The 109,383-nt window shown below is 39.4% G+C and carries 87 protein-coding genes, 1 tRNA gene and 1 pseudogene (1 of these 89 only partly in view); 43 read left to right on the forward strand and 46 right to left on the reverse strand.

Translation table 11 applies throughout. The annotated features are described in order from the left end of the window. The 10 genes from CXF95_RS28955 to CXF95_RS29000 form a co-directional block, all read left to right on the forward strand. A protein-coding gene (locus tag CXF95_RS28955; RefSeq protein WP_101201840.1) for a JmjC domain-containing protein crosses the window boundary here: on the forward strand, positions 1–37 show its 3' portion. The gene continues 839 nt to the left of window position 1, outside the view; 37 of the gene's 876 nt are visible here — the last part of the coding sequence; its start codon lies beyond the left edge, outside the window; it ends in the stop codon at positions 35–37. Between the two features lie 66 nt (positions 38–103). Further along, positions 104–2,860 carry an XrtA/PEP-CTERM system TPR-repeat protein PrsT gene (gene prsT / locus CXF95_RS28960; RefSeq protein WP_101201841.1) on the forward strand — a complete coding sequence of 919 codons (2,757 nt, stop codon included), beginning with the start codon at positions 104–106 and terminating at the stop codon, positions 2,858–2,860. A gap of 47 nt (positions 2,861–2,907) precedes the next feature. Further along, positions 2,908–4,014: a GNAT family N-acetyltransferase gene (locus CXF95_RS28965; protein WP_101201842.1), complete on the forward strand. Its 1,107-nt coding sequence runs from the start codon at positions 2,908–2,910 to the stop codon at positions 4,012–4,014. A gap of 4 nt (positions 4,015–4,018) precedes the next feature. Then, positions 4,019–6,586, forward strand: a complete 2,568-nt coding sequence (locus CXF95_RS28970; protein WP_101201843.1) for a hypothetical protein — start codon at positions 4,019–4,021, stop codon at positions 6,584–6,586. Between the two features lie 12 nt (positions 6,587–6,598). Further along, positions 6,599–7,549, forward strand: coding sequence for a glycosyltransferase family 2 protein (locus CXF95_RS28975; RefSeq protein ID WP_369809356.1), 951 nt, complete (start codon positions 6,599–6,601; stop codon positions 7,547–7,549). A gap of 16 nt (positions 7,550–7,565) precedes the next feature. Then, positions 7,566–8,687, forward strand: coding sequence for a glycosyltransferase (locus CXF95_RS28980; protein ID WP_101201845.1), 1,122 nt, complete (start codon positions 7,566–7,568; stop codon positions 8,685–8,687). Beyond that, positions 8,680–9,672, forward strand: a complete 993-nt coding sequence (locus CXF95_RS28985) for a polysaccharide deacetylase family protein (protein WP_101201846.1) — start codon at positions 8,680–8,682, stop codon at positions 9,670–9,672. Before CXF95_RS28980 ends, CXF95_RS28985 begins: the two co-directional genes overlap by 8 nt. Before the next feature lie 2 nt (positions 9,673–9,674). Further along, positions 9,675–10,733, forward strand: a complete 1,059-nt coding sequence (locus CXF95_RS28990; RefSeq protein WP_101201847.1) for a FemAB family XrtA/PEP-CTERM system-associated protein — start codon at positions 9,675–9,677, stop codon at positions 10,731–10,733. A 49-nt stretch (positions 10,734–10,782) separates the two neighbouring features. Further along, positions 10,783–12,666, forward strand: coding sequence for an asparagine synthase (glutamine-hydrolyzing) (gene asnB / locus CXF95_RS28995; RefSeq protein WP_101201848.1), 1,884 nt, complete (start codon positions 10,783–10,785; stop codon positions 12,664–12,666). A gap of 18 nt (positions 12,667–12,684) precedes the next feature. Next, the gene (locus CXF95_RS29000) at positions 12,685–13,794 is read left to right on the forward strand and encodes a glycosyltransferase (protein ID WP_101201849.1); all 1,110 of its coding nucleotides are present in this window, start codon (positions 12,685–12,687) and stop codon (positions 13,792–13,794) included. 415 nt (positions 13,795–14,209) lie between these two features. Here CXF95_RS29000 and CXF95_RS29005 read toward each other — a convergent pair whose 3' ends face one another. Then, complete coding sequence (locus CXF95_RS29005; RefSeq protein WP_101201850.1) at positions 14,210–15,223, reverse strand: acyltransferase family protein; 1,014 nt, start codon at positions 15,221–15,223, stop codon at positions 14,210–14,212. A 494-nt stretch (positions 15,224–15,717) separates the two neighbouring features. Between CXF95_RS29005 and CXF95_RS29010 the strand changes: the two genes are divergently transcribed. Both CXF95_RS29010 and CXF95_RS29015 read left to right on the forward strand, forming a co-directional pair. Continuing rightward, positions 15,718–17,178, forward strand: a complete 1,461-nt coding sequence (locus CXF95_RS29010; protein WP_101201851.1) for a UbiA family prenyltransferase — start codon at positions 15,718–15,720, stop codon at positions 17,176–17,178. A gap of 77 nt (positions 17,179–17,255) precedes the next feature. Further along, positions 17,256–17,549 (forward strand): EamA family transporter, encoded by a 294-nt coding sequence (locus tag CXF95_RS29015; RefSeq protein ID WP_232788102.1) that lies wholly within the window; start codon positions 17,256–17,258, stop codon positions 17,547–17,549. Between the two features lie 45 nt (positions 17,550–17,594). Here CXF95_RS29015 and CXF95_RS29020 read toward each other — a convergent pair whose 3' ends face one another. Genes CXF95_RS29020 through CXF95_RS29030 form a run of 3 tightly spaced genes read right to left on the reverse strand, consistent with a single transcriptional unit; the run spans position 17,595 to position 20,670 of the window. After that, a complete protein-coding gene (locus CXF95_RS29020) occupies positions 17,595–18,533 on the reverse strand; it encodes a sulfotransferase (RefSeq protein WP_101201853.1) in 939 nt (312 codons plus the stop codon). Then, a complete protein-coding gene (locus CXF95_RS29025) occupies positions 18,446–19,318 on the reverse strand; it encodes a glycosyltransferase family A protein (protein ID WP_157828300.1) in 873 nt (290 codons plus the stop codon). The genes CXF95_RS29020 and CXF95_RS29025 overlap by 88 nt, the downstream gene beginning before the upstream one ends. 50 nt (positions 19,319–19,368) lie before the next feature. Beyond that, a complete protein-coding gene (locus CXF95_RS29030; protein WP_101201855.1) occupies positions 19,369–20,670 on the reverse strand; it encodes an O-antigen ligase in 1,302 nt (433 codons plus the stop codon). A gap of 394 nt (positions 20,671–21,064) precedes the next feature. On the opposite strand from CXF95_RS29030, the gene CXF95_RS29035 reads away from it, so the two are divergent. The 3 genes from CXF95_RS29035 (at position 21,065) to CXF95_RS29045 (ending at position 24,379) form a co-directional block, all read left to right on the forward strand. After that, a complete protein-coding gene (locus CXF95_RS29035; RefSeq protein WP_198556758.1) occupies positions 21,065–22,231 on the forward strand; it encodes a glycosyltransferase family 1 protein in 1,167 nt (388 codons plus the stop codon). Next, entirely contained in the window at positions 22,225–23,187 is a 963-nt protein-coding gene (locus CXF95_RS29040; RefSeq protein ID WP_101201857.1) for a glycosyltransferase family 2 protein, read from the forward strand. The genes CXF95_RS29035 and CXF95_RS29040 overlap by 7 nt, the downstream gene beginning before the upstream one ends. Before the next feature lie 268 nt (positions 23,188–23,455). Next, positions 23,456–24,379, forward strand: coding sequence for a glycosyltransferase family 2 protein (locus tag CXF95_RS29045; protein ID WP_101201858.1), 924 nt, complete (start codon positions 23,456–23,458; stop codon positions 24,377–24,379). Positions 24,380–24,416: 37 nt separating this feature from the next. Here CXF95_RS29045 and CXF95_RS29050 read toward each other — a convergent pair whose 3' ends face one another. From CXF95_RS29050 to CXF95_RS29065, 4 genes are all read right to left on the reverse strand, one after another. Continuing rightward, the gene (locus CXF95_RS29050; RefSeq protein WP_101201859.1) at positions 24,417–24,995 is read right to left on the reverse strand and encodes an H-type lectin domain-containing protein; all 579 of its coding nucleotides are present in this window, start codon (positions 24,993–24,995) and stop codon (positions 24,417–24,419) included. An 85-nt stretch (positions 24,996–25,080) separates the two neighbouring features. Then, complete coding sequence (locus CXF95_RS29055) at positions 25,081–26,142, reverse strand: glycosyltransferase (protein WP_157828301.1); 1,062 nt, start codon at positions 26,140–26,142, stop codon at positions 25,081–25,083. 250 nt (positions 26,143–26,392) lie between these two features. After that, positions 26,393–27,307, reverse strand: a complete 915-nt coding sequence (locus CXF95_RS29060; protein WP_101201861.1) for a glycosyltransferase family 2 protein — start codon at positions 27,305–27,307, stop codon at positions 26,393–26,395. 215 nt (positions 27,308–27,522) lie between these two features. Then, positions 27,523–29,028: a glucosyltransferase domain-containing protein gene (locus CXF95_RS29065; protein WP_101201862.1), complete on the reverse strand. Its 1,506-nt coding sequence runs from the start codon at positions 29,026–29,028 to the stop codon at positions 27,523–27,525. 545 nt (positions 29,029–29,573) lie between these two features. Between CXF95_RS29065 and CXF95_RS29070 the strand changes: the two genes are divergently transcribed. The 3 genes from CXF95_RS29070 to CXF95_RS29080 all read left to right on the forward strand — a co-directional run bounded on the left by CXF95_RS29070 (position 29,574) and on the right by CXF95_RS29080 (position 34,114). Then, positions 29,574–31,148: a PQQ-dependent sugar dehydrogenase gene (locus CXF95_RS29070; protein WP_157828302.1), complete on the forward strand. Its 1,575-nt coding sequence runs from the start codon at positions 29,574–29,576 to the stop codon at positions 31,146–31,148. Positions 31,149–31,469: 321 nt separating this feature from the next. Continuing rightward, complete coding sequence (locus tag CXF95_RS29075; RefSeq protein ID WP_101196919.1) at positions 31,470–32,723, forward strand: DDE-type integrase/transposase/recombinase; 1,254 nt, start codon at positions 31,470–31,472, stop codon at positions 32,721–32,723. Positions 32,724–33,031: 308 nt separating this feature from the next. Next, on the forward strand, positions 33,032–34,114 hold the full coding sequence (locus CXF95_RS29080; protein WP_101201864.1) for a glycoside hydrolase family 99-like domain-containing protein: 1,083 nt from the start codon (positions 33,032–33,034) through the stop codon (positions 34,112–34,114). Positions 34,115–34,363: 249 nt separating this feature from the next. Here the strand turns inward: CXF95_RS29080 and CXF95_RS29085 are convergent, their stop codons facing one another. The 4 genes from CXF95_RS29085 to tnpB (CXF95_RS31655) form a co-directional block, all read right to left on the reverse strand. Next, the gene (locus CXF95_RS29085; protein WP_101201865.1) at positions 34,364–35,827 is read right to left on the reverse strand and encodes an oligosaccharide flippase family protein; all 1,464 of its coding nucleotides are present in this window, start codon (positions 35,825–35,827) and stop codon (positions 34,364–34,366) included. A 799-nt stretch (positions 35,828–36,626) separates the two neighbouring features. After that, positions 36,627–37,325, reverse strand: a complete 699-nt coding sequence (locus tag CXF95_RS29090; protein ID WP_101201866.1) for a hypothetical protein — start codon at positions 37,323–37,325, stop codon at positions 36,627–36,629. A gap of 280 nt (positions 37,326–37,605) precedes the next feature. Then, positions 37,606–37,917, reverse strand: a complete 312-nt coding sequence (locus tag CXF95_RS29095; protein WP_157828303.1) for a hypothetical protein — start codon at positions 37,915–37,917, stop codon at positions 37,606–37,608. Positions 37,918–38,180: 263 nt separating this feature from the next. Next, a complete protein-coding gene (gene tnpB / locus CXF95_RS31655) occupies positions 38,181–38,372 on the reverse strand; it encodes an IS66 family insertion sequence element accessory protein TnpB (RefSeq protein ID WP_101201868.1) in 192 nt (63 codons plus the stop codon). Between the two features lie 79 nt (positions 38,373–38,451). Between tnpB (CXF95_RS31655) and CXF95_RS31045 the strand changes: the two genes are divergently transcribed. Both CXF95_RS31045 and tnpB (CXF95_RS29105) read left to right on the forward strand, forming a co-directional pair. Further along, positions 38,452–38,634, forward strand: a complete 183-nt coding sequence (locus CXF95_RS31045; protein ID WP_369809358.1) for a DUF6444 domain-containing protein — start codon at positions 38,452–38,454, stop codon at positions 38,632–38,634. 219 nt (positions 38,635–38,853) lie between these two features. After that, positions 38,854–39,186: an IS66 family insertion sequence element accessory protein TnpB gene (tnpB, locus tag CXF95_RS29105; RefSeq protein WP_101201869.1), complete on the forward strand. Its 333-nt coding sequence runs from the start codon at positions 38,854–38,856 to the stop codon at positions 39,184–39,186. Positions 39,187–39,254: 68 nt separating this feature from the next. Here tnpB (CXF95_RS29105) and CXF95_RS29110 read toward each other — a convergent pair whose 3' ends face one another. From CXF95_RS29110 to CXF95_RS29125, 4 genes are all read right to left on the reverse strand, one after another. Then, positions 39,255–40,103 carry a glycosyltransferase family 2 protein gene (locus tag CXF95_RS29110; RefSeq protein WP_157828305.1) on the reverse strand — a complete coding sequence of 283 codons (849 nt, stop codon included), beginning with the start codon at positions 40,101–40,103 and terminating at the stop codon, positions 39,255–39,257. 430 nt (positions 40,104–40,533) lie between these two features. Beyond that, positions 40,534–44,220 (reverse strand): acyltransferase family protein, encoded by a 3,687-nt coding sequence (locus tag CXF95_RS29115; RefSeq protein ID WP_157828306.1) that lies wholly within the window; start codon positions 44,218–44,220, stop codon positions 40,534–40,536. Positions 44,221–44,286: 66 nt separating this feature from the next. Beyond that, entirely contained in the window at positions 44,287–45,111 is an 825-nt protein-coding gene (locus CXF95_RS29120; protein ID WP_101201872.1) for a hypothetical protein, read from the reverse strand. A 132-nt stretch (positions 45,112–45,243) separates the two neighbouring features. Continuing rightward, positions 45,244–46,389 (reverse strand): glycosyltransferase family 4 protein, encoded by a 1,146-nt coding sequence (locus CXF95_RS29125; protein ID WP_101201873.1) that lies wholly within the window; start codon positions 46,387–46,389, stop codon positions 45,244–45,246. A 231-nt stretch (positions 46,390–46,620) separates the two neighbouring features. Here CXF95_RS29125 and CXF95_RS29130 point away from each other — a divergent pair, with 231 nt between their 5' ends. From CXF95_RS29130 to CXF95_RS29140, 3 genes are all read left to right on the forward strand, one after another. Next, positions 46,621–47,841, forward strand: coding sequence for a TIGR03087 family PEP-CTERM/XrtA system glycosyltransferase (locus CXF95_RS29130; RefSeq protein ID WP_101201874.1), 1,221 nt, complete (start codon positions 46,621–46,623; stop codon positions 47,839–47,841). A 5-nt stretch (positions 47,842–47,846) separates the two neighbouring features. Further along, complete coding sequence (locus tag CXF95_RS29135; RefSeq protein ID WP_101201875.1) at positions 47,847–48,428, forward strand: acyltransferase; 582 nt, start codon at positions 47,847–47,849, stop codon at positions 48,426–48,428. A 106-nt stretch (positions 48,429–48,534) separates the two neighbouring features. Beyond that, the gene (locus CXF95_RS29140) at positions 48,535–49,566 is read left to right on the forward strand and encodes a hypothetical protein (RefSeq protein WP_101201926.1); all 1,032 of its coding nucleotides are present in this window, start codon (positions 48,535–48,537) and stop codon (positions 49,564–49,566) included. Positions 49,567–49,605: 39 nt separating this feature from the next. Here CXF95_RS29140 and CXF95_RS29145 read toward each other — a convergent pair whose 3' ends face one another. From CXF95_RS29145 to CXF95_RS29160, 4 genes are read right to left on the reverse strand one after another with little or no spacing between them, the layout of a single operon-like run. Continuing rightward, complete coding sequence (locus tag CXF95_RS29145; RefSeq protein ID WP_232788103.1) at positions 49,606–50,481, reverse strand: FkbM family methyltransferase; 876 nt, start codon at positions 50,479–50,481, stop codon at positions 49,606–49,608. Positions 50,482–50,487: 6 nt separating this feature from the next. Beyond that, the gene (xrtA, locus tag CXF95_RS29150; RefSeq protein WP_198556759.1) at positions 50,488–51,999 is read right to left on the reverse strand and encodes an exosortase A; all 1,512 of its coding nucleotides are present in this window, start codon (positions 51,997–51,999) and stop codon (positions 50,488–50,490) included. An 11-nt stretch (positions 52,000–52,010) separates the two neighbouring features. Next, the gene (locus CXF95_RS29155; RefSeq protein ID WP_101201877.1) at positions 52,011–52,853 is read right to left on the reverse strand and encodes an XrtA system polysaccharide deacetylase; all 843 of its coding nucleotides are present in this window, start codon (positions 52,851–52,853) and stop codon (positions 52,011–52,013) included. Positions 52,854–52,856: 3 nt separating this feature from the next. Next, positions 52,857–54,275, reverse strand: a complete 1,419-nt coding sequence (locus CXF95_RS29160; RefSeq protein WP_101201878.1) for a TIGR03013 family XrtA/PEP-CTERM system glycosyltransferase — start codon at positions 54,273–54,275, stop codon at positions 52,857–52,859. 160 nt (positions 54,276–54,435) lie between these two features. Between CXF95_RS29160 and CXF95_RS29165 the strand changes: the two genes are divergently transcribed. From CXF95_RS29165 to CXF95_RS29180, 4 genes are read left to right on the forward strand one after another with little or no spacing between them, the layout of a single operon-like run. Continuing rightward, positions 54,436–55,071 (forward strand): XrtA/PEP-CTERM system exopolysaccharide export protein, encoded by a 636-nt coding sequence (locus CXF95_RS29165; RefSeq protein WP_101201879.1) that lies wholly within the window; start codon positions 54,436–54,438, stop codon positions 55,069–55,071. Between the two features lie 26 nt (positions 55,072–55,097). Further along, entirely contained in the window at positions 55,098–56,675 is a 1,578-nt protein-coding gene (locus CXF95_RS29170) for an XrtA system polysaccharide chain length determinant (protein ID WP_101201880.1), read from the forward strand. Continuing rightward, positions 56,672–57,595 carry an XrtA-associated tyrosine autokinase gene (locus CXF95_RS29175; RefSeq protein ID WP_101201881.1) on the forward strand — a complete coding sequence of 308 codons (924 nt, stop codon included), beginning with the start codon at positions 56,672–56,674 and terminating at the stop codon, positions 57,593–57,595. The genes CXF95_RS29170 and CXF95_RS29175 overlap by 4 nt, the downstream gene beginning before the upstream one ends. Then, complete coding sequence (locus CXF95_RS29180; protein WP_157828307.1) at positions 57,595–59,199, forward strand: TIGR03016 family PEP-CTERM system-associated outer membrane protein; 1,605 nt, start codon at positions 57,595–57,597, stop codon at positions 59,197–59,199. The genes CXF95_RS29175 and CXF95_RS29180 overlap by 1 nt, the downstream gene beginning before the upstream one ends. Positions 59,200–59,528: 329 nt before the next feature. Here the strand turns inward: CXF95_RS29180 and CXF95_RS29820 are convergent, their stop codons facing one another. The 6 genes and pseudogenes from CXF95_RS29820 to CXF95_RS29210 all read right to left on the reverse strand — a co-directional run bounded on the left by CXF95_RS29820 (position 59,529) and on the right by CXF95_RS29210 (position 66,773). Continuing rightward, positions 59,529–59,759 (reverse strand): hypothetical protein, encoded by a 231-nt coding sequence (locus tag CXF95_RS29820; protein WP_157828308.1) that lies wholly within the window; start codon positions 59,757–59,759, stop codon positions 59,529–59,531. A gap of 123 nt (positions 59,760–59,882) precedes the next feature. Continuing rightward, positions 59,883–60,149 (reverse strand): annotated as a pseudogene (locus CXF95_RS29190) (IS982 family transposase); the annotation flags it as partial. A gap of 154 nt (positions 60,150–60,303) precedes the next feature. Continuing rightward, the gene (locus tag CXF95_RS29195; protein WP_101201883.1) at positions 60,304–61,188 is read right to left on the reverse strand and encodes a hypothetical protein; all 885 of its coding nucleotides are present in this window, start codon (positions 61,186–61,188) and stop codon (positions 60,304–60,306) included. Positions 61,189–61,195: 7 nt separating this feature from the next. After that, a complete protein-coding gene (locus CXF95_RS29200) occupies positions 61,196–62,467 on the reverse strand; it encodes a hypothetical protein (protein ID WP_101201884.1) in 1,272 nt (423 codons plus the stop codon). Next, a complete protein-coding gene (locus CXF95_RS29205) occupies positions 62,464–63,087 on the reverse strand; it encodes a hypothetical protein (RefSeq protein WP_101201885.1) in 624 nt (207 codons plus the stop codon). Before CXF95_RS29205 ends, CXF95_RS29200 begins: the two co-directional genes overlap by 4 nt. Continuing rightward, a complete protein-coding gene (locus CXF95_RS29210; protein WP_101201886.1) occupies positions 63,084–66,773 on the reverse strand; it encodes an ATP-binding protein in 3,690 nt (1,229 codons plus the stop codon). Before CXF95_RS29210 ends, CXF95_RS29205 begins: the two co-directional genes overlap by 4 nt. Positions 66,774–67,015: 242 nt before the next feature. On the opposite strand from CXF95_RS29210, the gene CXF95_RS29215 reads away from it, so the two are divergent. Together CXF95_RS29215 and CXF95_RS29825 are read left to right on the forward strand one after the other, a co-directional pair. Further along, complete coding sequence (locus tag CXF95_RS29215) at positions 67,016–67,684, forward strand: peptidylprolyl isomerase (RefSeq protein WP_101201887.1); 669 nt, start codon at positions 67,016–67,018, stop codon at positions 67,682–67,684. Between the two features lie 58 nt (positions 67,685–67,742). Further along, positions 67,743–67,919: a DUF6435 family protein gene (locus CXF95_RS29825; RefSeq protein WP_157828309.1), complete on the forward strand. Its 177-nt coding sequence runs from the start codon at positions 67,743–67,745 to the stop codon at positions 67,917–67,919. A 266-nt stretch (positions 67,920–68,185) separates the two neighbouring features. Here the strand turns inward: CXF95_RS29825 and ruvX are convergent, their stop codons facing one another. From ruvX to CXF95_RS29240, 5 genes are all read right to left on the reverse strand, one after another. Continuing rightward, positions 68,186–68,614 carry a Holliday junction resolvase RuvX gene (gene ruvX / locus CXF95_RS29220; RefSeq protein WP_101201888.1) on the reverse strand — a complete coding sequence of 143 codons (429 nt, stop codon included), beginning with the start codon at positions 68,612–68,614 and terminating at the stop codon, positions 68,186–68,188. A gap of 40 nt (positions 68,615–68,654) precedes the next feature. After that, positions 68,655–69,212 carry a YqgE/AlgH family protein gene (locus CXF95_RS29225; protein WP_101201889.1) on the reverse strand — a complete coding sequence of 186 codons (558 nt, stop codon included), beginning with the start codon at positions 69,210–69,212 and terminating at the stop codon, positions 68,655–68,657. Between the two features lie 8 nt (positions 69,213–69,220). Beyond that, positions 69,221–70,183, reverse strand: a complete 963-nt coding sequence (gene gshB, locus CXF95_RS29230; RefSeq protein ID WP_101201890.1) for a glutathione synthase — start codon at positions 70,181–70,183, stop codon at positions 69,221–69,223. A gap of 186 nt (positions 70,184–70,369) precedes the next feature. After that, positions 70,370–71,350, reverse strand: a complete 981-nt coding sequence (locus CXF95_RS29235) for a lipopolysaccharide assembly protein LapB (protein WP_232788104.1) — start codon at positions 71,348–71,350, stop codon at positions 70,370–70,372. 72 nt (positions 71,351–71,422) lie between these two features. Beyond that, entirely contained in the window at positions 71,423–72,163 is a 741-nt protein-coding gene (locus CXF95_RS29240) for a hypothetical protein (RefSeq protein ID WP_101201891.1), read from the reverse strand. Between the two features lie 162 nt (positions 72,164–72,325). Between CXF95_RS29240 and CXF95_RS29245 the strand changes: the two genes are divergently transcribed. After that, positions 72,326–72,889: a hypothetical protein gene (locus CXF95_RS29245; RefSeq protein WP_232788105.1), complete on the forward strand. Its 564-nt coding sequence runs from the start codon at positions 72,326–72,328 to the stop codon at positions 72,887–72,889. On the opposite strand, the gene CXF95_RS29250 is transcribed toward CXF95_RS29245, so the two are convergent. Further along, on the reverse strand, positions 72,784–74,223 hold the full coding sequence (locus tag CXF95_RS29250; protein ID WP_101197042.1) for an IS66 family transposase: 1,440 nt from the start codon (positions 74,221–74,223) through the stop codon (positions 72,784–72,786). The two genes, CXF95_RS29245 and CXF95_RS29250, sit on opposite strands and share 106 nt — an antisense overlap. A gap of 126 nt (positions 74,224–74,349) precedes the next feature. On the opposite strand from CXF95_RS29250, the gene CXF95_RS29255 reads away from it, so the two are divergent. After that, positions 74,350–75,024, forward strand: coding sequence for a sensor histidine kinase (locus CXF95_RS29255; protein ID WP_101201893.1), 675 nt, complete (start codon positions 74,350–74,352; stop codon positions 75,022–75,024). Then, positions 75,021–75,674 (forward strand): response regulator transcription factor, encoded by a 654-nt coding sequence (locus CXF95_RS29260; protein WP_101201894.1) that lies wholly within the window; start codon positions 75,021–75,023, stop codon positions 75,672–75,674. Before CXF95_RS29255 ends, CXF95_RS29260 begins: the two co-directional genes overlap by 4 nt. A gap of 9 nt (positions 75,675–75,683) precedes the next feature. On the opposite strand, the gene CXF95_RS29265 is transcribed toward CXF95_RS29260, so the two are convergent. The 11 genes from CXF95_RS29265 to CXF95_RS29315 all read right to left on the reverse strand — a co-directional run bounded on the left by CXF95_RS29265 (position 75,684) and on the right by CXF95_RS29315 (position 87,785). Then, positions 75,684–76,523 carry a LytTR family DNA-binding domain-containing protein gene (locus tag CXF95_RS29265; protein ID WP_101201895.1) on the reverse strand — a complete coding sequence of 280 codons (840 nt, stop codon included), beginning with the start codon at positions 76,521–76,523 and terminating at the stop codon, positions 75,684–75,686. Next, positions 76,520–77,665, reverse strand: coding sequence for a sensor histidine kinase (locus CXF95_RS29270; protein WP_101201896.1), 1,146 nt, complete (start codon positions 77,663–77,665; stop codon positions 76,520–76,522). The genes CXF95_RS29265 and CXF95_RS29270 overlap by 4 nt, the downstream gene beginning before the upstream one ends. A gap of 27 nt (positions 77,666–77,692) precedes the next feature. After that, positions 77,693–78,403, reverse strand: coding sequence for a LytTR family DNA-binding domain-containing protein (locus tag CXF95_RS29275; RefSeq protein ID WP_101201897.1), 711 nt, complete (start codon positions 78,401–78,403; stop codon positions 77,693–77,695). 349 nt (positions 78,404–78,752) lie between these two features. After that, the gene (locus CXF95_RS29280) at positions 78,753–80,201 is read right to left on the reverse strand and encodes a sulfotransferase (RefSeq protein ID WP_198556761.1); all 1,449 of its coding nucleotides are present in this window, start codon (positions 80,199–80,201) and stop codon (positions 78,753–78,755) included. 112 nt (positions 80,202–80,313) lie between these two features. Then, a complete protein-coding gene (locus CXF95_RS29285) occupies positions 80,314–82,110 on the reverse strand; it encodes a hypothetical protein (RefSeq protein WP_101201899.1) in 1,797 nt (598 codons plus the stop codon). A gap of 97 nt (positions 82,111–82,207) precedes the next feature. Beyond that, the gene (locus CXF95_RS29290) at positions 82,208–83,332 is read right to left on the reverse strand and encodes an ISAs1 family transposase (RefSeq protein ID WP_101197148.1); all 1,125 of its coding nucleotides are present in this window, start codon (positions 83,330–83,332) and stop codon (positions 82,208–82,210) included. A gap of 58 nt (positions 83,333–83,390) precedes the next feature. Next, on the reverse strand, positions 83,391–84,425 hold the full coding sequence (locus CXF95_RS29295; RefSeq protein ID WP_101201900.1) for a TonB-dependent receptor: 1,035 nt from the start codon (positions 84,423–84,425) through the stop codon (positions 83,391–83,393). A gap of 302 nt (positions 84,426–84,727) precedes the next feature. Next, entirely contained in the window at positions 84,728–85,042 is a 315-nt protein-coding gene (locus CXF95_RS29300; protein ID WP_101201901.1) for a DUF3718 domain-containing protein, read from the reverse strand. A 296-nt stretch (positions 85,043–85,338) separates the two neighbouring features. Further along, positions 85,339–85,668: a hypothetical protein gene (locus CXF95_RS29305; protein ID WP_101201902.1), complete on the reverse strand. Its 330-nt coding sequence runs from the start codon at positions 85,666–85,668 to the stop codon at positions 85,339–85,341. 114 nt (positions 85,669–85,782) lie between these two features. Then, positions 85,783–86,892, reverse strand: coding sequence for a methanobactin export MATE transporter MbnM (locus CXF95_RS29310; protein WP_198556762.1), 1,110 nt, complete (start codon positions 86,890–86,892; stop codon positions 85,783–85,785). Further along, positions 86,883–87,785: an MbnP family copper-binding protein gene (locus CXF95_RS29315; protein WP_232788106.1), complete on the reverse strand. Its 903-nt coding sequence runs from the start codon at positions 87,783–87,785 to the stop codon at positions 86,883–86,885. Before CXF95_RS29315 ends, CXF95_RS29310 begins: the two co-directional genes overlap by 10 nt. Between CXF95_RS29315 and CXF95_RS29320 the strand changes: the two genes are divergently transcribed. Then, positions 87,784–90,516 carry a choice-of-anchor B family protein gene (locus CXF95_RS29320; RefSeq protein WP_232788107.1) on the forward strand — a complete coding sequence of 911 codons (2,733 nt, stop codon included), beginning with the start codon at positions 87,784–87,786 and terminating at the stop codon, positions 90,514–90,516. The genes CXF95_RS29315 and CXF95_RS29320 overlap by 2 nt on opposite strands. A gap of 255 nt (positions 90,517–90,771) precedes the next feature. Continuing rightward, positions 90,772–90,848 (forward strand) — tRNA-Ile (locus tag CXF95_RS29325). A gap of 104 nt (positions 90,849–90,952) precedes the next feature. Here the strand turns inward: CXF95_RS29325 and CXF95_RS29830 are convergent. From CXF95_RS29830 to CXF95_RS29335, 3 genes are all read right to left on the reverse strand, one after another. Then, positions 90,953–91,183 (reverse strand): hypothetical protein, encoded by a 231-nt coding sequence (locus CXF95_RS29830; RefSeq protein ID WP_157828310.1) that lies wholly within the window; start codon positions 91,181–91,183, stop codon positions 90,953–90,955. Positions 91,184–91,227: 44 nt separating this feature from the next. Continuing rightward, complete coding sequence (locus CXF95_RS29330) at positions 91,228–95,376, reverse strand: FG-GAP-like repeat-containing protein (protein ID WP_198556763.1); 4,149 nt, start codon at positions 95,374–95,376, stop codon at positions 91,228–91,230. 354 nt (positions 95,377–95,730) lie between these two features. Further along, a complete protein-coding gene (locus tag CXF95_RS29335) occupies positions 95,731–100,620 on the reverse strand; it encodes an FG-GAP-like repeat-containing protein (RefSeq protein ID WP_198556764.1) in 4,890 nt (1,629 codons plus the stop codon). Positions 100,621–100,956: 336 nt separating this feature from the next. Between CXF95_RS29335 and CXF95_RS29340 the strand changes: the two genes are divergently transcribed. From CXF95_RS29340 to CXF95_RS29375, 9 genes are all read left to right on the forward strand, one after another. Then, a complete protein-coding gene (locus CXF95_RS29340) occupies positions 100,957–101,505 on the forward strand; it encodes a hypothetical protein (RefSeq protein ID WP_101201907.1) in 549 nt (182 codons plus the stop codon). A gap of 132 nt (positions 101,506–101,637) precedes the next feature. Beyond that, positions 101,638–102,327 (forward strand): recombinase family protein, encoded by a 690-nt coding sequence (locus tag CXF95_RS29345; protein ID WP_232788108.1) that lies wholly within the window; start codon positions 101,638–101,640, stop codon positions 102,325–102,327. Further along, positions 102,320–102,496, forward strand: coding sequence for a hypothetical protein (locus CXF95_RS29835; protein ID WP_157828311.1), 177 nt, complete (start codon positions 102,320–102,322; stop codon positions 102,494–102,496). Before CXF95_RS29345 ends, CXF95_RS29835 begins: the two co-directional genes overlap by 8 nt. Positions 102,497–102,530: 34 nt before the next feature. Beyond that, on the forward strand, positions 102,531–102,767 hold the full coding sequence (locus tag CXF95_RS29350) for a hypothetical protein (RefSeq protein WP_101201908.1): 237 nt from the start codon (positions 102,531–102,533) through the stop codon (positions 102,765–102,767). A gap of 142 nt (positions 102,768–102,909) precedes the next feature. Further along, positions 102,910–103,725, forward strand: coding sequence for a hypothetical protein (locus CXF95_RS29355; RefSeq protein WP_101201909.1), 816 nt, complete (start codon positions 102,910–102,912; stop codon positions 103,723–103,725). A gap of 112 nt (positions 103,726–103,837) precedes the next feature. After that, a complete protein-coding gene (locus tag CXF95_RS29360; RefSeq protein ID WP_101201910.1) occupies positions 103,838–105,424 on the forward strand; it encodes a VapE domain-containing protein in 1,587 nt (528 codons plus the stop codon). Positions 105,425–105,719: 295 nt separating this feature from the next. Further along, entirely contained in the window at positions 105,720–106,007 is a 288-nt protein-coding gene (locus CXF95_RS29840) for a DUF1413 domain-containing protein (RefSeq protein WP_157828312.1), read from the forward strand. 10 nt (positions 106,008–106,017) lie between these two features. Continuing rightward, the gene (locus CXF95_RS29370) at positions 106,018–107,190 is read left to right on the forward strand and encodes a site-specific integrase (RefSeq protein ID WP_101201931.1); all 1,173 of its coding nucleotides are present in this window, start codon (positions 106,018–106,020) and stop codon (positions 107,188–107,190) included. A gap of 638 nt (positions 107,191–107,828) precedes the next feature. Continuing rightward, the gene (locus CXF95_RS29375; RefSeq protein WP_198556765.1) at positions 107,829–108,932 is read left to right on the forward strand and encodes a hypothetical protein; all 1,104 of its coding nucleotides are present in this window, start codon (positions 107,829–107,831) and stop codon (positions 108,930–108,932) included. Positions 108,933–109,383 lie beyond the last annotated feature (451 nt).

Genomic DNA, 109,383 nt, shown 5'->3' on the forward strand with positions numbered 1-109,383 from the left:
AAATGAATTTTCCAAAAACAATTTTAATGTTAAATAATAGTGTTTGGATAAAAAATAGCCCCTAGTAGTGTAGATGATATTTAGGTAATCTAGTAGCATATTAATGTTTATAAAAAAGGAGATGTTTGAAGTGAACGCTGGGAATATTTTAATTGTTGTATTAGTTATTTTGTTTAGTGCATGCACTCCAAAAACGACTGAAGAATACTTGCAAGAAGCGGCTTTAATGCAAGAGCAGGGGCAATTCCAGAATGCGATTATTGAGCTAAAAAACGCATTAATTGATAGCCCTTCTAACCCTAAAGCGAGAATGCTCTTAGGTAAAGTCTATTATCTTTCAGGGCAATTTGCCAACGCAGAGAAAGAACTTAGAAACGCACGAGATCTTGGAGTGACCGTTAACGACTACCTGCCACTATTAGTCAAATCTATCTATTATCAAAATGATTTTGGCAGAGCTTTTTTACTTAGTGATAATGTGGAAGGCCTGAATGAACTAGCCTTAAGTAATGTGGATTTATTTCACTATTTATCTTCACTCAGAGACGATTCCATAGAATCCCCTATGAAACCGCCTAGCAGCCTTTTAGGTGATGACAAGCTTATAGCAATAGGATTTAGTAAATTAGCTAAAAAAAGACCATCTGAAGCAGCCGACATTCTACCTCTGTTTACAGACAGTTTTCATGAGCCAATAGAAAAAGCAATGCTTGCCGCTCTGGCATACACAGCCCTAGCTAAAACTCAAATGGCGATTGAGGAATATCAAAAAATCATTAATATTTCTCCTGAATATTACATAGCATCTTTCCAATTAATTGAATTGTATATATTTTCAGAACAGTTAGAGCAAGCAGAAGAACGTCTAAATCATTTGCTTGATATCAACCCTAAGGGTGCTTATGTAAATTTTTTGAAAGCAAAAGTAGACTTTAAACAAAATGATTTTGCAAATGCATTACTCTATTCAGAGGTATCTACGCAAGCAGGTCTGGCTAACACAGAAATATTTTTTATTGCTGGTGTAAGCGCTTATAAAATAGATAAAATTGAAACGGCACGTCAATATTTGATGAGGATCAGCAATAATATTTCACCAGCTCATATCGCTAATAAAATTTTAACCGAAGTCAATATTAAATTAGGATATACAGAAGCAGCGCTTGAACAAGTTGAACGTCTTGAGCTTAGCGAGAAAAATAGAGCAAGTTTACTTTCTGCAGCTGCAATCCAACAGTTTCAATCAGGCAATTTTTCAAAAGCGATAGAGTACATGGGTGAAGCCAACCAATATGACCCAGGTAATGCAGTAAACTTACTCAGAGAAGGGTTTATAAAGTTAAGTGCTAATGATCAGTCTGGTTTAGATAATCTATCTGAAGCAATTAGGTATGATCAAAGTATTGATGAGGCTTGGATGCTTTTAGCAGAATCACATTTGAAAAATGGTGATACACGAGCCGCTTTAGAGATTGCCAAAAAATGGCGACAAATAAATCCAGTAGATGGTATGGCACTTGAGGGATATGTTTTTCTAAAAACCAATAAGATTGAACAAGCTAAAATGATTTTTGAAGAATTATTAACCTTAGATAGTACACATCCGAGTGCGATGCGATATTTAATGCTCATCAACGCCCGTCAAGAAAATTTTGATAAAGCTCAGGTATTAAGTATTAAGTTGGTTGAAAAAAATCCAGAGCAGTTACCTAACATATTAAGCTATATCAATATTGGTATTGCCCAAGAAAAAGTCGCCATTGTCGAAGAATACCTTGGAATAATGATCAATAAGCATCCAACTATTCAGGCTCCCATTATTGGTCTTGCTCTTTTACACTCTTGGAAAAACAAACCTAAGGAAGCCTTGGCTATACTTGACGCCAAAGGCGATGCAACCAATCCACAAATAATGATGGTAAAAGGTGATATATATAATTCACTCGGTCTTATCGATGAGGCTTTGGGTGAATATCACGCTTGGACTGAACTTTATCCCAAGGATTCAGTTGCCTGGTTTAAAAAAATTGAATTATTAGGGAAAAAGGACAATCCGTTGCTTGCGCTTCAAGCTACGCAAGAAGCTTTACGGGTATTTCCTAATGAGCCCAGACTTAGAGCACTAAATTCAGAGTTTTTAGCTAAGTCTGGAAAAGTGAAGGAAGCCAGAGAACAATTTTCCACAATAGAAAACTACCAATCCACCATACCAGCGCTTAAAAGGTACAATGGGATAATTGCCTACAAGGAACAAAATTACGCTGAAGCTAGACGTTTGCTTACTGAATACTATGCATTAATGCCTAGCTTTGAGGTAGCTGAAATTATCGCATACTCTATGCAGGAACTCGGAGAGGCTCCCCAGGGTGGGGAGTTTCTTGAAGAAGCTTTAACTAAATTGACCACTACTTTTAGAGATATTCACACATTAGCGGAATATTATGCAACAAACAACTTGTTGGACAAATCAGCCAAAATTTATCAAAATTTACTTGAAAGATTTCCACAGGATTACATCACAATAAACAACTATGCTGCACTGTTAATTAGGATGAATGAATTAGATAAAGCTGAAGAGTTAGCAACAGTTGCACTACGACTAAGGCCTAAAACTGGCTATTCTTTGGATACATATGGTTGGGTTTTGTTCAAGCAAGGAAAAGTTCAAGAGGCGTTGACCTATATCAATTTGGCAAGCGAAGCTCTTCCAAAAAATACTGAAATTCAATTACACTTAGCCGAAGTGTTACTTGCAAATGGTGACGCCGCGAAAGCTAAGAGCGTTTTGGATAGAGTTAAACCAGAGAGTTTATTTCAGCTAAGTCAGTTAAATGAACTAAAATCCAAATTAAACATCTGAAGCTAACGGCCAAGTGCGATAATTAGGTAGTAGGTCTATTTTTTAGTATGCTTGTAAATCACTATTATTTAACGAACAAGATAGAGCTTCAACAGAAGTGGACCAAACTTTACGCGGGCTCTAATCGCAATGTATTTTTAGATTGGCGCTGGATGGACGCTTGGTTAAATACAGTGCCAATAAATCCAATTATCCTAGAAGCAACCTACCAAGAGGAATGTGTGGGGCTAGGCTTAATGTGTAGTAAAACTCAGCGTATTTGTTTTGGTCTAATGAGTATCAAACAACTTTGGCTACACAAGTGTGGAAACGAAAAGCTCGACCAAATGTGGATTGAGCATAATGATTTTTTGCTACATAGCCAATATGAAAAAGAAACTAGAGTGGCGTTTATTAACCATATTAAGAATACGTTTGCTGCATGGGATGAATTCTATCTAGGTATGTCATCAAAAAGCATAGTCAATGCCTTTGAGTCGGTTTTAGGTAAACCTAGAGTCGTTATTACTGCATCTGACTTTGAAGTTGATCTCAACAGTATCGATAACATTGAAAGTTACTTAGGTCTGCTATCTAAAAATACACGTTCCCAGATTGTTCGATCAAAAAAACTATTATCCAAAGAAGGGGATATAAATTTACGCTTAGCGCAAACCGAACAAGACAAAAACGTATTTTTTACAGAACTCTGTAAATTACACCAAAAAAAATGGCGGCATACAGCAACAGGGAGTGGCTTTGATAACAGGGTATTCGTTGAATTTCACAAACAGATTATATTTGGTGATATTGATAACCGTTATTCTGGTATTTATTCACTAGAAATAAATGACAAACCTCTTGCATTTATTTACCTATTAAAAAACCACGATAGCTGGTACTTTTATTTGTCAGGCATGGAAACTCACTCTGACAACAAAATTAAAATTGGGTTGTTAACTCACACTTTATTAATTCAGCTAGCACTCAATAATGGCATTAAAACATATAGCTTTTTGGCGGGCGATGCTAGGTATAAGAAATCAATGAGCAACAATAGTGATGGCATTCAGGAGCTAGTCTGTTACTTAAAACCGTCTAAATTAAATTATTTTTTACAAAAACTACGTCATTTGAAAAGTTTGCTACCACTACAACATATAAGCAGAGAATAATCAGTTGCAAGTCACACGAATTCCAATCCAATTAAATCGTGCATCCAATACACCATTAATTCAATTTGGTTTCCCTGCCCCTTTGGGAATGCTTCACTCACTTGAGCAATTATCAATTGAGGTCGATAACAACACTCTGAATTCGAGCGCAAAAACCACCGCCCAATGGCACGACGGAAGCATTAAATCTGTTCATATCACTTTTCATTGTAGCGCAGAAAATATAGATTATTTTGATGTGGTTATTAAGCAGTACAAACCAGATAAACTAAAAGACACAGACTCATTACTAGTTAACGCTAGCGGCAATAGCATCGTACTAAAAAGCCATTCTTTTGAGTTTACCTATGAGTTACATAGCACTGACTTTACGTTTCAATGCCTAAAGAACAAGAGCCAGAAAAAGGGTACGATAAACTTAATAGATGATTCAAGCCTATTCTTAAAGCCTAAATTTACTAGCTATGCAACTATCAAACACCATAGTCAAGGCTGTAAAACGATGTCGACTGTGGAACTCATAATCAATGGTTCATTCCACAATGCCAATGCGCAAGTAAGTTGTTTGTTCCAAGTGAACTTTACATTTTATGACGCGTCGGATCACATGAGTATTAAATATACTCTACATAACCCCAAAGCTGCGAAACACTATAATGGTCATTGGGATCTAGGAGATCAAAATTCGTTCTTTTTTAAATCCTTAAATTTAAAATTAGATACTCAAGAAAATGATCCTAACATCAGTTATTGGTTAGAAAACGGCCAAGATAAGCCTAAACAATCAACAGGCCTTACAACGATAAGCCAAAATGCCAGTGGTGGAATAAATTGGAATAGCCCTGCACATATCGATCACTCCGGAAAGATCCCGCTAGAAACCAATGGCTACACCTTATGTATTGATAATAAAGTTGTTTCATCAGGCTCTCGAGCCACGCCTATCATATCTATAGCATCGAATACTTTCATAACTCAAAAGAATTTTTGGCAAAATTTTCCAGCCTCTATCAGTACAAAAAATAACGAAGTGCTGTTCTCTTTGTTTCCCGAAAAAAATAATTTCTGTCATGAGCTACAAGCGGGTGAAAGCAAAACATATGAAATTTGGCTGGCATTTGGTGCAGATAAATCAAATGTAAACTGGGTACATAAAGTTAATTCAACCGCCATGGACAAAGACTGGCTCAACAAGTCCTTTTTTGGTCAACTTTTCAACACTCAGGATCTCAAAAAAGACTGGAAAAACCTAATTCAAAACGGAATTGAAGGCGATAATAACTTTTTTGAAAAAAGAGAAACTTTGGATGAGTTTGGATGGCGAAATTTTGGCGATCTTTATGCTGACCATGAGACAGCAAGTTATCAAGGAGCCGAAACCTTTGTATCTCATTATAATAATCAATATGACCCAATATATGGTTTTCTGAAACAATATATTGTCAGCGGAAATGCAAAATGGTTTGAACTCGCTGATGATCTAGCAAAGCATGTTATTGACATAGATATTTATCACACAACCGAAGATAAAGACGAATATAACGGGGGCCTATTCTGGCACACCGACCATTACCTCCAAGCATATACGTCGTCACATAGGTCCTATTCAAAACATCAACCAAGTGACGCATATCAAGATCATGCGGGGGGTGGAGGTCCTGGTGGGCAACACTGCTATACCACTGGGTTGATGATGCATTATTTATTGACTGCCCATGAGCCATCTAAAGATGCGGTTCTTACCTTAACTCATTGGATAAGTAACGTATACGAAGGCTCTGGAACATGCTTAGAATTACTCTTAGCGCTTAAAAACAGACAGATGGCAGGCTTTAAAAATCACTTTTCTGGACAATATCCACTCGATAGAGGCACAGCTAATTATGTGGTCGCTTTACTAGACAGTTACGAACTGACCAACAACATCGAATATTTAACCCGAGCAGAACAAGTATTACTATTTAGCTTTCACCCTAATGAAGATATTAATAATCGTAATTTACAAGACGTCGAAAACACTTGGTTTTATACCGTTTTTCTACAAGCTGTTTGCCGCTATTTAGGCATCAAAGAAAGACTACATCAACTGGATGATCCCTTCTATTATTGTAGAGATAGTCTACTTAACTTTGCCCGTTGGATGACAATATTTGAAGTGCCCTATTTAACTAATCCAGACATACTTGAATACCCCAATGACACGTGGACAGGTCAAGACTTGAGAAAAGTCCATATTTTTGCAGCGGCTTATTACTATAGCGCTCAGAATAACCCAGTCTACTTGGATAAAGCCCTATATTTTGAAAATGATATACTCAACAGACTTAACAGTTCGTCTACCAAAACGTATACTCGAATAATGGCGTTAGTTTTACAAAATTATGGCGCTTTAGATTTCTATAAGAATAAAATTAATATTTCGTGTTTCAAATGCCCCAGATTTGTTTGGCCCAGAGCTCACTATGAAGGAAAGCCTGTGTTATTGGCTTTCCTAACTGTGATGTTAAAAAGAATTTCAAAATTTTCTTTAATGAACGAAGTTAATTGGCTGAAAAAACGCTTAAAAAAATAGGATAACATCAATTTGGCTCTTATCTCATTTATCATTCCCCACAAGGGAAGATTCGAAATGTTACTAGAAACAATAGGATCTGTGGGACAACAAAACTTTGATTTAGCAAACATTGAAATCATTGTAGTGAGTCAAACGCCAAGTATCAGTGAAGTTACATTACCCAGTTTAGGCGTAGAGATTAAAACCTTTATCAGGCCAGAGTGCGAAACCATCTCTGCTCTTAGAAATTTTGGTGTAAAGAATTCAACGGGAGAGTTTTTGGCGTTTCTCGATGCAGACATATTTTTGTCTAATAACTGGGTTGAAAGCATGTTGTCGGAACTTTCGACAAACCCAAATAGAATCATTACCAGCGCGGTGCAAATTTGCAAACAATCATCCCCTCCACTTGAGAAGATCAGAACACACCTGAGTAACGTAGAGGTGGACAAAAATGTGAGTTTTTTGCCTGGTAGAAACCTTTTCATGAGCAAACAATCGTTTTATAAAATAGGTGAATTTCCAGAACATTTAGTCACCTGTGAGGATTATTTTTTTACTGACAAAGCCGCCAAGATAGGTGAGTTATTTTACTCATCGGCTGCAAGTTACACCCATTTAGGAGAAGATAAACAATTTGCTGCCATGTTTTCTAAGGAAGTATGGCGAGGTCAATCAAATTTGCGGTCATTAGAAGGAAGAAAAATTCCAATACGGGAATGGCCAAGTATTATCGTTCCTCCCGTTATTCTGATATGTTTATTAGTGTCTCTATTGAGCCTAATTTTAGGCTTTACGGGTGTGTTTGTTACATCATTATTACTAGCGTTAATACCGCTGTGTGCTTATACAATAAGGTTATGGCGCATTGCCAAAGCAGATGTATCTTTTCTGAATATATTGTTATTTTATATCACTTACTTTCCTGCAAGGGCGTTAGGCACTTTTTTAGGCCTTTTCAAAACAATAACTGTCAAATAAGGGTAGGAACGATTTAGTGAATAGAACAATTAATGTGTTGCAGTTTATTTGTCCTACTGGATTTTATGGTGCAGAGCGCTGGGTGCTTGCGTTAGCGAAACACTTGCATACTGATAAAGTTAGATGTGAATTAGCTGTCACCATGGAACCTATGCAGAAAGAGCTTGAACTGGTAAACGAATATCAAAAATTAGGATTGCCCTGCCATCAAATATCAATGAAGCATAAAGCTGATTTCGCTGCTATCAGCCTTTTAGTAGAGCTAATTCACAAAAATAATATCGATATTATTCATAGCCACGGTTACAAGTCAGACATTATTGGTGTGTTAGCGGCCAAAAAAGCGGGTATAAAATGTATTGTGACACCACATGGCTTTGAGAATGCTAAAGACTTCAAGCTACGTTTGTTTATTTGGTTAGGTTGCCAAGCAATGCGATTTGCTGATCTTGTGGTGCCTTTGTCTCAGCAACTATTAGCAGACTGTAAAAGAATTGGCGTCAAGCAGTCAAAGACGGTGTATATCCAAAATGGTGTAGACTTGTCAGAAGTTGAACAGACTTTAACGCCGCAAAGAACAGCGCCAAACGAAAAACGCATTGGTTTTGTTGGGCAAATGATCAGTCGTAAAAACATTTTCGACTTATTAGATGTGTTCGATAACATCAATAAGAAGCACCCCAACACTCGCCTAGTTTTATTGGGTGACGGAGACGCACGCAAAAAATTAGAAGCCTATGCGGCGACATTAAAAAGCAAAGATAAAATTGAATTTTTAGGGTTTAGAGACGACCGTCTAGAGTTGTTAAAATCATTCGATCTGTTTGCGATGACGTCCACATTAGAAGGGATCCCAAGATGTTTAATGGAAGCAGCAGCAGCCAACATCCCAGTCGCAGCTTATGATATTCCAGGTATTGATCAGATCATTAAACATAATAAAACAGGGCTTTTAGCGACCCTTGGAGACAAAAAGACATTAGAACAACATTGGGAAAGTATTTTGTTTAATCCTGATATTGCTCAAAAAGTGGCGCAAAATGCTAAAGACTATGTGTATAAGCATTATTCAGCCAATCGTATGGCAGAAGAATATACGTCCCTATTTACAAGCAGTTTGGGCATAACCCATGAATAAAGCTGGCCAAGCTAAAAAACCAATAATATTCGTTTTATCTATAGATACTGAGGAAGAGTGGGATTGGTCTGGTCCATTTCCTCAAAGACATGGAGATGTGCAAAATATTCTTCAAGTTCCAGCCTTTCATACTGTTGTATCGTCATTCAATATTCGGCCTACGTATTTCGTCGACTATGCCGTGCTAGAAACAGCCCAATCGGTTGAAAATATGCAACGGATAATACAGCAACAAAACTGTGAAATAGGTGCACATATGCATCCATGGTGTAACCCTCCTTACTTTGATGATGTCGGTGAGGCACAATCCCACGTAGTCAATTTACCTGTGCAGGAAGTGGAAGTAAAAGTTAAAGCCTTAGTATCAAAAATTGAACAAACCCTAGATGTCACGCCTAAATCCTTTAGATCCGGTAGATGGGGTATAGATGGAAAAGTCATGAATTTACTCTTCCAAAATGGATTCAATGTAGACTCCAGCGTTTACCCTTACTACAAAAATGAGTTTTTCAGTTGTTTTGGTGCTCCGCCAACACCTTATTGGGCTGCATTAGATAAACCACTTGAAGAGACAACTCAGCAAGATATGTTTGAAGTCCCCGTAACGGTTGGCTTTAACAGGGGGAATTTTGATTTTTGGAATAGAATTCATTATTTATTTACTCAGCCTAACCTTAGTTGGACGCGATTTAATGGACTGGCTTGGCATACAAGAATAATGAGAAAAAATTATTTATGTCCAGAATTGTCATCGGTTGCAGATATGATTAATCTTTGCGACATAGTCATTGATAAGGGCTATCCGGTGCTACATATGTACATGCATAGTTCCAGTTTATTGGATAATAGTAATAATATACTTGGACAAAACAATGCGTTTAATCACCTATGTAGATCAATAGAGCAAGTCGTCGGATACTTAGAAAAACACTATGAAGTAGAGTTTTGTACCATCTCTGAAGCCGCGAATAAACTGAAATCATAAACATGCAAACACTAACTCACTATACTATTGCACCTGCTACTAAGCATACGCTTGCAGATTGGGATGAATATGTAGAAAATCATCCGCAAGCTTCACCCTATCAGAGGTTTGCTTGGGTAAAATCGGTAAATGACGCTTACGAGCACGACAATGTGAGTCTTATAGCTTATGAATCACAAAAAGTTGTGGGTGTTATGCCATGCATAAAGATGCAGCGCCCTTTTTCTAAACCCCTTTACTGCGCATTACCTTTTTGTGATTTAGGCTTTTGTTTAGCTGACAATGAGACAATCAAACAAGCTTTAATCACTAAGTCTCTTGAGTTATTGCAAAGCGAAGGTGGTATCAATTTCGAATATCGAGACTCATATACGTTATCTGATAGTGAAAGTTTGGCCGGTAAAAAAGTGCGAATGCTTTTAGCTTTACCAGAAAACTCAGCAGCACTGATGGCTGGATTCAAATCTAAATTGCGTAGTCAAATTCGTAAAGCTGAAAAAAATGGGCTGATTTATTTAATCGATAATAGTCAAAAACAAATTGATGACTTCTATCAAATATTTGCAATTAATATGCGCAAACTTGGCTCTCCCGTCCATAGCAAAAAATGGTTTGAGTCTCTATTTGAACATTATGCTGATAACATCTTTCTATCCGTTGTTTATAGTGAAGATATTCCAGTGGGAGCAGGGATAGTGCTGCGCAATGCAAATAAAATATCCATTCCTTGGGCATCAACCGTAGCAGATTACAACAGGCTAGCACCCAACATGATGTTGTATTGGTCTCTGTTACAGCATGTGTGTGATCTGGGCTGTACCGAATTCGACTTTGGTCGCTCTACCTATGATGAGGGAACATACAAGTTCAAACGTCAATGGGGAGCTGAGCCAGTGCCATTAGCATGGTCAAACCTGGCGCAAAGCAACACCTTATATGACAGTGAACCTGACGATAATGTTAGTAAAATCAGAAGTTTGGTTGAAAAAACATGGTCAAAATTGCCGCTAGGTCTCACAACTATGCTTGGCCCTAAAATTCGTAAACATATAAGTCTTTAATCATAAAAATAAACTATTGAATATTTAATTAAGAACGGGAATTAATTTAATGTGTGGAATTGCTGGTTTTACCCATTTTTCAGGGAATATGGGTGATAAAGACATGCTGAAAAAAATGGGCGATAGCATTTATCACCGTGGCCCCGATGCGGGTGGCGAATACATCAACGAGCATATCGGTCTAGCTCATCGTAGGTTAGCGATTATAGATTTGTCAGATGCCGGTATCCAACCTATGACCTCCCATGATGGCAAATACATCATCGTATTTAATGGCGAAATCTATAATTTCCAGACAATAAGAGATGAGCTAAGCGCCGCAGGTTACCCGTTTAAAACCCATACAGATACAGAAGTCATCTTGGCACTTTATGCCACCGAAGGCGAAAAAATGCTAAGCAAGTTAAACGGCATGTTTGCTTTTGCTTTGTGGGACACCACCTCAGAAAAACTAATGATAGCCAGAGATCGTATGGGCAAAAAGCCTTTATACTATCTGCAAACTGAAACCCAGTTTGCCTTTGCTTCAGAAATAAAAGCCTTACTGACCTTACCCAATGTACCAAGAGATATTCGCTTAGATGCGGTTTACGATTTTTTTGCTTACCAATATGTACCTGATCCTAAAAGTATTTTTACCCACATTCATAAACTCCCCCCCGGCCACTATATGACCATCGATGCCTCGGGTGTTAATATTCAACAATACTGGGATGTATCCTTTAAACATACCAGCGATGAAAGTGAAGAGGTACTAACACAGAAACTTCGCGAGCTAGCTACTCACTGTACCAAACAGCGCATGGTGAGTGACGTGCCACTAGGCGCATTTTTAAGTGGAGGGGTTGACTCCAGTGGTGTTGTAGCCATGATGGCCACTAACAGTAAAACACCTGTCACCACCTGTTCAATTGGTTTCGACGAAAAAAAATTCAACGAAACTGAATTTGCCAAAGAAGTCGCGAATAAATATCACACTGACCACCACGAATTTACGGTCCATCAAAATGTTGCTGATAATTTAGAAAAAATTGTCGCTTATTTTGATGAACCCTTTGCAGACCCTTCATTAGTCCCTACTTTTTTTGTATCAGAGCTGGCTCGCCAACAAGTCACAGTGGCCATTGCTGGTGATGGTGGCGACGAAGTATTTGCCGGTTATGAAAAATACACCACAGACGCCACAGAGAATCGTTTACGCAATAAATTTCCTAAATTTATACGCAAACACCTTTTTCCAAAACTCGCGGACTTATTATCTAACAGTAATGCGACTGTTTTTCGCAAAGGTAAATCGCTGCTTACCAGTTTAAGCCAAGAACCAGCAATGGGCTTTTATACCACCAACTCACAGATTGATGACAGACAGTGGCAAAAGTTAGCCAAACAAGAAGTAAAAGAAAAGCTAGGTGACTATCACCCATCTAAAATTACTATCGACGCCTATGAAAAGTCAGACGGCCCAGACCATCTAGCAAAAATACTCTACACCGATATGAAAACCTATTTGCCCGGCGGTATATTGGTTAAAGTAGACCGTATGAGCATGGCTAATTCATTAGAGGTTAGAGCGCCGTTACTCGACAAAGACGTGGTAGAGTTTTCTGCCACTGTACCTTCAGAAATGAAATTTAAAAACGGCGAAAAAAAACATATTCTAAAAGAAGCCTTTAAGCCTATGTTGCCCGATGACATATTATATCGTAAGAAAATGGGCTTCTCGGTACCTTTAGCAAGCTGGTTCAGACATGAAATTAAAGACTTAGCCCAACGCCATTTAATAGAGCAAGCTCAAGGTCTTAAAAGCATTTTCAACCACAACCAAGTAGTGACGCTTTGGAATGAACATCAAAATGGTAACGCCGACCACAGTGCATTGCTGTGGAGTATGTTAATGTTTGAAATGTGGTGGGTAAAGTATGCACATGGCTAAAGACCAGAAGTCTAGTAGATGAGTAAAACGTCAATACTGCACCTTACCTATGACATGCGCATAGGCGGTACCGAAATGGTGATTAAAAACCTGATTGAAGGCTCAGATCCGGACCTTTTTGATATGTCGATATTTTGTATTGAAACCCCTATTGGTCCTTGGGGTATTGAAATGCAAAATGCAGGTTTACCTATTACAGCCACATCACGTAAACCCGGCTTTGATATCTCATTAATATTCGCGATCCGCAAGCACCTTAAAGCTAACAATATAAACCTACTGCATTGTCACCAATATACCCCCTGGGTTTACGGTGTTTTGGCAGCCTTTGGCACCAAAACCAAGGTTGTTTTTACCGAGCATGGGCGATTCTATCCTGATTCAAGCACGTGGAAACGCAAATTAATTAACCCTTGGTTAGCTCGAATAACCAAACATATTACAGCCATTTCACAAGCAACCAAACAAGCCTTGGTCGACTTTGAAAACCTACCAAAAGAGCGTGTTGAGGTTATTTATAACGGCATAGCTCCGCTAACCCCGCCTTCTACGCTCGAACTTCTGGAACTACGGCGAGAGCTTGGATTAAGCTCAAAAGAAATCTGTATTGGCACAATTGCTCGCTTTGATCCTATAAAAAACCACCTAATGATGCTGCAAGCATTCAAATTATGTTTGGACTCTGGTCTGCCATTAAAACTGCTGATTGTTGGGGATGGTGAAATGCGCGAAACGATAGAAGCTGAAATTGTCACTCTTGATATCCAAGATAAAGTTATTCTAACCGGTTACAAAGATAGTCCACAAACTTACCTCGCTCTAATGGATATTTTCCTTTTGTCTTCCTTTAGCGAAGGAACATCTATGACATTACTTGAAGCGATGTCACTAGGTAAACCCTGCATAGTGACAGACGCGGGAGGCAATAAAGAAGTAATTCAAAACGGTGAAAATGGCACCGTCACTGAAAATGACAGCACGCAACAATTTGCTAAAGCTATTTTAACTTTAATAAATGATTCCTCGCTCTATAATCAATATCATCAAGCAAGTCATCGTCGATTTGACTTATGTTTCGAAGCATCAATAATGGTGAGTCAGTTTGAAAAAATGTATCAGAAACCATAAAAATTCTAGTAGCTATTCAGCTGAAGGAAAATATTTACTCGTGTTCATTTCTAAAAATCATCTAAGACGTGACCTGAGTAAATCCTGTTTCAATAGTACATATAAAAATGTGATTCTAGCTTGTTGCTTATTCATTCCCTTGGCTAAAATATGAGCAACATTAAATAGTTGGCTAGTAGGGTATAACTACTACCGTCCAAAATCTATGAATAGATAAATCAGGAAAACTGTCTATAGATAGAGCATTTTAGATTCTGCCAAGGTTTAAGTATCGTTAATATCCCTATATTTCCGAATTACTCAAATCCAATTATAGTTTTTACTGTTAGGGTAATATCAATGGATTGAGTTGCGTTCTTATAATTTTCCACCATAAGAATCAAGCTAATAAAAAAGAACGATATAATTTCCGACACTATTTCCGAGTTCGTGAAAATGACCATCTTATTTTTTCTAGTGGACTAAATAGCATACCCAAAATGACCGTAAACATAATTGCAATGAGCCACGTGATCACAACGTTTAGGTCAAACTGACTTTGCATAGCTTTAGCAGAGGCATAGCCAACGCCTTGCCATAAATACAGTGAATAGCCATTTTTGACAAATAGTGATACGAATTTGTTTTCAGAAAGATAATTTATCACATTTGGAGAAATATAATTACAGGCCATAAAAATGATGGCAACCCAAATACAACTAAACCACAAAAACATTAAATTAGGTGGGAATTTATTTAACTGCATATTTAAACTTTGATTTAAAAATACTACGCCTATTCCAAGCATGGAAATGGCAATAGCTATAACAATCAATAAAGTATTACTTTTTAGCGTCAGTCCTCCCCCTAGTTTAAAACCAACATATGCCCAAAAGAAGTAAAATACTGGGGTAGCCAATCTAGCTTCTATATACCAATTGGCAAAATAAAGAAAAAAGCACAACAGTAAAAAACACAATACTAGTGGTAATTTTTTAATCCATTTATAAGTTACAACGGGTAAAAGAAGGGTAACGATTAAAAAAGGGGGGATAAACCATAAGTGCCATGATAACGAAGAAACACTATGACCTTGACCGCGAGTAAAGGGATTTAACCAGGCAAAAAGGTTTTCCTGAATGTTGATATTCCCTTGAAGCATAGTGACTACGATAGCGCATACTAGTGCATAGGCAAAATAAGGAATATAAATTCTGCTCATTCGAGTCTGAGCATATTTAATGTATATTCTTAAATTTATTGAAGGATTTGTTTTTGCGTAAATTGCGTAGGCATAACCGGAAATAATAAAAACGAGTGGCATTTCAAATAATAGTATTGAGGTAAATGCTTGTCCGAACCCGAGCCAATATACCCCATGAACAATAGTAACAATATATATCATGATAAGGCCTCTCGCTAAATCTAGCCTTTTATTTCTGTTTGACATTTTATATACCCTAACAATTATGGTAAATGGAAGCTGAATAACCTTCTCTAATGGCCATAGCGCTATGGACTCAAAAGTGTTACTGATTGCATTAAACGATCATAACTTTGTTTAGTTTAATATTGCAAACTGTTGAAAGTAATCGATCCCTATCTTTGACGCTTGTAATCAGAATTTATTTAGACATTTTGTTACTTATTGTATAAATTCAAAAATTATCGATTTAGTTTTGTGTGGCCATTTACCTAATCACCAAATACCATGAATGCTTATCCATCCGATATTCCACCACTTTACAAATATATTTTCTGGTACTTAAGACCCAAGTAATGCCGCTCTTAAATTAGTCGTAGTTTTTCTTATTAGGCAACCAAATTAACTAAGCTACTTTACTGTAAGGATTGCTAGTACCATACGCCACAAATAAATGTCACTATAGCTTTATGTAGACTGAAGATGATTTTGAAATTAAGGTACTTAAAAGAGATGGCTATATGAATGAAAAGACTCACGACCATATAACTACAATAGATACGACACTATATGTAGACCTTGATGGTACTTTTATTAAATCAGATATGTTGTTAGAGACTTTTCTAGTTGCTTTCAAAAATAACCCTCTCATCGTTTTCACAGTTTTTTTTTGGTTATTACAGGGAAAAGCCTATCTCAAACAAAAGCTTAGTGAATCTGCTACAGTTAACGTCGCAAGCATACCAGTCAACCCGCAAACCTTTAAATTTCTAGAACAACAAAAATCACTAGGCCGAAAAATTGTATTGGCAACAGCTTCAAACCAAAGTATTGCTAAACAATTTGTCAATAATTATGTGGTTTTTGACAACTATATTGCATCCACCACAGAAAACAATTTAAAAGGTCAAAATAAGCTCGACGCCATCTTAAAATTATCCAAAGAGGACGAGAATAAGTTTGATTATATGGGCAATAGTATTGAAGACTTTATCTTGTTTGAAAAAGCCACTAATAGCTACCTAGTTGCACCAACAGCCAATGCAAGCCAGAAAAGTAAACAAGGTCAATTTTTTACTGAATGTTTCGATGAAACATCAGCAGCTAGTTTAAAATTATGGATTAAACAGCTACGGATATATCAATGGCTAAAAAACGGCCTGATTTTTGTACCGCTTCTAGTCGCAAATCAATTTACCGACCTGCAAGCCATAACAAACACTCTCTTGGCCTTCGTGTCTTTTGGCCTATTGGCATCATCAACCTATGTGATGAATGACTTGGTAGATTTAGAGTCTGATAGAACTCATAAACGAAAATGCCATCGCCCTTTAGCCAGTTGTCAGATTCACATATTGCCCGCCATTATAGTAGCAACCATGCTATTTATTGTGTCTTTACTATTAGCTTGGTCGTTATCCAATAGTTTTTTAATGACTTTAGTGGTGTATTTAACCTTAACCCTATCCTATTCATTTAAAATTAAGCGTTATTTTGGTATGGATGTTATTGCACTCGCTTCACTTTATACTATACGTATATTTGCAGGTGCAGCAGTTATTGGTGTCACCGTTTCTTTTTGGTTATTGTCCTTCTCTATGTTTATCTTTTTGAGCCTAGCTTTAGTTAAACGCTGCGCCGAATTAGTGGCACTAAAACAACAGAATCAGATTCAAATATCGGGTCGAGATTATAATACCGATGATTTGTTGGTTTTTACTAGTTTTGGTACAACATCATCTTTAATTGCTGTGCTGATGTACTGTTTCTACATGAATAGCAACGTTTTATCCAACCAATATCAGGAACCCCAATTGTTGTGGCTATCCTTACCAGCTTTGGGGTATTGGTTAATGCGTATGTGGGTAAAAACATTAAGAGGGGAAATGCATGATGATCCTATTGTTTTTTCATTAAAAGACCGAGGCAGCATGCTCTCCATAATGATCATGGCAATCTTTACAATGGCGGCACACATTTAATGACTTTTTTTGTTTTTATCCTCATTATAATTAGTATCTTTTTATCTGTTTCAGCACAGATATTATTAAAGAATGGCATGAGTAGTCAAAGTGTTACTCAGGCCTTAAGTTCAGGACCAATAGATAGCATATTGAGTATTGTCACGAATATTAGCGTTATTTCAGGACTTTCGGCCTATGTAGCAAGTGTTGGCTTTTGGTTAATTGTTCTTAGTAGAATGGACGTCAGTAAAGCTTACCCGTTTGTTGGTTTGGGGTTTATTCTAACTATGTTATTTGCTTATGTTTTTTTAAATGAGCCAATTACTTTAATGAAATTGGTCGGCACTAGCTTTGTATTTATTGGCATAATTTTGGTTTCAATGTCCTAGATTTTATAAAAATTTTCGAGAGTAAAAACCTAATACTAATAACTGTTATTTAACCAAACCTAATTTTTTTAGTTTATCGCGATATTTCCATTTATATTGGAGCTGAAACTCCCCTATTATTTTTTGATGTATGTGATAATAAGTTAATTCGAGCCACCCTGGCGAAATAGGCGCATGATCAAGAACATACCCATTTGCCTCTAGCTCTCGACCCGCAACTAATTCAACTAAAGCTATTTCACGGCTGGTCAATGCCTTACGCCATTTATCACTGTGGGACTGGTCAGCTGGTTTAGTGGTATTGATATTTTCTCTATTAACTTGAAAATCTAACTTTTTGTTGTGAAACTCAAGCATTTGTGGAGAGAACTCTACGCCAATAAAATCACAAAGTTGCGCCAGTACCTCTGGTAAATTTTGCACCAAATCTTCATAACGAATAGTTAAACATTTTCCCTGCATTTTTTTAGCGAAAGCCATTTGCAGTGCCACTTCTTTTTGCCAGCGCAGAGCCCCAGTATAGGCGTTAGTGCCTAAGCCCCAGCGATTATCCATGTAGCTGTTTACAACGCCACGGCCATCTCTTATAATTAATATATATTTAGAATCTGGAAAACAACGCTCAAGTACATCAAGTTCATACGTCAATAAAGGTTCTTTCCACCCCCACAAGAGTTCTTCCCCCTTTTCTATTGGCAAAGAAACACTATGAATATCAAAAACCTTAGTAGTAATCCTTTTCAACAAAGTTTCTTTGTCCAAATGACCACTAAACAGATCATCCATCGGTAATTCATTCTGGATATATAATCGAGGGTGACTACTTAATATTCGTGTAAGTAACGTTGTACCCGAACGTTGAGTGCCAAGTAAAAACAGTGGGTTGTAAAGTTTATTCAAAGCGGTACATTCACTTTTTCTAATTTTTGATTCTGTTTGATAATACGCTTTACGACAAAGTACCGATCCAATATATTGAACCATTTAGCGTTAGACTTGATATCACTTAAAACAGATGCATTAATTTTATCGAGTACCCTTGGCCAAGAGAGAAATGAACACTTTTCCAAGTACTTTTCCTGATATTTACCTAATCGATATCTAACTATGCGATTAATGTAGAGTTGCCGGTCAGCTTTTGAAAATAAAGATAAACTATCAAAACGATAACCACTTTCTGAGTCATAAATGATTCGGCCCTCTTTGGGATTAGAGATATCTTCTAAATCACGATTTACAATTTTAGTAATGGCTGAATCAATCCAACCTAACCCAATAGGTAAGTAAAATGATTTTTGCCGTATCTTTTCAATAAACTCCATCTTTAAAGCGTAACAATTACCAAAAAGACAACGCCCTTGTTTAACCATATCTAGATATTGCTGTTGATTACGACCTGAAAAAGGTAGGCCTGCGGCAGCATTCGCGAATTCTGCATTTGCAAGACACTGACTCAATCTCCCAAAAGTACCGGGTACAAATTGCACATCTGCATCTACAAAAAAATGCACTGGTGAACCATTGGCTATATTGTGAACATAGTGATTCCAAGCATTACACTTATCTCCCAGTTCTAGTTCGATCAGCGAGATTTTATCACTTGAAACAGCCAACTGGAATTTCACTATTTCACTGGATGTATTGTCTGTGCAGCCATTAGCAATCACATAAAGTTTGTTAAGATTAACGTCAACAGAATCCAAAACGCTAGAGATGGAATTAACAATATGCTTTTCCTCGTTGTGGGCAAACATGACTATATTATACAAAGTAATGATTTTCCTTCTCAGACGAGCATGACGAAGCACTTGAAAGTAAGTTAGCCATGTTGCTTAACTACTTCAACATTAATAGATTTTTGTTTGTTATAAATATGCTCTGTCAGTAGTCCTAACATCAATAAGAAATAGAACGGTTCGTAAATAACCAAATCAAGAAACATCGACCCAGCATAAAAACCTGTCAATGCCACCATAGTAGAATTATTTATGTAAGACATAGTTGAGCTAGGATCCGTTTCACTTTTACGTATTCTTCTAAAACGTTTAAACTGCAACCAATAAAAACTCAAATAGATAATACCATTCAGCAGTCCGGAGTTTGCTGCAAAGTTTAAAAATGTGTTGTGCGCAACATAAGCGGGTCTGCCAGGATAAAAGATACGCGTCGCTTCTTGAAAACGCTGTACACCGACACCCAATAATGGAAATTTTGCAATCAATCCTAATCCAGTATCCCAAGATTGAAGCCTTGGATCGAGTTTCTCTTCGGGTTGAGATTCAGCTGCAGCCATAGTATCTGTGGTTCGTATTAACAGCTGACCACCTTGGTAAATTACAGCCGCGATTAGACCACAAACCAACAACACTCCAAATATACGAGATTTAATTACCAGGTAAGAGGCTAGTGTTGCCACAGCCACGGCTAATAAAGCACCTCTCGAGCCCGTTAAAATAATGCTATGCCAGAGAAAAAGAAGACCTAAACCAAACAACCCTCGCATTATTAAAGACTTGAAATAAAAAATCCCAAATAATAAAAAAGGCATACCAGTAACAAACAACATGGCAAACTTGTTTTCATCTCTATAAGGGCTTTGCCATGGTCCCATTAGTCGTCCATTCAAAAACTGCCGCATATTCCATTCAAAATATTGCGTGTTGCTCCAATAGACATAATAAAGAATAAGGCCAGCAAATAGCAAAGCCAACACCCTTAATGCCCTTTCAGTTGTAATGAGCGGCAAAGAAATAAAATACATCAAAATGATGATATTAAAAACATAAAGAACAAGTTCTGAGCTGGTAGCTGTTCTAAATTCACCGATAGGGCTAAAGTAATCAGATAAGTTAAACATAATCCAAAACATCACAAGAAACAGGTTTTGCTTGTAGCGATAAATAGAAAAATCGAGCTTTTTATTGAAGGCTTGCCACATGAAAACTACAATTACAGTTCCAGCTGCAACGGTAAAGGCAGGTATCCCTTCAAAAATCCAAAACCAAATAAACTGAGGCGCCATTATTGACATAAGGAAATAAGCATAAACCGCAGTTTCCTGGTATTTAAACGATCTGACTACCGTTGCTATGAGCAAAAGATATAAAAGTACTGTTCCCATTATTCACTACACTTTACATTTAAATTTGACTGCTTCTGTAGATACAAATGATATCGTTGACGCATGTATCATATACATCAGTATTATCATTCAAAGTTTTTTTACTACTACTTTCTATTACTAGATATTGAATTCGTTTAAAGCAGAAGACACATTAAATGCGAATACAAAAAATTAGGATAACATCGTTTATTGAATAATAAGAATGGAATTATTTTTTTTGATCATCTACACAAACTAATTTATGAAATAAAAACATTATATTAAAGTAAGAGTAAAGGCAGTAATATGCTGAGTTACTAAGGGCATTCAATTTGGGAGACAGCTAGCTGTGCCAAAATAGTATGTAGTTGCAAAGACGAAAGCGAAACCTAAATTGGCTTGGAACTGGGGAGTGAAAAAGTTGCGTATTGGGATATATATCGAACCGGTAAAAGTGTCGGACAAAACAGGCATAAGTCGTTATATCATAGGACTAGTCGAGTCTTTGGTAAGTTTGGATAAAGACAATATTTACTATTTGTATTATCAAACAAACTTGCTAAATAAAGAAGTTATTGACTGGCTCAACGACTGCCCAAATACCAGACATAAACCGCTGAGATTCCCTCAAAAATGGCTTAGTGAACGACCTCGATTATGGTGGCAATTTTACCTTCCATTTGTTTTGTATTTGGACAAAATCGATGTTTTTCATGGACCAAATCATTATGTACCATTGAAAGGCAAGATCCCTAGTGTGGTCACTATTCACGATCTTGCATATTATTATATGGATGTGCATGGCGAAGAAATGGACCGTATTTTGAAACAATGGACAAACCAAGCAATGGCAACGGCGACTAAAGTCGTAACAGTGTCAAAATCAACAGCGAAAGATTGTCAAAAAGAAGGTGTCTCAAATAACAAGTTATCCGTAATCTACCAAGGTTACGAGGATGCTGACAAAACGACAGTTGAAAAACTGGATTTTAGCGCAACTCATTTAGCAGATAAATCGATCCCCTTTATTCTTTTTATTGGTACAATCCAGCCACGAAAAAACATTCCATGCCTAATACAAAGTTTTGCCGAAATATGCCAACAAATTCCCCATAACTTGGTCATTGCAGGCGCGCCAGGCAATGATAGTCAACTTGTTGATGAATTAATAATACGTCATGGTTTGGAAAGCAGGGTAATTAAACTTGGATACATTAGCGATAAACAGCGAAGTGCTCTATACCAGCATGCTGAGGTATTTGTATATCCAAGTAAATATGAAGGTTTTGGCTTAGTTATTCTCGAAGCTATGTCTTATGGCGTACCAGTTATAACATCAGATAATAGTTCATTGCCAGAAGCAGCAGGTGGGGCAGCGATATTGGTTGATGCCAACTCTATGAGTCAATTAGCTAAAGCGATGAAAGATGTTTGTACAGACGCTTCTCTTCGGGAGAGTTTAGCTATACGAGGTCGACAGCAATCTACTCAATTTACATGGATAAATTGCGCCACAGCTATGCTACAACTATACGAAGACACCGCTCTTAAAACTACATTGAGAGATGAACCTTGTTAAAACATAAAATATCACTGGTTATTGCAACATATAACGGCGCACTTACTCTCCCCAAAACTCTTGCCAGTATTAATCAGTTAGAGATACCTGATAATTGTGAATTCAATGTCATTTTCATCGATAATAACAGCAATGATGAAACCTCTGAACTTCTCACTGCATACCAATGCCAACATTCACTGGTTAAATTACATCAAACAAAACAAGGAAAAAATGCAGCACTGAATTTAATTTTTGAAGTTAATATACCATTAGGTGATTTACTAATTTTTTCTGATGATGACGTGATCTTTCCTAACCACTTTATCAATAATTACCTAGAACTAACGATTAGGCAGTCTAAGACAAACATTTTCGGTGGTGCAGTCATTCCTCACTGGCCTAGTGAAGTGCCTTCTGGACTATTAGAAGGCATTGATGCCGTTGTCGCTTTTGCCATTACCCCTAGTGAGTCAGGGTATCAATCAGGCTTAATAGATCCGGTGAAACTTCACGGACCAAACATGGCAATCAAACGTAATCTGTTTGATGAGGGTATCAGGTTCAATGAGAATATTGGCCCAAACGGTGGGAACTACATGATGGGAAGCGAATCAGAGCTTCTCTACAGACTTAAAAATGCAGAACACGATGCATACTATGAGCATGAGTTAAAAGTGCAGCATATTATCAGACCAGAACAACTCAGCAGAAATTGGATTGCCTCACGAGCATATAAGGCTGGGCGCTCATTAGTGATGCATCAAATAAAGAATAAACAAAATATAAAAGTTAATGAACTAGCAGGTTTCCCTCGGTGGGCTCTGTTGAAACGTTGGAAAATGCAGCTAGCCAAACTTATCACCTCAAATACAACCCCAAAAGGATATCAACTTTTGTGGCAAAGCAGTCATTTGAAAGGCTATTGTGCTGAATATAAAGTGTATATGAAGAGTATATCTAAGGAAGCAAATTAACCGACTTTTTTGATTCGCTCGCGTTTCAACACTATTCATCTAAAACAAGTTGAAAAGGTGAATCTACAAACTAAAATGTCATTTTCAGCGCAACAGTCGATTCTTTTTGACGAGTAGAATTTATACTCACACATAACAAAAGAAAAAATTAACGTAATAAAAACGAGACCTTTATAAAAAGTCTTTTGCCTACAGTCCTGAACTGTATACACAAATTATCAAAGTCGTTATGATTTAAAAAACAGCAAAATAGTAAGGTATTTAAACGATGATTTCAGTGGTTTTTACAAGTTTCAACGGCGCTAAAACTTTACCCCTCATGTTAAATAGTTTGACAACATTAACGCCCCCTAAAAATGGCTGGAAATTAATTGCTGTAGATAACTCTAGTACCGATGAAACAAACGACATACTCAATCAATTTATTGATATATTACCCTTAACTATTTTGTTTGAAAAAAAACCAGGAAAGAACAACGCACTTAACAGCGCAATTCCTTACTTTGAAGGGGAGCATGTAGTCTTTACAGACGATGACATCATACCAGCCCCAGACTGGTTAATTAATTATGAAATAGCCGCCAAAAATAATGACCAGCATAGTGTTTTTGCAGGGCAAGTAAGGCATCACTGGCTAAGCCCCCCACCCAAATGGTTAATTCAAATGGCAGCAGAAGGCAGAGCCTATGCGGGCACACCACTAGACTTACCGGGAGGCATTATTGACTGGAAAAAAATAAAGGGGCCAAACTTGATGGTTAAAAGTGATATTTTTGAACATGTCATGTTTTCACCTGACATAGGGCCTGATGGCACAACGAATTATGTAGCTGGTTCAGAAACAGAGTTTTTAAAGCGCCTGCATAATAAGGGGCATTCAATGTTATTTGTGCCAGAAGCTAGCGTTCAACACATTGTGCGCAAAAAACAAAACCAACTTTCTACGGTACTCAAGCGTTACTTCCGAATAGGTAAAGGGGCTGAAAGACTAATGCCAACGCAATATGAACAGGATCTTCCAACTATTCTGGGGTTTCCTCGATACTGGGTAAAACAGTTATTAACAGATATATTTCAATCAGCCCGCTATTTGGTAGCAGGTAATAGCTACCAAGCAGTTTCAATTCTGATTAGTATAGCGACTGAATCAGGAAGAAAAGTGGAATGGCGCTCAATTAACAGAAAGCGTTAAATGCAGTTGCATGCTAACTAATTACTGTATGCACCAACTAATAACCTACAGCAATCCAACTAGCTTCAACTTTAGAGATACGAGTATCACACCACGTGATTAAATCTAAAGAAAACCCCACTTTGGTCACATTGGTTACTTTTGTATTTATTCTATGGTCAACCCCTTTTGCAAAATCAACTGAACTTATGGTTGATAAAACCTTAGGTGGCTCCATAAATTTTGTTTTAAAATCTATTCTTTGCTTATTCAAACCTCGTTTTCCTGAACAGCCGTCAGGTTTAGCAAGCTCTGGTAATTGTTGTTTTGTGATCGATTCAGCACCTGTTTCCACCTGCATTAATAGCGGCATTCCTTGACTGATAATTTCTACCTTATCCAGTAATTTCACTTTAGCTGTAATATCATTGATAGCAGTTTGATAAAGCGCCTGATAACTTTCAATTTCACCGACTAAGGATTTAAATTTTTGCTTCTCTTGGTATAACTCTGTTCTAGCGTTGCCTATCTCTCTCGCTACAATCTGTTCAATACGGTTTATAACCAGCATATAGCTGCCCCACGCTGCTACCAAACATAATATTAACAATAAAATTAACAATAAAATTTTTTTCACGTTATTAGCCCTATTAATGAATTACATTGTAAAACCAACTCAGTAGTTAACTTAAGCTGGTTAAATTTGATTGGCCTTTAAATGATTATGCTGAATACACTGCAATAGTTTTCTGGGCCATAACATTCCACGTCATTTGTATAGCTTTGTTAAAATTTGTATTCCCCATTTGTTCCAACTCATTTATATCAAGCTTTTCTATCATTTGCTTTAAATGCTCTTGGGATTGGAAATACTTGACTCCTTGCTCAGGTACGCAACCAAATATTCTGGCTTTTTCAGGTAGAAGAAGCGCTTTACCACAGGACATGGCTAAGATAGTAGAACCAGAAGTGAGAGAATCAGCAAAAGGCAAACAAATAACATCTGTCATATTAATATAATTAATTAAATCTTGATCGCTCAGGTATTCCAATTTCAATTTGATATGTTCTGATTTCACCAAATTTGATAAAGTCGCTGTATATTCCTCAGGGCGAACCAGACCAGCCAAAAACAGATAAATATCAGGTCGTTCACCCAGTTCATTAATACTCTTAATTAAACTTTCTACGCCTTTATATGAACGTATTTGACCGAAATAACCAATTACCATAGCTGTATCAGGAATATTCAACCCGCTTCGCAGTTCACTCCTTTCGATGTTATTGATAGGGTAAAAATTGACATAACTTCCATGATAAACCACCTCTGTTTTATTAGATAAGGTCATTCCATACATTTCTTCCAAAAATGTTAATGCTTCCTTGCTGTGAACAATTATTTTATTAACTCCCTTTGCCAAAGCTTGTCTATATAACAATTCCTTTTTTTTATCATAACCTTCATGGGCAAACTTATTATGAATGGTCCATATTATTCTTTTACCGGATAATCTAATCAACCAACATTCAATAACAAGCAGTAAACACTTAAATCGATAAATAATCATATTATCTGACCAGACAGCCTGTTTTAACAAATCGGCAATCCAATGAATATGCAGTACATCAATGTTTTTATGCTTTTTTAAAAGTTTAATGAGAGGAAAAAGACCAAAGGGGTAAGAGCCAAACTCAACTGCGTAGCCCTGGGTCTCCATTTCCTCGGCCAGTAGTTTTTGATAAGGGTTTTGTTTATAGTGAGGAACAAATAAACACTTAGACATCAATACCATTCCTTTTCTTTTCTTTTCTTTTTATTACATTTTAAAAGTGGCTAAAAGCATAACTAAAAGAAGAATGTGATTTTAGGTTCCAACATCAATATTTGATCCAAATCAGTAATTACATTGGGTCTGCTGTTCAACGTATTTTAATATTCACATCTAAAAATAGGGGGCGGTTGGAAATACTTCATTTCATCCAATAGGAATGTAGTACAAGGCATAGTAAATACATTATTTATGCTATGACAAACTACTTTAAATGACGTTTAAAGCGCCAGCCAATTCTGCTCGCATATTCATTCTGAACAAAAATTACTGCCTTATAATATCTCGGATGGAACATTTCGCAATAGTTTAAATGAGAGTTAAAATTTAACCTGAAGAGGCTTTTAAAAAACGGCCAAGTATTATTAATTTGTTTATGGGTTAACAAGTAACTCGTCATAGGAAAAAGCGGAAATAAACGAGAAATTATATTTTTTGCATCTTTGCGCACCATTTTTCGATAGGCCGATCTATCAGTTTTATCTCTGTGAATAGCGTTAACACCAACATCTACGTGCCTGCCGTAGGTTAACGTTAAGGCGCTAAAAGCCCAGTCATAGGCATGAAATAGTTTGTGGGGGAAAGACAATCGGGCTGCTTCGGTACGAAAAACACCGTACATTCGGGAATTATCCGTAGCTTTTGAGAAATATTCAACCAATCTACTATTTGCAGTGTCTTGAATAATGGCATAGCTACCATTTGCTTCCCCTATAAATTCGTCTTGATGATAAAATAGACATGTGCCAATTGCAGCAACCGCCTCAACTTGCTCTTCTAAGGTCGCTATAGCTTTACTCAGAAAGCCTTTTGCAAAATAATCATCCCCGGCAAGCCAACAAAAGTATGGCGTATTGGCAGCATCAAGAACGAAGCGAAAATTATTATAATATAAGTTAGTAGGCTGCTTAATTGCTTCAACCCGCTCATCTATCGCCGCATATTTTGCACACAAATCCCAGCTACCATCAGTAGAACCATCATCGGAAAGAATGATTTTATAATCAACTTCAGAATCATTTCTAATAGACTCAATAGCTTTTGCCAGTGTTTTTTCATTATTGTAAACGGGGATCCCTATTGTAAGAGCCCTACCAGTAACTTTACTATTGATAAGTATTCACCTGTAATATTTTGGAAAAAACTTTATTAACTAACTTGCCAAGATTTTTTGGCTTTATTGTATACAAATCGTCTATTTATCTGATTTTAATTAACATTTATCATCTTACCTAAAACATATAGGGGCTGCACTTTTACTTCGATGAAAATCTCCCAAAAATATTCATCAATAATGCACTAGAGCCTGACGTTACGAGATATTGTAAATCAAAATTATGCGGCACAATACTTGATCTGATTAGTTGATAACAAAATATATACTTTATCGACGCTCAAATATATGGAATACAAAGCGTTTTTCGATACTTCTTGCGGTACTTCATCACATAGATCTTTTTTGAATACGTCTTTCAGTGACGTGAATTCAGCAGAGAATATATATTGAACGTTCGCGACTCCTTTTTCTCTAAGTAAGCCAGCGGCTTGCCACCCTGCTGCTGGAGGGTTAATTGTTTCAATGAACTTATTTTTATTATTGGCAATTACTGCATGAGGCGCGACTGGCGCAGAACCCAGAATATATATGTCTATACCATCAATATTGTTATCTAATAAATCCTTTTGTATTAACGTAAATAAATTCTCATCAAAGTCGCGCTGATTTTTAAGTGCCATTCCTGAGAGATAACTAGTGTTAATGGCTATTATGGCTGGAATAATACCTATTAAAGCCATTTTAGGATGTGCCATAGCGCATATAAGTACACCAAAAACAAAAAACAAGTAAAAAGAACTAATTACCCTGTAATCAACTAAAGGCTCACTTAGTATAGCCAGAGGCCCCGCTAAAGATAAAAAGAGCAGTACAACGGACACCAGTGATATACAACAAAACTTTAATTTGTCTTTCGTCCGCCATAAACACATAAGAAATGCAATTACAGTCACGAATAAAAATATTAAAATTGGTACTTTCAGTGAATAATGTAAGAACAATTTGGATGCATGTCCGTAAGAAATAAAATTATCTATAACATTAATGAAACCACTATAATTCAGGCTCACTAATTCACTACGGGAACTAACGTTAAAAAACAATTTTATCAGGATATAATAGGCAATGTAGCTTGAAATAAACTGTGCACTACGAACAACGAATGTTTTGAATAAAATAGACGCTGAGCACCTAGTACTTAAAATAATGATCTCTATAGCTATAAGGCCAATAAAAATATTAGCCATTGGCTGATATAAAAACAACACAGCAATTAATAATAAGGGAGTAACTATCGCGCTTCTTTTAAAAAATGAAGCGTAACAAAACGCAAACACCGTAAGTAAAACCCCAAGTGTCATCGCGGGCGAATCATATCGATACAGAATGTTTGAGATGAAAAATGGGTTTAATGCTATGAGTAACGAAGCCCAAAAAATCCCCTTCCCTGTCTGCACTTTTAGATACTCATTAAATACATAGGCGGTAAGCCCTAAAAACAATCCTACATAAATTTGTGATAGCGGTGCGATGTCAACTAAAGTAAATTTTTGCCCAGTCATGGAAATGCCAGAGCCAGATAAAACCGCCGTAACATAGGATGCTAAATTTCTACCCAGACTATCCCAAATATATGCACCCTGCACTACTCTAGTTAAATCATCACGGTAATAAATATCTGCATGTATTAAGGGGTAAACAAAAAACAATGATATTAATATAAACCATATCAATTCACTTTTTTGTTCCGGCATGGATATTTTGAACAGGCTAGTTTTTTTCATTTGTAGTGATTACGTCCTTAATTCCCTAGTTTTATTTTTAAGCTGGGCCATTACTAATCCGCCTAATGGAGTAATATTCTATCACTAAAATCATCTTTTTTAGCTGAATAATAGACCAGCAGACGCAAGACTAAAGTGCCCGTTTAAGCAAATTACTAAGACCTCTATAAAAAGTCAATAAAGCAGGTTTATGCTTTAAACCATGCAATAGTGTTGCTCGCTATTTCAGTTAAAACTTCCGCAGCAGCCTAAACTAGTTAGACTAGAGCAAATAGCTTTATTTGTAATATTTACCCCGTTTAAGCAACCAACTCTGACCTGTTCTTTAAATACCAACATAATTTTGCACCACCTGTAACCTTGTGTCGTAATATGATCGACAGCAACTACCTAATTCCATTGGATATTAGGGCAAGACTTGTTTATTCTCCGTGCAAATCAATTTTAAATAAGGGAATTATTTGATGAAAAGCTATAAAACTATAATATTATTGGTTTTTTGCTCCATCTCGTTTGTATTCGGTGCCATTTGGGTCAAGACAAAAATGTTTCCTTATAAATATCTTGCTGGGCTCGAGCAAGTTACCCAATTAAGCAAAAAGGTATCAGAAACTCCTACTTTACCAAACTTTCTCGATACTGCATTTTCACGACTCAATGAAAAGACTGTCAAACTTGATGCCACCTTCACCCTTGAACACAATGGTGGCGGGATGGTTGCCATAGGCAACCAAGCCATTATTGTTAGTAAACGGGGTAAGTTCTTTTTATACGCCAGTGGTGATAATGCAGCTGATATCGATGAATTAGACATTTCGCTGAATATTAATTATCAAGAATTTTTAACTTTCGTCAAAACGCAGGCGCTCGACGACAAAATAGTTCGAGATTGGTTTCGCTTCATCGACGTTATCTATCGTGAAAATGATAATGGTGGTTCACTTCTTATGTCCCACTATTTTTGGCATCCAGAAAAAGAATGTTTCACGGTGAGGATATCAAGTCTTGATTTACCAGGCATTCAACAGCTCGAGACCCTATCAAAATCAAATAATGACTGGAAAACTATTTACGACACCACACCCTGTTTGAAAATTAAGCACAAAGGATTTTACTTTGCAGGACACTTTTCAGGCGGCCGGATGGAGTTCCTTAACAAGAATGAACTGCTTTTCACCGTGGGATTCCTAGGATATGACGGATTAGCCAGTGACGTCATCTACTCACAAGGTACAGAAGGTAATTATGGAAAAATTCTAAAACTTGACCTGCAAACAGATCAAGTGTCAGATTTTTCCATCGGACACCGAAACCCGCAGGGTCTTACCATAGACAGAAAAGGCAACATATGGTCCACCGAGCACGGACCAAAAGGGGGAGACGAATTAAATTTAATCGAACAAGGTGCAAACTATGGTTGGCCTAATGTAACCTATGGCGTGGACTACGGTTCGACAAATTGGCCACTTTCCGAATCACCTGGCCGTCATGATGGATATCGTCGTCCTGTTTTCGCTTGGGTGCCTTCTATTGGTGTATCTAACCTTATAGAGGTACAAGGATTCTTGCCAGAGTGGGACGGAGATATCCTAGTGACATCCTTGAAACAACAAACTCTTTTCCGAGTACGTTATGTCGAAGGAAGAGCTACATTTGTAGAGCCCATTAATACGGGTGTGCGTATCAGGGATATAGATCAATTTGAAAACGGAAACATAGTGCTATGGTCGGATGAAACTTGGATAGTAGAATTAACGCCCGCAGAGGACTTTATCACCCCAGATATCGACGACTTGACAGTTGACCTTGACGCAACCGACAAACAACAAGCAATCAACGCCATACATTCCTGCGAAATGTGCCATAGCGTTACACCTGAAGGTAACAACACGGCAGCACCAAACTTATGGGGAGTGTACAACCGAAAAATCGCTGGAAGCTCTTTCGAGCGATATTCATCAGCGCTTCGGACTAAGCTGGGAGTTTGGGATGAACAAAACCTCAATAGCTGGCTCGAAGACAGCAATAGCTTCGCTAACGGAACGAGTATGGTATATCCAGGGATCTCTAATCCCAAAGTGCGTAAAGTAGTCATTGACTATATAAAAGCCCTGCAATGAACCATTTCCAGAGGTTTTCTAGGAGTAACTAGCTCAAGTACTAAATAGCAAATATGATTAGCGGGTAAGTTATAAAACAACTTATCCAATTTTCTGAATGGTTGACAGGAGGCTGATATTCTCATTATATAAATCATTCGAGATCTAATAGTATTAAATAGGCAATATGAACCGTTTAACTAGATTTTGAATTTTAATTTTACACTTTATAAACGAAATATAGAACCTTTAGCCTTGTCCAATATGAAATGAGTCTTAACTAATTGCGTGTTTCCAAAATGAAATGCGTCTAAAGACTTAAATTCTGTTCATGATCATAAGATGCAAGCGATCATGAATATAGAAAACCTCACCACTATTGAAGAGCTTGAACGCTTTATTCAAGGTAACCAAGCCGTCGCCTTTACCGTTTTAGGTGATAAAAATCAGCGATATCAATTCATTCAAAAAACATTGATAAAATTTCGCTATATCACGTTAAAAAAAACCGACAAAGGGATCGTCAATCAATACCTTAAAAAGGTGACAGGCTACTCGCGGCAGCAACTCACTCGATTGATAAAACAATACAAGGACGTCGGCAGAATTAACTGGCAACCTTGCCGAACTAACGGCTTTTCAACCATTTACAGTACAAAGGATATTAAGCTACTGGCTGAAATGGACGCAAGGCATGATGATATCTGTGGTCATGCCACTAAAAAGCTGTTGGAGCGTGCCTACAATACGTTTGAGCAATCAGAATACCAAATGCTTGCCACTATCTCTGTTTCACATTTATATAACTTGAGGCACTCTCAAGGCTACCAAAAACAACGCAGACACTTCACAAAAACACAATCAAGACAAGTGCCTATTGGCGAACGGCGTAAACCTCAACCCAACGGCGAGCCTGGCTATATTCGTATTGATACCGTGCACCAAGGAGACCTAGATAAACAAAAAGGCGTGTATCATATTAATGCAGTTGATGAGGTGACACAGTTTGAGGTTGTTTGCTCAGTTGAACGTATTAGTGAGCGTTACCTCATTCCAGTACTAACGCAAATGATGGCCGCATTTCCTTTTATTATCAAAGGGTTTCATTCAGATAATGGCTCTGAATACATCAACAAACACGTGTGTAAATTACTCACCAAACTTGAAATAGAGCTCACTAAATCACGCTCAAGACACTCAAACGATAATGCCTTAGCAGAAAGTAAAAATGCATCAATTGTAAGAAAACAGTTTGGTTACACACATATTCCACAGAAATGGGCACCGTTAATCAATACGTTTAATTTAAAATATCTTTACCCGTATATCAATTATCATAGACCTTGTTTCTTTCCTGAAGTCACCACTGATGATAAAGGGAAACAACGTAAAACTTACCCTTACAAAAGTATGATGACGCCCTATGAAAAACTAAAATCTTTACCCAATGCCAAAACATATTTGAAAGCAGACTTTCATTTTGAAATACTAGATGAGCAAGCTATGGAAATGACAGATAATGCTTGTGCTGAATTACTTCAAAAAGAACGTAATGAATTATTTAACCAGATCTTTGAACAGAATAAACGAGCCTAAAAATTTACTTACTTAAGACTCATTTGTTAATTGGAATATACTCCTTTACCTTAATGGGTGTTGACGGAAGTGTGCATGATGCACTTATCTGAATAAAGAGGGTTAATTTACGTTTCCAAAAAGATTATATTTTTTGTTTGTTTGTTTACCTATCTGTTTTTGGTAATATTTAATTAAAAAATTAATAGTATAAATCTAAAAATGTGTGTTCTAAAAGATTAAAAATAATAAGCTTCTGAAATTTGATTCAAACATTAGAACTAGATTCTTTATGACTTTCGCAAGGCACATTCTAATATGGACATATAATGACTAAATTAAGACCCATAGCAATATATTTACCGCAATTTCATCCTACTCAGGAAAATGATACTTGGTGGGGTAAAGGGTTTACTGAATGGACCAATGTTACTAAAGCTAAACCTAGATTTTTAGGCCATTATCAACCACATTTACCTTCTGATATGGGCTTTTATGATCTTAGGCTTAGTGAAGCGCGTGAAGAACAAGCAAAACTGGCACAAGAATACGGAATCGAAGGTTTTTGTTACTATCATTACTGGTTCAACGGAAGAAGGATATTAGAAAAACCTCTGGATGGTGTATTGAATAACGATAAACCCGTCTTCCCTTTTTGTATATGTTGGGCTAACGAAAACTGGACACGACGATGGGATGGCCAAGATGCAGATGTACTTTTGGAACAATCTTATAACCATGATGATGATCGTGATCATATTCGCTATCTATGTGAAAGTGTTTTTTCTGACCAAAGATATATTACTGTCGATGGTAAACCCGTCTTCATTATTTATCGGTCTGACTTATTTCCTGATATGGCCAAAACCATTGAGATTTGGCGAGAAGAAGCCTTATCAATGGGTTTTCCTGGGCTATATATTGCATATATGCAATCATTTAATCAGCGATTTGATCCTAAAGAATATGGATTTGACGCAGCAATTGAATTTCAGCCGGATTTTTCAAAGTCACCTAAAAAGAATAATTATTGGTTTAAAAAACTTTTTGGTCTTTTAAATAGTAATAAAGACGCATTTTTTCATGATAGAATTTTTTTATATAAAGATGTAATTAAAAATATGATAGCTAAGACTAAGCCAAATTATAAATGCTTCCCCTCGGCATATCCAATGTGGGATAACAGTGCAAGGCGTAAGTCAGATGCATATATCGTGCATGGGTCCACCCCCGAACTTTATGGTGAATGGTTAGAGCATATAGTCTCTAATTTCAAACCTTATAGTACAGATGAAAATTTTATATTTATCAATGCTTGGAACGAATGGGCTGAAGGAAATCATCTAGAGCCTTGCCAAAAATGGGGACGTAAATACTTAGAAGTGACTAAAGAAAAATTGTTTAAAGAATAATAATTTATGTCAAAGCCTCCTAACACTTCTAGTGTGATTAATTTTCATTACACTGTCGAAATATAGAGCAATAATTCAAGGATTATTACTTAAACCTAAACACCAGCCACTTTGGCTCCTAATAGAATGCAGTAAGTACAAATACTATTTGTACTTACTGCAAAATTTTCTTGACTATATATATGAACCCTTGCGATTGTTATCGCAGCTTTTTAAAAAGGCAATAAATTTATTTGTGTAGAATCACTCTCACCGCCTTAAGCATTTATCTTTAAAGCCTTTTAGGATGAAGACAACATGATGTGCAGCATGATTTTTCACCAGAAATAAAACAAAAAATAGCCAACAGAGAACCAATGAAAAAGTGCCAAATACTACAAATACGATCGCTAATGAAAAGAAATAAGGGATATTCTCTATAAAGAAATACTGAGATAAAAATGCTAATGCGAAAGAAGCCAAAGAATAAAGTAAAAATAACAATAAAATATTCACCAAAAGACGACCAAATATTTTATGAGTCGCTACAACAAATAGTGCAGATATAGTCAAAAATTCTACCAAAACTCTAACGGTTGAGAATGTCTCTAAACTTCCATTTGAAAAATAGAAAAGTGCCGCGCCCATGAAAATTAACGAGTAAACATCGTACATAAAAAGAAATTTCACCTTCCCTTTAGAGGTAATAACTTGCGAGGCAACTTTACCTACCCCTGCTGGTATAGTTAAGAATGCTAGTATGCCAAAAATAGGTGCAAAATCTATCCATTTTTCACCTAATAATAACAACACAACTGGCTCACTAAAGACAAATAAGAAGCATGACAACGGAACCACAAGGGCAAATACTATAATTAGCACTAGACTAACTTGATGTTTGATAGCTTCTTTATCATTTATAGAACGTGAAAAAGTCGCAAGCAATGGCTCTAAAGCTGGAGAAAGCCCCTCTGACCCGGGCATAGACGAAATGTATTTAGCAATATGAAAACCACCTAAAATAGCAGGTGAATAAAATGAGCTTACCATTATTGTATCAAGTTGTGCCCGAGTGTAACCCAACATACCTTTTCCAAGCATCCATTTTGAAAATCCCCACTGCTGCTTTGCATTAGCAAGAGACAGTTTAGGTCTATAGCTCAAGAAAAGGTAAGAACATAATGCACTAACAGCATTAGATACCAAGTGCCCTATAATAAGTGCCCAGTAACTTTGAAAAATCAACGCAGTTGTAACAGTAAGAATAACAGACGAGAACTTTGTGATTATGCCTATCTTAAAAGGAATTGTGTACTCTTGGTTTCGCTGAAGGATCGCCATATATGGATTTGCTAACATCTGCGTAATGATCATACATGCCAGAATTGGGATCACTAACTTTAGCCTGTCATCAGAGTAATATTCTGCTACAAAAGGTGTAGCAATCAATAACAGCAAAAATATCATCAACTTCAATATAATGTTAATAGTCCAGGACGTGTTGACATCACTATCTTCCACTACCTCTTTTTGAATAAGATATTGCCCACTGCCTGCCTCCAGTGATTTTGAGACAAAGCCAATAACCAAATTAGCAATAGCAATCAGACCAAAGTCTTCAGGCACTAATACTCTAGCCAAAATCAAAGTACTCACCAACCCTAAAGAACGATGAATCATTTTCCCTGAAAAGAGTAATAATGAGCCTTTAAATACTTTTTTTGCTTCTGACAACTTTTACCCTTTAAACAAAAAATTGATTTTCATTGTAACATTCCAAGCCGAAATGGCTCGAAAGTTTGATTTATAACCGCCGAATTTTCTTACCTACACTCTCAGACGCTAGATACCAGATATTAAAACAACGGTAGACAATTAATGATAAGAGCTTCACTTAACAATAATTCAACCAAACAAATAATAATCAGCATTGATAAAAAAAATTTCTCTCTGTGCATTGAATGATAAACTTTCCCTCTTGTCTATATATTCTCGTCATTTTTTATAATTTTCAGCTTACATTTAAGGTTAACAAAAAATGAGGCCTGTTTTATTTTTTGTTAAGAAAATACGTTCTAAGTCAATCTATTTTTAAGTTCATTTATCAGCCAGGTCAAAATAGATAAAGGTGTAATACGTTTACCCTGCAACACGCTACCTAACCAGAGTTTTTTGGTGTAATCTATGCAACTGCTCTCTGTTCTTTACAGAACTAAATCACGGGAGATATAAATTTCGTTTTTAAATTCCATTTACATGACAAAAATTTTGAACGTTTTCATAGTAATGATTAAAGATGTAAGAATAACAATTTGTTAAGGCCTAAATAGCCTTGGCGGTCCATCCTCTGCGTTTAAAGCTGTTGGTTTCCATTTCACTGATTAATATAGCGGTGATTAAAAAACCGCGATAACAAAACCACCAGAAAACCGAGAATATAGGCATGAAACAGTAAAACAGGCACAACTACATGTGTGCGTAGCCCATCATTTCACTTCTATAATCCATAATGTGTCCTGCGCGTCTTAATTAATTATATGGGTAACGCATTTCTTATTTTTCCCAAAAAACTGAGTTTGTTTGTATTATGTCTTTTGTCAAATTCACTCAAGGCAAACTCTAAGTTACCCTGCGCGCCGACAAAACCCCACAGTTTGACGAAGTCGTCACTTAAGTTCTCCACTGAAATTTTCGGACTCTCGGGTTTGTCCTTTAAAAAGAGTTCAATTTTTTTTTCGACGAATTCTACATAATCTAAACAAACCTGAAGTCGATCAGATTTTGCTATTTTAGGCTTCATTAATATTCCATGGCCATAAGCTTTAACAATAGACTCAGTAAGTTGCCATCGTTCTGCATAGCTTGCGGCGACCTTATGTTTATCCCTGGTAAGATGAATATATTTTGCTGACTTCCCAAATTTTTCATCTAAGAGCTCACTAAACCAAATAAGCCTATTGTCTATCTCTATGTGCTGGTCAGGGTAATCTAGTTTGATTTTGCTCAGTATATTTACTCTAGATTCATGTGCTGACGTAAAGTTAGTGATATGTTGACAAGCAGCGGACAACGCCGTGGAGGCTGTTCTGCCGGAGCACAATATAAATACATTCATTGGGATTCTTTTTTCTTGTAAGTTAGAGGAAGGTTTTAGTACATCATAACAAACTTTAGAATCTTGTTGGGTAAACTCCCCAAAAAGCAAGAGTATGAGTGCTTTAACATTAATCAATTGTATTATATCCCTTTAAAAATAGAGTTTCGAGGCAGATAATGCCAATGGCCGTCATCAGTTTCTTGGGCTTAACACTTACTTTTCGGCTTTTATCTGTCTCAAACAAATTAATGTAGGTGCCGTAAACGCCTAGTGTTTGCTGCTTCTTCTCCTCGTTATATTTGCCACTTATTTTCGTTCATCGTCCTAACCAAGACCCAATGTAGGTTATTTTCAATCCGCAAGTGGCTACGTTTAGCGATGGTCTGCCTATCCAAGCAGCGCATTCCATAGCGATTTAAGCCGCAGCCAGCAAATTATATTTGCGGTGTTTCTGCCGTCCATAGCCTGGCTCTAGAGTAACGCGCGCCTTTCCGGTGTCCTTGCTCTGTTGGCTTTTATGACGCTGAACAGGACGAAGATAAAACAACAGAGTATAGCTTCGAAGTTGTTGAGCTAAGCGGCACGTATCTTTGTGGTCAATGATTTCATACTGCTCAGAATTTTCAACACTGAGCTCTTTACTAGGCACATCAATAATCTGTTGCGTTGCGATGGCCCGTGTCGGTAACATCCTGCGCCTGCGTTTGTTTCTTTGAGTCGCTGACAAACAAGAAGCTTTGTGCCAGACTATTAATCTATTGTTTCTCAGACTTACGTCCAAATAACTGGAGTTTGTACCAGTTAAGTTATTAATCAACTACCATAACGCACTCTGATAAATGCACATTTTCAATATGCACAAAAGTCATCTATGCCTTGTTATTTAAGAGCGTGTCATGGTCAAAAGCATATCAAATTCAGTTAGATAAGTTGCTTGTTTTTTTGTCTTTTCGCCAATCAACACCATCAATCAGGCACTGTAACTGAATGCTATTTGAGCGCCCGTTTACTACCTTCATCGTCGGCTCTGGCAAAGGTACCTTTCGCCAGACGTATAAGCCACAAACAGCATCCGCCCTGATGGTAATAAAACACATTTATTTGCGTACGGCGCTTCTGGCTAAAGCTAAACCAGCTTCCCTCTTGTTCACGTATACCCAACTTGATTTTCACCAGGGCCATATTGACAGTGTTTTCAACTTTATCTTCAGGTAACTATTCCACTCATTGAACGATCATTTCTCTGTGTCATGCTATACCTATGAAACACCAAAAGTTTCAAGCTGAACTTACAGCCAACCCTCTTGATGAAGGCAATCAACTTATCAAAACGCTGTTGGACAGGCTCAACGAACTAGAAGAACGGGTCAAACAAACGAGTAGCAACTCCTCAAGTCACCTTCATCGGAAGACTCCAGTGCTATGCCACCTCTTGTACGCATGAGCAGTGTTAAATAACTGGGTGCACAGTTGCGTTCAGTAATTTAATGTAATGATATTTTCTGGAGTTATAGTCTTTAGCCAGTCATTGAATTTTTTATCGAGAAATAAACACACCCACGGTTAGCGCAGCGATATTGCTGCAAGTCAACGACGCTAGGTTAACGTTACCCCTTAATTGTGAGCCATTATGGTTAGCACAATTGCTTAAGGCCTTATCCTCATGAAGATGTTCATTGAGCCGTCAGATATCTATATGCATCTTGAGGCGGTGGACTTTCGTAAGTCGATTAACGGTTTGATTGTGGTGGTTGAGCAGCAACTTGAATTGTCGCCCTTAAGCGATGCGCTGTTTGTTTTTAGCAACAAGAAACGGGACAAGCTTAAAATCCTTTACTGGGATAAGACGGGCTTTGAGTTGTGGCACAAACGCTTGGAAAAGCAGCGCTTCAAGAGGCCCAAAGATGACCAGCTAACTCGCTTAGTTCTGACAGAGAAAAATATAAATACATTCATTGGAGTTCCTTTTCTTTATGAATTAGCTAATACTGAATAGTTAAAATTTCAATCATATTGGTAGAACTTATATTAACTCCAATCGTTTACATTCCCTTATTACCTGTACTATAGCACTCGCAATAACAAATTTAATATTTTGAAATAGATCCTATTAAGAAAGGTCAAAATTTTATACTTTTCAGTTTTTAAAAGAATGTCAACTCTAGGATTTTTGAACGTCTTCTTATAGTTCGACAGCACTTTATAATCTTCGTAAATAAACGGGAATAATCCTTTTAACTGTATTTCTCGTTCTTCTTTTCTTAACGTTAAATTACATGCTTGCTGAGAAACACCACCTCCTTCATATATGGAAACTATTTCGTCAATATATTGAGTTTTTGCTCCATGAATAAAGATAGCTTTAAGCATAAAATCCCAATCAGATACAATCTTTAAGCTTTCATCATAGTATCCAACAATTTCAAATAGTGATTTTTTAATAAAAGTAGCTTGGTGTCTCAGTGATGATTCAAAAAAATAACTTAATTTTACTTTTCTAGGTATCGCCCATAAGCTTCCATCTGGTTTTATTTCGTTTCCATAATAAATTTCTGAGTCACCATGAATTTGCTCACTGACATTTTTCAATACGTCTTTTTTAAAGAGGCAATCCCCACTATTCAAAAATAAAAGATAATCCCCTGTTGCATAAGCAATCCCTTTGTTCATAGCATTATAAATACCGGTGTCCGGTTCACTTACCCAATAATCAATGTTGTTATTGTGTTCTTTTAAAACCTCTGCACTTCCGTCATTGCTTCCACCGTCAATAACGACAAATTCAAAATTTGCGCAGGTTTGTTGGATGACAGATTCAATGGTTTTTTTCAACCCTAAAAAATTATTAAAGTTAATTGTGATAATCGAGATTTTCTTAGCTAGACAGTCCTCAATGGCAATAGGTATCGTCAAAATACACTCAGTAAATGGATGAAATTTGATCAGTCCATATCATATCATTATCCTAGCTTTAAGTACTTAAAGCGATTTCCCAAGTCTAAGCATACTTTTAAGTTGTTTAGTGCTCAATTTGAGGCTTTGGGTTCTCCAGAGTTTTGAAACATTCGTTTTCAATCTTCCACCGATAGCGCCCATTGATCAAACTTTGGTCTAAGATGCGCCTAACAATATCTTGATTTTGTTGTTCCAAAGACTGTTCACAGCAAAAAAAGGAATAGTTAAAAAAACACAATAAGAGGCATTGTGAAATATCTTCATAAATCCACAGTTGCCCTTAAGAATGGTTACCTTAATTAGCTCCTGTAAGACTGAACGTTACTACCAGTGTGAATTGCATATTAATTAAAACTAATTTGCAAAATAAGATTCAGATAAAGTCACGCTAATTTAGAAAAAAGCGAATATGGTTACTATATGCCATGTTAAGTAAGCCATCCATAGTTTGAACTTGCACCCGACTGCGTAAATAACAACTCTGACCATCTTTGCCTTCTTTGTTGATTGGTATAAGCGCTACGGCAGTATTTTTAAATGCAGGCACACTTATTAAATCGAGTAACTCAGGCTTTCCGGTTACACAATTAGTAATCAACTCAATGTCCAGTGGTAAACCAAAATAATCTTTTTCGCGAGTTAACTCTATTTGTATTAAAGCTATACTACCAGCTTCTGTATTTGCTGCCTCACCAGGTGAAAGCCTGAGCTGTTTTTCAGATATTTCAGCAACCAATTTAAATTGTGACAAAAACTTGCCATGACTGGCCCAGAAAGTGCCTTTTTTTAAGGCAGTCATTAGGCCGTCATAGGTTTTTTCGGGGGCTGACACATGTATTCTGGAAAAGCCACAAGGTGGGTAATCCATTTTATCGTTATGATAATCGGAAGAGGCTATGGCTCCCCATATGTCATGGCCTTCATCTAATAATTGGTCTAATGTTGAACCAACGTTGGCTATTGCGGGATCCCATCTATCAACAGTCTTAAACAGGGCCCGATAACTTCCTATATCGGTTGATTTTTGATGTCCGGGTGCCCCAGATATCGCCATAATATTTTGTTTGTTAGCATTCCAGTTTTTGATATCAGATAAGTTTTCGTCTGCTGTCTCGTCTTTTCTACTGGGATGATTATAGATTGCGATCGAATGATTAAACTCGTCATCACTTTTGAAAATGTTATCAAAAATGAACCTGTCTCTTATTGATTCTGGTAAATTGTAACTTTTATTAATTTTAGTAAATACTTCGGGTAATACCGACGATTCGAATTCTGGTGTTGTGATTATATTGACGTGTTCTCTCTGTTCATAACCCGGCATACCTAATTCAACTCCATTTAGGATGAGTAAATTAGGGTATTGAATTCTTAACTGATTAATTTTTGCTATTTTTTCCGGATTGAACGAACTTAGGCGGTCGGTATGATCAGTAATAGCCAATGCATCACACCCATTGCTATATGCCAGCTCTGTAAGTTCGCCTAATGTTAGATTGCCATCAGAGTATTGTGTGTGTGTGTGATGGTCAAAAATAATATTTGCATTATTACTTGCCCATGAAATCGAATTCTCTTTAGAGTTTCCTTGATTATTCAATATATAAAGAAGCCCAACAGTACCCATAATTAAAACAGCACCACTACCGATTTTGTAGGTGCTGAGTCTAGGCCTTTTAGAACGACTAGTTTGCGAAGTTGCTTGTTTAATTGGTATATCTGTCACAATTAATTTTTCCTTAGTGAATTTTCTCATTACCAAACTTTCAAAATATTTATATGACAAATGTGCAAGCAATAATGTCAATATTAGTGATGATACGCCATATAAAACCACATTATTTGTGACACTAAGGCCAGCCAAATCAAAGGCCATCTTAGTCGCTTTGAGTAGGGGATAATGGAATAAGTACACCCCATAAGAGATGATGCCCACCCATCTCAAAATTGGCAAATCTAATAGCCGTTTTGCAAACACTGAATTAGGCGCAGTAACTAATATCACACCCAATAAAAGTGGTACCAAGGGGAAGTTGTAGCGCCCGTAGTTAAGCTGAAATAATTCGTCCAAAGGCGTTGATAAAATGACTGCCACACTTATAGAGGCTAACCAAAAAAGTGATTCGCATAATATTGGCTTTTGTTTTCCTGAGTCACGGTAGGTAAGAAATAAACTCGCAGCTACAACTCCAATTAAAAAATGCGGCAAATGGGCCATGGTTGAATACTTTAATGCTGCGCCATTAACCGATTCCAATTCAATTCCGAAAGGCCAAATAAGCGGAATTCTGATTGGCCAGTCATTCCACTCACCTAGCCAGTTCATTAGCAACTTGTAAAGTACATAAATGACAGGGACAAGAACAATAAAGACTAAGGTGCCACTTTTACGATTTAGTTTTTTAATTGAGATAAAAAATAGTGGTAACAAAAGATAAAACTGCATTTCAACTGCTAATGACCAAAATGGAGGGTTAAGACTCATAACTTGGTAATCTTTCAAATTATGCAGAAAAAATAAATGACTCAATATATTGTTGAAATTGACTTCAGCTCCTTTAAATCCTTTTAGAGCCATCAACAAAATAAAGCATAAATAGAATAGTGGAATAATACGAATAGCACGCTTAAAAAAGTAATGCTTAATGTTGGGTAAGGTTTGCTCTTGATTGGCCTGCCAAAAAGGGATGGATAACAAAAAGCCACTTAATGCAAAAAACAAGGCTACCCCTGTGTTGCCATTGACCATCCACCGTTCAAAATCAAAAGGCCCTAATGCCCCACCAACATTAGTAAATTGTTGAAAATGTACTATGAATACCGATAATGCGGCGAGGGCCCTAAGGCCATCAAGGCTGGCAATATCACGTTGGTTAATACAAACCATTTTACTTTGCGATAGATTGGTATTTGAGACTTTGGTATAACCGGGATTGTCCCGGATGATTTTTTGACCGTCATGGTTGGATTTTGTTAAGCAAAGTGAAAGGATGTAACCACCTAATAATACGAGAATTGCATCAGTAATTTCGGCGACTGAATTGGTAAAAAAACGTTGAGAATACTCACCAATAAAAATAATTATGGCAACCGTAATAGTCGATAACCTTAGCTTATTAGTGACTAAGTACATTAACCAGACTGCGCTAATATAGAACAGCATTTTTTTACTCATAGCAATAATATTCAGCAGAATGTTGCCATTAAGAGAGCCTGAAAATGGTAGCCAATGAAAATCCGTAGGGGAAGGTTTTAACTCAAATGGATACAAGCCATTTTGAATAATAGTTAAGACTAATGCTAAAAACAACAGTTGCTTATTGACTAGTGACTTCAAGCTTATCCATATAACTAGAGCAACAGAGGCTCCAAAAAACTGTGAGATATTAATATTATTATTAATAATTAGGAACTTAACACTAAGCACAGCAAACACCATAACAACAAGCTTACCTGTAGTTAGCCACTTTAGTTTCGCCTGAGAAAGTAGATAAAATGAAATCAGCCACGTCACTACAGACTCATAAGTCCAATACCAATCTATTTGTGGATGATAAATAATTTGTTTAAAATTAGTTTTCAATACATCAAAGTCTAATGCTGGTGAATAAGGCGCAAGTTTAATAAAAATCAAGGCTAAACCCAGGTAAAATGAAATGACTAAATAGGGTGATAATTCATAGCTAAAATGAATGCGCCTTGAGGTAGAAGCTTTAGCCAGCACAATACCAATTAAACAACCAAACACATTCCAAATAGCATCTCCTCCCCAAGGAATGCGATCAGTTGTCCAAACTTGCCCTACTTGAATGATGAAAGCGAGCGCAAAACCTATCACCAGAAACTCGCATGCACTCTTGATGGTCAACTGATTGCGAGACGCCTTAGTTATTACTAATCCAAAAGGAATAAAAAGAACCGTGTTAGAAATGAGATCACTTACAGAACTATTTAAAAAATTAAAGTTTAACAGTCGCCAAATTCTGGCTTCGATATCGATACCCCATTGAAAATGAAAGGGATAATATGAACCATAGATGATTACAAATACTATTAGATAAAGTAAAATTCGCATAGAATTGTCGCTGCTAAAAATAGGTGTTAATTGGTTGTTTTCCTTATGACGCACATCACACAATGATTAATTTGTGTGATTCTTTGTACGTTTTATTTTAAATAAATAAACTAATGAAAAAAACATCATTAATATTGGAAATGGCCATTTTAACCAGTAAGCGAATTTTTCAAAATAGTATTTTTTGGTAATAAAATGCTCAACACCATCCCATTGATTGTAATTTTCTTTATATATTCTTTGGAATAGTACAAAGTCCCTTAGAGGGTATCCAGCTTCTGAATAGAGTTTTGCTATTTCGCTACTTTTGGAGGGAAATTCCTGTAACGAAAAAGGGATAGTAACGCCATAATCAGCGTCAAAAATGTATTGTTTGCCGTTTTTAAATGATGCGGCAACCACTACGTGGCCTGGAAATGTAATGATTTTATTACTGATACCCTGCTCATTTAAAACTTGAGAAATAACCATTGAAGCGTCACCACAAATACCAATACCACGCTCTAAACTCCGGTGATAATTGGCAAAATGATATCTTTCATATTCAGGTATACCTGAGAATTTCCCCATGAAATATAAAAAATAATTCTCCCATATTGGGACTAATTGATTAAATTTTTCTTCTGGGTAAACAATCCACTTTATGTGAGCCATCCCCCGAGCAATAACGTTGGTGATCCTAGACGCAAACTCAATATCGTTTTCGTTTTCACGTCTCAATAGCTCTAAGGAAGTAGAATTGAAATCTGTAGGCTGATCATTTGGAAATAGTAAATATTCATTGTGAAAATCATCTACACGGATTTCTTTATTCAATCCATATAGGTTAACCACCAGAAGTAAAGTCCCAGCTAGTAAAGTTAAATAATGGAAGCTCATTTTGAAATGCACTAACAACCCCTTATATTTTATAACATTATGTATCATCGAACATATAATTAAAGTAACGACTAAGTAAAACCCCGTTTTACAAAATACTTACCACGTCCTAGCATCCCAGTTGATTTACACAACTGTCTAGTACTATCTAAATAACGCTTTTGCCTTGAGTACTAGTGCTTTCCAGTCAAGATTTTGCAATATGTGCGCTCTTCCTTTATCCCCCATATCTTTTAGCTTTTGATTATCTGTTAATAATTCAACTACTGTTGCAACAATATTATGTTCTCGGGTTGCGTCAATGATAAAACCGGTTTGGCCTTCAATTAAGGTTTCGCTAGTGCCTCCAGAATCTCCAGCTATAACCGGTTTTCCACAGGATTGAGCTTCGACTAACACCATGCCAAAACCTTCAATATCGTTGCCTATAGTGCGGTTAGGCAAGATAAACAAATCACATTGCTGATAACATTGAATCATTTGCTGATCTGTAATTTCTCGCAAAAATTGTACGTTATCCTCTACCCCAAGTTCTGCCGCCAGATTCTGTAACATCGTAAGGCAGTCTCCGTCACCCACCACTGCATATAAGATATTGGGAATATCTTTTTTGACCGCAGGCAGCGCTCTAATCATCATATCCTGACCTTTTCTAGCTTGCAGACGGCCTACAGTTAAAACGACCTTTTTATCCAGCCAGTTAAGCCGAGCACGGATTTCAACGTTAGGCTCTGCTGGCACAAACTGACTACTATCAACTCCTGGATGGAAAACGATAGCTTTGCGACTAGCAGCTTCACCAAACTTCGCGACTAAGTTTGCACTGTTTTGACTATTGCAAATAATCTTGGTCGCCCGTTTGATAACTTGTTTACATAAAAAATTTTGCTCTCGGCTACTAGCAGCCGTTTCTAAATCTTCCCCATGCACATAACAGGAATAGGGGATACCTGTGAATATATTGAGGATCCAAGCCATCACCCCTTCAGGCAACACACGTCCACAATGTAACCTTGTTATTTTTTGTTGTTTTATTTGCCTGCGGATAAGCAAAACTGTTTTTAAATAAAAAAAGGCACCTGTAAGGCTTATAAAGCCCCACTCTGAAGAACTAAGAGTATAACGGGAGATACTCAAGGCAGAATCCGTATCAAATAAGTCACTGTCCTTCCACTCGCCTGCCAATACGGAATATTCAGCATGAGGCAAACGAGAATAAAGCTCCCAAAACCAGCGACCACTGCCACCCGATTTAGGGGGGAAATTTTCTGTGATCAGTAATGTTTTCAAACAGTTGTAACCTCATATAAGTTGCAAATACAGTTTATCCGCATTTCTTTGACAAAGGAATCATACTAACAATCCGTTCAAAATAAATGTTACATTGTGTATTATTTATTTTAGCGCATTTAGGTTATAGATTAAGTGAAATTGTCACGCGACACTGCAAAATTTTATTAATGAAAACCTGAATATCACTGTCAACTTACAGCAAAATACCAGAGCATCAATATCAAACCTATGAAGATTCTTATTATTGCACAACGATGCCCTTATCCACCGAATAAAGGTGAAAAAATAAGAACATTCCACCAGTTAAAGTTTTTCAACGAGTGTGGACATGATGTTATTTTAGCCAGTCCATACGAGGACGATTCTGAACAAATACACTTTAATGAGTTAAAAAAGCACTATTGTTTCGAAGTCCTAAGTGAAAAGCTCCCAGCAAAGCCAATAAGATTAGTATCCGGCGTTTTAAAAAACAAAGCATTAAGTATCAGTAATTTTTACAGTGCAAAATTACAATCTAAAATTGATGACGTATTGGCATCACAAAAGGTTGACGTTATTTTTTGCTCTGCATCGAGTGTTAGCGAGTATATATTTCGCTCTAAGGAATACGCAGATCTTAATCCACCTCCTGCGCTTATCATGGATTTTATGGATGTTGATTCGGATAAGTGGGCGCAATATCAGAAAAGTCATCAATGGCCGTTGAGCACCGTTTATGGGCGAGAGTCTCGTCTAATAGCTGACGTTGAAGCCAAAATAGTTAAAAAGTTTGATCATTGCCTATTAATCACCCAAACAGAAGTAGATTTGTTTCAAAGTATCCATGGCAATGTAAAAAACTTAACCGCCATTGAAAATGGACTTGATACAAATGTGTTTTATCCCCCCGCAAATCCAAGACAAACGGCACATCCCTATTTTTTATTTGCGGGGGTTATGGACTACGCTCCCAATATTGACGCAGTCATGTGGTTTATGGGCTTAGTTTGGCCGGCTGTTAAAAAGCAATGGCCAGATGCTAAATTTTGCATAGCAGGAATGGATCCAACTGACAAAATTAAAAAGCTTGAATTGAATGAAGGAGTAGAGGTGACAGGGTTTGTGGAAGATATTAAACCTTACTTTGATAAAGCTAACATTTTTATCGCACCTTTTAGAATAGCCCGAGGGGTACAAAATAAAGTGTTACAAGCTTTTGCTTGCGGGCTGCCGGTGATCGCCTCATCAATGGGAGCAGAAGGCATTCGATGCAATGTTGAACAAGATATATTGCTAGCAGATACTCCCGAGCAATTTATAAATAGAATTGAACAGCTAACCAACAATCAACAATGTTATTCATACATAAGCAATAATGCATTAAAAAACATTACTAACAATTACAGTTGGGAAAGTATCTTGCAGCCTCTAGAAACATTATTGAACGATAATAAAACAACGCCAATGTGAGCAATATGAAAAAAATTATTAAAACGTTGTTCCGCTTAGTGTGCAATCTCATGATTATGCCACTCATAGGTTTATATATTTTACTTATACAAGTAGCAAATAAAGACGCTGTTTTCAGTGCATTTTCGCAATTTCTCAGCCTCTTCCCAGGAAAATTAGGCGCCTATTTCAGAGCCTCTTTTTATCACTTTACGATGCAACATTGCGACCTCGATACAGTTATTAGCTTTGGCGCCTTGTTATCTCAACAAGATACTGAATTACAGTCCGGCTGTTATATTGGTCCTCATAGCAATATCGGGAAGTGTCGTATTGAAGCCAATTGCTTATTGGGTAGTGGCGTACATATATTAAGTGGAAAAGAGCAACATAACTTCGATGATATCGACCGCCCGCTAAATCAACAAGGCGGTAAGTTTACTAAGGTTGTTATAGGTGAAGATAGCTGGTTAGGTAACGGCGCCATTGTAATGGCAAATGTGGGAAAGAAATGCATAGTGGCGGCAGGAGCAGTTGTAGTTAATGATGTTCCTGACTATGCAATAGTCGCAGGAAACCCTGCTAAAATAATAAAAATGCGTAAATAAACCGACTAATTACCCCCAAAAGACTAATAGGTGAAAAACTATTAAAGCTATAAGAGTGAAGTTGATGAGGCCAACTGAGAGGTTGATATTATTGAGTGCAATCTTTATGTTAAGCTTTTATTTGCCCGCTGCGCCCAGCCAAAATATTCAACAAACGATCTCTGTTACCACAAGCCAACAGCTTCATGCCGCCCTGAGACAAGCCAATAAAGTTGGCAATATGCAAATTATTCTTGCAGATGGCATGTATAAAACACAAAAAACGCTCATTGTTGTAGCTGATAATATCAGCTTAATGTCTAAATCTGGAAACAGAAACAGTGTGGTAATAAGTGGGCGCGGCATGCGCAAAACGAAGGGAGTTGATAACCTGATCCGAGTATCAGGAAAACACTTCACGCTTGATGGTATAACCTTGCAACAAGCAGGTAACCATTTAATGCAAATTGCAGGCGAGCAAAACGCTGATTTCCCCACTCTGCGTAACTGCGTGTTGCGAGATGGTTTTGAGCAACTTTTAAAAGTGAGTTACAACCGTAACACCAAAGTTTCCAGCAATAACGGTGTGATTGACAACTGTGAGTTAGTTTACACAGCTGGTATCGGCCCCCAATATTACATTGGAGGTATAGATGTTCACGGTGGTCATAACTGGGTTGTTAAAAGAAGTGTATTTCGTGGTATAGCGAGCCCAAACTCTCGAATTGCAGAGCACGCAATTCACTTCTGGAACAATACTCAGAACACGTTAGTCGAAGACAACATCATCATCAATTGTGACCGCGGCATTGGATTTGGTATGATAAATCGCCCTAACATGGGGGGAGTGATACAAAACAATTTAATTTTACACAGCGCCAATAAACACCCTAATGCAGACGTTGGTATTATTCTTGAAGAAAGTCCTGACACGAAAGTTTTAAATAACAAAATTTATTTAGCACACTCTTACAAAAACGCTATTGAATATCGATTCGCTTCAACAAAAAATGTTGAAATTAGTGGTAACCTCACGAATAAAGCAATCCGTAAACGAGACGGTGCAAGTGCAGTATTAAAAGAAAATAAAAGAAGTAAAGTACTGAGTGACTATTTAACAGAACAACAATTAATCACTTTCTCATTTATGCTGGACTAAGTAAGCTAAATTCAGACGACGTCATGTTAACAGTGGCCGCTATCGAGAGATGCCAATAATGTCGTATTGACCCACTGGCATTTGTTCAAAAAAAGGCAGGTTACGATTTATAGGCGTATTATTATAAAGCGGTACTATCCAGTCGACATGTCTGATTTGTTCGGTTATTGCAAACAAATCATCAGGTGTATTGTTGGTTCTTGCCAGCACGTCAGGATGAATTTCTATTAGAATTATCACTTTTTTTGCGTTTTTAATGAGGCTCTTAGCACCAAGCACGGCCTGTATTTCTTGCCCCTCGACATCAATTTTTAAGGCTATAGTTTCCTCAATTGAGATATCTGTTTGTTTGGCTGACCAAATATCTAGAGAAGTCACCTTTGTGTCGCCCTCACCGCTATTATCTATGTAACCTTCATGATCATTTAATCTTTCTGAGTCAGCATGAAAAGTGGCAAAACCCTCAAAGTCAGATACCGCCGCGTTAATACACATTGATGACTGTCTAATGTTTTCTAAATTTACGGCTAATACCTCAAAAGACTTAGTATTAGGTTCAAAAGCAATTACATTTTTCAAGTTGTTACAATGTGTTGCCACTAGAGATGAAACAGTGCCAATATCGGCGCCAAGGTCAAAAAAGGTAAAGGGTTTTTCTAGCTCTGTCAATAGATTACAAAAAGGTAAAAATTCATCCAAGTAGTAATTTTCAGGACCTTTTTCTAACCAAAAACACCACTCTCCCACGGGTACATTAAATGCCCGCCCCTCAATTCTATGAGTAATGACTTTGCTGCCATATCGCTTAGACAACCACAAATAAAACGCATGTTTTCCACGCCAGACTCTCTTCTGTAACAACACCAACAGACTATTAATCCCGTTACCAAAAAGCCTGTGAGTTTCCATCTTCATGTTGTGTTATCTAATCTCGATGGCTTGATTCAATTCAATAATACTTTGCTTTAAAATCCCTTGGAATTCAGTCTTTTCCTGCTCTGAGGAAACATTTTTGGTTTGCTTGGAAATGGCAATTAAAGCACTACCAACATGGTTCCCCATTAATATTTGGTATGTTTCATATAACTTGGCAATTTTATTATTGGTGAACATTTTACCGTCAATTAGGTACCAAGAGCTCAGCAGCCTTTTACTACTATGATTCACAATTGTAGATATTCGTATGTTTTGTTCGGATCCCAATTGCAAGTTGCTATTAGATTTTAGTGACCATGACTTCTCAGTGTAAAGTCGGTTTCCAGAAGTGATTAGCTCTCCGTAACCTAACGGATACCAAGCTACATAGACATCAATGGGAGTATTCAATATCATCCGGCTATAATGAAATTCTTGTGCAGGCTCAATGAATTCTGGTTTCCAATTGCTTGAATAGTTTGCTTGGTCAGCCCCCTCAGTTAAGCTTAAAGTTAGGTGGGTAGTGGCAGATGATTGATTTAGCTGAGCAGTAATGAGTCTGAACCAAGCAGAATAAGCGATCATCAGCACTAGAATACACATTAACGAAGGATAAAAAGACTTATCAGTTTTCCACCTGTCACTAGCTAATTCTGGCTGTAAGCCTTGAACTTGTGGATGTTTCTCCCTAACCATCTCCCCAATACCTAGCAAACATACTATGACCAGAGAGAAGAACACCCAACCATAAATCAGGTGGTCTGCGCCAACAGCATGTTCCATATCAGTTAAATAGCCTGTTAAAATAATTCCAAATACACGGATGCCATTGGCGATGATAGGAAATGCGATAGAAATAAGCATGAAGATGATACGGCGCTTTGTAGAGCTAATATTCAAATAAGCGTAAAGCGAACCAATTACTAAAGATGCGATAAAAAAACTGATCCCGGAACAAGCTTCTGCTACTAAAAATCGACCTTGGGGAATTTCGATATATAGTCCACTTCTATATACAGGGATACCCGACCAATTAAGCATCACCATAGACAAATCAGCGGTGACCTCTTGCATTGCAGGTATTAACTCTTCACCAACAGGAATACAAAAAAGTATAAAAACCAGTGGGAACAATATCTTTAATGCTAATTGATTGCCGATAAATGCCCACACACTCAATGGCAAGAAAGTAAATGTCGCCACATGCATAAACAGCTGTACATCTCCGGCTAAGCCAATAGCATAAAGAGTTAAGCTTCCTAAGCACAAAAACAATACAAAATAATTGGGCTTAAAGTGTTTTAAACTGAGTTCATGACGCTTTAAATAAATAAGGAATATGGAACCAGGTAGCACAAACAAACAGTGGTTAAAGATGTCGGAAATCAACCAAATATCGATGGCTGTAATTAATCCTTGAAAAAAGACCGCTACCCAAGTACCCAAAAGCAAAACTAGGCAAACAAAAAATGGTCTTATCGATAATGCATCGACCTTACTAGTGGGAACTCCGTTCACAATACTGTCCCTTATTTTGAAGGTATATTATATATATCCTTCATGGTACCCCATGAAAAATCGTTCAGTAGGCGCTCTAACTTGCCATAAGTTTTATCCAAATTTACATAGTGTCGGAATCTGGACTTAAGCGGAGCATGGCTTAACCGAGGTTGTTCGCTATCAATCTCCCAAGGGTGAAAATAAAACGAATATAGCTGATTTTCTTTTTTAAGATAACTTGACACTAAAAACTTAGTTAGGCTGTAGGGATAAAGTCTAAAGAAACCGCCCCCACCGATCGGAGTCTGCTTACCTAATAGTTTCAGCGTTGGAATAGGGATTTCAATAATCCCCTCTTTACGCTTATATGCAAACCTTGGCCAGTCTGGCGTTCCATATAGGTCATGTTTAACCGGGTAAGTACTTGAGCTGTAACCAAAGTCTAACTCTGCCAACACTTCAAACGCCCACTCATTATCGTAACCAATTGAAAAACTTGGAGCACGGTAACCGGTGACGCGTTCACCAATTAAGTTTTCAAGGTGATCCTTTGAACGTTTAACATCGTCAAAGAACTCACCCCGTGTTTGTGACGTAGCCCGACGATGAGCGTAACCATGACTAGCTATTTCGTGGCCCTGACGATATATTTCTAAAATTAATTCTGGATAACGTTCTGCCACCCAGCCCAAAACAAAGAAAGTTGATTTAACATCGTATTTGGCAAAGAGATCTAATAACCGACGTGTATTAAAATCAACTCTTGGCTGGAACTCCTTCCACTGTGAAGGGTCAATAATCGATTCAAAAGCGGATACATGAAAAAAGTCTTCCACATCAACCGTCATCGCATTTAGTACTTGATCGCTCAAAACTTATCTTCCTTTACCAAATAGCACAACTTCGACAGTGCGAATAAGAATAAGAATATCTAACATCAGGCTCTGATGTTTAACGTAATACAGGTCGAACTTTAACTTTTCCATAGAATCTTCAACACTTGCTCCATAGGGATAGTTCAACTGTGCCCAACCAGCTAAACCTGGCTTAACATTGTGCCTTTGATTGTAATATGGTATTTCTCTAATCAATTGTTCTACGAACTGCGGTCGCTCAGGCCTAGGACCAATAAACGACATCTCACCTCTAAAGATGTTAAGTAATTGCGGCAGTTCGTCAATTCTATATTTGCGAATAAACTGACCAACCTTAGTTACCCTAGTATCATTGGTGGTAGCCCATTTAGCCCCATCTTTCTCAGCGTCTGGGCGCATACTTCGAAACTTAATAATTTTGAATAAACGGCCGTTATGGCCAACTCTTTCTTGATTATAAAAAATCGATGCATTCTTTACATTTACATCCTCAAAAAAGATAACCATGGCGGTCAACAACATAAAGGGCCAGGTAAGCAGTAGAACAAGCGTTGCCATTATACAATTCATCGAATAATCAAGAGCATCTCTTAAATAGTTTTGTGAATTGAACCCATTAGAGTAAATAACCCAGCTTGGATACATCAAATTGACAACTATTTGACCTGTTTCCCTTTCCATAAAATCAAGTAAATCAGTGACTTCAACACCTCGTAATCTACAATCAAAAAGAATCTCAACGGGTAACGTACCTCTCCTTTGATCGCAAGCAATTACCACTTCATCTATGTCATTATCTGCGATAAAATTTCTGAAGTTCTCGTCTATCTTTACATGTATAAGTTTTTCATTCTGAATACCTTCCTCCCTATTGTCCCCAGGGATAGGAATAAAACCGAGTAATTCAAAACCAAACCTGTCTACTTCTCTTCTCATTCGCTTTTCGATAATGGAGGCTCTCTCACCTGCGCCAATGACAATTATCTTCGATTGCCCAAGACCAAGAATGCCCAAACGATTGATAAAGTAACGAAAAATAACCAAGATGAGAATAGTCATGCCTGCATAGGTGGGCAGATAGTATTGACTAATTTCAATATTAGTGAGGAAAGTATTAGTGATGACTTCAATGATAAAATAACTAATGGCTACACTGACAAATATCCTTCTAATGATCCCCCTAAAAGTCTCTCTCAATTTTGTTTCGTACAAACCCACAGACAGGGCTGCAAGAACAACCAAAACAGCAAAAAGACCTACTTGAGAGGCAAAATCTATGAGAGGTACAACCACATAAGATGAACCAAATAAATACTTAACCAGAACCGAGGCTAAGTAACCCACATAACAGATAATGATGGCTTCAAGAAGCATCATTATATTTGAGCGACGTATCTCTTTGCGATTACCAAAGCTCATTTACTACCACCTTTTGAAACAAAGTTTTTAAGATTACGCATGGATTAACATACCCATAATCATTTTTTTCAATTTAATCATCATATTATAGTTGTCTAGCCAGCCTAAAGCTTGCTACATTAAGCGCCTGTGATTTCAAACATATGGGACTGTAATCTACATGAAGACTAGCAAAATAGCATTGTCAAATTTAATGTTTTTTTTAATTATAACCTCAGTAGGTTGTTCCAGCAATTCTGGAAAATTGCCCAGTGCAACAAACTACTCGTCGATGACCACGTCTGTAGAGGATTATCAATACTTAATAGGGCCAGGTGATAGCGTGTCTATATTTGTCTGGCGGAATCCAGATATTTCCGGCAGTTTTGTGGTGAGGCCAGATGGTATGGTCACAACATCTTTAGTAGAAGATATTAAAGTATCTGGCAAAACGCCAACAATGTTAGCAAGACATATAGAAGTCGAATTAGCAAAATATATCAATAATCCCAGAGTGACAGTAAGTGTGGGTGGCTTTAAAGGACCGCTATACGAGCAAGTGAGAGTTATTGGTGAAGCGACCAACCCTAGTGCAGTGAATTACACAGAAAAAATGACCTTGTTAGACCTGATGATATCTGTAGGCGGTTTAACTGAGTTCGCTTCAGGAAATAATGCTAAATTGGTCAGAATGGTGAAAGGTGTACAAAAGACATATGAGCTAAGAATTGATGAGTTGATTAAAGAAGGTTCAATAGAAGAAAATATAGATATGTTACCGGGCGATATCATCATTATTCCTGAAGCATGGTTTTAGCAGTTAACATAGAAGTGGATATTTAAATGCAGGATCTTCAAAAAACACTCGAACTCTTAATTGATTATATAAAGGGTGTTTGGGTAAAAAAACGCTATATCATGATTTGTACTTGGCTAATTTGCCCCTTAGGCTTTGTGTATGTTGCCTCTATGCCGAACGTGTATGAGTCATCCGCAAGGGTATATGTAGATACTCGCTCGGTACTACAACCTTTGCTAAGAGGATTAGCACTTCAAACCGACCCAAGGCAAGAAGTTGCAATGATGGTTCAGACTCTTTTGAGTCGTCCAAATATAGAAATAATTGCGAGAGAATCAGATTTAGACATAACGGCTTCTAATGCAGTTCAGTACGAAAACCTGATCAACTCTTTGTCTAACAGCATTCGCCTCAGAGCCGTTGGTAGAGATAACCTGTATACAATATCTTACAGTCATCGAGATCCTCAAATGGCGAGAACGGTGGTTCAAGAAACACTGGACCTTTTTGTCGAAGGCACAAAAGGCAATAGTAGGAAAGATACTGATGCTGCCAATCAATTTATTGATGAACAAATAGATGAGTATGAAAGCAGATTGTCAGCGTCTGAACAAAGGTTGGCGAACTTTAAGAGAAAGTATGCAGATCTGTTGCCAAATCAAGGTTCTTTTTATGGAAACTATTCAACGCTTGAGCAAAACTTAGAACAAACGAGACTCACTATTAAAGAAACTGAACAACAAATAGTGGCTTTATCAGATCAAATTCAAGGTAGAAAAACCAATCAAGACGGGTCTTCTGTGCGGCCTTTTGATGGGCCATCATCGCTAACCACCCGCTATGACAGCCGCATAAAGACCCTTGAAGAAAACCTTGACCAACTGATGTTAAAGTACACTGAGCTACACCCAGATGTAATAGAAGCAAATAACTTGCTAGATTCATTGCTTGCCTCTAGAAAGTTGGAGATTGAGGAATATCTATCATCAAATGATGGTGAAAAACCTGAGCAAATTGGTTCTATTGCTAGCGAATTAAAATTAGAGATTAGTCGTTTAGAAAGTCAAGTAGCTTCACTACGAGTAAGAGAGACAGATTACGATAATAAACTTGAAGCATTAAAGCAAAAAATAGATTTGGTGCCACAAGTCGAAGCAGAACGAACTGCTTTAAACAGGGATTATGAGGTAACCCAAAGAAAGTATCAGGAGTTACTGGTCAGAAAAGATCAAGCTGAATTAGCCCAGAAAGCAGACGTATCTGCAGAAGACGTTCAATTTAGAGTTGTGGATCCACCAATAGCGCCACAATCTGCATCTGGACCTAATAGATTACTAAACTATACCATTGCTCTTGCACTGGGATTTGCATCTGGTTTAGGTTTAGCATTTTTAATTAGTCAGCTCAATCCAATATTGTTAAGGAGCAGTCAATTGACAACCCTTACTTCTTACCCTGTCTTAGGCATGGTAAGCCATTTAAACAAAGCTCACATAAAAAAAGTCAGACGTTCGAGACTATTAATATTTGTATTCTCTTCGAGCTTAATTATTGGTCTATATGGAGTATTAATGGCTGCCGAAATAATGAAGTTTGATATTTATGCGAGGGTATTCTCATGAATTCTATAGAAAAAGCACTCCAAAAACAGAGCCAAAAAGCATCTGAGCAAAAAAAACAAGAAGAGCTACAAGAAGAGCTACAAAAACCGTTGGAACCTGAGCAAATTACACAACAGGATTCTGTTGAAAAAGCGTTGAAAAAGCAAACAATGTTATCCAAAGGGAATAATATTACCTCAACGATTCAAATTGATTTTGCTATGTTAGAGAAAAAAGGCTTCGTCTCAATCAATTCACAGAGACAACTAATTAATGAAGAATATCGAGCGATTAAACGAAAATTGCTAGACAACGCGTTTGGACCGTTATCTAAATCTTTAAATAACAGCAACATTATTATGGTGACCAGCTCACGACCTGGAGAAGGGAAAACATTCACCGCTATTAATTTAGCCCTCAGTATCGCTTTGGAAAAGGATAAAACGGTTTTATTAGTGGACGCTGATGTTCTTAGACCTAACGTTATGAAAACCTTAGAGCTTGAGAGCAAACAGGGGTTGATGGAATATCTGCTGGGTGAAAACAAAGACATATCTGAAGTCATGTATAAAACAAATTTAGATAATCTTAGAATTATTCCAGCTGGTCAATCGCATCATTTATCCACAGAATTGCTTGCAAGTGAGAAAATGTTTCATGCCGTTAAAGAATTTGCTAATCGCTACCCAGATAGGGTAGTTATTGTCGACACTCCACCTTTGTTAGGTATCAACGAAACAGCCATATTGGCGAACTTGGCAGGACAAGCACTTGTAGTCACAGAAGAATCAAAAACAAGACTAGTGGACGTTGAACAGGCAGTAAAACAGCTAAACCCAGAAATGGCGATTGGATTCTTAGTAAATAAATCAGCAAGAGTGGATTCGAAAGATTCTGGGCAGGGATATGGATATGGATATTATTACGGGGGGGCTAATTAGTGCAATCAAGGTTTTATATTAAGATAACGCGCTACAAAATACTCCTATTAATGCCATTGTGTAGTATATCTGCCTTAAGTATTGCAGCGGATATCAATGTTGAGACATCAGTTGCAGCGACAGCTTATTTATATGAGACGAATACAGAAGAAAACGCAGCTACAAGTAACCACGCAGCTGTGATTGTGCCGTCAATCTTAGCATCCTATTCGTCTAAACGTTTATTAACATCTGTTAAGATCGAACATACAAAAGTAGAGCAAAAAAACCAGGCTGAAGGCGCTGATAAAGATTATACAGATTACAAATACAACAGTTCTTTAGCTTTAATTCCAAACACCCTAAATATAGCAATCAGTGGTCAACAAAGCTATCGGGTGATTAGCCAGCAACAGCAGTTTATAGCTGACAAAGTCCTTGCTGCCGGGGACCTAACAAAATATAGCAATCATTCTGGTGTTATTGATTTTACAATCCCCAACCCAAAATATTTCGGCTTGAATATTCAAAGTTCATACTCTGAAACAAAAGCCGAAGAATCTATTGAGGGTGCTGCTGGATTAAATGGCGATAACACTGCGACATCAATTCAATTATACCAAGGCAGAAATGCTAGAAATTATACTTTTAATGTTTCCGCTCAGTACAACGATACCAGTAGAGCTAACTTTGACGACTTTAAATCCTCTCTAATTAGAGCTTCAGCCGGGGTATCGATTGCCCAAAATGTCAGCTTTATATTGACTGGAAACATAGAAGACAATGACATAGATCAAGGAACTTTCTCGCGCAGAACCAATTTAGACTCAACAAGTTATGGAGCAGGTCTTGAATGGCAGCCCAGAAGTGAGAGACGTGTAAGGCTAACTTACAACCAACTTGAGGAAGTAGAAAATCAAACCAACTTTATTGGCTTAAACCTAGATTGGGCATTTTCTAACAGAACGGCTCTAGAATTTGACTATGGGAAAAGATTTTATGGTGATGCTTACAGCCTAAATTTTAGCCATGCGTTAAAATCCGTTCGCAGTTCATTGACTTATTCAGAGCAAGTAACCTCGTTTGCTAGATTAGAAACAACCACGAATCCAATCGGTTTGTTTGTATGTCAATTTGGTTCAACAGATCTCGCTGATTGTTTTCAACCAGACAGAACAACCTATCAGCTTCAAGCTGGAGAAGAATTTAGAACATTGTCTGAAATTGGAAGCGACATATCAGAAGAAGTAATATTCAGCAAGACTGGGAGCTTCAGTCTTGCATACCAGAAACGTAAAGTGAAAGCTTCTATTAGAGCGTCTTATAATCGAACCGAATTCTTAGAATCTGACCGAGTTCAAACCAATCGTAATATCGGCCTAAATTTATCTTATGAGTTGGGCAGAAAAACCAATATTGGTTTTTCTACTAATGTAGCCAGAAGATCGTCTAATAATGATGCTACGTCGGATACTATAATAAATGCAAAAGTCGATTTTAATAGAAACATTAATAAAAACCTTCAGGTTACTACTGGGCTAAGATTTATTGATAGAGACTCAGAAATAGAAGGTAGTGCCATCCAAGACAGACGTTTAACTGTGGGCTTAAATTACACATTCTGACTTCGGCAGACTAGGGTTTATCTCGTCTTAATCCAGATTATTTTAGAAATGCTATACCTTCTCATTTGATTGCTCGTAAAGGGGACATCTTTTATCTCGATAAATCTAAGCGCATCATTTTCAAATTCTCTGAGCCGTCAAGCAAGGCTCGCGCTTTGGTTCGCTTTAAACGCCTCCGCTGTCCTGCCAGCCGCTCCTCCTCATTAGGTGGCTGACACTCCTTATCCCTCTAATAAGTATGTCACGATAGTGTTCTCTGGCGGCTTTGGCGTGAGCTTCCGTCATTATCCTTGACGTCCTGACAAAGCATTATCAGCAGTGCACGCATTTCATTTGCCCATTTTTGCTTGTCTTGCTACCTCGCTCTTTCCAATTCTCTCAAATGATGGGCATTGCATAGCAGTTGGATGGCTGCCGTTTGGTTCTCTGGAGGTGATTTTTTTAGGCTTTTGCACATGGGAAGATGGCTTAGTTGGTTTCCAAATTCTCACTTCAAGGGTTTTCAAGCATTGCTGAAGCAAGGTAAACATGTATTTTTTTTCGATGTTGATGCCAATCAATATGAGGTGCTATTTTAAGTGGCATAACGTCATGCTTCAATGACCCATGCAGGGACAGGAGATGCGATCCAGTCCTGGGTAGTGAAAAGTCAAGATAAGTTCAAAAGCGCGATGAGGCTAGGCCATCACTTCCAAAAATCGTATGTAGCTCAGTAATTTAGGGAAGTCCGTTTTATAAAAACACGAGACATAGCCTAGGTAATAATTATTAAAATCACGGTGATGGCTCATGTGGAAACCAATGACCACTGTCATCATTTCGCTTATAGACATTCGACTATCTCTGCGCCTTTGGCGACCAACATCTTCTAATAACTGCTTTTGCCATTGCGGAATGAATACGTTGCAAAAATCATCGACATCACTGTAAAACTCGACTAAATTCTTCACGCCTGTTTCTTGTGTTGATTGGTCTCTCTTGGTCGAAAGATCAGGTCCTAGAACAGGCGTTTAGTTCAATTTCTTAAACCGAGTTGGGGTTATATATAATGTTTGTTTGAAAGCCAATGCAATAGCCGTTGGCTTTTTTATATGTTCAGAGATCTCAGTAATCGATAGGGTATATAAGCAGCGGCGTTAGATACATTTTTTGTTGCCTCAACCCTGCCCGTTTATCACGCATGAGTTGCAGTAAAGGCTGGCAAACTTCTGGGCAATTTTGCTCTAACCTTGCCAAGTATTTATGTTGGTTATCAGGATAATGTTGTTTTATACATTGCTCGACTAAGTATTGATATTCAGGCAATAACAGATGGGTGTAACCACCACTGATTGCAATACGCAAAGCTGCTAAGTCATAATCACCAAAATAGATGGCAAATTTATTACCTTGAGTACTTAACCAATTTTTAAGTAACCTTTTGCAAGCAGTTGAGTGATGCTTGTCACCACGGTAAATAACTAATGGACTGGATAAATTGGTATACGACTTATACTCAAACCAGTCGTTAAAACTATCGCGATTTTCGACAACTATAAGGCAGTCAAAATTATCTAGTGCCAACTGTCTTATATCTAACTCAATATTTATTTGCTGACTTGAGTAAAGAGCTTGACTCATAACATCAAGAGTATTTGTATCAGTGAAAGCCCCGAGAATGAGGTGGTGTGTTGGCTTGAGTTGTCCTTGTTTTTCGTTGGGGTTTCTTTGTGCCGCACTTCTGTGGTTATCTTGGTTAAAGTTATCAAAAATACTGGCGTAACCTTCGTCTAATAATGTTTGATTGATTTGTGTTATGTATTCTCTATCAAACCGATACATTTTATTTGGCTTAAGCCATTTTCCCGGTTGAAACTCTAAGTTATCACACCAATTTAAAATCTCGTTCAGGATGCGACTGGCATTTGCCACTGCCCCCTCATCAAGTAAAAGTTTGCTATGCTGCGTAGCCAATAATCGTTTTGCCTTTAAACTAAGATCATCGGCCATAAGTAGCTTAACCTGCAGCCTGAAAATCACCGAAGAAACGCATCCCAACTGTGACATCTTGAATAATATGTAACTGATTAAAACGGCTTTGCTGGGCACTGTCTTTTTCAAGCATAAAGCTGTGTTTATTTTGCTCTGGTAAACCTTGATATTCAGCCACAATTTGGAATAACCACATTTCAGGCTCCCAAGGTAATCCCTGTTCGGCCAAATAATCGACACCACTTAGGGCTTGTGGGCTTTCTATTACCTGGATAAAAAAGTCTTCTACATCTTTTGCTAATTGCTTTTGCTGTGTGGCCACTAAGTTTTGCACAGCCATAACAAAACCTTCGGTTTGTGTTTCTGACTGTAAGTTTTGTTCGGGCTCTCTAGGCACAGCACGGGCAAGCTCTGCTAGGGCGTAACTATCTTGTGCCCGGTCTAACGCAATAAAGGCCTGAGGACTGATGCCGTGGGCCTGATTGATCACCGCTGGGACTTGGCTACGATTTGGGTAATCACCTATTTGGAAATTAGGATGCTGGCGTAAAAAAGCACTCATGCGATTGATGAGTAAAGCTCTATCTTGTTGCTGTCGGAACCGCGCCATCAAAAGAACAAGGCGCTTTTGTACTTCTAACAAAGAGCCTGAATGTTCTGAAATACGTGCCTGTAATTGACTCACTAATAACTTTCGAAGTGCACCATCACTGCCCGCTAGTTGGATTAGATCATCAAAATTGATAATGCCAAAGCCATCCAGTATTCGCCTTAGTTGCCGCTGGGCAAGTTCAATTTCTAAAATTTTATCATCCAAACTACTCACAAAACCAAACTCGGTATTTAATCTATGCCAGAGACTTTCAATGGCATCACCAAACTGCCCTGTCATGTCGTTTACACGTTCCGTTAGCAGCTGCATATGGTGTTCACTGGCAGCGTAGTCACCTTTTTTTCTGGCTCCTTGCAATGACTGCACCCGAGTGTCGATTTGATCTAAGTGTTCACCTACATCGGTGTTAATTTGCCGCTTTCGCTCATCTTGAGTCAAGCTAGCAATTAACTCGTTGACGATTGGGCGTAAACGTAATGACTGCTCTTGAGGATAGAACAACACTCTGCTGTCCAGCAGTTTTTGCAGTGCTTGCTGTGAAAACGCTAATTCGTTCACATCCCCTTCTAAATAGCCCTGCATTAAAGCATCAGCATGTTTGCCAATGAGTTCTAATCGCTCTTTGCCTAATTCAAACAACGGGTTGCTTTGGGCTGGACTTTTTTGCTTAGGTGCTTGACTCAAAACATCGCCTCTTGCTCTGGTGTGGCGTCATCGATAGGTAAATTTTCTTCGTCTTTGATAAAACGTACTAACTCTATCAGTTGTTCAACTTTACCGGTGACAATATAAAACAGCCGGTCTTTATGGGGCTGATACAAATATCCCATATCTTTGATCCGCTTAAAGACTTGTTTGATTTGCATATCGGGCTTGTCACTGGTGGACTTAAACACTCTGTCATTAGCAAGATGCGCTAAACGATGGATAAGCGACTGGTTATCCACTACTTTGGACTCAAAGTCTTGCAACTTAATGGTATCACCCGCGTTTAGCGCGCCATCACGTCCTAATGCTTCTTGCACTAATTGCATCCATTCCAACATAGGCAATAAGGATTGCACTGTGCTGGTGAATTGATGACTCAGATGCTGACGGGCATTTTGGGTTAAATCACAATAGGCCAGAAAAAACACCGAACCATCATCGTTATTGGCAACCCGCCTATTTAACGGCCTTAAAAAGTGGTTTAAGTCATTCACCAACTCTTCATTTTGCAATTTATGAAAGCTATGTTCGTCTGTCACTGCACAAATAAACTCACCTTCGAGTAAGCGTTCTAATAATGGACCATTTTCTATCATGCGATCACCTTTGCTGACTCAGTATTGGAAGCTTTATTCTGTTGCAAACGCTCGGCGATCCGGCTGAGTTTCGGTTCAATTTTTTCTAAGTGTTGTTTTTGTTTATCAATCAAATATCGATGTTTAAACAACATCAATACATCTGATTCGGGGTTTGGAAAGGCGCCCAAGATATGAATATCATTGGCATCACAGGCTTTAAACAATTTTTCTACATTGTGATAGGCCAAGGTGCCAATTTCATCGATAGGCCAATGGATATGGATATTCGCTTGATTACGCAATAAACGGGTAAAGGCCAATAAAAATTTACACAAAATCAAATAAGCCATACCGTGACTTGACGACTCAAGCAGTTGTCTATCATTTTTAATCACTAAGTCAGAGCCCCCCTCATTTAGATGTAACTCTAAACGCAACAGCGATTCGATACTGTAATTGGCGTCGTTGGGCAATACCTCAACCACATCTGCCAGATTGTCTAAATAAGCTTCACTTGGCAGAAAATCGTCAGACGTGCTCCATTTATTATATTGTTGGGCGAAACGTTTCAGCGGTGCCCAAAAATTAAGTTCATCCACTGTTGAGATTATTTTCACTTCAGAGCGGGCGATACCGTCTAAGCTCAAATCATCGGAAACTTCATCGGTCAGGCGTTTACTTTGTTGGGCGATTTTACGGTTAATGTCACTAAATACAGTGAAAAACTTGTTTAAGTCGCCACCAATAGTTTCACCCTGCTCCACAATTTGACGCTGACGGGACTCTAAAATACTCAGTAAACGCTGCAAAATAGGCAGACGTTCTCGCACATTGGCGTCTTCATCTAATACTTTGAATGCTTGCAGCATAGTATCGAGGAAGTCTTTGCCCGCATCTTTACCTAAGGTTGCTTCAAACTCGGTCAGGGACTCTTTTAATTTTTTCTCACCACGGCTGCGACTTTCTAATGCCTCGGTACATCGATTAATGCGTTCAGCCTGATCGCCCAGATTGATGTTTTGTTCATCTGCTGGCTTAAAGGAAAACACAATTTGACTGAGCTGGCGCACCATAGGCTCAATTTCGGTGATCAAAGCACTCCATCCAGACAAACTTTTTTCCACTGCTAACAACACTTTAGATAACTCAGTCCGTTTTGTTTGGTATTGACTACCTAAAGTGGTTTGCTGTTGATCCAGCTGTTGAGCAAGGGCTTTTAACTCGGCCTCTTGTTCCAGTAATTCTGGGCGTTGTTTCAACCAATCGGTCTGTATAAAGGTTTTATATTCGTTTAGTTCATCACGCCTGACTGTCACGGCTTGAATAGTATTTTTTAACGCCTCAATTTGTTGCTTCAGCTCACGTAAGGTATTGGGGTCAATGTCTTGATTGGCTAACTCTTGATTAAAAGCGCCTTCGAGTTGTTTAATCTGTTCACGGTTTTGTTCCCGTTTATACTCCACTTGGCGCTCAAGCTCTTCGATTTGTTCATCTAATATGGCGAGTTCATCTTGCCAACCGGTCTTAAACTCCAAAAGTTGTTCTTCAAAATCAGACTTTAACAGGTCAATAGCCTCTAGTTTTTGAGAGAATATTTGTTGTTTTTGATCTAGGTATTGTTGCAATGCCTGCTGGGCTTGTTTTTTGCGTTTGTCTAAGGCGATTTTTAACTCATCGGCAAAACGCTGTTTAGCACTTTGCGCATAAGTTGTCTCTTGTTCAGCTTGTTCAAACCCTCGGTTTTGCTCAGCCACAGTTTCTCGCTGTAACTCGGCTTCTTGATGACATACGTCTAATTCAGACTCGGCTTGTTTCTGTTGTTTTTCAGCTGCCAGTAAGTGTTTTTTAGTTTGTTCTAAGGACAGGGTTAAGGCTGTTTCGTCTTGGGCATAATCAGGGGCATTAATGACGGCCATATTTAACTGAACGCCTAATAAACTGTTGCTTTCAGCTTGGCTTTTTTCAGCCAGAAGTTGCGGTGACAAATCTTTGCGATCCAGCAAAGGTTCATCAATCAGCTTACCTATGCTTTGTTCCCAGCCAGGTTTATGGTCTCTCAGGAATTGCCTAAGGCTGTCTTGCTCAGGAGAAAGTTGTTTATGTAATTGTTGTAAACGCTCTTTGGCTTGTCGGGTTGTTTGCCTGGCTTGATGTAATACTTTATCCGCTTCGTCACGTTTAATTCTAAGCTGTTGGTAGGTGTTTTCGGCCTGTTTTTTAGCACTTGAGCTTTGCTGCCATGCTCGCTGGGCAAGCTCTAAACGTTTGTCGGCCAGTGTTCCGTTTTCTATTTCTTGCTCTGTGGCCGAAGCTTGTGTCCCTTGGTGCTCAGCGCGCACTATGCTGCGCTCGATATCTAATAATTGCTGATCAAACGCTTTAGCTTGGTGCTCTTTACGTTGTTCAAACTGACCACGTAAATCTACTTCTTTATCGCTGTGAGTGTTACGCACAGTCTCTTTTTGTTGACTAATGGTTTTCACTTGGGCTTGGTTTTTACGGGATAATCGCTCTAAAGATTCAGATAACTTGAGTTTTTGCTGTTCAAGCTGACGCTGCAAATCTTTATGCTGGTCTATGAGCAAATTGTATTGTTCTAACTTTTGGTCGTACTCTTCACGCTTAAGGGGCAAGGCATCCATATTTTTTTGCAGTTGATCGATATCAGAATCCTGATACCTCGCATATTGTTGCTGGATATGATCTAATCGTGACGACTTAGCTTTTAGGTTTTCAGCCGTTTCACTGACGCGGCTATTCAATAAACCTTCTGCTTGCTCAAAGGACTCTTTGATGCTGCTTTGTTGAGCTTTCATTTTATTGCGCTGCTCTTGAGCATCGGCCTTTTGTATTGCCAACGACTGTAAGTCTTTTTCTAATATTGGCTTAAGCTGCAACAATTGATTTTCAGTGGTATTGAGTTTTTCGGTCTGGGCCTGAAGTTTTTGATATTCGTTCTGCATCGTCTGCAAGCGCATCGTCTGACGCATCTGCGTAATCCACTCACGGGCTTTAGTATTTTTGACTGTGGTAGTAGGCTGAACTAAGCCATCTTCTTCAAAGATAGCCGCTAGCATAGTTCGCAAAGTGTCCATCTTGCCTTCTTTGGCATGAACCGCACTTACGAGTTTTTCCATATGCCGAATACGATGTTGGCTAGACACCAAACTGTAGCGACTGGCTAGCTGTCTAAGTTTAGTACTTTCACGTCCTGCCCCACGCCCCACACTGGCATCGTTTTGGATAATACTGCGAAACTCACTGGTAGCTTGTATTTTATGGGAAAATTCAATACCAAGCTGCCTGAGTTGTTTAATCCACTGCTCGGGCAACATAGCTTGTACATTACCTTGTTCGACATCCACCAAAATTTGTTCTTGATGATAAGGCGCTTCAACAAAGCGATATTGCACCCCATCACTACCTTTGCGAGTTAACACAACTTGGCAATTCTGCCCGTCTTCCCTTTGATACTCATAGATCAGATAACTATTAGCATGGGGCAAATAAAAATCATCAAACTTTTTACGAGTTTTAGGCACGACTTTACTTGGCAATTCGCCATAAAAGACCGGGATCAAACGTTGCAGTGTAGTTTTACCCGAGGCATTGGTACCACAAATATTACTGTGACCAGACACATCAAGTTCAACAAAACCAGGAAGATGACAATTAATGAGAATAATGCGGTGTAACCCGGGCATAGACATCCTTCAATCAAGGGGTTAATAACCTATAAATTTTATCAAGAAGTGACAGTATTTAATACTAGAAACGATAGTTATGATCAGCTTTTTAAGGAGGTCTAAATTAGAACCTTTTGAAAGACAACACTCACCATCAATCGTGCTAAAAGATTCACTTTTATTTTTCAGTCAGGTCAATTGATATACATCTAAAGAATGGGTGTATAACTCTCCACTGTTGTCTGACAGAATGTCGTTAGATGAACGATGGAAAACTAAAAATTAAAAAATTAATCGCGCTCATTTCTATCCAAAGTTTGACACTTTTTATAGGGTTAAGCCTACTCACTCAAACTGTGTTAGCCAATGAAAACAGCCAAAAGCCTCACTCTATTCAACAAGGGGTCATTACCACATCTATAGGTATTATCGAAATTGAGCTTTATTCAAAACAGGCGCCGTTGTCTGTGACTAACTTTATTCGTTACATTGAGGCGGGCGCGTTTAATAATGGACATTTTTATCGGGTGCTGCGATTAGATAATGATAATGGCTCACCCAAAATTGAAGTGATACAAGGTGGTGTCAATGATGAATTTGAAGACTACCCAGCGATACAACTTGAAACCACTAAACAGACGGGCATTAAACATCTAGAGGGTGTTTTATCGATGGCGCGCGGAGCACCAGATACAGCTACCTCTGAGTTTTTCATTTGTATTGGTGCTCAACCCTCGTTGGATTTTGGTGGTTTACGTAATCCAGACGGCCAAGGCTTTGCTGCTTTTGGTCGAGTAACAAAAGGCATGCACATTGTTAAAAAGATCCATCAAATTCGTGAAGCGTTGGAAGTGAATGACAGCTACGTAAAAGGTCAAATGTTGGCGGAGCCTGTGAAAATATTAAATATTCAACTACCCAAAAACTGATCGACTAAAGCGAAATAACAGTAACAACTAGAATAACTCATTATTTATCGAGGTAAACATGTTCGGTTTTTTAAAAGCAGACCCAGCTAAAAAATTACGTAAGACTTACGACCAAAAATCCACCAATGCCATGCTAGCCCAGCGCAAGGGTGACATTAAAACCTACTCCATGCTCACCGCCGAAGCAGAAGGTTTGTGGAAAGAAATAGAAAAACTAGAAGCCGCTAAGAAGTAATACATCAAAAGCCAAGGGGTTTACACCACCGAGAACCACATCAACGGCTAAAAAAATGCATTAAGAACAAAAGAATTTTAAACCATCGAGGAAAAAGAGCGCTAACAACGCTACACAGAGGAAAAATAAAAATGGCTTTAAATAGATGAAGTCAGGTAGTGTTTTTCTTGATTTTCCTCTGTGACCTCGTTGTCCTCGGTGGTGCAAAAATTCTTTAATCTTTAATTTTTAGGATTTGTTTTTATGCAGTGTGTCTTTTGCCGATTTTAATATTGCGTTTCAATCCAACTTTCAAAAATCAAACAAGCGGATACGCTATCAACTTTTTGTTTGTCGAGTTTTTTGAAGCCACCGAGTTCAAACAAACGGGCTTTGGCGTCGACTGTGGTTAAACGTTCGTCGCACGTTTCCACTGCTACTTTATATTTAGCATTAAGACGGTTGGCGAATTTTTTGGCAGAAAATGTGACTTGTTGACTAGAGCCATCCATATTCAGCGGTAAACCAACGACCGCTAATTGTGGAGACCATTCGGCAAACAGTTTTGCCACAACATCCCAATTAGGAATGCCATCTACTGCCTTGAGGGCGTTAAGTGGAGACGCAGTGCCTGTTATCTCCTGCCCTACCGCTACGCCTATGCTTTTAGTCCCAAAATCGAAGGCTAAGATAGTACGTTGACCTTGTTTACTCATGTGACATCATTATGTGGGTATCATCGAGGGAAAGTCTCATTCAGGCGTGACCGATATCTGGGCCAAGCTGCCATACATCTATGCCTAAGCGCTGAACCGCGGTTTCCCATTTTTTATGGATAGGAGTATCAAATAAAATGTCTGTATCGGCTTCGACCATTAACCATGAGCTGGTTTGAATCTCTTCTTCTAGTTGCCCTGCGGACCAGCCGGCGTAACCCAGCATAATCAGAGACTTTTCTGGTGCATCGTTATTGCCCAACGAAGATATAATATCTTTGGAAGTAGTTACCATGACTTCAGGGGTCATGGTTAAACTTGAAGCCCAACCGGGCTGCGAGGTGTGCAAAATAAAACCACGGTCTTGGCTAACAGGACCACCAGCCAAAATAATATCTTCAGCTTTTTCGGCAATCACTTCGGCCTTGTCGTCAACCTGTGCAACCAACTCCTTTAACTTCATGCCCACAGGTTGATTGATTATCAGCCCCATGGCGCCATGTTCGTTATGCTCACAAATATACGTGACCGTTCGTGCGAAATATGGGTCGTCCATGCTCGGAGACGCTATAAGTAAATAATTCTGCAAACTTTGCATAGTAAAATTTATGCTCCTTTACCAGCCAAAAGCCGCTTTTCAATGGCGTCGAATAACATACCTGTGATATTCACGTCATAAGCAGCTTCAATTTCTCGCACGCAAGTTGGGCTGGTCACATTGATTTCTGTGACTCTATCACCAATCACATCTAAGCCTACAAATAACAGACCTTTTTCGACTAAAAGGGGGGCGATAGTCTCGGCAATTTTAAAGTCAGACTCTGATAAAGGTTGTGGTATACCTGTGCCGCCTGCAGCCAAATTACCACGATTTTCACCTTTAGTTGGCAACCTTGCTAATGCATAAGGTACCACTTGTCCATCAACAATTAGGATGCGTTTATCGCCGTCTTTAATCTCGGGTAAAAACTTCTGAAACATAGCGTAACGAGTGCCCAGTTCAGTTAGGGTTTCAATGATTACCCCCAAGTTATTACCGTCTTCCTTGACCCTAAAAATTGAGCTGCCACCCATACCATCCAAGGGTTTACAAATGATATCTTTATGCTTTTGATGAAACGCTTTAACTAATGCAGTATCTCTTGTAACTAATGTATCTGCTACTAAATCAGGGAACCATGAAGTAAACAACTTCTCATTAAAATCCCTTAAACTTTGGGCTCTGTTGACCACCAAAGTTCCCGCTTGCTCAGCCAGTTCAAACATATGCGTGGCATAAATAAACTCATTGTCTACTGGGGGATCTTTACGCATCAAAATCACATCTAACTCAGCTAAACTTTGATGTAATTCTTTACCTAATGTAAACCATTTGTCTGCATTTGGCTCCACAGCCAAACTAGCCATTCGCGCCATAGGTTTACCATTTTGTAAATACAGGTCGCCCATTTCCATATAGAACAATTCGTAGCCACGCTTTTGCGCATCAAGCAACATAGCAAAACTGGTGTCTTTTTTGATATTAATGGACTGAATGGGATCCATCACTATGCCAAGTTTAATGGTCAATGTTGTTCCTTAGAAGTGTTATTCAGACGTTAGCTGAACGTTTGAAAGACGAGTATTTGAATATGAACTCGATTTTGAGGCAATTATTACATAATTCAAGCTTGTATTTGGATCAAAGCAAGAAAGTTTGAAATTAAACCCGCGCAATGTCTATTCACGGGTTAGTTTAAAGGATTAACGGGGTATCTAGATCCTCTTTGCGGCCTTCTTTGCTTGTTTCGCTAATTCCTTGTTATCTGTTTTTGCCAAACGTAAATATATCGTTTTAGCTTCTAAGGTCTGTGAATTGAGAGCCATTAGGTTAGCCAAACGAAATTCTGCCCAAGGTTTAGGTGCCAAACCATCCATATCTGGCCCTTCATCGATAAACTCATGCAAAGCCTTTATACCCGCATTAATATTAATTTCACCTAAAACAGCTGTTCTACCTAGTTGGTACAAGGCATTGTATTTTGCAACAACACTTTCTTCAGTTTCAGCCTTTTTACTGATTGCCATAGTTAATTCTTCAAACGCAGCTTGATAGTTTTCTTTTTGTTGATGGAGCATGCCTGCTTGCAAGAAAAAATCAGGAATATCTTTATAAGTCTGTTTTGCTTGCTGCAAAAGAGCATCTGCTAGCGCGTCATTATCTTGTGATAGTTCATAATTAATCTCAGCTTCTAGGCCTGCTTTTGGATCAAGTAGCCTAATTTTTTCCATTTGGACTTTGGCTATATCAAGGTCGCCACCTGCAATGCTGGGCGCGCCAGTGTGGAATTGCATTAATCCTTTTCTATATTTGATGGAGTCAGGCTGCAGTTCTACTGCTTTCGTAAAACTATTAACCGATTTTTCTGCGTAACTTAAAGCTGAAAAAATGGAACCTGATGCCTGGCGCCCCATGATAGCGCCACGAACATAATAGGCTTGTGCATCGTTTAAATTAGCCTTAACCGCTTTTTCAATCCAATCTTCAGCTTCATCTAGATCAGTATCCATATAGATTTTGGCCAAATAAAGCATCGCCTCAGGGTTTTGTTTTTGTTCTTTAAATAAATCGATTGCTTGTTCTGTTTGACCCGCTTTTAAGGCAACAACTGCTTGTTCTAAAGTATCCGCAGAAGCCAAACTTGATAAGCTTAAACAACCGGCAAAGAGTATTTTTGATGCAAGATTAATCGACATTATTTTCCTTAATTTTCAATATGCTGCGTAATAATTCAGTTTTTCAGACGGCAAGTAGACTATTCAGTTCAATTAAATTAATTTTTTTGCCGCCAGACCCTCTTTATATTTGCGTGACATACGTGCAATCGCAATGGTTCCAATAACGCCAGGCGCAACCCAAAAAACAAGCTGAAACGGGCCTAAGTCACCAAACATGCTACGGCCCCCGAAAGCAAGGAAAGCGGTATAAGCAGCAATACCTGAACCTATAAAAGCACTTAAGTGTTCAACCAGCCAGCGATTGGCTGACACTGAATTAGCCAAACAAAAACGCCCAGTTTGAATAGCCAATACCGCCCCTAACACGCCAAATATTATATGTAGCGTGTTTGAGTATATTAAGCCAAATAAAAGAAGAATTAGCCCACCAATGAACAATAAACCAATACTGAATAAGTGTGGCAACTGACGCATATTACTGTGCTGAGTTTTATTCCTTAATACTAAAATACCATGGCGAACATTTACAAAAGTTAATAGGCTTAAATACAGTAAAAAACTCCAGAAAATGCGTAATGTCGAAGCAAGTTGTTGTGTATTCGTATTTTCGTGTACTAATTGGTGTTTGATGACTAAAGGGGCATATATCACCATTAAAGCCATTAAAGCACCAGACGCCGCCACGGCATACATAGTATTTGCGTAATAGCGACCAAACTTACGGTGATCTAAGCCACCTTTTTTAGTGACAATTGGCACCCAAAAAAGCAATAAAGCCATACTTCCGACAATAATATGAATAAAGAATAATACACTGTGAATGGTGTTCATAAATTGACTCCTATTTAAACAACATCCTCAGCATAGGACGGATTGAATATCGACATAAGTGCCAAAAGTCACGATATAAAATATGACTTATGGCCTATAGCTGGTTGCGATAAAATACTGGTAAGCTTACTAACCAAGCTTGTAAAAACAATCGGCAGTGTAATGCGAGAAAAACTGAAACCACTATTTCCATTAGATATTTTTAGTGCAGTAGGCACTTGGGCAATAGTCGCCATCAGTGCTTGTTACTTTATGTTAGCTGATACCAGCTACGATATATGCAGTGTTATTGCAGCAGCATGCTTACATATTTGTTTTATTACTCTTTGGTTACGCTCAACTAGCGAAACAACACAAAACGCCTCGCGAATATCTAAAATGGTGTTGCTTAGTGTGCAATATGTCTGCGTAATAAGTTTGTACTTTTTAGTACCTTACAATTATACGGCGATACTCATAACCATTTGGTGCACGTTACTGCCTAAAGTGATGAGTGTGCGCAGCGCCATGTTAACCGCTCCACTTTGGTCATCGCCACTATGGCTTATTTATCAGTTTCATTGGCAAGAACAGTATGCATTTGTGTCTTCCGCTTTGTTTTTTATGTTTAATATTTGTAACTATTCAGGTCGCGCAGATGAAAAGATGTCAGGAAGCCTGCCCTTGAACAATAGTCGCAACGCCTCACTTGCTGAAACATCTTGCTTGCGACAACTGGATATGTAACTGCGAAGCAAACAAAACATATCCGCACCGTTTTGACTTCTGAAACATCCCGATATTTTTTGATGTACTTTTGTCATTCGAATATCGTTTTCCCCTTGATTGTTAGTAAAGGGGACATCTTTTATTTCGATAAATCTAAGCGCATCATTTTCAAATTCTCTGAGCCGTTCAAGCAAGGCGCGCGCTTTGGTTCGTTTTAAACGACCCCGTTGTCCTGCTGGTCGGTCCTCCTCATTTGGTGGCGGACACTCCTTATCACCCTCAAAGAGTATTTCACGGTACTGTTCTCTGGCGACGCGGGCAGACTCTGGCGTTAACTTACCGTCATTATCCTTCACGTCCTGACAAAGCTTGGTCAGCAGTGCACGCATTTCATTGGCCCATTTCTGCTTGTCTTGCTCCCACGCTCTTTCCAATTCTCTCAAATGATGGGCATTGCACAGAGAATGTTCACATAGGATATATTTGTAGTAAGGTTTCCAGTGGTCATGGCACAGAATGCCCGTAAAGCATGGCAGTATCTCGGCCGCATCCATGGCCTCTTTCCCACGTTTATCGTGGGCATGGAAATACGTCCAGGTAAGTGATGAGGCACAATGTAACCAACGCCGCTTGCCGTTAATGTTGACGCCTGTTTCATCAACATGCAGCACGGGTGATGCTCGTAGTGCGGCTTTGATCCGATCCGCGGCACCTGTTTGCTCAATTAAATCTGACGCTTTTTGATTGAAGTTAAACAAGGTTCCCGCACTGATCGGAATATTGAGTTGATCGGAAAAATACTCTTCAATACGTTTATAAGGCAGCAATTGATATTGTGACAGGTAAACCGCGTGCGCTTTAATGCCATCGCCATATTGGATAGCACTGTTAACACCTTGTGGAAACTCAGCTGTGAATTTCTTGCCTGTTTCGTTGAGCAGTATTTGCGCTCTGTATTCGGTGACCATGCGTGATATTTCTATGTCAACCACTTGACGACACTGGACGCCAGCATCACGATACTTCCCAGGAGGCAATAGCGCCCTGTTTACGGGAATATCCTTGACTACATCGGGCTCTTCGAACGGGCTCAGCGTTTTACCCTCCCGCCCTTTCTGGCCGCCGGCCGGATTGTCAGATTTAGTCCTTGAATTCTTCTTTCTATCAAAATCTGTGGAGGGTGGTTTACTGCTGTTTTGGCTATTTAGTCCTAATCGATTAGCAAGCAAAGACACAACCAGCATGATCAATTCAATTGCCGCTCTTAAGGCCGGCGAAATTGATTTATCCTCTGTAAGCAACTTTTTTGTTGAATCGATCACACTGTCGATTTCAATGCCGTCAATCTTCATTGGTTAATAACTAAAGTGATATTAAGGCAAGTCTGACATCCTAGCGGGATCAGTCAATACGATCGCTGGGATCGTCAAAATATATTTTCATGAGGCTGAATAGTTACTAATATTTTTGCCTTGATCATGGTCAATACCGCTACCAAGGAACGTCAAGCTAAAGAACGTGCCAATCAGTTAAATCGTGAATTATTAGCCACCCAAAAGTTACTTAGCCAGGCGAGTAAACAAGCAGAGCGAGTTAGAATTGCACGGAATATCCATGACTTACTTGGCCATCATCTGACCGCCTTAATAATTAATTTGCAAGTCGCCTCTAGAATTACCCAAGGCGAGACCAAGGAAAAAATTGAAACCTGCCATGGCTTAGCCAAGTTGCTACTCAGCGATGTGCGAGAAGCCGTATCTGAAATTCGAGATAAATCAGATGTAGAATTAAAAGATGCATTGATGACATTATTCGACAAATTACCACGATTAAAAGTACAACTGCACTTCGACGACAATCTCAATATTCATGAAGTCAACACGGCCGACACTATTATAAAATGTGTGCAAGAATCTGTGACCAACACTTTGAAACACAGCACTGCGGATGTGATGATACTGAATGTTAATAAAGACAAACAAGGTATCTCAGTTAACATAAGTGATAATGGCAAACTCATTAAACACTTCGACATGGGAAATGGTTTAAGGGGCATGGTAGAGCGCTTATCGCTCATTGGTGGTCATGTAAACTTCACTCACGACAACAAGGGCTTTCGCACGTCGATAGCTATACCACAGGAGACCCTATGATCAATGTCATGTTAGTAGACGACCAAATGTTGGTAAGAGAGGGAATTAAAAGCTTACTGGCACTAACACAAGATATTAAAGTCGTTGCAGAAGCGAGTGATGGTGAGCAAGTGCTTACAATATTACGAGACTCAATAGAACATCAAACTGTGGATGTGATCCTGATGGATATTAGTATGCCGGTAAAAACTGGCATCGAGGCGGTGCAGGGTTTACAAGGCGCTAGTATCGATATTCCCGTGATCATGCTGACGACCTTCGACGATCATCAATTAGTGTTACAAGCTATTCAATCGGGAGCAAAAGGCTATTTACTTAAAGATGTGTCTTTGGAGACCTTAGTTGATGGCATTAAAACCGTGCATCAGGGCAAAACCTTAATTCAACCCGCAATAACTGAACGCATCATTCAGGGTTTAAAAAAACATGCAGTTCACGATACACCATTACAGGAAACGCCTGATATCAGTGAAAAAGAAAAAGAAGTGTTACGTCTGATGGCATCCGGTTACAGTAATAGAGAAATATCCAACGCAATGCATAAATCAGAGGGTACAGTTAAAAACCAGGTGTCGGCTATCCTCGGCAAATTAGGGGTCAGAGATCGGACTCGTGCCGTACTTAAAGCCATTGAAATTGGCATGATTTAGCATCCAAAGTTAAGCTTCACTACCGCCTTTTGTTCTTAGTTCTTCTAGTTTAAATTTATATTTTCGGCTGACCTTCACACTGTCACCAGATGTCAATTGTGCTTCGTATTCACCATTTGAGTTTGGTGTCAGTCTTTTTAATTTACTCATATTGATCATCGCTGAACGATTAACCCTTGGAAAAAGGTTGGGATCGAGTTCTTGTTCAAATTGTTTAAGGGTTTTACGTATAATATGTGTACCGTCCAATGTATGCACACACATGTAATCACCAGCGGCTTCAATCCAAGAAATATCATCCAGCCTCACTCTGATCCACTCCGAACCACTTTTCATAGAAACCGATCGCTGCAGTTCACTCATTGAGCCGCCACTCGTCACCTCTAAATTACGGATAAAACCATCAATGGAGTTACCCGTTTTGCGACTCAGTAATTCGTCTAGTTTATGGTGTTGCAGCACTACATCACTATCAAAAAAAGAATCCGTTAGCTTGCTTAAACAACTGGCTAATCTGTCATCCGAAAACGGTTTAAGTAAATAATCAAAAGCCTGAAATTCGAAGGCATTTAGGGCAAACTCTCTAAATGCGGTGACAAACACTATTTTAGGCACAGGAGTGGTATTTTGTGATAATAGTTCTGCCAGCTCTAGCCCGCTTAACCCTGACATCTCGATATCCACAAAAGCAATATCGGGTTGGAACTGCTCAATCGCATTCAATGCATGCTGAGCAGATGGACATTGTGCAACTACATCAAACCTAGGATCATCATTCAACCTGAGCATTAAGCCTTCTCTGGCCAAACGTTCATCATCAACAATGATGGCAGTCAATTGACGACTCATGAATACTCCATAGGTATCGAAATTTGAACACTATACCCCATAGTTAAACCACGGATAATATTAAAACTATGGTTATCAGGATATAAAACATTCAGCCTATCGACAATATTCTGTACCCCTACCCCAGTATGGCTAGATGCTGTTTGCCCCTTATTTTTTGACTTTACATCCAAATATGCATTATCTTGGACGGGTCCGTTATCAGCCACTTCCATTTGTAAGCAACAATGAAGGCACTTTGCTGTCACTTCAATCAAACCACCCTTAGACATCTGCGCAATAGCATACTTAATAGAATTCTCGACTAACGGCTGCAACAACAAACTTGGAACAAGCAAGGCTTCTGTTTGTGGCTCAATTTCAAACTTTACTGTTAATCTGTCGTCAAAACGTGTTTTTTCGATTTCCAAATATAGCATCAAAGCCTTTAACTCATCGTATAAACGGATCTTTTTTTCAGGATCATTGTCTAATGAAAAACGCAAAAAAGTAGACAATCTAATCAACATACCATTAGCTTTTTCCTTGCTCCCTCGCAATACCAAGGTTGAAACGGCATTCAGTGAGTTAAATAGAAAATGCGGATTGATTTGATATCGCAGCATCTTAATTTGCGAGATATGAGACAGTCGTACGGCCTCTATATGCATCTTTTTTTCGTTTATCAAGCGAAAGTGATAGTTAATCCCAAAGTACAAAGTACTCCAGACAAAAATCATAAAAAACGCATAACTCACTGACATAAACAGCATATACCATTTAAAGTCCTCAGAAGGATTACCAGCGATAAGGGATAAAACATCAAAATTTTCATAGAAGTACCACATGGCAATATTTTTTATCGGTGTCCAAATACCGGTTACTAGGAGACTGCAAAGCATAATGGTCACAATTAACCAAACAGAGGGTAATCCCCAACATTGCCGATAGATATACCTTAAAGGCCACGTCAAAAGTGCTGCGAATACACCCGATAATACCAGAGGGAAAAACACCTCAAACCCGATTCTATTAAAATCACGATAGAAGAACACATTATCTACTGTAAAAATAAACACATAGGTCATCCACCCCAAACTATGCAACAGCCAAAACGAAGGTTTGTCTTTGTTGGCGATAAATGTTTCAGCAGTGTCTTTCACTTACACAATCCACTTAATAGAAATAAACTAGCCATCCAACCCTAAGAACTCGAAAAGTGAAGCTTTGTGGCCTTGACCGATTTTAACTTCGTCACCATTGTTTAAATGTAACAACGAAAAACGGCCCAGCTCACTGCTCAAGGAATTAATTTTCTCAACATTGACCATCGCCGAACGATGAACACGAATAAACTTCTCTGGGTTGAGCTGCATTTCTAACTTACAAAGGGTTTCTCTGTGTAATAACATACGGTTTGCACAATGAAGCTCCACATAATTGGCCGAACCTTTTATCCAGATAATATCCTGCACATTAACAAATTCAACCGCTCCGACTGATTTCACTGCTAATACGTTTTTACATTGTTTGACAGTTTGCCTTTTCAGCTTTTCAACTTTTTGTAAAACATTGGCTAATCGACTATTTTCAAATGGCTTGAGCAGATAATCTGTCGCCTCAAGATCAAATGCTTGGAGCGCATAATCACTGGACGCTGTAGTGAACACCCAATAACAATCAATTCGTTTAGCTAGCTGTTCGGCCAACTCAATACCACTGCCCCCTATAATATTAATATCCATAAAACACACATCAGGCCGATATTTTAAAAGTAGGCTCTCCGCCTCTTTATATTCTCCAGATTCACCATCTATCTGCCAGTTGTGTTGTTCCTCTACAAAACTCGATATTCTTTCTCTGGCTAAGTTCTCATCGTCTATTACTATACAGTGGTGCATACATATCATTCCTTAATTGTTGTGGTATAAAATATACAAGATAGGGGATAAAACGCGAATATTTCTGAGACCAAGTGCGGGGATCTAGGATAAATGGAGGTAAGCTGTAACAAAGTATTTTTCGGACAAAAAGAAAGGGCTGCGCTTTGTAGCACCAGCCCTTGCTTAATCCAGGAAACAATACATGTTTTTTAAATATAGTAAAAACATATACTCATCGGGTCACTACTCCGACTTTATTAGTGTAGATCCATTTGTGTTATTTAAAACTCAAATGTGATGAATCATTCAGATGATGGGATGAACTTCACCAAACTCGATAGTCTGAATCATTTGGCCACCTTCCAGACTAAACACCATAATTATCAATAAATGGTTTCATAATTGATAAATAGGTTTCAGATATTCCAACAGAATCTTGATAAACCGGTTTTCTAACTTGTGCAGAACTAGATGTGACACTTTCCTGCTTATTTAGATGAAAATGACTGAGCGTATTTTCATCACTAAGATGACAATGCTCGAATATTTTCTTTGACCATATTTGTGGTGAAGCAACAAATTCTTCGTAAGGTACCACGAGGATTTCATCACCAAATATTTTATACCAGTGTTCGAACAATACATCCTCAAGTACAAAATACCGTGCAATATTTTCAAAGGACCAGCTCCAATGCATAGAACCACTAAAGCAGGTTCTGAAACACGAAAGGGCAGCATCCATTGGATCTCTTCTGACCCATAATTTAGGTGAATTTGGAAAAACGCGGCTTATCAATCCTAAGTATCGGCTATTACCTAAATTTTTATCAACAATAGTCCCCACTTCACCAAATCGTTCTTTAACTAGATGTAAATACAGCTTTGCTAAATGCTCCCAGGAAAGTTGTGGTTCAGCGAATTTATTTTCAAAAGCTTTGGCGTGTTGTATGCTCATACCTTTCATTTCTATTGTCGATTTTTGCATAAAATCGACTTCCCCTCCGGCAATAACATGACTATGAGAAGAAATAATTCTCTCAATCAATGTAGTGCCGCTGCGAGGCAAGCCAAAAATAAAAATAGGGGAAAATTCATGACACAGCTGATTTTTAGAAAGAGACGCTAGTGAATCACTATTAAAGCTATTTACGATTGCCTTTACTACTTGCTGATCTGCTGCGGCATGATACTTTTTATCCACAGAAATCAGCTTAGCTCCTTGTAAATAAGCTTCACCCGCTTTTTGGTAATGGCCTAAATCGTGTTGGGCTTTACCTAGTGCATAATAAAATGTTGCCCTTGATAAACTATTAGCCCCCTCAATCAATTTGATAGAATTAAATAACGATTTAAGATCAGAGTCCTCTTGGGTGAAGGTCTTTAATGAAGCGATCATATACCATGTCTGGCCTGCATTAGGCCACACTTTCACCACCTCCCTGAAATGTTTCAATGCCCCTCTAATATCACCTAATTGTGAGCGAACAGTGCCAATAAAGTGGTTGATCGCGGGGTGTGATGAGCTTTTGCAGGTGACATATTCTAATGCCTGCGTAACCTGTCCTAACTCGGCAAGCAAACTCGCTTTACTCAATTGTGTTTCACTACTATCAGGCTTTACGTCAGCGAATTTATCGATCACAATAATGGCTAATTTCATCTCGCCTATTTTGGCAGCTATTCGCGCAGTCAATAGCAGTTGCTGTTGGGTTGCCTCATGATCTTTTATAATAGCCGATATAATTTCTACCATGGCTTTCCGGTTACCTGCTTTAAAGGCATTTTGAATATCGCCTAAATGATCATTTGTTTGCAACAAATTTCCCCTCGACATAATTTTGCTTTGCATCTGAAAAATCCGGAGCCAAATGGCATCCGGATTCAAGTTTTAACACTATTACTTATTCAAGTTTTTTATTGAAAGATAACTAGAAAGATATAGAAGCACTTAAGCGGGCATATCTTGGAGATTGATATCTATCGATTAGATCATAATCAGGATCTGGCGTGCCATCATCAAATTCGAAGTTCTCTTCTGTTTCAACTATAGAGTCATTATCGAATAAATTGTATATGTCGCCACGGAGTACCAGATCGTAGTCGCCAACTTGAGCCGTATAAGTTAACGACAAATCTAACTGCCATGTACTGGGCTGATTACCCAATGAACCTCTTGGTACTAGCTCTCCATCCACAAAGAATGAAGCTGTACCGTAAGCAGCTGCAAAGTCATCTGTAGGATGTACACCAAAGGCATTTTTAGGCCTACCAGACTGGTAGCTAAAGTTGGCACCTGCTACAAGATTATCTTGTATAGAATAAGCACCGAATACTTTTACTTTATGACGTCTGTCATTGGGCAAGTTACCATTTGCACCATCTACCAATCCCGGTTGATCGAAGTTAGTGGTAATACCAGCATCATCCTGACCATTATCTGAACGAACAAACCCCTCATTATTTCCGTAACTCTTAGACCAAGTATAAGACCCCTGTAACATCCAAACATCATCCCATGCTCGGTTAAAAGTAAAATCAATTGAAGAGTATTTTCGTTGCACCTCTGGGTAACCTAAATCAGCACCAGGAATAGTATAGGCTTGAAGAACAAGAGGACCGTCATCACCATCAGGATCAGTTGTGATAGTCATGTCGCCACCTGGATTACCTAATACGTAATAATGGAAACCACTACACAAAGTACAGCTCGAATCAAACTCTCTCTCTAAATATTGATTAAAACCGAAATCAATCGCAACATCTTCTAATGCCACGCCGACTTCTCTGCGAGTACCTTTAACACCAAGGGTCCACTCATCATTTAACTGAAAGTCATAACCCAAAATAAGTTCATCTTGATACATAGGTTCAACATTTGCATCAACGACTTCTAAGGTTGCTTTTTGGGTGCCATCACCAAAAATAGCGGTGCCACCACAGTTGTCAAAAGTGGGTACAAAGTCACTATCAATCGATACGACATCACAGGTTTTTTGAGTAAATAATTCTGAACCCGCCACACGAACATTGGTGTTAGTAGGGACAGGAATATAATAGCGGCCAAAATTAGCATATAGTTTTGATTCGCCGTTACCATTAACATCCCAGGCAATACCAATACGAGGTGATATTTGATCTGAAATACTTATAAACGCTTCGCCATCCGCATTATAATTAGTGAATTCTTCATTTCGAATACCTATTGTGGTAACCAAATCATCTGTTACTTGCCAAGTATCTTGAATATAAATGGCTTCCGAGTCAGTACCAAATTCAGCTGGTGCCTGATAATTTTCACGGACTCTTACACGACTCAAGTCTTGTTGATATCGATACCAAAAACGTCCTGGGTAGCCTCGTTCAGACTCCGAGGTTAAAGTTTCGTTATCGTAACCAAAACGGATGGCATGATCACCAATATAATAATCAAAATCTAATCGGATTACTTCACGTTCATCGGCACCGCGTTCGAAGAAATCAACCACCCAGCCACCATAGGCTTCGCCCGTTTCACGGTCAGTGATTAGGGTTGTGTTTGTATCTGCGTTATCATCAGCGCGGTCGATTTCATTAATGCCATAAGAAGCACTAATGGTGAAATCGTCAGTAATTATGCCAGTATATTTAGCGATATAACTTGAACCACCACGATTGTATACACCCTCACCTCGAAACCCATTATTTACTCGGGTATCGGGATCAATATTATCCTGAGAACGAGTCACTTCATTCTCATCTGAAAAATAGGTGAGTTCAAGCCTGTGATCATCGGTGATGTACCAATCAATTTTACCGCCCCAGAAAGTAGACAGGGCAATCGCATTAAAATATTTGTAGCAGTTTCAGCAAGTAATCATTATCCCAACCTGCCATTTGCCGCTTAATCTTAATACCTACCTTATTATCATTATCTGACGTTAATAAATTCAAAGATATGTGGCGTAATATTGCCATGTTTTGATCTGCATATCCTTGACGAATTCGACAATGATCTTCGTCAAATGCCATATCTAATCTCCAGTGAAGATTATTCTCTACACCCCAATGAGCACGTACATAGTGAGCAAATTTCTCTGCATCGTTATGCTTAACGCTACTAATAAAGTATCGCGTTTCTTCTGACCATTCGTTCGCAAGAAATCTTCTTGATTTGACGCTAACAATACTGGCAAGGTGTGGGTGAGTATGATGCTCAGTAAGCCAGTCAATTCGGTTGCAGGAAGTCACTGTTCTTTCTTCAATACGGCCATGCCCTGAATCAATACTCTTATAAGTATTTAACGTGCCCTCATAACTTTTAGGGGTATTTTCAAAGAATAAAATCACATCATCATGTAGGGTGCTTTGATTTCCTTTCAGTGCGGTTAAATAATCAGCGCCTTTACTCACGATCAGTTCAGCCGATTTCTTTTGTGTGTTTAATGCATCGGTTGTGATGATACTGCCTGTGATGTCTAAGTTTTTGAGTAGGGAAGGTAAGGCGGTTATTTCATTCGATTTTTCATCAACTTTCACTTGTCCAAGTGCCAGCTGATTATCATGTGACCATGCGCTAACCATATAAATAGCTGATTTATTAGATGACTTATCATGAGTGCGTCGAAGGCATTTACCGTCAATAGCGATCACATCGCCCGTGACATTTTTTACTATCTCTTTGATCCAGCTAGAAAAACAGGTTTGAAATTGCTCAGGATCAATTAAGGAAAAAATACGTCCCAAAGTATCATGAGACGGAATACCATTTTCTAGGGATAAATATTGTTCAAACCAAGTGCGTTTAATGTTGGCAAATTTTTCAATGGCAACCCAGCCATCACAGCCACAGATAACGGCACATAGGGTAATAAAAAAGATGTCATCTAATTTATGTAATTGTTTTCTTAGAAGACGAGGATCTTCAATGTCTTTGAAATGTTCGATAAGTGTGGGCTTGTATTTGGTCATATTACGTCGCGTAAAGCGAAGTAATAGATCAAATTAGGGGATCTGTGTCAAGCCATTTTTAATGCGATTGCCCTGAGAAAGTAGAGGTTGAGGTATCTGTAGAAGTAGTTGATGGTTGCTCGGTTTCAACTTCTACGTCACGAGGGTTAAACATCACATAGTAGAATAATTTATCTTGGATTAATGCACCGCTAGCCCAAATATTACCTTGCAGGGAGTCACGCTCTGTCTCGTTATTGATTTCATGCAATATGCCACCGTCTTGGAATACTTGATCGCGATCTGAACGCAAAGAGCCTGGTTCATAATAAAGGTTCACTCCTGCATGAAATTCATTTGAACCCTTTTTAGTCGTGGCATTAACTACGCCCCCCAAAGCTCGCCCATATTCAGCTCCAAAACCACCCGCTTTTACTTCAAATGAGTCATACATATCAAATGGAACAGAACTTCCACCCAAACCCTTGCGGAAGTTTGTGATATTTAATCCATTTATATAAAATGCATTTTCAGCTAAAGATGAACCGCCAAATGATACGAAACCGGGGTTCCCTTCAATAGCTGAGCCTTCACCAAACGAACCATCACCGAATGCAGTGCCAGGTGCCAATAAAGCAACAGATGATAAATCGCGCGCAATCGGTACTCTGGTTAACAATTCTTGATCAACTATGGTTAATGATTCAGAAGAGCTAATGTCTATAACCATAACAGCGGCACCTGTTACTTCAATTCGTTCCATATTCGAATCGCTGGTCAACGCAACGTTGATGTTTGTCTTACCACTGTTACTAACAACAAGTCCTTCTTGCTTAGATAATAAGTAGCCATCTTTCGATGCTTCCATTGTGTAGTTACCTGCTGGTAACAGTGGAAAACGAAATACACCGTCACTATCAGATAGTACAGTTCTTGAAAGTCCAGTATTTACATTAACTATCGTAACCGATACACCACCCAACTTATCTCCTGACGAGTTAATTGAGTTACCATTAATAAACCCTGAGTCTGAGGCAAGTGCTGGCATTGCCATACCCAAGGATGCAACAACGGCTAACGCCGTTAGACTTCTTCTAAATGTAATTTTTCCCATGGAAAACTCCCTGATTTGTATTTTTAGTTATAAATGACCGATTTACTGCGGATGCAGCTTGGCGATGATCTGACGTTATCAAAAAGTTCAATTGGGAAGCTGGCTTAGGGATGAACATGACGAACAGTGTGTCTAAAACAGAATTAGCTGGGGATGGAATTTTACGTTATTAAATTAAACGAACAAAAAAATAGTGTGAATAAATGCATAAATTGTTGGGAAGTAAGTGAGTGCTTAATCTAAGTATCATTGAAATAATACAGGGTTAAATACACTCACTTGTGGAAAGTCATATTAGCCTTCTATAACTTAGCTAATAATGCTTCGTAATTGACACCACTTTTACGAGCCATAAATTTAGCCGTATTTTGTGCTTTATTCACTAATGCAAAGGTCACTGGGTCATAACCGTTACAGACTAAACCTTGACTAATTGTTCTGGCTTTGATGCCGCTTCTTTTGATTGCACGATTCACTTTAAGTTTGCTATCACTTTTAATTGCTTCACATATTTTGACCAAGTGCGTTTCAATGTTTTTGTCAATATTATTAGCTTGCGCACTGCCAGCTAAAAGAATGCCTGCGGTTAATAGGCTGGCGATAATGATTTTTTTCATGATGTATCACCTTGTGTTAGTTACATTTTGCATGATTGCAAGTACATGCTTAATGTAGAGGGGAAGATGATTTAAGGAGGGCTAAAAAAGACTAGGCACGGCCAAATGCGACTAAGCGACCAACTAACAACTCTCAGCGATAAACTATCGTTGTAAATCATCGATTAATCCTATTTGGCGTTATTTTGTTACATTGAGGGAGTGAGAGAATGAGTACAACTATTCATCTGAGCGTTTTTAAAGATATAAAAAAACCCTGATAACAGGGCTTTTTTTTAGTTAATTTGCCAGCCTAACTAAAAGGCGTTTTCCTGATGGATTTTAATAAACAATGATGTGCCATGTTTGCTGTAATCCACTTTATATTCTTTACCATTTATGGTTTGCACAAATAACAAGATTTTTTCTTCACAAAATACGTCAATACTCGTGAGATCGACCAGCTCCATATCTTGTAGTTTTGCATCGCGTTTGTTATCTGGCACTTTCCCAGCAAATTCTTTGATGCCTTTATGGGTAACAACAACGGCTGGATAATCCTCACCGTTAATAATAAGTAAGTCTAATTTTCGTAATTTATGAATTAGGGTATTGCGACCACTTACTAAAAATGGTTTCTCGGTCATTTTAATCTCCATTGAAAATGGTCTAAATATATCTTAGTCTAACTTTAAGACGATACCAAAGTTCTTTTACCCTTGCACCTCTTTGTTTTCATGCAATCAGGGTGACTTGAGAGGCTAATTTACATTTGAATTTAAAAACTGACGGTCGGTCAAGCTATTCAAAAAAGCAATCAGATCTTGTTTTTGTTGTAATTGCAGGTCGAAACCAGCTATAAAAGCACTTTTCAAAGGGTTAGTGGTTCCATGTCCTCTTCCTCCCGCGGCATAAAACTCAATCACATCCTCTAAAGTGGCCAAACTTCCATCATGCATATAAGGAGCACTCACCTCTACGTTACGCAATGTGGGCGCTCTGAACTTACCCATATCCTGGGGTTGCAAAGTGACTTCAATCAATCCTTGATCATAAACAGGATAAGCACCTTTAGCATCAATATTGTACAAACCCGTGTTGTGAAAAGGTCGTAAATCTAACCTCTGATTCTCATGTTGACTTGACTGACTAAAGTTGAAACCTCCATGACAATGAAAACACTCCACTTTTTCCGAGAAAAACAACTTCATGCCTCTTTTAGCAGCATCAGACATGGCATCATCATTATTTTGATAGGCATACCCATCAAATGGCGAGGCAAAGCTAGTTAAGCTTCTGACATAACTGGCAAGTGCTTTTACCATTCGGTCAAAGTCCGCATTACTATCATCAAACGCATGTTCGAACAGCTTTGCATAGCTCTGATTTTTAAATCGTTGCAATACTTCATTTTCATGACCGGTAATACCTAACTCAATCGGGTTTTCAGAAAACATCGGAATAAGAATTTGCTGCTCTAACTGATCCAGCCCTGAATGAGCCCATGTCAGGTTGCTGTTGTAAGCCACATTAACTAAGGATTGAGTATTACGCCGGTGTCTTTGACCTGTTGAGCCTACTGCCGTTTTTTTTGGTTCGGAAAAAGCAAAAGCCGGCTGATGGCAACTGGCGCAGGCAGTTGATTGATTAAAAGATAAATTTACATCAAAAAACAACGCCTTACCCAAAGCCACTTTTGCAGCTGACATAGGATTGTCCTTGGGTACTAAAGGCCTTGGAAAACCTTTAGGTAAGGTCCAATCATATTCTTGTTGATTAAGTTGCGGCGGTTCACAAGCAAATAAAAAGCTACTCAAAATAAGATAAGAGGCAGCGTGTAATGACCTAACTGTGGACAAGTTTAGTGCCATTCAAAAACATCTTGGGTTTTCAAGTTAGACATTAAAATGGAGCAACTATCTTGGCCTAATTGAAACAAACAAGAATCATTGTTTTGCATCGATATATTGGCAATAAGCCTATCTATGTGCATAACAAGTGTTGTTCCGTTATGCTTTTTATCCAACTGAAAGTCGACTCTATTGGGTTGTACACATTCACTTTGTGGAGAGCGCATAGTTGAAACAGCAGTGCACCCTAAACTGCCTAAATGAAATACCCAGTTTTTGTCAGAAGCTTGTAAATCTAATCGAAAAAATTTGTGCCCCGATCGCCAAGACCAAAACATGCTCGGCAGGTTTAACGGCGAAGGTTGCATTAAAGGGTTTTGATGATTTAACTCAAAAGGCACGGCAAGGGTAAAAGAAAGCTGTTTTGATGCATCAAGATCAACTGGCAATAAAAATTGCAGGGAATCATTGCTTTTAAGGGTTTCTGAAGCGCCAGAATCTTCTGGCACAGGTATATTTTCATCTTCTGATTTTGGAGCACAGTCATTCAAATTAGGTTGGATCAAGACCACATTATCTGTTTGCCAAGGTGTTGAACTTAATTGCGGTTCATAAACGGTCGCTTCGTCATATAATTTAACGTTACTAATAAAAAAGGCTAATTGCTGGATAGACCAAACTTGCTGATGACTGTCAAAGGCATTGCAATTTAGAGGGCTTCCATTGTGCCAAATTTCAACCTCTATACTTTCCACATCATTTAATCTAGAACAGCTACCCATAAACACAGTCAAAAAGCCTAATAACAAAAACCCCAAGGTTTTTTTTACCCCTTTGCTGGACAAAAAATTTGATCTATAGAGTCTAAAAGGTAAGGTGTAATCAGGCTTCATATTAATAGTGATAATTTTCATGGGATATTTTATTGGCGTCATAATGATACTGGCCATGGGGTACAGTCAAGGCGTTCAAGCACATGCAGAACATGATAAAGCCCGTTTTGTTGCCAATAACGGAGCAGATCATGGAAACTGTAACAATAGATTTAGACCATGTAAAACAGTGACTTATGCCTCACAAAAAGCGAATAAAGGGGATACGATTTTAGTGGCTCAGGGGGAATATATAATTGAATCTGAGCAAGACTTATTGTATTTCACTGGTCAAATTGTCCCCGTTTTGGGTGGGTTTAATCAAGTTGAACAATATCAGGGGCAAAATCCCGATACCTACCTAACCACGGTTTCAGGTGTGCCAGGGGAATACGCCGAACAACTGAGGCAACAAGGCTTTCACGTTATACGTGACACCAAAGGCTTAACAAAGTTAAGTTTACAAGGCAAAGGCCTTAACATTTCTCAATTACAATTGATGCAGAAAAAGCAAGCCAATAGCACATGTATTGACGGTAGCGCGGACGGTTTTGACTGCAATAACATGTCATTACTTGCACATATTCCTTTGTCTGACTTCCCCAGCAAGCCTACGTCAGCCAACGACATATGGGGGCATGTAGACCTAAATACTGAAAAAGAATACGCCATTATCGGGCTCAGAAATGCTGTGGCTGTAGTCGATGTCACGACACCCACTTCACCCGAAGTAATAGGGAGTATCTCAGGCTTGTCCTCCACTTGGAGAGATATCAAAGTGTACCAATATTTTGATACGTCCACCTTAAGATGGCAGGCCTATGCTTATGCCACCACTGAGGCCAATGAAGGTTTATCTATCATCGATTTAAACGATCTAGAAAATGGCATTTCAGTGGTGAGACGGCAAACCACAGACAGCACCGCCCACAATATATATATCAGTAATCTGGATTATGGGCTAAATATCCCTTTAGCCGGTCAAGTGCCTGCAGTACATATTTTAGGATCCAACAACTTTGCCGGTGCGTTCCGTTCGTACTCATTATCTGATCCTGAGACATTAGGATCGACCTATACTAACGCCTCCAGCACTCGAAACGATTACACTCACGATGCGACATCACTTACTATCAATGATGCACGAGCCCAAACCGACTGTGTTCAAGCCAATAATACCGACTGTTTGGTAATACTAGATTTTAACGAAGACAATCTCAGAGTGTGGGATCACACTGATAAAAATCAGGCCATTGAGCTAGGTTCAAGCTCGTACCCCAATGCTGAATATACGCATTCTGGTTGGTGGAGCGAAGATAAACAATATGTCATCGTTCATGATGAACTTGACGAACAAACACATGGTCTCAATACCACCTTAAACATTTTTGATATCAGTAGTTTGAGCACACCAACCTTAGTTGGCACCTGGTCTGGCCCGACTCGCGCAATCGATCATAATGGTTTTGTGCGCGGCAATCGTTATTACATGTCTAACTACGAACGCGGTCTAACCGTTCTTGATATTACCGACCCTAGCGACCCAGTTGAAGTAGGTTTTTTCGATACCTATCCCGTGTCAGACAACGCTGCATTTAATGGCGCATGGGGAGTCTATCCCTTTTTGCCTAGTGGCAATATTTTGGTGAGCGATATCAACAGCGGTTTATACATTATTCACGACCAAACATTAGAAAACGATACCGGTAATATCGCCTTTGATCCCAAACAACGCCAAGTAGATGAAGGCCAGAGCGTCAGCATTGTCGTCACTAAAACCGGAAATGGTGCCAGTACTGTCAGTTATGAAATAGTACCGGGTTCAGCTGGTTTAGAAGACGTGATGCTAACAACAGGTGAATTACAATGGACAACCAACGACACTCAGCCTCAAAATATTACCCTACAAACAAATAACGACGCCCTCGACGAAATCACCGAAAGCGTTTTTATACGATTATTCAATCCTAGAAATGGTGCCACCTTAGTGAATCCAAGCATCACCACAGTGCAAATCATCGATGCGTTACAGCAAGGTCAAATCGTATTTTCGACAGATGAGATAACTGTAAAAGAAACTGATGGATCAGTGCAGATAGCCGTAACACGTCAAGGAGGCAGTGATGGTATTGTCAATGTGGAATATGTTGTTAGCTCAGGCTCAGCAATACTAGGTACAGATGCCAATCCAGCCAGCGGCACACTTGAATGGTTAGACGGCGATAATACTGACCAACACATCGAGATATTCCTAATTGATGACAACGAAACTGAAGCACAAGAATCACTTGTATTAACTCTCACCGCAATTACATCAAACGCACTAGGCAATCAATCTACTTTACACATAGTGATCCGTGACGATGAATCAAATCAAGCACCTATAGCAACAGCCGGTGACGACTCTGAAGTCAATACAAGGCAAAACGTCACACTTGCTGGCATGGGCAGCGACCCCGAAGAGCAGCCTCTGAATTACCTGTGGCAACAAATATCAGGCACTAATGTCACAATCAACAATGAAAATAATCCACAGGCCAATTTTACCGCGCCAAGTACTGCTGGCACTTTGACGTTCTCACTTACCATCACAGATGATTTTGGCTTAGCTAGCTCTGATAACGTTAACGTGACGGTGATAGCATCAGTACAAACAACAGACACCTCATCTGGAGGCGGAAGCATAGATTACTGGTTACTTATCAGCCTATTATCCATAATACTCATAGGTAACAACATAATCAGTAGACCTCACAGGATACAAAAAATCTAAAGTAGAGAAATACTAAAAGTCACAAATCGAAGCCATGACAAATTGGCCAGTAACAAAATGCTAAACCTGATGATGAATACGCTCAAATAAAGAGCCAAGGTCACCATCGACGTACAATAATTAGGCAATTGAATTATAAATTGCCAATTCTTGCAATATCAGGCACGCCAAGGTGATGACAAGTCCCTAAAAACTGCTTATACTGCGCGTCGTTTTCGATATCAAGAATTCGAAAATAAGTTCAACACAGTAAATGGCCCTTTAGCTCAGTTGGTTAGAGCATACGACTCATAATCGTCAGGTCCCCTGTTCGAGTCAGGGAAGGGCCACCATTTTTCTGTTACAAATCATCGAGTTACCTCCACACCCGCCGACTTATAGATTTCGGGTCTCACTGAAACTCATCTGAAAAACCACCTTTTTACCAATTTTGTCCTCAGACACCCACTGTGGGATTTTGATCTCTGCCCATCACTGACGTACTCGGCCAGCGAACGTTTGCCTCAGCGCACAACAGCGGAGCTCTCAGGGTAGGTTTTGTGCCGGATCCCTGGATCCGTGGTAGGTTGCTGAGATTTGCACGTTTACGTTGTGGCACACTCGAAGTCAGAACACGATTATTTACCGATAAGAACAGTTTAACTAAAATAAAAAAAGGCCAATTCATGTTACTGAGATGACCTTTTCTGTTTGCTTTACAGCTTATTGGCCTTACTTAGCCAACTGCCACGTATTATCAGTCGGTCTTAAGACACCTTTATCTTTAATCGTTAAGCCATCCATCAGGTGGATGATATTGCGCGCGGCACTTTCATTACGCCATAGTATGTCGGTTTTACCGTCACCGTCATAATCGCCCATGTCGGCAATTTGCCAATCCAGGCTACCGACCGTGTTAATCAACTGACTGGTTTTAATCTGACCATTCTCCATCAAAAAGGCCCAGTTACGGCCATCGGCTTGATTACGCAGCACAATGTCATCCGTGCCATCACCATCTAAGTCCCCTGCACCAGCAATCGTCCAGTCTGTGCTAACCCGGTTTAAGGCATACATGTTGGCTATCTGGCCATTTTCCATTAGCCAGATACTGTTACCGCCCGTACGCTGATTACGCCAGATGACATCATCGGTACCATCGCCATTAACATCGCCTATCGCTACTATTTTTTCATTCAAGTCGGTGACCGTCACTGACGCTTGGTTAGTACCAATGCGCAGGCCATCCATCATGTAAAAATGGGTACGTCCCCTCACTATATCGTGCCACAGCACATCGCCTTTACCGTCGCCATTAAAGTCGCCGCTGCCAGCAAGCTCCCACTGCGGGGCATCAACATAGTTCAGGACTTGACGCGCCTTAATGTTTAGGCCATCCATTAAGTAGATGAAATTTAAACCCGTGATGGTGTTGCGCCACAAGATATCCGATTTGCCGTCGCCGTCGTAATCACCCTGACCGGCCATCAACCAACCATCGTCTTGTACTACATTAATCGGACGCGCTAGTTTTGTTTGGGTGCCATCCATCGCCCACAAGAAGTTCCAGCCTCGGGCACTACTGCGCCATAGCAGGTCTGATTTACCGTCGCCGTCGAGGTCGTTTTTGACTATGATTGTTCTAGTGGGGTCAAGAGGGAATGCATCATCGACATCCAATACACCGTCATTGTCATCATCGGTGTCAGCCGCCATACCCAAAGCGACACAATTTTCGTCACATGTGTTTGGTGCGCCGTCGTTATCGGTATCGAGTAAGTCACCAATGGAAACTGATGGGTAGGCATCGTTTGTATCCGCAAGACCGTCATTGTCGTCATCGCTATCGGTCGCGTTTGAGATGTAATCACCGTCGGTGTCCAGAGGCAAGCTTGATGCCCTTAAAGGGTCACTGCCCGCCGCTATTTCATCGAGGTCCAGATAACCATCACAGTCATCGTCAGTGCGTGTTTCATTGTGAATGCCGTTATTATCGGGGTCAGTGTTAATAGGTAAAACAATGCTATCAATCCACACCGAATCGTCACCGGCTGAGTCTGCGGAGTCTTTTATGTAGGTCCAACTAATGATGTGCTGACCAGCAGTGATAGGGTAGCGATAGAGCGCCCAGTCTTGCTCGCCACTATAGCGAGCAATTTCAACATCATCTACACTGAGAATTAACTTGTCATATTCCGCTTCTGTGGAGGTTTTAAGAACAAAACTTACATATCCGGCATTGAAGGTGCCCTGATAAGTCAAACTTGCAGAGCCACCATTTTCAAGGCCCGATACCTGATGGCTTTGACTGCCGGCATAGGAAGTAGTATTAGTTGCGTTCCATTTTGCATCACTATTGAAATCAGCCTGACAACTGAAAGCCTCGAAGGAATACAAAGCGAAATTCACATTGGCCGGTACATCGTTTACATCGTTGTCACTACTGCCGAATAAATATTCATCTAAAGCAGCAATGCCGTCACCGTCGTTATCCAGTAAAGCATCATCATTGTCTAGTGGATTTAAATCGTTAGCCAGTTCGTACTCATCTGGTATGCCATCGTCGTCATCATCAGAGTCGGCGTTGTTGCCTATGCCATCCAAGTCAGTATCAACTTGTTCAGTAACGTCATAAGGAAGTGCATCCAAATAATCTGGGATACTATCATCGTCACTGTCAATCAATTGTATTTGCTTGGGGATAAAGGAATCAATGTTTGTGCCATCGCCTGATTGGCCATACTCGTTCCAACCCCACGCCCAGAGTGTGCCATTTGATTTAATAGCAATTGAACCAGAGCCCCCTGCGCTGATAATTTGCCAGTCGCTCTCTGTACCAATTTGCACAGGTTTAGACTTTGGGGTTGTGGTGCCATCACCTAGTGCTCCATAATTGTTATTGCCCCACGCCCAAAGGGTACCATCCAAATTGATGGCCAAGGAATGAGATGGCCCTGCGGTCATATTCCGCCAGTTAGCTTTATTTCCCACCTGAATAGGGGTAGACCTATATTCTGTGGTGCCATCACCCAATTGGCCATAGTCGTTACCTCCCCAGGCCCAAAGGGTACCGTCAGATTTGATGGCTAAAGAATGTCCTTGGAATGATGAAATAGACAACCAGTTGGTTTTAATGCCAACTTGTACCGGAACACTTCTATTTGTTGTAGTACCATCCCCCAATTGGCCAACAGTATTCCCCCCCCACACCCAGAGGGTACCGTCTGTTCTAATAGCAAATGAGTTATTAACTCCTGCGGCAATACGCTGCCAATTTGTATCGCTGCCAATTTGTACTGGTAACTTTCTTTGTGTGGTGGTGCCATCCCCCAATTCCCCACTACTATTAGAACCCCATGCCCAGAGGGTGCCGTCAGATTTGATGACTAAAGAATGATCCCAACCTGCATCAGCACTCTGCCAGTTAGTGTCACTGCCAATTTGCACAGGTGCAGTTATAACATGAACGGCGCTATCAACCAGTCGACTTTTATAGTTCCAGCCCCATGCCCACAGAGTACCGTCAGATTTAATGCCTACAGAACGACTCATACCGGCTGAAATACTTTGCCAATTTGTATCGCTGCCAATTTGTACTGGTAACTTTCTTTGTAAGGTGGTGCCATCACCCAATTGGCCATCACCATTAGCACCCCATGCCCATAGTGTTCCATTGGGCCTGAGCGCTAACGAATAACCCATACCTTTCACAACTAGTTGCCAATCCCAATCTAGCGTTGGTGTAGCCTGGACAGGAAATGCAACTTTTTGAATTCCTTTAATGCCTAACTGTCTATCGCCATTATACCCCCATGCCCAAAGTGTTCCGTCGAGTTTAATAGCAAAACTAGAAGAATTTGCAACCTCTAAAGTGTTCCAGTCAACTTGTGAGCCAATCTGAACAGGTATAGTCGTTTGTTTTTCCGACCCATTACCAAGCTGTGCTTGATAATTTCCGCCCCAAGACCATAAAGAGCCATCCTGTTTGAGCCCTAAAGTGTAATGATAACCACCACTGACCTGCTTCCAATTATTATCATTGCCGATTTGTAGTGGCTTTCTTATATTTTCGGTTGTGCCACCACCTAATTGCCCATAATCGTTGAGCCCCCAGGCCCAAAGATATCCATCGATGTCTATTGCAAAACTATGGTAAAGCCCTATTCCAAGGTTTTGCCAATTATGACCAGTTCCGATTTGAACAGGTTCATAGCGATTAGTACTTGTACCATCCCCAAGTTGGCCTCCATTATTACGACCCCATGCCCACAATGAACCACTCGTTTTAAGTGCAATAACATGTTCTGCACCGGATAATACTGATTGCCAGTCATTGTCTGTACCAATTTGAACAGGTTCATAGCGATTAGTACTTGTACCATCCCCAAGTTGGCCAACAGTATTCGTCCCCCACACCCAGAGGGTACCGTCGTTTTTCATGGCTACGGTGTGACGGGCACCCGCAGTTACGTTATTCCAATTTGTGGCGGTACCAATTTGAACAGGTTCATAGCGATTAGTACTTGTACCATCCCCAAGTTGGCCTCCATTATTACGACCCCATGCCCATAAAGTTCCATCAATTTTTATTGCTAAGCTGTGCCCACCTCCAGCACTAACAATCTTCCAGTTAGCATCATTACCTACTTGAATGGGAATATCTTGGCCAGTATCTGTCCTTCCAATACCTAATTGGCCATAAGTATTTTGTCCCCAGGCCCAAAGTTCACCATTAGCCTTAATTGTAAGAGTTTGAAAACCATATGAAGAAACTTGCAGCCACTGCCCCTCCAACGATGCATTGACAGCAAAAGTCACCGACAACAAAACAAAAAACATGAAACAAGACTTCAAGCGAAGTTTAGAGAAGAACGTGAGCATTATTGGCATTCCTTTTTTACAACATAACAAGGAAACAACTTTTGAGAACTGCAGTGGGAGGGGTCGCCTATTCCATAGCGGTTCAATTATCATCCTGATACATCTTTTAATGATATTGATTAAGTTGCAAACATATTGAACGGCAACTTGTGGCTTTTTTATATGGTAAATTTTTTGTTAACTGTAAGCGAATATATGCAAATAAACAATAGGGTAATCGGGACGTTAAAGTGCATCATCTGTTGACTGCCCTTACTTAAAACCGCTATTGATAATGACACCTTAACGAATATAAAAAAGGCCAACTCATATGACTGAGATGACCTTTTCTGTTTGCTTTACCGCTTATTGGCCTTACTTAGCCAACTGCCACGTATTATCAGTCGGTCTTAAGACCCCTTTATCTTTGATAGTTAAACCATCCATCAGATGCACAATATTGCGCGCGGCATTTTCATTGCGCCACAAGAAGTCGGTCTTACCATCACCATCATAGTCACCCATATTGGCAATTTGCCAATCCAAGCTGCCGACGGTGTTAATCAACTGGCTCGTTCTTATTTGACCACTCTGCATCATAAATGCCCAATTACGACCATCCGCCTGATTACGCAGCACAATGTCATCAGTGCCATCACCGTCTAAGTCGCCAGCACCTGCAATGGTCCAATCTACACTCACTCGGTTTAATACATACATATCAGTTACTAAGCCATTTTCCATTAGCCAGATACTGTTCCCGCCCGTACGCTGATTACGCCAGATGACATCATCGGTGCCATCACCATTAACATCGCCTATCGCTACTATTTTTTCATTCAAGTCGGTGACCGTCACTGACGCTTGGTTAGTACCAATGCGCAGGCCATCCATCATGTAAAAATGGGTACGTCCCCTCACTATATCGTGCCACAGCACATCGCCTTTACCGTCGCCATTAAAGTCGCCGCTGCCAGCAAGCTCCCACTGCGGGGCATCAACATAGTTCAGAACTTGACGCGCCTTAATGTTTAGACCATCCATTAAGTAGATGAAATTTAAACCCGTGATGGTATTACGCCATAAGATGTCTGATTTACCATCTCCGTCGTAATCCCCCTGACCGGCCATTAACCAGCCATCGTCCTGTACTACATTTATCGGACGCGCTAGTTTCGTTTGTGTGCCATCCATCGCCCACAGGAAATTCCAGCCTTTTGCGCTACTGCGCCACAGCAAATCTGATTTACCATCACCGTCAACGTCATGTAGCACGCCTACCGACGTGGCATGCCAATTTACCACGTTTAACGGTAAATCACTGTTGCGATAACTCGCGCCTAGCTCGGGGATACCGGCAAGTGCCAAAGGACCCGTGACCCCAGATACCGGAGCTTGAGTGAACAAAAAGGCTCCCTCTGCGCCAAATTGACAGCTTCCACTACCATCAGCCAAGAGTTGAGTAAAACCTTGTGCACACACCCAAAAATCTAACACCGCTCCAGACAGACTCATTTTGGGCTTATTGGCAGGTAATACCGCCTGTATACCGATGGCGTCTAATATCTGGTAATCGTGACCCGCTAAACTCACTTGTTTAAAGCTGAGGATGTCAATAGTGTCATTATCAGGCTGAAGAATACCTTCAATAGTACCTTTGATTATAACGCCAGCAGTCCCTCTGTCATTGCCATCAAACGTGTATGAAAATTTGAATTCAGATGACTTCCCAAATCTCAACGGCTGATTATCAATATTGTCATTAATGCCATCATTATCGTCATCCGAGTCAGCGTTCATACCTAAGGCTACACAGTTTTTATCACAGTCATTCGGTGCACCGTCACCATCGGTATCGAATAACTCTCCAATCGCAACTAGAGGGAAGGCATCATCTACATCCAATACGCCGTCGTTATCGTCATCTAAGTCAGCGGCCATACCAAACACAACACAACTTTCGTCACAGTCATTGGGCGCACCGTCATTATCTGTATCCGTTAGTTCACCAATGGATAGCAGTGAAAATGCATCGTCCGCATCGGCAATACCGTCATTGTCATCATCTGTGTCTGCATTGTTGCCAATACCATCAGAGTCAGTATCAACAGATTCACTCGCATCAAGTGGCAGGATATCTATGTTGTCATCCGTTCCATCGCCGTCGGTGTCCCTCAATATGGGATTGGTTCCAACTACTATTTCATAACTATTCAGCCAGCCATCACCATCATCGTCAGTATCCGTCGCATTTGAGATAAAATCACCGTCGGTGTCCAGAGGCAAACTGCTGGCATTGATGGGGTCGCTGCCCGCAGCCATTTCATCGAGATCCAGATAACCATCACCGTCATCATCTTTATCGATATCATTGTTGATGCCATCAGCATCAATATCGGTGTTGACAGGTAAAACAATACTATCAATCCACACCGAATCGTCACCCGCTGAGTCTCCTGAATCTTTTGTATAAGTCCAACTAATGCTGTGCTGACCGGCTGTAATGGGGTAACGATAAATGACCCATTCCTGTTCGCCACTAAAACTGGCAATTTTGACCCCATCGACATTGAGAGTTAACTCGTCATATTGTTCTTCGGTGGAAGTTTTGAGCGCGAAACTAAAATAGCCAGCATTAAAGATAGTCTGATAAGTCAAACTCGCTGTACCACTATTCTCAAGGTCCGCAACCTGACAACTATTATTACCGTGATAAGCTCTACTGTTGGTGTTTTTCCACGCGATATCAGCGCTTAATTCGGTTTCGCAGTTTGACGCCTCAAACGAATAAAAAGCAAAATTAACATTGGCAGGAACATCATTCACATCGTTGTCATCGCTACCAAATAAATACTCATCTAATGCAAAAATACCGTCACCATCACGATCCAACAAAGCATCAGTTGCCACCAACGGATTTAAACCATTGGCGATTTCATATTCGTCAGGAATGCCATCATTATCGTCATCTAGATCTGAATGATTGCCAATACCGTCATTGTCGGTATCGGTTTGCTCATTCACATCGTAAGGAAATGCGTCCGTTGAATTAGGCACCCCATCTCCATCACTATCAATAAATATTAATTGTACCGGAGTATTTCGTTGTCTGGTTGTGCCATCACCCAATTGCCCATAGTAGTTATATCCCCAGACCCAGAGGGTGCCGTCAGCCTTAATAGCTAAAACACTGTAATTATCAAAGTAATTATTAGAGCTAGCTGTTTGCCAATTTATCGCGGATTGAATTTTTTGCGGTGTGTTTTTCGCTATTGTAGTGCCATCACCCAACGCTCCGCGCTTGTTTTCCCCCCATGCCCAAAGGTGGCCATCAGAGTTAATGGCAATAGAATTACCATTTCCAGCATTAACACTTTTCCAGTTGTTCTTATTTGTGATTTGGATTGGTGTATCTCTTGCTGTTGTTGAGCCATCACCCACTTCACCAAACTGGTTTCGTCCCCACGCCCATAAGGTGCCGTCAGACTTGATTGCCAAAGAATGAAGCCTCCCTGCACTAATAGTTTGCCAGTTAGTGTCGCTACCAATTTGAATTGGTGTATTGCTACTAATTGTGGTGCCGTCACCCAATTGCCCAAACTGGTTGCTCCCCCAAGCCCAAAGGGTGCCGTCTGATTTGATGGCTAAGGAGAGTGACTCACCCGCTTGAATACTTTGCCAGTCAGTGTCACTACCTAGTTGTACCGGAGCAATTTGTTGTCCGTAGGTGCCATCATCCCCTAAACCCGAAAAGGATCCCCAACCCCAGAGGCTACCATCTGCTTTAATGGCCAAAGAATGATTATGATCAGCACTAATCATTTTCCAGTTGTTATCAATGCCTATTTGTACGGGTGTATCTTTATTTGTTGTTGTGCCATCACCCAATTGCCCACGAAAGTTATCACCCCACGCCCAGAGACTGCCGTCAACCTTGATGGCTAAAGAGTGAACAGCTCCAGCGCTAATAATTTGCCAATTAGTATCGTTACCTAATTGAATTAGCTCCTGACTGTATCGCGAATTGGTACTGCGGCCTAATTGACCAGATTCATTATCTCCCGACGACCAGAGCGTACCATCAGCCCTTATTGCCAAAGAATGCGCTCCCCCCGACGCCACTTGCCGCCAATTCATCTCTAAATATGGAGTATCTTGAACGGGGTAGGTCGCTTTGCTCGCCCCCTCAAATCCTAATTGCCCTTCCCCCCAAGCCCAAAGGCTAGCGCCTGTTTTGATGCCGTAAGAATGATCGTTCGATGCTGTAATACTCTGCCAGTTTGTTTCGCTGCCAATTTTTACTGGTGTAAGTCTATTAGTCTCACTTCCATCACCCAATTGCCCACGGTTGTTGCGCCCCCACGCCCACAAACTACCGTCGATCTTTATGGCTAGAGAATGGTCTTGACCAACAGCAATGCTTTTCCAACTATTGTCACTACCTATTTGCACTAGTTCATTACGTTGTATGGTAGTGCCATCGGCTAATTCACCAGAGTAGTTACTTCCCCAAGCCCAAAGGGTACCATCCAATGTTATGGCTAATGAATGACTACTCCCAGCACTAATACTCTGCCAGTTAGTGTAGTTGTTATCACTTCCTATTAGTCTAGGGCTAGAAATGTAACCACCTTCTCCATGTTTATATCCCCAAGCCCATAAAGTACTATCAGTTTTTATGGCTAATGAATGACTACTCCCAGCACTAATACTTTGCCAGTTTGTTTCGCTGCCAATTTGCATTGGCGCAATCCTAGTCGTCCTAGTGCCATCACCCAATTGAAAATAGTAGTTATATCCCCAAACCCATAAGGTACCGTCGGTCTTAATGGCTAATGAATGATCACTCCCAGCACTAATACTTTGCCAGTTAGATTCATCGCCTATTTGTGTTGGTGTATGTCTGTCTGTCTTGGTGCCATCACCCAATTGCCCAGTTGAGTTATTCCCCCATGCCCAGAGTGTGCCATCTGATTTTACCGCTAAAGAGTGATATCCAGCCGAAATACGTTGCCAATCAGTGTCATTGCCTATTTGTATCGGGACATTATTTCCACTTGTAGTGCCATCCCCCAATTGGCCATTGCCGTTATAGCCCCATGCCCAGAGAGTGCCATCGGGCTTAAGTGCCAAAGAATGATGTGAACCAGTGGCTACATGCTGCCACTGTCCTTCAAGAGAGGCATTGGCCGCAAAGTTCGCAGACAACAAAACAAAAAACACAAAATAAGACTTCAGACGAAGCTCAGACAAAAACGTGAGCATTATTAGCATTCCTTTTTTACAGCATAACAAGGAAACAACTTTGAGAACGACAGTGGGGAGGAGGCGGTGCGCCTATTCCATAGCGGCTCAATTATCATCCTGATACATCTTTTAATGATATTGATTTAGTTGCAAACAAATTGAATGGCAACTTGTGGCTTTTATATATGGTAAACCTTTTATTAACTGTAAGCGAATGTAAGCAAATAAACAATAGGGGAATCAGGGCAATAAAACCGACTAAGAAAGCACCCTCATACCACCACCCTTTACGCTTCTAACGGTATCTTATATGAATAAGCACCATCGCTATTCATAACCTAAGAGGCACCTCCCATGACAAAATCCAACACAACAATTCCCAACACTACACCTTCCATCAACATACTTAAAATCTCAACATGCGGCAAAGTCACTCTGCCCGATGACCACACATTGACCTACAACATCGGCTACAACACCGACCAGAAAACCCTTCTTGTACGACTCACAGATAATGACACAGGCGGCCTGTTCTCTAACGAATGGATAGCCTTCGATGACATTGTAACCACCATCGAAAAACGCCCTACTCCAGACACAAGCTTCAACGCTCGGATATTCACCCCACTGTATACTTCCGCTAGTGCCAACAACGCCGGATTCCTTGCTGCGGCACTGAAGGCTGAAAACATCTTAGTGTCATTCAAAGACTCAAAGCGCTTGCATGATATGGGTGACATAAAAGCCTTTACGGACAGTATGCAGCCTTTGATTAAGGACAAGGTTAATTTGCATGATGTAGTGGCTGAACGTGATGCTGCTAAAGCAAAAGTACGTGCAGAAAACGAACGTAAACTCAAAGCCAACAGTAATAAAGCGGCCAGTAAATCCATTTCTAAGTAACCCCTCATATCGCCTACAAATTGTAGGTTCACATCACACAAAAGGTCCCTTTAGCGATATGCAACATTGTAGTTGTAGGCATAGTTGCGTCTGCTGATTGCTTTTGCTGACTGGACCATAGGAGAAATTCTAATGAATATTCCAATGAAACCAAGATATGTCGCTTACTTTCGGGTGAGTACACAAAAACAGGGCCGCTCTGGTTTAGGGTTGGATGCTCAGAAGCAAGCGGTAAAAGACTTCTTGCAACAATTCGGCGGTGAGTTGGTGGCTGAGTATATGGAAGTTGAGAGTGGTAAACGTCCCGACAGACCAGAGTTCACTAAAGCCGCTGACTATGCCGAACTTGCCAATGCGACTTTGTTGGTAGCCAAATTGGATCGGCTATCGAGGGATTTACACTTTGTAACTAGCCTGCAGAAGCGAGGCATACGGTTCAAATTGTGTGACTTGCCCGAGATAGACAATCTAACCATCCACATATTAGCTGCAATGGCTGAACATGAAGCAAGGATGATTTCCGTCAGAACCAAACAGGCGATGACAGAAGCTAAACGTAGGGGTGTGGTGATGGGCAATCCACAACTTTCACTTTTGCGTAATCGAGATGTGAGTAACGCCAATCAACAACGAGTCCAGACACAACAGGAATGGGTACAAAAGATTGGCAAGGTGATAATACATTTGGAGGCCACTGAAGGGTTAACCACCTGCAAAGCCATTGCCGAAACGCTTAACGAACGCGGTTTGACGACGTTAAGAGGTGCTGCTTTTTCGGTGCCCATAGTGAGTCGATTACGGCGGGTAACGAGACATGATTAGTACTACTGTCATTGTTGCCGCTCTGTTGCTGTTGGTCAGTCCCAAGAAGATGCAGCAGATAGTCATTGCGGCACTCATCGCTTTTGCCTTTCCACAGCAAGCGGGTATAGCCGTCATCATCGCAGGTACAGCCTACATGCTTCACTACCTTTTCATTCAGAAGAAGTAGCCACACCACTTAAAACAAACAGTAGGAGACAATTATGAAAATCCGCGCAATGGCGGAGGTTGGCGCTCGTCTGGAGAAAGCTGTAATGGCTAATCTGGATGAGTCACTGACGCCGCGAGAAATCTATAATGCATATGAAGAAGTTGCCATATCCATTTTAGACAGTGAGTTTGATGACTACCCAGAAGATACACTTGAGCAATATCTTAGGACCTTTCTGTATCACAAGGAGCTGGACTTGGGTTTGGATATTGAGTCTGGTGATGGTTGACTAATGGACCTGAGCATGGACGCTTGGATTTTGTTAACTTTTGATGTCACATACATACATACACATTGTTGTTTGTAATTCGCCATATTTTTATTACTATAATTTCCAACCAGTTAACCATACCTAAACTAACAAGGTTCTTATGAATGACGAAATAGCAATAATTTTAACTCGATTAGAAGTAGAAGAGTTTTGGTATTTAGACTCAATGAGATACTCAGTCACGCTCGATGAGGCAGCCTTGGCATGTGTCGGTATTACGTCCCTAAATAGTGAAGGTGAAGAAGACCAAGACACAACGTATGGAGAAGTCCTTCATACTTCACTCCTAAGAGTTATGAATAGTAATATTGGGAAAATAAAGCGCAAAGAACTTGATTCCCACATACTTTCAATTACAAACAAAATGGTAGAAGTGCGCGAGATTTACATCAACATGCGCGAAGATTTGAAGGAAAAAGATAAAACTCTTGAACTAGATGATTTTAAAACTCAAGAAAAAGGTCGGCCGTATGTTACCCGAACAAGTGTGCATGCATGGGTGGCTAAGCACCTACAAAAAAATCTTGTGGGCTGGCAGATAAAACAAGCGGAAAATCAAACGGGAAACGAGAAATTAGTCGATGTAAAACCTGACCGCGATCCCCCCATCGCTAGCGCTAAAAATCAAACACTGGTTATTGGTGCATTAGCACAGCTTTGGGTAACTGCAGTAGGTGCCCCAACCGCTATCACTAAAGGTGACAAGCAGCCAAATGCAGACGGAATGGCAAAAATAGTCGAAAAATATTTAGATGATATGAAGGTGAAAAAGCTTACATCTAGTTCAATTCGTCAGATTATATCGCCGTGCATTAAGGCATTAAACGAATCTGATGGGGTCGATTCACAAGAGTTCATCAAGTGCGTTAAAGATGGCCTGCAACGAATTGAGGATGAATCTCCTATAAGACGGTAGCGCCTAACATTCACATTTCTGACAGGTTTTCAATAAAAATGACAGGCTGTCAGAACTTCTCACCTTTATCATCCATTGTGCCACCTCCTTAAGCAGAAAGAAGTGAGTAACAATGGCAAATGCCCCTCATACACCGCTATTAAAAGCCGTTCCTAGTTCGACATCACCCCTAAAAAGCCCTAAACCGGCTTCAAAAGAGAATGGAGTGACAAGCATACAAGGTGAAAAACCCAAAACTTCAGCACGCGACATAAAAGTTCCGTCAAGGAAGTTGTCGCATATCAAAAGTCCTGTCCCAGTTGCAGAAACTGAAGACACATCTATTGAGCCAACGACAATAATCGAAGGTGACACAGCTTCTACTGCATTAGCCCTGCAACCGCAAGACAAACCCAAGTTAGACATGTCGGAGAAAGTGCCAGATGAGAAATTTATAGATGTAGATTCGAATAACCAACCGCTGAAAACTATGATTAATGTGGCCATCATGCTTGCTTTTTATGGCATTACGGTTCGCTATAACGTTATTAAAAAAGACTACGAGATAATTATTCCTGGACAAGCATTTTGCCCAGATACAGCAGCGAATACCTCATTAACAGTCTTAGTTAGCCTAGCGGCGCTTAACGGGATCTACTCAGGTAACTTTGAACGCTATGTCTATGCCTTAGCCAGCAATAATTCATTCAATCCTGTTATGGAATGGGTAGGTTCGAAACCATGGGATGGCAACGACCGAATAACTGACTTAATAAACACAATTACGACCGAAGACCAGAATTTTTCGCTGTGTCTAAAACAGATATTAATAACCAAGTGGTTGTTGAGCGGTATGGCTGCAGCTTCAATGCCAAAAAGTTTTGCTTGTAGAGGGGTGCTTGTTCTACAGGGCCCTCAAGGCTTAGGCAAGACACGTTGGGTTAAAAGTCTCGTAGGCGATGCGGCTCTTTGTGATGAGGTAATGAAGTTAGATCACCATCTTGATGCCAGTAATAAAGATTCGATTATTAATGCTATCCGGCACTGGATTGTAGAATTGGGCGAACTTGACTCTTCGTTAAAGAAAGATATCGCAAGACTTAAGGGATTTATCACAAATGATAGAGACAAGCTACGACTCCCGTATGATCGCAAAGAAAGCGATTACCCAAGAAGAACGGTATTTGCAGCCACGGTTAATGCCGGTGACTTTCTTGTGGACCCGACCGGAAACACGAGGTTTTGGACACTACCTTGCACAGCGATTAATTACGAACATAAGATTGATACGCAACAGTTGTGGGCTCAGGTATATGTGCTGTTTAACAAAGGCGGTAAGGATGCGCAGTGGTGGCTGACGGCTGAAGAACAAGAGCTGTTAGAGGACTGCAACAGCGCGCATCAGATCGTTAACGCAATATCTGACCAACTTGCAGCTTCACTCGATGTTGATGCCCCTCAAAAGGAATGGCGCAGACGCTCAGCCACTGAGGTATTGCAGCAAATAGGTATAGATCGCCCTACTAATGTTCAAGCAAGAGATTGTGGCACTTACCTTCGACAAACGTTTGGTGAGCCCACACGATCGCAAGGCAAGAGTCGATGGTTGACACCACCTAACATCGATAAGGATATGGCCGAAGCACGAGAAAAAGAAGAAAACAGACCAAAACAGACCGATTTTGGGCCTGATTACATCCCAGGTGATGATGAATATTAGCAGCAATAGGCTACCCCTTGTCTCTGATGTAGACGGGGGTTTTACAAAACCTGCCTCCCCGCCCAGCATTTTTCTCATCATCATGTATGGCATGAAATTCTGCCGAACGCTAAAAAATGGTGGGGGTGGGGGTGGGGATGCAAGTCACGCAAACTTTTTTGTCCAGACAGAAAGCGCCGCGGCTTTTTTCGGCATCTGTGTCCGACTGGTTGTCAGCTGTTTTTTGTCGTTTCCGCTACCCCACCCCCCACCACTTGGCCAATTACTTAACTATATAATTAAAAAAGGTATATCTATGAATAACAACTTTAATGATTTAAACGAAGTCACTGAACAAGAGCTGTCCGAGAGTGTTAATGACATGATCAAAGACATCGTTGCTGAACGCATACCAGAGCTTAAGCCAGATACCGAATACACCGTTAAGCAGATATTTAGTGCCCATTGGGAATTGTTTGAAGTCCAATTTAGACGTGATTTAGGAGGTATGGTTAGCATTTTGGTACAACAACAGTCTCTTCCCCTTAAACATGTTGGTAAGGATTCTTCGAATGCAAATATGTATACAATTAGTAAGCCATAAGGAAACCACCATGCCCATTCTAAATCTAACTCAAGCTATGATGAATAAGCTACCAAAATGCCCTGATGGCAAGTCGCGAATAGAGCTTTGTGATGCCGTAGTCAAAGGCTTATACGTTGAGGTCAGAACTACCAGCACCGTTGGCAGCTATTACCTCCGCTATAAGGACTTTGACGGTAAGACATGTCATCGAAAGCTGGGTAGCACAATGGAATTAAAGCTGATCGATGCCAAAGAGCGTACTTTAAAATTAAAGGCCGAGATAAGCAACGGCAAAGACCCTAAAGAGGAGACGTTAAAAAGGAAATCGATTCCAACGTTTGCCGAGTTCTTTGAAGATAAATATCTACCATTTGCTAAACAACATAAACGTACTTGGTCGAACGATGAACAGATGTATAAGACTCACCTCAAGGGCGAATTTGGCCACCTGAAACTATCAGCCATCAAACGTGAAGCTGCTCAAAAATTCCATTCAGGGTTAAAACAACAGGGTCTTACTGGAAGTACTTGCGATCACTATCTAAAATTGTTGCGCCATGCACTAAACCTCGCCGTTGATTGGGACATAATCGAAAGCAACCAATTGGCTCGCGTTAAGCTGTTTAGAGAGTGCAATCAGATTGAGCGTTACATGAATGATGCTGAGTTGGCTGGACTGCTCAAGGTGCTGCATACCGATGAGAACAGGTCTGTAAGCAACCTAGCGTTATTCCTATTGGCTACTGGTGCTCGTAACAATGAAGCCAGACAAGCTAAATGGGACGACATTGATGTGGTGAACCGCTTATGGCAAATCCCTGCTGTAAACTCGAAGTCGAAGAAGATACGCAATGTACCTTTGAATGATGCAGCCATTGAAGTACTGGCCAAGGTGGACACGCAAGATGAGTTTGAATATGTGTTCGTTAATCTCAGAAGCGGTAAACCTTATGCTTGCGTTAAAAAGACTTGGCATCGGCTGAGAGCTGCTGCAGGCCTACCTAAGTTACGACTACATGATCTGCGTCATCAGTTCGCTTCCATGTTAGTGAATGCGGGAAGAAGCCTCTACGAAGTACAGCAGATATTGGGTCATTCTGATCCGAAAGTGACTGAGCGCTACGCCCATCTCACACCCAGCACCCTGCAGCAGGCGGCCAACTCGGTGTCACCGCGACTGGGCCGACCCTCGGTCATCTGAGGGCACAATCTGGAGCCAGAACTAGCCACTACGGGACTTTTGGGGGCCAAGGATGGCAACACCCCTGACTGGATTTAGCGCTCGACAGCGGAGGACTGTAACGCACTTTAGCAACGGGGTTTTTAGTACCTGTATAACGTGGGCGGGGAAGATCATGAGGTATACTAGTGATCCCCTTTTACGTGCAAAAACTAAACCGAGTAGATTTTACTTGTGGTTGGGATTTGTAGGCATTTGGAAAGGACGTTCACTCATCTCGTTAAATAATGATGGAGCCTAAAAAACTCCGACATCATCAACTGAAAATAGGCCCCAGCCGTTGTACCGCCTGAAAAGGTGGCCAAATTTGGCTGCACTCGCTCACTTCAGCATTTTGCTGGGGTGGGTGGGGACGCAGTTTTTGCAAATTTTTTTTCATGCAATAAAAATCAATATAATGATAATTTGGTTTTTCTTTGAGGCAGCAATAGGTAATCTGTTACAGAGGTGATAACTTTATAATCATGGACCATTTTTAAATAGTATTAATTTATTGTTAAGCTTTATTTATGCGATAAAAATTTTTAGAAACATGACAGATGGTTAAGAAATTAAGGGTAATGGATTTGCTTGATGTAAAGTGATGATTAGGGATAAATATGAAGATAATTCGTTTCTTAGTTTTGTTGAGCTTGTTTTCAAGTTCTGGTTTTGTACTATTACCGCTAGCTTACGATTCAGCATCCTTTCTTATATATCAACACTCCAATGAAGCCATTGTCAGGATGCATATGCGTTTTATTCCTGATGCGAAATATAATATTGAGTTGCGAAACGCTATCGAAAAAGACGAAATCGATTTAGCAAATCAAATCCATGAAATCGGTAATGAACAAAACGTAGTGTTTGATGATGAGCTACTAAAAATATTAGAAGGCAAGAATTCTTCGTGGTCAGCATTCACCCGAAATGGCAGAGATGCTTGGAATGGCGCCAGTAGCGGCAATGTTGCATCAAGTGCTGGTCTTGCCGGAGCAATAGCTTCAGATATTAGCGGGATTAGTGACTTCAGGGATTTAGCCAACGAACTTTATGCTTATCCAGATTATGACTCTTTCACAGTAGGTCTATCTTTGGTGGGGATCTCCGCAACGGTTTTAACTGTTTTTTCATTAACTAATGGTGGAGTATCTGCAATCCCTGGTATCAGCACACGGATTGGTACCACAAGCTTGAAGGTTATTCGGACCTCGGGCAAATTATCTAAAAATCTTGAGAAAGTTTTTACAAACCACACTGAAAAAATCATCAATAAACAAGCGATAGAAAACTTGTCTTTGAAAATTAATGCTTTTGATTTTGCCGATACTCAAAAGTTGAATGAGTTATCTACTCTCGCAAAAAACACCATAAATGTTAAAGCCATCAGACCTTTAAATGGCGCCTTGAATGACATTAGAATTATTAGAGGAAATTCGGGATTTGTCGGGCTTTCACGAGGTTTATCGGTAGCTGACGATCTAGCCGATTTATCAAGATTAAAAAAACTTTCCGCTGTAACTAAGACTAAATTTGCAGGAGCCTTAACCTTGGCGCCAAAACTTGCAAAACCTATCTATAAGGTCTTATGGGTATTATTAGAAGCGATAACCTTTCTACTAGGTGCAGCAATTTGGCTATTGAGTGCATTGCTTTACGTTTTCAAGATTGTTAGGTCAACTATATTAAGCATATTTAAATGGTTTAGATATCGAGCGGACTAGATGATATTGAGCACTGTCAAGTTACCGGGCTCGGATGAATTGAATGGTGAATTAGCTACCGATGCAAAATTTTAGACGCAACTGTCAGCGCCGATGTAAACCCGCAGATATTTGCCACAGAATAAATATCTATCACCTCTGGAAAATAGCCCAAATTATACCCGACGGGCGGCAATCAGCGATTGCAGTCATACAACTGACACGTAAACGCCTTAGCTTACTCACTCTGGACTTTTCAACTATACAGGGTAGTCTAGTTTTCAAGATTGTCGGCCTTGTAAGGTCGCACTAATAAACGATTAGCTGTCAAAGAGGGAACGAGTGAACTTCAATGAATTAGGTATTAAAGATCTTCTTCGTCTTCAATCATCGGTCATCGATGAGCTGAAAGATAGAAGGGTTGTTCGCACCAAGAATAATCCACTCGGAGATTATACTGAGTGGCTTGTGG

The sequence above is a fragment of the Paraglaciecola sp. MB-3u-78 genome, from assembly GCF_002835935.1.
Classification (GTDB): domain Bacteria; phylum Pseudomonadota; class Gammaproteobacteria; order Enterobacterales; family Alteromonadaceae; genus Paraglaciecola.

Coding starts and splice junctions, on each gene's coding strand:
- prsT (WP_101201841.1), top strand. CDS start 104: ATGTTTATAAAAAAGGAGATGTTTGAAGTGAACGCTGGGAATATTTTA.
- CXF95_RS28965 (WP_101201842.1), top strand. CDS start 2,908: ATGCTTGTAAATCACTATTATTTAACGAACAAGATAGAGCTTCAACAG.
- CXF95_RS28985 (WP_101201846.1), top strand. CDS start 8,680: ATGAATAAAGCTGGCCAAGCTAAAAAACCAATAATATTCGTTTTATCT.
- CXF95_RS28990 (WP_101201847.1), top strand. CDS start 9,675: ATGCAAACACTAACTCACTATACTATTGCACCTGCTACTAAGCATACG.
- asnB (WP_101201848.1), top strand. CDS start 10,783: ATGTGTGGAATTGCTGGTTTTACCCATTTTTCAGGGAATATGGGTGAT.
- CXF95_RS29000 (WP_101201849.1), top strand. CDS start 12,685: ATGAGTAAAACGTCAATACTGCACCTTACCTATGACATGCGCATAGGC.
- CXF95_RS29005 (WP_101201850.1), bottom strand. CDS start 15,223: ATGTCAAACAGAAATAAAAGGCTAGATTTAGCGAGAGGCCTTATCATG.
- CXF95_RS29010 (WP_101201851.1), top strand. CDS start 15,718: ATGAATGAAAAGACTCACGACCATATAACTACAATAGATACGACACTA.
- CXF95_RS29015 (WP_232788102.1), top strand. CDS start 17,256: ATGAGTAGTCAAAGTGTTACTCAGGCCTTAAGTTCAGGACCAATAGAT.
- CXF95_RS29020 (WP_101201853.1), bottom strand. CDS start 18,533: ATGGTTCAATATATTGGATCGGTACTTTGTCGTAAAGCGTATTATCAA.
- CXF95_RS29030 (WP_101201855.1), bottom strand. CDS start 20,670: ATGGGAACAGTACTTTTATATCTTTTGCTCATAGCAACGGTAGTCAGA.
- CXF95_RS29045 (WP_101201858.1), top strand. CDS start 23,456: ATGATTTCAGTGGTTTTTACAAGTTTCAACGGCGCTAAAACTTTACCC.
- CXF95_RS29055 (WP_157828301.1), bottom strand. CDS start 26,142: ATGTCTAAGTGTTTATTTGTTCCTCACTATAAACAAAACCCTTATCAA.
- CXF95_RS29065 (WP_101201862.1), bottom strand. CDS start 29,028: ATGAAAAAAACTAGCCTGTTCAAAATATCCATGCCGGAACAAAAAAGT.
- CXF95_RS29070 (WP_157828302.1), top strand. CDS start 29,574: ATGTTTCCTTATAAATATCTTGCTGGGCTCGAGCAAGTTACCCAATTA.
- CXF95_RS29075 (WP_101196919.1), top strand. CDS start 31,470: ATGCAAGCGATCATGAATATAGAAAACCTCACCACTATTGAAGAGCTT.
- CXF95_RS29080 (WP_101201864.1), top strand. CDS start 33,032: ATGACTAAATTAAGACCCATAGCAATATATTTACCGCAATTTCATCCT.
- tnpB (WP_101201868.1), bottom strand. CDS start 38,372: ATGGCCCTGGTGAAAATCAAGTTGGGTATACGTGAACAAGAGGGAAGC.
- CXF95_RS31045 (WP_369809358.1), top strand. CDS start 38,452: ATGAAACACCAAAAGTTTCAAGCTGAACTTACAGCCAACCCTCTTGAT.
- tnpB (WP_101201869.1), top strand. CDS start 38,854: ATGAAGATGTTCATTGAGCCGTCAGATATCTATATGCATCTTGAGGCG.
- CXF95_RS29115 (WP_157828306.1), bottom strand. CDS start 44,220: ATGCGAATTTTACTTTATCTAATAGTATTTGTAATCATCTATGGTTCA.
- CXF95_RS29130 (WP_101201874.1), top strand. CDS start 46,621: ATGAAGATTCTTATTATTGCACAACGATGCCCTTATCCACCGAATAAA.
- CXF95_RS29135 (WP_101201875.1), top strand. CDS start 47,847: ATGAAAAAAATTATTAAAACGTTGTTCCGCTTAGTGTGCAATCTCATG.
- CXF95_RS29140 (WP_101201926.1), top strand. CDS start 48,535: ATGTTAAGCTTTTATTTGCCCGCTGCGCCCAGCCAAAATATTCAACAA.
- CXF95_RS29145 (WP_232788103.1), bottom strand. CDS start 50,481: ATGAAGATGGAAACTCACAGGCTTTTTGGTAACGGGATTAATAGTCTG.
- CXF95_RS29160 (WP_101201878.1), bottom strand. CDS start 54,275: ATGAGCTTTGGTAATCGCAAAGAGATACGTCGCTCAAATATAATGATG.
- CXF95_RS29165 (WP_101201879.1), top strand. CDS start 54,436: ATGAAGACTAGCAAAATAGCATTGTCAAATTTAATGTTTTTTTTAATT.
- CXF95_RS29170 (WP_101201880.1), top strand. CDS start 55,098: ATGCAGGATCTTCAAAAAACACTCGAACTCTTAATTGATTATATAAAG.
- CXF95_RS29175 (WP_101201881.1), top strand. CDS start 56,672: ATGAATTCTATAGAAAAAGCACTCCAAAAACAGAGCCAAAAAGCATCT.
- CXF95_RS29195 (WP_101201883.1), bottom strand. CDS start 61,188: ATGGCCGATGATCTTAGTTTAAAGGCAAAACGATTATTGGCTACGCAG.
- CXF95_RS29205 (WP_101201885.1), bottom strand. CDS start 63,087: ATGATAGAAAATGGTCCATTATTAGAACGCTTACTCGAAGGTGAGTTT.
- CXF95_RS29210 (WP_101201886.1), bottom strand. CDS start 66,773: ATGCCCGGGTTACACCGCATTATTCTCATTAATTGTCATCTTCCTGGT.
- CXF95_RS29215 (WP_101201887.1), top strand. CDS start 67,016: ATGAACGATGGAAAACTAAAAATTAAAAAATTAATCGCGCTCATTTCT.
- CXF95_RS29825 (WP_157828309.1), top strand. CDS start 67,743: ATGTTCGGTTTTTTAAAAGCAGACCCAGCTAAAAAATTACGTAAGACT.
- ruvX (WP_101201888.1), bottom strand. CDS start 68,614: ATGAGTAAACAAGGTCAACGTACTATCTTAGCCTTCGATTTTGGGACT.
- CXF95_RS29225 (WP_101201889.1), bottom strand. CDS start 69,212: ATGCAAAGTTTGCAGAATTATTTACTTATAGCGTCTCCGAGCATGGAC.
- CXF95_RS29235 (WP_232788104.1), bottom strand. CDS start 71,350: ATGTCGATTAATCTTGCATCAAAAATACTCTTTGCCGGTTGTTTAAGC.
- CXF95_RS29240 (WP_101201891.1), bottom strand. CDS start 72,163: ATGAACACCATTCACAGTGTATTATTCTTTATTCATATTATTGTCGGA.
- CXF95_RS29245 (WP_232788105.1), top strand. CDS start 72,326: ATGCGAGAAAAACTGAAACCACTATTTCCATTAGATATTTTTAGTGCA.
- CXF95_RS29250 (WP_101197042.1), bottom strand. CDS start 74,223: ATGAAGATTGACGGCATTGAAATCGACAGTGTGATCGATTCAACAAAA.
- CXF95_RS29255 (WP_101201893.1), top strand. CDS start 74,350: ATGGTCAATACCGCTACCAAGGAACGTCAAGCTAAAGAACGTGCCAAT.
- CXF95_RS29260 (WP_101201894.1), top strand. CDS start 75,021: ATGATCAATGTCATGTTAGTAGACGACCAAATGTTGGTAAGAGAGGGA.
- CXF95_RS29265 (WP_101201895.1), bottom strand. CDS start 76,523: ATGAGTCGTCAATTGACTGCCATCATTGTTGATGATGAACGTTTGGCC.
- CXF95_RS29275 (WP_101201897.1), bottom strand. CDS start 78,403: ATGCACCACTGTATAGTAATAGACGATGAGAACTTAGCCAGAGAAAGA.
- CXF95_RS29290 (WP_101197148.1), bottom strand. CDS start 83,332: ATGACCAAATACAAGCCCACACTTATCGAACATTTCAAAGACATTGAA.
- CXF95_RS29295 (WP_101201900.1), bottom strand. CDS start 84,425: ATGGGAAAAATTACATTTAGAAGAAGTCTAACGGCGTTAGCCGTTGTT.
- CXF95_RS29300 (WP_101201901.1), bottom strand. CDS start 85,042: ATGAAAAAAATCATTATCGCCAGCCTATTAACCGCAGGCATTCTTTTA.
- CXF95_RS29305 (WP_101201902.1), bottom strand. CDS start 85,668: ATGACCGAGAAACCATTTTTAGTAAGTGGTCGCAATACCCTAATTCAT.
- CXF95_RS29310 (WP_198556762.1), bottom strand. CDS start 86,892: ATGGCACTAAACTTGTCCACAGTTAGGTCATTACACGCTGCCTCTTAT.
- CXF95_RS29320 (WP_232788107.1), top strand. CDS start 87,784: ATGGGATATTTTATTGGCGTCATAATGATACTGGCCATGGGGTACAGT.
- CXF95_RS29315 (WP_232788106.1), bottom strand. CDS start 87,785: ATGAAAATTATCACTATTAATATGAAGCCTGATTACACCTTACCTTTT.
- CXF95_RS29830 (WP_157828310.1), bottom strand. CDS start 91,183: ATGAATTGGCCTTTTTTTATTTTAGTTAAACTGTTCTTATCGGTAAAT.
- CXF95_RS29330 (WP_198556763.1), bottom strand. CDS start 95,376: ATGCTCACGTTCTTCTCTAAACTTCGCTTGAAGTCTTGTTTCATGTTT.
- CXF95_RS29335 (WP_198556764.1), bottom strand. CDS start 100,620: ATGCTCACGTTTTTGTCTGAGCTTCGTCTGAAGTCTTATTTTGTGTTT.
- CXF95_RS29340 (WP_101201907.1), top strand. CDS start 100,957: ATGACAAAATCCAACACAACAATTCCCAACACTACACCTTCCATCAAC.
- CXF95_RS29345 (WP_232788108.1), top strand. CDS start 101,638: ATGAATATTCCAATGAAACCAAGATATGTCGCTTACTTTCGGGTGAGT.
- CXF95_RS29835 (WP_157828311.1), top strand. CDS start 102,320: ATGATTAGTACTACTGTCATTGTTGCCGCTCTGTTGCTGTTGGTCAGT.
- CXF95_RS29350 (WP_101201908.1), top strand. CDS start 102,531: ATGAAAATCCGCGCAATGGCGGAGGTTGGCGCTCGTCTGGAGAAAGCT.
- CXF95_RS29355 (WP_101201909.1), top strand. CDS start 102,910: ATGAATGACGAAATAGCAATAATTTTAACTCGATTAGAAGTAGAAGAG.
- CXF95_RS29360 (WP_101201910.1), top strand. CDS start 103,838: ATGGCAAATGCCCCTCATACACCGCTATTAAAAGCCGTTCCTAGTTCG.
- CXF95_RS29840 (WP_157828312.1), top strand. CDS start 105,720: ATGAATAACAACTTTAATGATTTAAACGAAGTCACTGAACAAGAGCTG.
- CXF95_RS29370 (WP_101201931.1), top strand. CDS start 106,018: ATGCCCATTCTAAATCTAACTCAAGCTATGATGAATAAGCTACCAAAA.
- CXF95_RS29375 (WP_198556765.1), top strand. CDS start 107,829: ATGAAGATAATTCGTTTCTTAGTTTTGTTGAGCTTGTTTTCAAGTTCT.